Source organism: Schlesneria paludicola DSM 18645 (assembly GCF_000255655.1).
Lineage (GTDB): Bacteria > Planctomycetota > Planctomycetia > Planctomycetales > Planctomycetaceae > Schlesneria > Schlesneria paludicola.
In genome coordinates this window covers 1,599,112-1,714,454 of the sequence record NZ_JH636435.1, presented here as the reverse complement: position 1 = coordinate 1,714,454, position 115,343 = coordinate 1,599,112, and the positions used below count along the sequence as shown (strand labels likewise).

At 56.3% G+C, this 115,343-nt stretch carries 78 protein-coding genes (2 of these 78 only partly in view); 46 read left to right on the top strand and 32 right to left on the bottom strand.

The window, feature by feature from the left end; all coding sequences use genetic code 11:
* Positions 1-1,693 carry the 5' portion of a cation-translocating P-type ATPase gene (locus tag OSO_RS0124725; RefSeq protein ID WP_162130559.1) on the bottom strand. Its footprint begins 1,094 nt before the window's first position, so 1,693 of the gene's 2,787 nt are visible here — the first part of the coding sequence; its start codon is at positions 1,691-1,693; its stop codon lies beyond the left edge, outside the window.
* Positions 1,694-2,152: 459 nt separating this feature from the next.
* Here OSO_RS0124725 and OSO_RS44990 point away from each other — a divergent pair, with 459 nt between their 5' ends.
* Positions 2,153-2,635 (top strand): universal stress protein, encoded by a 483-nt coding sequence (locus OSO_RS44990; RefSeq protein ID WP_010585745.1) that lies wholly within the window; start codon positions 2,153-2,155, stop codon positions 2,633-2,635.
* Between the two features lie 189 nt (positions 2,636-2,824).
* On the opposite strand, the gene OSO_RS0124715 is transcribed toward OSO_RS44990, so the two are convergent.
* The gene (locus OSO_RS0124715) at positions 2,825-3,220 is read right to left on the bottom strand and encodes a DUF2177 family protein (RefSeq protein ID WP_010585744.1); all 396 of its coding nucleotides are present in this window, start codon (positions 3,218-3,220) and stop codon (positions 2,825-2,827) included.
* Between the two features lie 88 nt (positions 3,221-3,308).
* Positions 3,309-4,283, bottom strand: coding sequence for a MerR family transcriptional regulator (locus OSO_RS44985; protein WP_010585743.1), 975 nt, complete (start codon positions 4,281-4,283; stop codon positions 3,309-3,311).
* A gap of 266 nt (positions 4,284-4,549) precedes the next feature.
* On the opposite strand from OSO_RS44985, the gene OSO_RS0124705 reads away from it, so the two are divergent.
* The 6 genes from OSO_RS0124705 to OSO_RS48515 are packed head-to-tail and all read left to right on the top strand — an operon-like array spanning position 4,550 to position 10,382.
* Positions 4,550-5,836, top strand: coding sequence for an NAD(P)/FAD-dependent oxidoreductase (locus OSO_RS0124705; RefSeq protein WP_010585742.1), 1,287 nt, complete (start codon positions 4,550-4,552; stop codon positions 5,834-5,836).
* Positions 5,833-6,672 carry a DUF1365 domain-containing protein gene (locus OSO_RS0124700; RefSeq protein WP_010585741.1) on the top strand — a complete coding sequence of 280 codons (840 nt, stop codon included), beginning with the start codon at positions 5,833-5,835 and terminating at the stop codon, positions 6,670-6,672. Before OSO_RS0124705 ends, OSO_RS0124700 begins: the two co-directional genes overlap by 4 nt.
* Positions 6,669-8,012, top strand: a complete 1,344-nt coding sequence (locus OSO_RS0124695; RefSeq protein ID WP_010585740.1) for an SAM-dependent methyltransferase — start codon at positions 6,669-6,671, stop codon at positions 8,010-8,012. Before OSO_RS0124700 ends, OSO_RS0124695 begins: the two co-directional genes overlap by 4 nt.
* Positions 8,009-9,058, top strand: coding sequence for an SAM-dependent methyltransferase (locus OSO_RS0124690; protein ID WP_010585739.1), 1,050 nt, complete (start codon positions 8,009-8,011; stop codon positions 9,056-9,058). The genes OSO_RS0124695 and OSO_RS0124690 overlap by 4 nt, the downstream gene beginning before the upstream one ends.
* Before the next feature lie 21 nt (positions 9,059-9,079).
* Complete coding sequence (locus OSO_RS0124685; RefSeq protein WP_010585738.1) at positions 9,080-9,877, top strand: DUF1295 domain-containing protein; 798 nt, start codon at positions 9,080-9,082, stop codon at positions 9,875-9,877.
* Between the two features lie 46 nt (positions 9,878-9,923).
* On the top strand, positions 9,924-10,382 hold the full coding sequence (locus tag OSO_RS48515) for an NUDIX domain-containing protein (RefSeq protein WP_010585737.1): 459 nt from the start codon (positions 9,924-9,926) through the stop codon (positions 10,380-10,382).
* Positions 10,383-10,489: 107 nt separating this feature from the next.
* On the opposite strand, the gene OSO_RS0124675 is transcribed toward OSO_RS48515, so the two are convergent.
* Complete coding sequence (locus OSO_RS0124675) at positions 10,490-10,810, bottom strand: hypothetical protein (RefSeq protein ID WP_157605430.1); 321 nt, start codon at positions 10,808-10,810, stop codon at positions 10,490-10,492.
* Positions 10,811-11,176: 366 nt separating this feature from the next.
* On the opposite strand from OSO_RS0124675, the gene OSO_RS0124670 reads away from it, so the two are divergent.
* The 3 genes from OSO_RS0124670 (at position 11,177) to OSO_RS0124655 (ending at position 15,837) form a co-directional block, all read left to right on the top strand.
* Positions 11,177-13,273 carry an ATP-dependent helicase gene (locus tag OSO_RS0124670; RefSeq protein WP_010585735.1) on the top strand — a complete coding sequence of 699 codons (2,097 nt, stop codon included), beginning with the start codon at positions 11,177-11,179 and terminating at the stop codon, positions 13,271-13,273.
* A gap of 130 nt (positions 13,274-13,403) precedes the next feature.
* On the top strand, positions 13,404-13,862 hold the full coding sequence (locus OSO_RS0124665) for a hypothetical protein (RefSeq protein WP_157605429.1): 459 nt from the start codon (positions 13,404-13,406) through the stop codon (positions 13,860-13,862).
* 235 nt (positions 13,863-14,097) lie between these two features.
* A complete protein-coding gene (locus tag OSO_RS0124655) occupies positions 14,098-15,837 on the top strand; it encodes an HAD family hydrolase (RefSeq protein ID WP_010585733.1) in 1,740 nt (579 codons plus the stop codon).
* 51 nt (positions 15,838-15,888) lie between these two features.
* On the opposite strand, the gene OSO_RS0124650 is transcribed toward OSO_RS0124655, so the two are convergent.
* Positions 15,889-17,025 (bottom strand): TolB family protein, encoded by a 1,137-nt coding sequence (locus OSO_RS0124650; protein ID WP_157605428.1) that lies wholly within the window; start codon positions 17,023-17,025, stop codon positions 15,889-15,891.
* A gap of 853 nt (positions 17,026-17,878) precedes the next feature.
* Between OSO_RS0124650 and OSO_RS0124645 the strand changes: the two genes are divergently transcribed.
* Positions 17,879-18,829 (top strand): hypothetical protein, encoded by a 951-nt coding sequence (locus tag OSO_RS0124645; protein ID WP_029247428.1) that lies wholly within the window; start codon positions 17,879-17,881, stop codon positions 18,827-18,829.
* 101 nt (positions 18,830-18,930) lie between these two features.
* Here the strand turns inward: OSO_RS0124645 and OSO_RS0124640 are convergent, their stop codons facing one another.
* Positions 18,931-20,202: a hypothetical protein gene (locus OSO_RS0124640; RefSeq protein ID WP_010585730.1), complete on the bottom strand. Its 1,272-nt coding sequence runs from the start codon at positions 20,200-20,202 to the stop codon at positions 18,931-18,933.
* A 212-nt stretch (positions 20,203-20,414) separates the two neighbouring features.
* Between OSO_RS0124640 and OSO_RS0124635 the strand changes: the two genes are divergently transcribed.
* Both OSO_RS0124635 and OSO_RS0124625 read left to right on the top strand, forming a co-directional pair.
* Positions 20,415-20,891, top strand: coding sequence for a M50 family metallopeptidase (locus OSO_RS0124635; protein WP_010585729.1), 477 nt, complete (start codon positions 20,415-20,417; stop codon positions 20,889-20,891).
* 241 nt (positions 20,892-21,132) lie between these two features.
* Positions 21,133-22,287 (top strand): DUF1559 domain-containing protein, encoded by a 1,155-nt coding sequence (locus tag OSO_RS0124625; RefSeq protein WP_169328673.1) that lies wholly within the window; start codon positions 21,133-21,135, stop codon positions 22,285-22,287.
* Positions 22,288-22,349: 62 nt separating this feature from the next.
* Here OSO_RS0124625 and OSO_RS0124620 read toward each other — a convergent pair whose 3' ends face one another.
* A complete protein-coding gene (locus OSO_RS0124620; protein WP_029247425.1) occupies positions 22,350-22,667 on the bottom strand; it encodes a YnfA family protein in 318 nt (105 codons plus the stop codon).
* A 248-nt stretch (positions 22,668-22,915) separates the two neighbouring features.
* On the opposite strand from OSO_RS0124620, the gene OSO_RS0124615 reads away from it, so the two are divergent.
* The 3 genes from OSO_RS0124615 to OSO_RS0124595 all read left to right on the top strand — a co-directional run bounded on the left by OSO_RS0124615 (position 22,916) and on the right by OSO_RS0124595 (position 27,370).
* On the top strand, positions 22,916-24,040 hold the full coding sequence (locus OSO_RS0124615; RefSeq protein WP_010585726.1) for a DUF1559 family PulG-like putative transporter: 1,125 nt from the start codon (positions 22,916-22,918) through the stop codon (positions 24,038-24,040).
* Between the two features lie 247 nt (positions 24,041-24,287).
* Entirely contained in the window at positions 24,288-24,557 is a 270-nt protein-coding gene (locus OSO_RS0124605; RefSeq protein WP_010585725.1) for a hypothetical protein, read from the top strand.
* A gap of 365 nt (positions 24,558-24,922) precedes the next feature.
* Positions 24,923-27,370: an efflux RND transporter periplasmic adaptor subunit gene (locus tag OSO_RS0124595; protein ID WP_010585723.1), complete on the top strand. Its 2,448-nt coding sequence runs from the start codon at positions 24,923-24,925 to the stop codon at positions 27,368-27,370.
* A 78-nt stretch (positions 27,371-27,448) separates the two neighbouring features.
* On the opposite strand, the gene OSO_RS0124590 is transcribed toward OSO_RS0124595, so the two are convergent.
* From OSO_RS0124590 to OSO_RS0124580, 3 genes are all read right to left on the bottom strand, one after another.
* A complete protein-coding gene (locus OSO_RS0124590; RefSeq protein WP_010585722.1) occupies positions 27,449-29,689 on the bottom strand; it encodes a TolC family protein in 2,241 nt (746 codons plus the stop codon).
* A gap of 231 nt (positions 29,690-29,920) precedes the next feature.
* On the bottom strand, positions 29,921-31,372 hold the full coding sequence (locus OSO_RS0124585) for a DUF1501 domain-containing protein (protein WP_010585721.1): 1,452 nt from the start codon (positions 31,370-31,372) through the stop codon (positions 29,921-29,923).
* 19 nt (positions 31,373-31,391) lie between these two features.
* On the bottom strand, positions 31,392-34,067 hold the full coding sequence (locus OSO_RS0124580; RefSeq protein WP_010585720.1) for a PSD1 and planctomycete cytochrome C domain-containing protein: 2,676 nt from the start codon (positions 34,065-34,067) through the stop codon (positions 31,392-31,394).
* A 575-nt stretch (positions 34,068-34,642) separates the two neighbouring features.
* On the opposite strand from OSO_RS0124580, the gene OSO_RS0124565 reads away from it, so the two are divergent.
* The 3 genes from OSO_RS0124565 (at position 34,643) to OSO_RS0124550 (ending at position 39,579) form a co-directional block, all read left to right on the top strand.
* Entirely contained in the window at positions 34,643-35,575 is a 933-nt protein-coding gene (locus OSO_RS0124565) for an ABC transporter ATP-binding protein (protein ID WP_010585718.1), read from the top strand.
* A 41-nt stretch (positions 35,576-35,616) separates the two neighbouring features.
* Positions 35,617-37,419: an ABC transporter permease gene (locus tag OSO_RS0124560; protein ID WP_010585717.1), complete on the top strand. Its 1,803-nt coding sequence runs from the start codon at positions 35,617-35,619 to the stop codon at positions 37,417-37,419.
* Positions 37,420-37,833: 414 nt separating this feature from the next.
* Positions 37,834-39,579, top strand: a complete 1,746-nt coding sequence (locus tag OSO_RS0124550) for a DNA-binding protein (protein ID WP_010585716.1) — start codon at positions 37,834-37,836, stop codon at positions 39,577-39,579.
* A 124-nt stretch (positions 39,580-39,703) separates the two neighbouring features.
* Here the strand turns inward: OSO_RS0124550 and OSO_RS48510 are convergent, their stop codons facing one another.
* Positions 39,704-42,760: a BamA/OMP85 family outer membrane protein gene (locus OSO_RS48510; RefSeq protein ID WP_010585715.1), complete on the bottom strand. Its 3,057-nt coding sequence runs from the start codon at positions 42,758-42,760 to the stop codon at positions 39,704-39,706.
* An 874-nt stretch (positions 42,761-43,634) separates the two neighbouring features.
* Positions 43,635-44,069, bottom strand: a complete 435-nt coding sequence (locus tag OSO_RS0124530; RefSeq protein WP_010585713.1) for a hypothetical protein — start codon at positions 44,067-44,069, stop codon at positions 43,635-43,637.
* A 429-nt stretch (positions 44,070-44,498) separates the two neighbouring features.
* On the opposite strand from OSO_RS0124530, the gene OSO_RS0124525 reads away from it, so the two are divergent.
* Positions 44,499-44,918, top strand: a complete 420-nt coding sequence (locus OSO_RS0124525) for a YkgJ family cysteine cluster protein (protein ID WP_029247421.1) — start codon at positions 44,499-44,501, stop codon at positions 44,916-44,918.
* 199 nt (positions 44,919-45,117) lie between these two features.
* On the opposite strand, the gene OSO_RS0124520 is transcribed toward OSO_RS0124525, so the two are convergent.
* The 4 genes from OSO_RS0124520 to OSO_RS0124490 form a co-directional block, all read right to left on the bottom strand.
* Positions 45,118-45,354, bottom strand: coding sequence for a BON domain-containing protein (locus OSO_RS0124520; RefSeq protein WP_010585711.1), 237 nt, complete (start codon positions 45,352-45,354; stop codon positions 45,118-45,120).
* 275 nt (positions 45,355-45,629) lie between these two features.
* Entirely contained in the window at positions 45,630-49,850 is a 4,221-nt protein-coding gene (locus OSO_RS44970) for an FtsK/SpoIIIE domain-containing protein (RefSeq protein WP_157605427.1), read from the bottom strand.
* A gap of 812 nt (positions 49,851-50,662) precedes the next feature.
* On the bottom strand, positions 50,663-51,304 hold the full coding sequence (locus OSO_RS0124495) for an EF-hand domain-containing protein (protein ID WP_010585707.1): 642 nt from the start codon (positions 51,302-51,304) through the stop codon (positions 50,663-50,665).
* Between the two features lie 113 nt (positions 51,305-51,417).
* Positions 51,418-52,107, bottom strand: a complete 690-nt coding sequence (locus tag OSO_RS0124490; RefSeq protein WP_010585706.1) for a dioxygenase family protein — start codon at positions 52,105-52,107, stop codon at positions 51,418-51,420.
* A gap of 243 nt (positions 52,108-52,350) precedes the next feature.
* Here OSO_RS0124490 and OSO_RS0124480 point away from each other — a divergent pair, with 243 nt between their 5' ends.
* The 3 genes from OSO_RS0124480 to OSO_RS0124470 all read left to right on the top strand — a co-directional run bounded on the left by OSO_RS0124480 (position 52,351) and on the right by OSO_RS0124470 (position 58,089).
* On the top strand, positions 52,351-52,956 hold the full coding sequence (locus tag OSO_RS0124480; protein ID WP_010585704.1) for a sigma-70 family RNA polymerase sigma factor: 606 nt from the start codon (positions 52,351-52,353) through the stop codon (positions 52,954-52,956).
* Positions 52,957-53,247: 291 nt separating this feature from the next.
* On the top strand, positions 53,248-56,676 hold the full coding sequence (locus OSO_RS48505; RefSeq protein ID WP_157605426.1) for a serine/threonine-protein kinase: 3,429 nt from the start codon (positions 53,248-53,250) through the stop codon (positions 56,674-56,676).
* Positions 56,677-57,150: 474 nt separating this feature from the next.
* On the top strand, positions 57,151-58,089 hold the full coding sequence (locus OSO_RS0124470; protein WP_010585702.1) for an AAA family ATPase: 939 nt from the start codon (positions 57,151-57,153) through the stop codon (positions 58,087-58,089).
* Positions 58,090-58,184: 95 nt separating this feature from the next.
* On the opposite strand, the gene OSO_RS48500 is transcribed toward OSO_RS0124470, so the two are convergent.
* Positions 58,185-58,853, bottom strand: coding sequence for a site-2 protease family protein (locus OSO_RS48500; protein WP_010585701.1), 669 nt, complete (start codon positions 58,851-58,853; stop codon positions 58,185-58,187).
* Between the two features lie 262 nt (positions 58,854-59,115).
* Complete coding sequence (gene epmB / locus OSO_RS0124460) at positions 59,116-60,159, bottom strand: EF-P beta-lysylation protein EpmB (RefSeq protein ID WP_010585700.1); 1,044 nt, start codon at positions 60,157-60,159, stop codon at positions 59,116-59,118.
* A gap of 205 nt (positions 60,160-60,364) precedes the next feature.
* Between epmB and efp the strand changes: the two genes are divergently transcribed.
* The 3 genes from efp to nadA all read left to right on the top strand — a co-directional run bounded on the left by efp (position 60,365) and on the right by nadA (position 63,861).
* Positions 60,365-60,934, top strand: coding sequence for an elongation factor P (gene efp, locus OSO_RS0124455; RefSeq protein ID WP_029247418.1), 570 nt, complete (start codon positions 60,365-60,367; stop codon positions 60,932-60,934).
* A gap of 215 nt (positions 60,935-61,149) precedes the next feature.
* Positions 61,150-62,601, top strand: a complete 1,452-nt coding sequence (gene miaB, locus OSO_RS0124450; RefSeq protein ID WP_010585698.1) for a tRNA (N6-isopentenyl adenosine(37)-C2)-methylthiotransferase MiaB — start codon at positions 61,150-61,152, stop codon at positions 62,599-62,601.
* Between the two features lie 264 nt (positions 62,602-62,865).
* Positions 62,866-63,861 carry a quinolinate synthase NadA gene (gene nadA / locus OSO_RS0124445; RefSeq protein ID WP_010585697.1) on the top strand — a complete coding sequence of 332 codons (996 nt, stop codon included), beginning with the start codon at positions 62,866-62,868 and terminating at the stop codon, positions 63,859-63,861.
* Positions 63,862-63,918: 57 nt separating this feature from the next.
* Here the strand turns inward: nadA and OSO_RS0124440 are convergent, their stop codons facing one another.
* Positions 63,919-65,565, bottom strand: coding sequence for an alpha/beta hydrolase (locus OSO_RS0124440; RefSeq protein WP_010585696.1), 1,647 nt, complete (start codon positions 65,563-65,565; stop codon positions 63,919-63,921).
* Positions 65,566-65,827: 262 nt separating this feature from the next.
* Between OSO_RS0124440 and OSO_RS48490 the strand changes: the two genes are divergently transcribed.
* Entirely contained in the window at positions 65,828-66,616 is a 789-nt protein-coding gene (locus OSO_RS48490; RefSeq protein ID WP_010585695.1) for a BON domain-containing protein, read from the top strand.
* Positions 66,617-66,652: 36 nt separating this feature from the next.
* On the opposite strand, the gene OSO_RS44945 is transcribed toward OSO_RS48490, so the two are convergent.
* A complete protein-coding gene (locus OSO_RS44945; RefSeq protein ID WP_010585694.1) occupies positions 66,653-67,831 on the bottom strand; it encodes an amidohydrolase/deacetylase family metallohydrolase in 1,179 nt (392 codons plus the stop codon).
* Positions 67,832-68,456: 625 nt separating this feature from the next.
* Between OSO_RS44945 and OSO_RS0124410 the strand changes: the two genes are divergently transcribed.
* From OSO_RS0124410 to OSO_RS44940, 3 genes are all read left to right on the top strand, one after another.
* The gene (locus tag OSO_RS0124410; protein ID WP_010585692.1) at positions 68,457-70,676 is read left to right on the top strand and encodes a DUF1549 and DUF1553 domain-containing protein; all 2,220 of its coding nucleotides are present in this window, start codon (positions 68,457-68,459) and stop codon (positions 70,674-70,676) included.
* 84 nt (positions 70,677-70,760) lie between these two features.
* A complete protein-coding gene (locus OSO_RS0124405) occupies positions 70,761-72,092 on the top strand; it encodes a DUF1501 domain-containing protein (protein ID WP_010585691.1) in 1,332 nt (443 codons plus the stop codon).
* A 276-nt stretch (positions 72,093-72,368) separates the two neighbouring features.
* Entirely contained in the window at positions 72,369-74,048 is a 1,680-nt protein-coding gene (locus OSO_RS44940) for a PPC domain-containing protein (RefSeq protein ID WP_050986186.1), read from the top strand.
* Positions 74,049-74,088: 40 nt separating this feature from the next.
* Here the strand turns inward: OSO_RS44940 and OSO_RS0124395 are convergent, their stop codons facing one another.
* Entirely contained in the window at positions 74,089-75,474 is a 1,386-nt protein-coding gene (locus OSO_RS0124395) for an RtcB family protein (protein WP_010585689.1), read from the bottom strand.
* Positions 75,475-75,789: 315 nt separating this feature from the next.
* Here OSO_RS0124395 and OSO_RS0124385 point away from each other — a divergent pair, with 315 nt between their 5' ends.
* The 5 genes from OSO_RS0124385 to OSO_RS48475 all read left to right on the top strand — a co-directional run bounded on the left by OSO_RS0124385 (position 75,790) and on the right by OSO_RS48475 (position 80,182).
* Positions 75,790-76,008 carry a hypothetical protein gene (locus OSO_RS0124385; RefSeq protein ID WP_157605424.1) on the top strand — a complete coding sequence of 73 codons (219 nt, stop codon included), beginning with the start codon at positions 75,790-75,792 and terminating at the stop codon, positions 76,006-76,008.
* Positions 76,009-76,020: 12 nt separating this feature from the next.
* Positions 76,021-77,268 (top strand): beta-ketoacyl-[acyl-carrier-protein] synthase family protein, encoded by a 1,248-nt coding sequence (locus OSO_RS44935; protein WP_010585686.1) that lies wholly within the window; start codon positions 76,021-76,023, stop codon positions 77,266-77,268.
* 200 nt (positions 77,269-77,468) lie between these two features.
* Positions 77,469-78,713 carry a L,D-transpeptidase family protein gene (locus OSO_RS48485; RefSeq protein ID WP_010585685.1) on the top strand — a complete coding sequence of 415 codons (1,245 nt, stop codon included), beginning with the start codon at positions 77,469-77,471 and terminating at the stop codon, positions 78,711-78,713.
* Between the two features lie 348 nt (positions 78,714-79,061).
* A complete protein-coding gene (locus OSO_RS48480; RefSeq protein ID WP_010585684.1) occupies positions 79,062-79,787 on the top strand; it encodes a tyrosine-type recombinase/integrase in 726 nt (241 codons plus the stop codon).
* Positions 79,784-80,182 carry an acyl carrier protein gene (locus OSO_RS48475; RefSeq protein WP_010585683.1) on the top strand — a complete coding sequence of 133 codons (399 nt, stop codon included), beginning with the start codon at positions 79,784-79,786 and terminating at the stop codon, positions 80,180-80,182. The genes OSO_RS48480 and OSO_RS48475 overlap by 4 nt, the downstream gene beginning before the upstream one ends.
* Before the next feature lie 19 nt (positions 80,183-80,201).
* Here OSO_RS48475 and OSO_RS0124360 read toward each other — a convergent pair whose 3' ends face one another.
* Entirely contained in the window at positions 80,202-81,791 is a 1,590-nt protein-coding gene (locus tag OSO_RS0124360) for a hypothetical protein (RefSeq protein WP_010585682.1), read from the bottom strand.
* 939 nt (positions 81,792-82,730) lie between these two features.
* Between OSO_RS0124360 and OSO_RS0124350 the strand changes: the two genes are divergently transcribed.
* Positions 82,731-84,896 (top strand): DUF1549 and DUF1553 domain-containing protein, encoded by a 2,166-nt coding sequence (locus tag OSO_RS0124350; protein WP_202799972.1) that lies wholly within the window; start codon positions 82,731-82,733, stop codon positions 84,894-84,896.
* Here OSO_RS0124350 and OSO_RS52075 read toward each other — a convergent pair.
* Positions 84,893-85,093 (bottom strand): hypothetical protein, encoded by a 201-nt coding sequence (locus OSO_RS52075; RefSeq protein WP_010585680.1) that lies wholly within the window; start codon positions 85,091-85,093, stop codon positions 84,893-84,895. The genes OSO_RS0124350 and OSO_RS52075 overlap by 4 nt on opposite strands.
* Between OSO_RS52075 and OSO_RS0124345 the strand changes: the two genes are divergently transcribed.
* From OSO_RS0124345 to OSO_RS0124310, 8 genes are all read left to right on the top strand, one after another.
* Positions 85,092-87,350: a PPC domain-containing protein gene (locus tag OSO_RS0124345; protein WP_010585679.1), complete on the top strand. Its 2,259-nt coding sequence runs from the start codon at positions 85,092-85,094 to the stop codon at positions 87,348-87,350. The genes OSO_RS52075 and OSO_RS0124345 overlap by 2 nt on opposite strands.
* Complete coding sequence (locus tag OSO_RS0124340) at positions 87,347-88,798, top strand: DUF1501 domain-containing protein (RefSeq protein ID WP_010585678.1); 1,452 nt, start codon at positions 87,347-87,349, stop codon at positions 88,796-88,798. Before OSO_RS0124345 ends, OSO_RS0124340 begins: the two co-directional genes overlap by 4 nt.
* A 32-nt stretch (positions 88,799-88,830) precedes the next feature.
* Positions 88,831-89,226: a VOC family protein gene (locus OSO_RS0124335; protein WP_010585677.1), complete on the top strand. Its 396-nt coding sequence runs from the start codon at positions 88,831-88,833 to the stop codon at positions 89,224-89,226.
* A 299-nt stretch (positions 89,227-89,525) separates the two neighbouring features.
* Positions 89,526-92,426, top strand: a complete 2,901-nt coding sequence (locus OSO_RS0124330; protein ID WP_010585676.1) for a DUF1549 domain-containing protein — start codon at positions 89,526-89,528, stop codon at positions 92,424-92,426.
* Positions 92,427-92,474: 48 nt separating this feature from the next.
* On the top strand, positions 92,475-93,917 hold the full coding sequence (locus OSO_RS0124325; protein ID WP_010585675.1) for a DUF1501 domain-containing protein: 1,443 nt from the start codon (positions 92,475-92,477) through the stop codon (positions 93,915-93,917).
* Between the two features lie 61 nt (positions 93,918-93,978).
* Positions 93,979-95,181 (top strand): sialidase family protein, encoded by a 1,203-nt coding sequence (locus OSO_RS0124320; protein ID WP_010585674.1) that lies wholly within the window; start codon positions 93,979-93,981, stop codon positions 95,179-95,181.
* 111 nt (positions 95,182-95,292) lie between these two features.
* Positions 95,293-97,299: an ATP-dependent DNA helicase gene (locus OSO_RS0124315; protein WP_010585673.1), complete on the top strand. Its 2,007-nt coding sequence runs from the start codon at positions 95,293-95,295 to the stop codon at positions 97,297-97,299.
* Between the two features lie 95 nt (positions 97,300-97,394).
* Positions 97,395-98,555 carry a class I SAM-dependent methyltransferase gene (locus OSO_RS0124310; RefSeq protein ID WP_237729332.1) on the top strand — a complete coding sequence of 387 codons (1,161 nt, stop codon included), beginning with the start codon at positions 97,395-97,397 and terminating at the stop codon, positions 98,553-98,555.
* Between the two features lie 46 nt (positions 98,556-98,601).
* On the opposite strand, the gene OSO_RS0124305 is transcribed toward OSO_RS0124310, so the two are convergent.
* The gene (locus OSO_RS0124305; RefSeq protein ID WP_010585671.1) at positions 98,602-100,338 is read right to left on the bottom strand and encodes a SpoIIE family protein phosphatase; all 1,737 of its coding nucleotides are present in this window, start codon (positions 100,336-100,338) and stop codon (positions 98,602-98,604) included.
* A gap of 501 nt (positions 100,339-100,839) precedes the next feature.
* Between OSO_RS0124305 and OSO_RS0124300 the strand changes: the two genes are divergently transcribed.
* Positions 100,840-101,202 carry a hypothetical protein gene (locus tag OSO_RS0124300; protein WP_157605422.1) on the top strand — a complete coding sequence of 121 codons (363 nt, stop codon included), beginning with the start codon at positions 100,840-100,842 and terminating at the stop codon, positions 101,200-101,202.
* 68 nt (positions 101,203-101,270) lie between these two features.
* On the opposite strand, the gene OSO_RS0124295 is transcribed toward OSO_RS0124300, so the two are convergent.
* From OSO_RS0124295 to OSO_RS0124285, 3 genes are all read right to left on the bottom strand, one after another.
* On the bottom strand, positions 101,271-102,257 hold the full coding sequence (locus OSO_RS0124295; RefSeq protein ID WP_010585669.1) for a GNAT family N-acetyltransferase: 987 nt from the start codon (positions 102,255-102,257) through the stop codon (positions 101,271-101,273).
* A gap of 137 nt (positions 102,258-102,394) precedes the next feature.
* On the bottom strand, positions 102,395-103,354 hold the full coding sequence (locus tag OSO_RS0124290; protein WP_010585668.1) for a transketolase family protein: 960 nt from the start codon (positions 103,352-103,354) through the stop codon (positions 102,395-102,397).
* Positions 103,355-103,486: 132 nt separating this feature from the next.
* Positions 103,487-104,326, bottom strand: coding sequence for a transketolase (locus tag OSO_RS0124285; protein ID WP_010585667.1), 840 nt, complete (start codon positions 104,324-104,326; stop codon positions 103,487-103,489).
* 279 nt (positions 104,327-104,605) lie between these two features.
* Between OSO_RS0124285 and OSO_RS0124280 the strand changes: the two genes are divergently transcribed.
* On the top strand, positions 104,606-105,979 hold the full coding sequence (locus OSO_RS0124280; RefSeq protein WP_010585666.1) for a DUF1501 domain-containing protein: 1,374 nt from the start codon (positions 104,606-104,608) through the stop codon (positions 105,977-105,979).
* A gap of 532 nt (positions 105,980-106,511) precedes the next feature.
* Here the strand turns inward: OSO_RS0124280 and OSO_RS44915 are convergent.
* From OSO_RS44915 to OSO_RS0124255, 5 genes are all read right to left on the bottom strand, one after another.
* Complete coding sequence (locus OSO_RS44915) at positions 106,512-108,509, bottom strand: SUMF1/EgtB/PvdO family nonheme iron enzyme (protein ID WP_010585665.1); 1,998 nt, start codon at positions 108,507-108,509, stop codon at positions 106,512-106,514.
* Positions 108,510-108,605: 96 nt separating this feature from the next.
* A complete protein-coding gene (locus OSO_RS0124270; protein ID WP_157605421.1) occupies positions 108,606-109,562 on the bottom strand; it encodes a DUF4339 domain-containing protein in 957 nt (318 codons plus the stop codon).
* A 77-nt stretch (positions 109,563-109,639) separates the two neighbouring features.
* Entirely contained in the window at positions 109,640-110,644 is a 1,005-nt protein-coding gene (locus tag OSO_RS0124265) for a DUF1559 domain-containing protein (RefSeq protein WP_010585663.1), read from the bottom strand.
* A 237-nt stretch (positions 110,645-110,881) separates the two neighbouring features.
* Positions 110,882-113,047: a DUF7133 domain-containing protein gene (locus tag OSO_RS0124260; RefSeq protein WP_010585662.1), complete on the bottom strand. Its 2,166-nt coding sequence runs from the start codon at positions 113,045-113,047 to the stop codon at positions 110,882-110,884.
* Positions 113,044-115,343 carry the 3' portion of a PA14 domain-containing protein gene (locus OSO_RS0124255; RefSeq protein WP_010585661.1) on the bottom strand. It continues 898 nt past the right edge of the window, so only the last 2,300 of its 3,198 coding nucleotides appear in the window; its start codon lies off the right edge, out of view; its stop codon occupies positions 113,044-113,046. The genes OSO_RS0124260 and OSO_RS0124255 overlap by 4 nt, the downstream gene beginning before the upstream one ends.

The window sequence follows — 115,343 nt, the reverse complement described above, 5'->3', positions numbered from 1 at the left end:
GTGCCTGCTCGCGCAACGGGTCACTCATTCCGACCAGTCCCACGAAGGTGAGGTCACGCGTCAGTTCTGCTTCGTCGAATGTGTCCGGCAACTCTCGGAATGCCAGCCCGAGAACTCGCAATGCCTCGCCCGCCATTCTGACGTTGGTTTCTTCCCATCGCTGACGGGCGTTTGATGTTAGTGGCACCGATCCTGATATTCCCACTTGCGACGTGCTTGCGGCAATGAGCGTTCCCGGCGAGCCCTTCAAGAAGGCGATCTTGTGCCCATCGGCTGTCGTGTGGACGGTGACCATTTGCTTTGTGGTGCTGTCGAACGGGACCTCGCTGATTCGAGGGAATTCGCGAGCCAGATTCGCTTGATTCAATCCCGCCTTCTCGGCGACGACGATCAAGGCGGCTTCCGTGGGATCGCCCAGAACCGCGTCATCTCCATGAGCGCGATCCATCTTGGCATCATTGCAAAGCGAACCGATTCGAAGCGCCAGGCTCAAACGTTCATCGGAACGTGCCACGATCTCTTTGCCGGCCAGCTGAAACGTTCCGATTGGCGCGTACCCGGCTCCCGTGACTTTCACGTCGCAGTCGTCCAGTGCAAAAACGCAGACGGTCATCTCGTTTTGAGTCAGCGTGCCGGTTTTGTCAGTACAGATCACTGTGACCGATCCGAGTGTCTCGACGGCCGGCAGTCGACGAACGAGGGCACGCATTCGCGCCATTCGTTGCATTCCCAGGGCCAACGTCATGGTTGTGACGGCGGGAAGTCCTTCTGGGACCGCGGCGATTGCCAGCGAGATGCCGACTTCAAGCATATGCCAGAAGTCCTCAAGTCCGCGGAGCCAGCCTGCGACGACGATCACCGCGCACAGGACCGACACGAGTACGATTAACAGTCGTCCCAGACGGGCGAGTTTCTGCTCGAGTGGTGTCTCGGGCGAAATGGCTTCGTCGATCAACATGCCAATCTTGCCCATCTCGGTGCGTGCCCCAGTACTGGTGACCAACATTCGGCCGCGACCGTCTGTGATGGTCGTTCCCAGAAAGGCCATGTTGAGTCGATCACCCAGAGACGCATCCTTGTCGAGAATGGGATCGGGCGTTTTGGTGACGGCGAGTGACTCGCCCGTCAGTGCCGCTTCGACAACTTGCAATCGTGCGCATTCGATAATCCGTCCATCTGCGGGGACACGTTCTCCGGCAGCAATCGTGACCAGATCTCCAGGAACGAGTTCCGACGCCGGAATCTCGGTTTCGGTTCCGTCTCGAATGACATGGGCCACTCGAACCGACTGCTTTTGCAGGGCGGACAATGCCTGATGCGCCTTCCATTCGGTCAAGAAACCGATTCCTGCGTTCAGCAGAATCACAACCAGAATCGCGGCCGCCTCGATACCCTCGCCCATCGCCAGAGCGATGACAGCGGCGATAAACAGCAGGAGCATGATCAGGCTGCGGAACTGAGACAGGAAGATGGTCATCGCGGTCCGCTGCTGGGCGTGCGCGAGCGTATTTGAACCATATTGCTGATGTCGGTGTTTGGCATTCTCATGTGTCAAGCCAAGCTTATTGTCGACGTTGAGAGCTTGGCTGGTCTCGATCGCGGTGAGCGTGTGCCAGGAGATCGCGTGCTGATCGATGCGCGGTTGATCACCAGAAGGCGCGACTTCCGACAAATTCGATGACGTATCATTCATGGGCGTCGTGCCAAAATCTGCTGACGCATTTCGATTGATCCGCGTCATGAGAATTGAAGGTCGTGTTTGATCTTCGGAATCAGTGCGAATCCGGGGCCTGTTCTGACTTATTGGCTGCTACGGCAGTGGCTGTTCAAAATGATACCGCTCTCAAGAGAGCAGAGGAACAAGCCTCGCCATGACTCACCTTGCTTTTGTTGGGTTTGCGATCCGCAATGAAATCTCGTATCCCGAACGAGATTTCAACAGGCGTTGAGCGCATCTCAAACCAACTGGAAAAAAATTGCCCAGTTAATATGAGGCTTTGCGACACGTTTGTGTCGAAGTCCTGCTGGTGCCGCTGGAAAAAAACAATTGTGACCGGGTGGCACAATTCGTGCGTTAGGAGATGGTTTGAACTCGGGATGATGGCCAACGGCCCTTGAAAACCATTGACGTGATCTGATTGTGGAGAAACCTATGCGTGTCTCAGTACGTCGCATTCTGTTTACGACTGACTTCAGCGTGTCAGCGCATGATGCGCAGGACTATGCAGTGGCTCTTGCCCGACAATTCGATTCGGAACTGCATGCCTTGCATATTGTGACCGAGCCGTTGCCACTTCCGGGCCCACATGGAACGTGGATTCTTCCAGAGCAAGCATTACCTGGAATGATCAAAGACGCACAGACGCAGTTGGATCGCACGATGAGCGGCGTCCTCGTGAATGCCGCCAAGCTCGTCTGTGCAGTGCGAGTCGGCAATGCGGTTCGAGAAATCGTCAAGTATGCCGAAGAGCAACAGATCGACTTGATTGTGATCGGTACCCATGGACGGACCGGACTGTCGCATTTACTGATCGGCAGTGTTGCCGAAAAACTCATTCGTCTCGCAAAATGCCCTGTCCTCTCGGTGCATCCTCAAAAACGTGCCGACTCCAAAACGTCGCCAACTTCGAAATGATGTTCGCCGAAATCGCCCGTTGTCATCGTGGGACGAGGCACCTTGGGATTCACGACGTCCTGGCACGTTCGAGTCTCCCCATCGTGGCGCGGTGCTCAGGTAGCGAGACTGTATTTACTGATTTGAGAAACCTGTGGGTGTGCCACAATTCTCCGGCATCGCGTTCCCGCTCATCGGTCACCGTGGACGTCATTTTGCCAATCGCATCATGATCGCCATGGCCCCGCAGAGCGAGCTGCCCCAGACCATGTCGATCACGGTCATGCGTAGGCTCCAATTTTGTAGAATGGCACGGTTTGTCAGGTCATAGACGCCGTAGACGACCAGTCCAAACAGTGCTCCGATGCCGAATGCATGAAGCAGTGAACCTTTCATGTCCAAGGCGGGGCGAACGAAGACCACGATGCCACCTGGGATGAGCAAGTAGACCAGTAACGCGGCGCCCCACCGCGGTGCCAACGCTCCTTCGGATCGACGAGCGAGTTCGCCGATTTCGTGGTTGTAGAATGAGTTCATCAAGACCCCGATCCAAAGGCAGTCGAGTGCTAGAAAGCACGGCAGGATGATCAAAAACGATCTCAGCATGTGGGTTTCTCACTGCATCAAATTTGGGGAAGTCGAAAAGTAGATCGCCTGAGGAAGTTGTCAGACGAACTGGATTTGCGTTTGACGCTCACGATGTGCGTGGACGACGCTTGTCGGCATTGCGATCACCGCCTCGTCGCATGGCATTCGGGGTCCGGACAGGACGTTTGCGGCCAGCCGCGTTGGGCCCAGTTTTTAAACGTTGCACGCTTGCGGCGAACGTGGCGAGTTGTTGCATCGTGTCGCAATATGCTGAGTACACCAATCGTGGCCGGATTGCGTCTGACAGAGCGCGGCCACCAACAACCAGAGCTGTCTCATTCTCTGAGCAGGCTGAGCTGAGCTTTTCAAACCCTTTTATGAAGTCTGCTTCGTCTGCGATATGCGATGCGCTCAGCCAAAATAGCTGCGGCTGAAGATCCTTTACCGCTTTTGCGAGTGAGTGAAATGGGATGGCCGTCCCCAGATTCTGTGTCTGGTACCGCTGGGTGCGCAAGACGAGTTCCGCCATGGCCGAGGGGATTTCATAGTGATCATCGGTGGTGGTTGCACCAATCGCGAATTGGCGAGGCAGGCCAGGACGCAAATACTCTTTCAGTTCTTGAAAGACGTCTAAAACTATGCTGCATCCACGGCGCTCCTGGTAAACATCGGCGGACGAACAGGACCATCGCGCGCCGATGATCCGAAACGCAACCGTAATCAAGTTGTCGAATAACAGGCTCAACGGCTCCTTACGAAGAAATCGACCTATCAAGATCTGGCGAACGGCAAGAGCGTCGCCCGCCAGTAGATGTTCCGCGAACTGCGTCGCTGTATCGGCAATGGACGTTTCTGCGCTGACGGCAGGCAGCGACAATACCATTCGCTCGGGGGCGGCCAGCAAGCTTCCGTGTTTCTGGGCAAAGTGAATGATCTCACCAGTTGCGATCTTTCGATGCCCCCCTGCGGTGCGGATCGTTTCGATGAGGCCGCGATCGCACCACCGTTTCACAGAAGATTCACTGACCCCCAGCGCGAGGGCTGCCGACTTCGGTGAGAGAAGGCTATGGGTCGATTCCATGGCGACTCGCCTTAAATCAGATGTGGACGTTATGAACGATATTGTATCCAGAAGAATTGGTTGGCTCCAGCGATTTCTGAGCAAGTCATTGCTTTTTGCGCTTTTGAATCTTTGAGTAGGTTTCGGGTAAGTGCCTGAAGAAAATCGGAAAAATCTGCTGTCGTGCAGTTGCAGTCTTTAAAAGAGGCGAAGAAAGACTTGTAGGCAGTTGCCACCCTGTCTATGATCAAATGTGGACGTTGTGAACGTTTTGTTTGGGTGGTGACATGCGCGTCGCAATTGTTGGAGCAGGGATCTCAGGGCTCGTCGCCGCGGACCAGTTGCAGCACGTCCATGATGTGACCCTATTCGAGGCCAACGACTACATTGGCGGGCATACCAACACGGTCGATGTCGAAATTGATGGCGAGCATCATGCGATCGATACCGGGTTTATCGTGTTTAATCATCGGACTTATCCCAACTTCGTTCGGCTGATTGAAGAGTTGGGTGTCCGTTACCGATCAACCAACATGGGTTTCAGCGTGAGGGATGATCGCGCGAACGTGGAGTTCAGCGGCGAATCCTTCCGAGGACTGATTGCGCAGCCTCGAAACTTGCTTCGCCCCGGCTTTTACCGGATGGTCTTGGACATTCTTCGATTTTTTCGAGATGCCGTGACTTCAATTGAGGAACTTGACGAACAACTCACTGTTGGTCAGTTTCTTAAGCGTCATCGATTTTCCAGAGAGTTCACTGAGCAGTTTTTGTTGCCGATGGGTTCGGCGATCTGGTCGTGTCCTTGCGGGGTCTTTTCAGAATTCCCTGTACGGTTTGTGATTGAGTTCTATGACAATCACGGATTGCTAACTCTTACCAATCGACCAACTTGGCAAGTCATTGATCATGGCTCGAAGACCTACGTGCGAGCCCTCTTAAATCGATTCCGCGGTCAAGTGCGCCTCAATTCTCCGATTGTGCAGGTTCGTCGCCACGCGCAGATTGTCGAGTTGACTCCAATTCAGGGTGAACGTGAGCAGTTCGATCATGTGGTCTTCGCGTGTCATAGCGATCAGGCCCTGAGAATTCTTGGTGCGGAAGCCACATCGGTCGAAACCGATATCCTCTCTCGAATACCCTATCAGACGAATTTGGCCGTGTTGCACACCGACAGGTCAGTCCTTCCGAAACGTCGTCGAGCCTGGGCCAGTTGGAACTACCTTATTTCCCGCAATTCTCCCGATGCCGCGACCGTGACGTATCTCATGAATATGTTGCAGGGCATTCGGTCGAATCACACCTTCTGTGTGACGTTGAATGATGACGAATTGATTGACCCAAAGTTGGTGCTACGGCGTTTTCAATATCACCATCCGGTATTCACCGCGGAAAGGTCCGCTGCCCAGGCTCGACACGTCGAGCTTTTGACCGCCAATCGGACTTCGTTTTGTGGAGCCTATTGGGGCAATGGATTTCATGAAGCGGGAGTGACCAGCGGATTGGCAGTCGCGGCGGCCCTGCAGCCGAGTGCGAAGCCCGTTGTGGCCTCGCTGGCGAAGGGGGCCGTGTCATGACCATGAGCAGTTGTCTTTATGAGGGCGGCGTGCGGCATCGCCGATACGCGCCGGTTCCTCATGCGTTTGAGTATCGATTGTTTCTGCTGTTGCTTGATCTTGATGAACTCACGTCGGTGTTTCGTGGTCGCTGGTTGTGGTCGACAAATCGATTCAGTCTCGCATGGTATCGTCGTGAAGACCATTTGGGGCCGCCGGTGCAACCGTTGGCGGATTCCGTTCGTGATCTGATTCAAACACGACTTGGTTTTCGCCCAGGTGGTCCAATTCGCTTGCTAACCCACCTGCGCTACTTTGGCGTTCAGATGAATCCCGTCAGTTTCTTCTATTGCTACGACTTGGAGGAAAAGGAGATTCAGGCCGTTGTCGCTGAGGTCTCGAACACACCATGGAATGAACGCTATTGCTATGTGCTCGACACGCGACATGAACTGCCCCTTGGTGCCGGTCGAAAACGTCTTTCACGGCGCGTCGCGAAAGACTTTCATGTCTCTCCGTTTTTCACAATGAATATGGACTACTTCTGGACGTTGTCTCCTCCAGAGCAGGATCTTTGTGTCGGGATCGAGAACTGGTCGGACGATCAAAAACTCTTCGATGCGGTCTTAGACCTTCGGCGCGTACCACTCAATTCGTGGCAGCTTGCACGCGTTCTCTGTCGATACCCCCTGATGACGATCCAAGTTGTTGTGGGAATCTACTGGCAGGCGTGGCGCCTATGGCGAAAACGGGTCCCGTACGTTCCACATCCGTTGACATCGGATGATCGATCGAAGGCCCGTTCCAGTCCCGATAGCACTTCGCAACCGATTCCGACTGAGGAGTTAGCACAATGACCGAATCCCTCGAAATCTCACCGAAGCCGGTTGATCCGGTTCACGGTTTGGACAAAATTGCACGGCGAGCCCTCTTGTCAGGGCTCAAGCGGCTTCGGAACGGCCAGATCTCGATCAGTGGTGCCGGTGAAGAAGTCAAACTGGGTGAGGCTGCCGATCTGCAGGCTTCGATCGTTGTGCGCAATCCACGTTTTTTTCGAGACGTACTCATGGGTGGCACGCTCTCTGTTGCGGAATCCTATTTGGGTGGTGACTGGGACTGTGCGGATTTGACGACCCTGTTTCGGATCTTCATTCGGAATATGGAAACGACGACCCGGATGAGCGAGGGATTCAATTTACTCACAGGGGTGACACGGCGGATTTACCATTGGTGGCACGCGAACAGCCCCCAAGGAAGTCGGCGAAATATCGGGGCGCATTACGACCTTGGAAATGATTTCTTTCGACTATGGCTTGACGAGACAATGACGTATTCGAGCGGCATTTTTTCGACGCCAAAAGCATCAATGCAAGATGCCTCGATTGAGAAAATCGATCGTGTCTGCCGCAAGCTTGAACTTGGTCCAGACGATAATCTTCTCGAGATCGGTACTGGCTGGGGCGCATTCGCGATTCATGCCGCGCGACACTATGGCTGTCACGTGACGACGACGACGATTTCACCTGAGCAATTCCAGTTCGCTCGTCAACGGATTGACGAGGCAGGTCTGTCAGATCGAATCAATTTAATTTCAGAAGACTATCGCAACCTGACCGGGCAATACCAGAAACTGGTCTCGATCGAAATGATCGAGGCGGTCGGCTACCGATACCTCGACACCTTTTTTCGCAAATGCGGCGAACTGCTTCGACCTGATGGAAGCATGGTGCTTCAAGCCATCGTTCTGCCCGAACGTGGATACCATCAGTATTTGCGAAATGTCGATTTCATCCAACGCTACATTTTTCCAGGTGGCTGCTTGCCCAGCTTGGGCACGATGCTGGAATCTGCTGGTAGAACGACGAACCTGCGGTTCGTGCATGGCGAGGATTTCGGGCCGCACTATGCGCAGACTCTTCGTTGCTGGCGGCAGAAGTTCCATCAGTGCGAGTACGAAATTCGGAAGATGGGCTATTCACGTCAGTTCATCAGAATGTGGACATACTACCTCTGTTATTGCGAGGCGGTCTTTGAGGAGCGGTATGGAGGTGTACTGCAGGTGCAGTTCGACAAACCGCAATGTCGTCGTGACCCGATTCGCCTGAGCGCGCAAGCTGCAGAATGGGCGTCCGTTGACTGGCAACCACCATCGAGAAAAAGAGCGCCTTCCGGTCGTTTGCAACAGGTTGATCCATGAGTGCATTGAAGACAGGTATTGAAGCAATTGAACGTGGCTGGGTTCCCGATGCGGTGACGCGGCTTGCAATTCGAAGGCTTTGCACTTCGTTTCTTGGTGCATCCGATGACGCTGATCCCAATGCGAATGAGGCGTTTCTTGCTTCTCTTCAGGCGGGACCGATCGCTCTGAGTACCGATGCGGCAAACGAACAGCACTATGAACTGCCGCCGGAATTTTTTACGAAAGTACTCGGTCCGCACCGGAAGTACAGTTGCTGTTACTTCTCGTCGCCGCACACATCCCTCGATGAGGCCGAGCGTGCTGCGCTCGAAATCACTTGTGACCATGCCGAACTGCGAGACGGACAGGCGATACTGGAACTTGGCTGCGGCTGGGGATCACTGTCGCTATGGATGAGCGAACACTATCCAAACAGCCGTATCGTGTCTGTTTCGAATTCGCATAAACAGAGGCAGTTCATCGAATCCGAAGCCGCCGCCCGCGGACTGCGGAATCTGCGCGTCGTCACGGCGGATATCAATGATTTTACGCTCGTCGACAACAATCTTGAGATTCGAGCATTCGATCGCGTTGTGTCGGTGGAAATGTTTGAACACATGCACAACTTTGACGAACTTCTCTTTCGAATCTCCCGTTGGCTGGCTCCCACTGGGAAGCTGTTTGTGCATCACTTTTGTCACCATGTGCGGCGATATCCATTTGAGACGAACGGCGATGTCAACTGGATGGGCCGTTACTTCTTCACCGGTGGGATCATGCCCGACGAACGATTGCTCGAGAATTTTTCTCGAGACTTGATCGTGACACGCCGGTGGACGTGGGATGGTCAGCACTACGAACGAACATCGAATGCCTGGCTAAACAACCTCGACCGAAATCGCGCAGAGATCCTTCCAATTCTGGAACAGACTTATGGAGCGGTCGCTGGCAGACGCTGGCTCCATCGATGGAGGATGTTCTTTATTGCGGTCGCTGAGTTATTCGGCCTGGCGCATGGATGTCAGTGGTATGTCACACACGCACTCTTAGAGCATCGCAAGTAATCCGTGAAAGCACCTTCGGAGATGTCGCGACTTCAAGAACTGATCGTCACGCAATCGACAACGATGATCTTGATCATCGGTTGCCTGTTCCTACTGTGGATGATCAGTGCCTTAAAACGGGATGTCAGTATTGTTGATGCTTTCTGGGGCGCGGGATTCGCGATCGTGGCCTGGGCTTCCTTGCTTTTGAACCCGCCCATCACATTCCGTCCCCTCCTTCTTGCCGTGCTGACAACCGTTTGGGGCTTGCGTTTATCGATCTACCTGCTTTGGCGCAATTGGGGCCATGACGAAGACCGGCGTTATGCCGCGATGCGAACCTACTATGGTCCGCGCTTCTGGTGGTTCAGTCTGATCATTGTCTTTATTCTGCAAGGGATTTTGCTGTGGTTCATTTCATGGCCACAGCAGGTGACGGCGGTACAGAAGTCGTTGAATCCGATCGGCTTGCTGGACCTGTTCGGGATCGCCGTGTGGGCGACTGGTATCCTGTTCGAATCCGTTGGAGATTTTCAGTTGGCCAGGTTCAAGTCCAACCCTGCGAATGCAGGTAAAGTGATGGACCGCGGACTCTGGCGATACACTCGTCACCCGAATTACTTTGGCGACTTCTGCGTGTGGTGGGGAATGTATCTGGTTGCGGCAAACAGTGGTGCCGGCTGGACAATTCTCAGTCCGTTGCTGATGTCGTTCTTACTGCTAAAGGTATCAGGTGTTTCACTCTTGGAACGCGACATCAACGAACGCCGGCCCGATTATGCATCGTATCGTGAGCGAACTAACGCGTTCTTTCCGAGGCAGCCGAAAGCCCGTCACTGAGTGCTCTGCGACCTGAAAAGACTCTCCATCAAACTGAGCAAGCATCATGGGGCCTGTCCACACGCATTTCGGCGTTTATGCGGTCGTGATCCAAGAGTTCCAGGTATTGACGGTCCGAAAGGCTCGTGGTCCCTACACGGGTTTGTTGGACCTGCCTGGAGGCGCGCCGAATCCCGGCGAAACGCGGGACGAAGCTCTGATTCGAGAATTGCGGGAAGAGGCTGGTGGCGTTCCAATCCAGTTCGGGCCCTGGAATCGTTTTGATATTCTGGTCGATCGTGACTCGGTTGGGCGGCCGATTGAGTTTCGTCATTCTGGCGAATGGCGATCTGTGATTCTGACAGAGATTCAGTTTGGTCGCCCTGCGTTGGAGGACGTTGTCGAGTTGGAGTGGATTGAGTTGTCGACTTGGGAGCGTCGCGATGATCTGAGCGCGGCACTCAGGGCTGTCTTGATCGAACTGCCCGACCATCGTCCTGGCGTTCCATCGATTGAGGATGCCTGAGAATGGCAGGCCTGTCGGAAACCGCTCGAGGAATGGACTTCGCGTAAGGACTCATCCGCCAGCGCATGAACTGAGCGGGCCTGACGGAATTCGATGTCAGTCGTGAATTACGTCTGGTGCTCCATCAGTTGTGTGTAAGCCACTTCGAACATCTTGTCGAGCGTTTCGGCGATAATGATGGCGTCCTCGTGGCCTTTGCAGGCAATCGAAAATCCGTCGGGCAGACCAGGGCTGGGAAACACTTCGACACTGCGACCGTCGTGCGAGACGCGGGCCAATGGCCGCTCCATCTGCAGGCATCCAATTCGTGCGACCTCACAATCGCCGACCAGGATCGCAATCGCTTTGGTTTTTTCGTCGTTAACAACTTTCGTCGTTAACTCATCGTACTCGATGGCCGTGAGCAATTGATTGGGGGACGTGGTCATCGCCTTTTCCTTTTTTCCAAGCCGATTATCCATCATCAGGACACTTGGGGTTTCTCGTGTCCTCACTCCGTCTGACGCGATTTGGCCGCAACTTGCCCGTCGCTCGAGGGAGTCTATCGCGTTGAATTCGAACGACGCCTACGTGGTCAGGATGTTTCAGGTTCATGGGATGACTGGGACGATTGTGATATTCTACGATTCAGACTTGAAGTGCCTAGTGCCACAGCCAATCTGTACTGACAGGTTCGTGTGTATCGCCCGCTGACGCGTTGGCCTGCTCGCGGCGAGTTCATCGGCTTGTCGCTTTGGGTTTGAAGCTCGACTCGCATCCGCGCTGGCGCGGCATTTCGCCTGAAGGAAACCACCATGTCACGGACGACAGCCGAGACGTCACCCAGTCTTGATGATCTCTTGTCCACACTCAATCCCGAGCAGCGCTCGGCAGCACTGCACGGAGACAGTCCCCTGCTGATTGTTGCTGGTGCGGGGACGGGAAAGACGACGACGCTGGCACATCGCGTCGCGGCCCAGATTGCCCGAGGTATCGATCCGAAACGAGTTTTGCTGCTCACGTTCACCCGACGTTCGGCCGCCGAGATGCTGCGGCGTGTCGATTCCATTCTGGTTCGCCAGCAAAAGGTCTCGCAGCGGACGGGCAATCCAACGGCGTCTGCGTCGCGAGACGTGTGTGGAGGTACGTTTCATGCCGTGGCCACTCGGCTGCTGCGACAGCACGGAAAACTGATTGGACTGGAGCCCGAATTCACGGTCATCGATCGGAGCGATGCCGAAGATCTGTTGAACGTGCTGCGAGCGGAACTCGAACTTGCGAAAGCCGACAAACGCTTCCCACTCAAAGGAACGTGCCTGGACGTCTACAGCCGCGTTGTCAGCACGCAGTTGCCCCTGGAACAGGTTCTCAAAGAATCGTTTCCCTGGGTGGCCGACCAGGCCGACGGGCTCAAGAAATTGTTCAACGCCTACAGCGAGCGTAAAGAACAGCAGCAGACGCTCGACTACGATGACCTGTTACTGTTCTGGCACTTCATGATGACGGAACCGGCGTGTGGTGAACTCGTTCGACGGAAGTTCGACCGTGTGATGGTCGACGAGTATCAGGATACGAACACGCTGCAGGCCGAGATTGTGAAGGGGCTCGCTCCCGAAGGACGCGGGCTGACCGTCGTGGGCGATGACGCGCAATCGATCTACTCGTTTCGCGCAGCAACGGTGCGGAACATCCTGGACTTTCCCACACTCTTCCCGGGGACCACCGTTCTGCCGTTGGAACAGAACTATCGGTCGACGCAACCCATTCTGGACGCGACCAATCGCGTGATTGCGTTGGCGGCCGAGGGGCATCGCAAAACTCTCTGGTCCAAACGAACTGGCGGTGGTAAGCCCTATCTGGTGCGCTGTCTCGACGAGAATGAGCAGACAAACTACGTCATCGAGCAAGTGTTGGCGCTGCGCGAGACCGGTGTCGAACTGAAGCAACAGGCGGTACTCTTTCGGGCGGCACATCACAGCCTGTCGCTAGAACTGGAACTGTCTCGGCGGAATATCCCATTCCACAAGTATGGAGGTTTGAAGTTCGTCGAGGCGGCACATGTGAAAGACCTGCTGGCGTTTCTGCGTTTTGCCGAGAATCCTCGCGATTCCGTTTCGGCCCTCCGGATGCTTCTGTTGTTGCCTGGGATCGGTCCCAAAAAGGCCACGCAACTTGTCCAAGCGATCACGGCTGCCGAAGGTGATCTCGCGTCCTGGAGCGATTTCAAGCCGCCCGCTGCTGCGGCAGTTCATTGGCCGCTGTTTATTGCCTTGTTGAGACTGATGTCGCGGCGGGCTGCGAAGCCGTTGGGGCTGATGGTCGAGATCCATCACGTTCGGACATTTTATGCCCCACTACTGGAGCAAAAGTATGATGATGCATTTGTCCGAGTGCGCGACCTGGAACAGATCGAACAGATGGCGTCTCGTTTCGACTCTCGCTCGCAATTCTTAAGTGATATGACGCTGGACCCACCCACATCGACTCAGGATTTTGCTGGCGACCCATTGTTGGATGAAGACTATCTGACGCTCAGTACGATTCATTCCGCCAAAGGTTTGGAATGGGAATCGGTCTATGTCTTGCATGCCGCCGACGGAAACATTCCGTCCGACATGGCGACGGAATCGGTGGAAGAAATTGAAGAGGAACGCCGATTGTTTTATGTGGCGCTCACGCGAGCCAAGTCGCACTTGCATGTTCTGCACCCACAGCGGTACTACTTTCATTCACCTTTCAAAAGTGACCGCCACTCGTATTCTCAGCGGACACGTTTCATCCCGGATGAGCTTTTGACGTGGTTTGAGTCGAAAACGATCAAGACCTCTGGGCCTGCCGTCGAGGATCATGGTAAGACGGCGGTGGCTTCGACCGCCGATGTGAGAAAGCGGATCGGAAAAATGTGGAGCTGATCGCTGAGCGTGGGCAGCGTCGAGTGGTCCTCGAACAAGATCTGGAAGAAACAGACTTGTGAAGCAAGAATACGAATGAGCCGCTCCATCTCAACGGAGGCGTGAGGCTGCGATGACGTGGACACCGGGCATGAAGCGACTCCGAATTCTCTGTGTGCTTTGCGTCGCATTGCCGATCTTGATCCTCGTCACGCTTGGTGTCCTGGAATTCACGCCGCCGCCACAGTACGAGAGCACTGCCGAGATGATTGTGCTTCGCGCGGTTGATCCAATTCAGCTTGAGGAGATGTACGACCTGGTCCGCTTTTTGGATATCGACGGACATCGAGTGGAGTTGTACGTGACGAAATTCGAAGTGGACCGTGCGCGCCTCCTTGAGTTCTGTCGCCTGAAGGAAGTGTCCATCCCCAAGTCGTTAATTTATCGGGCCTACTTCTTTGATGATAATGAGGCTGCAAAAACCCAGGCCGGAGCAGTCCGCGGTCTTCAACTTGACGAGAAGGCGCGTGTGTATTTGAAGGCCACATATATCGAGGGCGAACTCTCGATCACGAACTTGCGTGACGATCACCCCATTGATCAACGCTGATTCGGGACAGTTCCCATTGGTGTCGAGTGATCCGCTTCTCGACCGGCCTTCTGGTCGCCGGTCGTGCAGCGGGACCGCTCGGCACGCAGTTTGTTCTCTTTCTGGCGGCCGGGTTGATCATCTGACACCTTGTTTTGCTGAAATTACGATTTCGTCATGATCGTGGTGTGCAAGCTCGGGATTGGCATCGGAAATGCCTATCGATCTCCAGGGGTCGTTTCCAAGTGGAGGTCAAATGCGATATCACGTGCTAGCAACAGATTACGACGGGACACTTGCGACAGATGGCCACGTGGATGAACCGACACTGAAAGCGATGAACCAATTCCTCGCGTCGGGTCGGCATCTGGTGCTTGTAACAGGTCGCGAATTGCCCGAACTGCTGTCGATCTTTCCAAAGATCGACTTGTTCGAATGGGTCGTCGCCGAGAACGGTGGTCTCCTGTACCGACCCTCAACCAAAGAAGAGCGGTTGCTGACCGAACCGCCATCGGAAAAGCTGGTCGCTCTTCTCAAGAGTCGTGGCGTCGCACCGATGTCCGTCGGCAAGTCCATCATCGCCACGTGGCAGCCCCACGAATCGGTCGTACTGGAATCGATTCGTGATTTGGGTCTTGAGCTGCAAATCATCTTCAATAAGGGGGCCGTCATGATTCTGCCTGCCGGTGTCAATAAGGCACTCGGGCTTGCAGCAGCGCTGAAAGAGATGGGCATTTCGGAACATAATGTCATTGGAATCGGAGATGCCGAGAACGATCAATCGTTTCTGCGGATGTGCGAGTTTTCGGTGGCGGTGTCCAATGCATTGCCATCCGTGAAGGATGCCGTCGATCTTGTGACCGTTGCGGATCATGGAGCAGGTGTCGAGGAACTGATTAGCAACGTCATGAGAGATGACCTGGCCTCGTATGCTGATCAGGTCAAAGATCACGGTCTGGCACTGGGGAAAAGCGGCGAAAGGGAAATTCGGCTGCCGCCGTATGGTCCGAACGTGCTGATTTGCGGTCCTTCAGGCAGCGGAAAATCGACGGTTGTGCGGCGCATCATTGAAGCGTTGATGGAGCAGGCTTATCAGTTTTGCCTGATCGATCCCGAAGGTGACTACGAAGCCGTGAGTGGCGTCAATGTCTTGGGGGGACCCAAGGGGTTACCTCGCGACGAAGAAGTGCTGCACTTGCTCGAGGATGCATCTGCCAATGCGATCGTCTGCCTGACGGGGATGCCGATTTCAGACCGTCCACCCTATTTCCTGGGGCTGATCCCTCAGTTGATGTCGCTGCGGAATCGGATTGGGCATCCGCATTGGCTCATTCTCGATGAAGCCCATCATCTGATGCCTGCGGAGTGGAAGCCGCCGGCGGGGCTGTTGCCCGAACAGACACACAACATGCTGTTTATCACTGTCGAGCCGAATTTGCTGGCTCAATCGTTGCTCGAACGTATCGACACGGTGATTGTCGTCGGTCAGGGCGCGAATCAAACGATCGAAAGCTTCGCCATTGCGGCGAATCTCGCGCCGCCGAAGTTGAAGCCAATCCACCTTGAACCGGGCGAGTTGCTGGTATGGCGACGTGACGCGCCATCGCGTCCTACGAAGCTGAAGGGATATCCCAGCAAGCTCGAATCGCATCGACACCACCGCAAGTATGCCGAGGGAGAACTGCCTCTCGAAAAGAGTTTTTATTTTCAAGGGGCGGACGGAAGTCTGAATCTGCGGGCGCAGAACCTGATGATTTTTCTGCAACTGGCGGATGGCGTTGATGATGCCACTTGGGAATTTCATCTTCACCGGGGTGACTATGAACAATGGTTTCGCGAGTGCATCAAAGACGAGGTGCTGGCTGCGAGTGCAAAACGAGTTGCTGAACTGCCAGGGGTGTCCCCGCGCGAGAGTCGACAGATGATTCGCGACGCCGTGGAATTGGATTACACGCTGCCAGCCACTCGTCCCTTGCCGGTTCCCGGAGCGGGCTGAATCCGGTTGCCGATATGTTCGAAGTGACGGTGGCAAGCTCAAATGAATTCCTCAGCGCCAATCGGGGCTCCAGCCCGAAGTCAGAAAACGCTCGCCCGTGCCGTCGAATCGAATCATCCAGATGCCTAGCTCGCTTTCGGGATTCGTCGCTGACGTTCCATTCAACTTTTCTCGACTGTCGTCGACCGCCAGGGGTCGGGAAAAGAGAATCCATTGGCTGTCAGGTGACCAGCAAATGGGGCCACGCAGCCCTGTCGGATATCGGGCCACTTTCTGGTAGCTGTAGTTCGTGCGATCGATGACCCCGAGCTCGAAATCGAGGGCCCGCCATTCCGTGACCTTTTCTTCCTTGGGAAAGCTGATCGTCGCGATCCAACGACCGTCGGGTGAATAACGCCCGCCATGCAAGGCGACGGGAACCGCTTCTCCAAGCAGCGGCTTCATTCGATGGACGAGCGATCGTTGCCACTGCTGCATGGGCGCTGCCGTCTCTTGGCTGCGTTTGACGGAGTTGAGGTCCAGTTCCACCAGATTCGATCGGTAGATGTTTGCACTGGTCCGCTGGTAGTCCAGCAGCAGCAGTTTCTGGCCATCGGGAGACCAGTCCTCGGGCTGCCAGTATCCTGTTTGCTCAAAAATCATATCATCTGTCGTTCCGTCGATGGCGACAATGTAGATGCGTGTCGTTTTTGGGCGGCCTGCATCGCTTGTCCCCAATTCGACATCTGCCGAACTACAAGCGAAGGCAATTCTTTTGGAATCAGGCGACCAGGCTGCCGCTTCCGCACAAAGGGGGGCCAGGATGCGTGACGGACCCGAGCCATCGGTCCGAGCCAAAAACAGGCTGAAGAGTGATCGGCTTCGCGACGCGCCGCGCGGACGAAATGTGTCGGCTGCCCAACTGACCAGGAACTGCCGATCCGGGCTTTGCCAGGTCCAATGCGGTTCGCGATAGAGCGTCAGACCATTGGCGATGCCGGGAGCATCCTTAATCGGCCCACCGAAAATCGGCCGGCATTCCTTTCCATCGGGCCGCATGCGATAGAGCAGGCTGTCCCCGCTTCTGTGGCTCAAAAACGTGATCCATGACGTTTCATTGAATGCGGAATGATCGTTTCCTGAAGCCGTCTGGAACGATGTCACGACGCAGACGAAAGACCACGCGACACACGCAATGCAGGATCTCATGCGAGAGCTCCGGGCGATCGTTGATGAGCAGAATTTGATTTCAAGGGCCACGTGCAGCGAATGGCAGTGGCTGGTCTCAGGATTTCGCTCGAAGAACTCCAGGTCGAGATCCTGATTGTTGTCGCTGCGACCATGCGAATCGCACATCGACTCTACGGTGTTCATTTGGCGTGGTCAATCTGCGGCGTGAATCGAATGACGTTCTCGCAAGAGGACCGAATCGCCTTGTTCACTTGCGGTGGAGTAACTGTTCACAGGCAAGGGACTGACTCATGTTCCCGCGGAAAAAGGAAGGGTTGCTCTGGTCAATGCACTGCGGATTCTACCGAACCGGGAAATTGTGCCTGTCCCTCTCTCTTCGGGATGTGAACGGTGACTACGGTGGGAGATCGGACTGGTCTTGCGTTCAGAAATGATCTGGCGACCACTGCATAACTATTACTAAATGGCTAAATTGTGATAATCTATTGATCTCGAAGCATCAGACGGTCAATATAGATTGGCGATTTCGAAATTCTCTCGAGAGAATGATCACTATTGAATCACAGGACGATATGTTTTGATCTGCCGTCCTCTGATCTGGATCGTGCGTTACTCGTCATGTTGTAACCGTTCACAGGCCGGGGACTGGCTTGGTTTTTCCGTGGCAATGGAAAGATTTGCTTTGGTCGATGGACTGAGGATTCCAATGTATCGAGGAAACCTGGCCGTTGCCCCTCGCTACGGACGATGAACGGTGACCATTCTGTTTTGTGCGGGCCACTGTTTTTCCGGGGCAAGGTGCTTCCGGAAGACGAATCGGCGCAGGATGCACTGCGGCGACTTGATCGGCTTCTCGCGTCGAGGTCATAGTATGCTGAATGTTGTGTCGGCGATCGCCTATAACAAATCTCATAAATATAATCAGCAGGCGATAGGGGTTATACAGCTCACCGTGGGTGCTAGCCTGACGGGCAACTGGGATTCGCAAGCGGTTCAGGCGGTCTACAACTGGCAGAAGTCCAAGAATGGAAAGATCGCCAAGGATGGCATGGTTGGCCCGGAAACTCTGGGGTATATGATCGGCGATCTGGAGTTTGCCGGACGCCCCCAAGACGCGAGTGTCTTACGTCAATTTCCTCACAAGCTGATCTCGCTGGGGGGCGGCGACGCACAAGTGAACCCGGTGGTTCAGTTCACTCAGTTCACCAGCCCCGCGTTCAAGATCATCAAGTACAAGAATCTGGGCCAGGATTGGTGGCGGCTGGAAGGAGGACTGAAGGTCACGATTCGCCTGAATCCTCTCTTGTCGGAAGGCGAACGTGTCAAGTTCGAGTATCGACAGTACATTCGCGGTCAGGCGTGGCTTCAAAACGGTGAATGGGACCCGCAAACCAACCGATGGACCGCAACCAGCCAGAACCAGATTTTGATCAGCCAGAAATTTGCCATTCCGCCCAGTGCCACACATCCGAAAGGTTTGACCACGGATTTCAAAGAAGATGGGATGATTCCCGATGTGGGGTCGACACCGATCCGTTTTGGTTATCGTGATACCGAGCAGATTGTGCAGGACAAGTTCAAAAGTGCGTGGATTCCCGATGGAAATGGCGACACGTTCATTCTGCACGACACGATTGGTTATGCCGAGCAGCAGTTCACCGACCCGAATACGGGGCGTAAGATCGATCCGAAAATCCACCTCGAACTCTTTTTCCGCGGGGCTATCTGGGAAACCATGCGCGACAGCAACGATGAAGTCGTTCTGGTTCGAGAGGTGCAGGCCAAAACCTGGCACTATCTCATCGATGACAACGTAAAATAATCTCGGTGCGATCCATTGTCTGGTTTCTTCCAACCTGACGTCGACATCCCTGAATCGTCTAGGTCCGTTGATGGCTGGCGCAAGATGTCGAATTTGTCGAATCAAGCGGCGTCTGCCGTCGCCGACATGATCGCGTCATACTCGTCGGCAGCAGCTGAGCCGACGAATTGACGAGTGCTCTTCCAGGCGGAGAGGTTGATCTGCATAAACAGATCGGCCCCGAAGACCGTCATGAACATCGATCGCCCCGTAATTTCCAGAAAGAACTCCACCAGGTCAAGGGGTTGCAGCAGCGACGTTTTCGGGTCCAGTCCCAAAAGATAAATCCCCAGGATGTCGTGCGTTTGAAGGTATGCGAAAAACAATCCCCCAGCGACCAGCGTCATCATACCGGCCGTGCGCTGAACGGTATACATCTGTCGATAGTCGGCATCGGTCACCAAAGGGCGCGTAAACACGCTGGCTCGGAACCCATAAATCAATGATGCGGACAGAATCAGCAGCATCCCCGCCAGGACCATCGGATGACTAAATACCTGGTTCACCGCCACGAAAATCACCAGGAGGAACAGGCCATAAAACGGCGCCGCGGCGACAAGAAACCAACCGGGCAGTGTGGCTTGAGGTAAAAGTGTTTTCACCCGCACACAGGCTTTCTGCACACCGGGCAAAAGTGACAGAACTGTCGGCAAGAGCATCGACAGATAGGTGAGTGCCTCGATCAGTCCGTCTTTGAATCGTTCCGATTTGGCAAGTGGTGAAAGGAGATCTGCGCTGTCACTGGGGCCATCCCACCAGCTCCAGGGGCAAAACGACAACAGAATCGGGGTGAGGAACGAGAATGCGAAGGCACAGACGAGAATTCGATAGGTAAACCGGAACTGAGTCCAGGTCGCGATCACAATCAATGCGGCGATCGGCAGCACATACAGCGCGGCAAGGTGGATCATCTCGTCAAACTGACTAAATGCCGATTTCGGCTTCTTCGCGAGATCTTTGACGGCATCTTCGTTTTCTGATTCGTCAGGAGACGCGTCATTTGAAATGGCGTCGGATTCCGGTCGCTGATCAATGCCGTCAATGAGTTTTGTTGCGGCAGGCAGCGTGGAACTTGCCTGCTTTGAAAACTGAGCAACCAGCGTTTCGAAAACATCTGGCTGGTCATCTTCTTCAAAGACTTCGCGATATGTCGACAGGCCCGCGCTGAGAATTGTCGAGATCACGACGACGATCATCAGGCTTGAACGCCAAGCCATGTACGCTTGCAGCACTGGGTTTCGGATTCCTGCTGCTTCCAGTGATGTTTGCTCGCTAGCAGTCGGAGCGACCGTCTGGAGGTTTGACGTGAAAGCTCGCTTGAAGACCCTGAACATCGAATTCCTTTTCGCTGGGGATCCCATAGGGGGCACCGGAATGCATCGACCATCCGTGGTTGGATGTGAGTATACGTAACGTTCGTAAGCGATTCCAGATCGAAGTCGTCTGTTGATTCGATGCCAAGCATTGACTCTTTGCCGAAGCGACGACAGCATCTCGGGCGGCCTATAAAGAGCTCGACCGCTTAACGGAATTACGAATCTGACTTATGCCCGAACTGATTGCTTATCACGAAGCCGGCCATGCGTTGATCGCCCATTTGCTTGGGGGAAAGGTGAAGCAGGTCACGATCGATCCAGACAATGATGATGGGCCCGCGCGGCAGGGTGACACGCAGATTCGCTGGCGGCGACCGGCGAGTGAAAAAGAGTTCGCGCAGAATGTCGTCCAGGTGTGTCTGGCCGGGCCGGTCGCCGAAATGATTTACTCGGGCGATCCCTATCACCCCGGAGTCGTCCCCGAATGGGCGGCCGACTGGCGCGAGGCCTGGTCAGCGTCGGCGATCTTGTTTCCGAATGAACGGCAGCGATTGAAATACCTGGAACAGGTCTCGGTTGAGCTCTACCGGCGGATGCAAAAAGACGCGCTCTGGGCGGCCTTGGCCGCTCTGGCAGATCACCTGCTGGCGCACGAGACGCTGGAAGGCGAGGATGTCGAAGAGATCGTCGCGGAGTGGATCGACTAGTCCGGTGTCACGACTCATTGTGCGGCTCGGCTGCGGGTGGCCGGGACGAGGCGAGCGAAACGCTGAAAGTGCCCCGGGCTTTCGGCAAAGCCTTCGGGCCTCGACCCTCGAACTTTTTGAGCGTGACCATGCACGGGCGTTGCTGTGCTGCCATGCCCTGCCGTGGCTTTCTTGTGTCGGTGATTCAAGGCACAGGGGTGAATCCGTCGCGTCAGCGCCTCGATTCGTTCCGGATTCCGAGATGACAATTGTCTTGACGATATCTGTTTGGACAAATATAGTCGAAACGTTAAATGAAAGCAGGCAGGTCGAAGTGCTCGCGACGGCCAGGCGAACCGACCTGCGGGCGATGCCCGAAATCGCCCCGATGGCACAAATGAGGGATTTCCAAATCGCAACAACCATTTCCCCACCACGAGTCAGCCGCCGCGCGGCCTTTACACTGATCGAGCTTCTGGTGGTGATCGCAATCATCGCCGTTTTGATCGCCCTGCTCTTGCCCGCCGTACAACAGGCGCGCGAGGCGGCGCGACGCACTCAGTGCAAGAACAATCTCAAGCTGTTCGGTCTGGCGCTTCATAATTATTTGGACGCCTACAGCGTGTTTCCCCCGGCTTGTGTCCTGCCTTTGAATCAAGTCTCCGACAGTTATTCGGCCCACGCTCGCATATTGCCGTATGTCGATCTTGCGACGCTGCAATCGTTGATTGACTTTTCGACGACCTACAAGAATCAGCCGTTGGTGACACAAGCTCGGATTTCGATGTTTCTGTGTCCCAGCGACATCAATGATCGGGCGAATGTCTCCGGAAGCCTGACCTACTATCCAAGCAACTACGCCGTCAGTTTCGGAACCTGGTTTGCCTGGAATCCGAATACGGGTGACACGGGGGATGGAGCCTTCGGTGTCAATTCTCGACTCAATCCCGCGCACTTCACCGACGGACTGTCCAATACGATCGGAGTCGCGGAGGTCAAGACATACCAAGCCCTGCTGCACGACGGTGGAAATCCCAATGTGCCTAACGCCCCGGTGCCAGCGACACCTACAGACGCGACTTCGTTGGGCGGTACCTATGATGCGAATCTGGCGCATGCCCAGTGGATCAATGGGATGTTGGTTCAAACTGGGATGACCACCACCTTCCCGCCGAATACGAAAGCGGCGTATGTCAACAGCGGGACGACGGTGGACGTCGACTACATGAGTACGCGGTTGGGAAACAGCGCGACGAATCTGAGCTACGGGGCCGTCACGGCACGAAGCTTTCATACCGGCATGGCTCACCTGTTACTGATGGACGGTTCAGTGCGAGCGGGAAGCAGCAGCACAGACCTTCAGGTGTGGCGATCCCTGGGAACAAGATCCAAGGGGGAAGTGACCGGCGAGTTCTGACAGTGCAGATCGATTAACCGTCCCTCTCTCGCGTCGCTGCGACGGGAGGATTTGTCGCTTGTTCATTTCGCCGATAGGACGATCGTGAGCATTCCTGCAAGGCAGAGTGCCGCTCCGATCCAATCACCGGATGTGGGCCTGATACCATCAACGGCCCACAGCCAAACAATGGCGGTTGTCACATAGACGCCGCCATAAGCCGCATAGATTCGCCCGGATGCCGCAGGGTGTAATGTGAGAAGCCAGGAAAAGAGTGACAGACTCAACGCGGCGGGAACGAGCAGCCATGGCGATTTCCCTTTCTGGAGCCACAAATAGGGAAGGTAGCATCCCAGGATCTCGGCAATCGCAGTCACCACAAAAAGGCCGCCCGTCTTCACGATTTCGCTGATGATTTGATCTCTCGGCAACGATGAAGGCTGTGCGTTGGCGGGGCTCCGATGCCACCGCAGATCGATTGACGCGTCGCGTCGGCTTTCTTGCCGCTGGGGTCTAAATGCGACGCGGATGAACATGCATGCTGACTCGACGAAGAGTAGAATGCAACTATCTGTTCGTGCTGGCGATGCGAGCACGCGCGACGGACTGCGAATTGCCGCCAGTGAGCTTTTGATGACGAGAATTTGCTATGCGAACGCTGCGTCCATTGCCCTGTGATCGAATCCGTGCCGCTTTAGCCGAATGCCGAAGAGTTCGAACGGCGTCGCGTCACGGCTTGACGTGGTTCGATGTGATTGTCTGTCTTGGAATTATTGCGGTCCTGGGCTCAATTCTCTTGCCGGCGACTCGCAATGCAAAGGGGACTGTAAAGAAGCTTGAGTGTCTGAACAACATTCGGCAAGTTGGGATCGCGACGATGAACTATTCGTCGAACTGGGAAGGAGCACTTCCGCCCCTGGCGAGTAAGATTTCATTTCTCAAAGAGAACCTCGAACAAGGTTCCCTTGCGGTCGGCTGGCCCGCCTTGTTGCTGCCGGCGTTAGACCAGACCTCGAAGTTAAAATCAATCAAGAAGAACGCCGCTCATTCGGCCGCAGACGCGAACGGACGTGTGACAATCAGTTCCGAAGATCAGACGGATATCACGGTATTTCGATGTCCCGCAGACGCCCGTTTCGCCCAACAGCGAGGGACACTGAGCTTTGTGATCAATTTTGGCTTTATTCCGCAGCAACTCTTCTCGGGTGATCCGAATGGATTGCATCGGCTAGGAGCGATGAGCTGGAACGAGAATGATGTTTTCAATGAGGACGAAGATCTGAAAATTTCCGCTGCGACAGGAGTGACTTGGCGACCTGCATCCGCGTTCACGCCTTCGTTGGATGCGATTGCGGGCGGAGATGGATTGGCACAGACAATCATGCTCACGGAGAATCTGCAAGCGGACACGTGGCACGGAACCGACACGACAGGCCTTGGTTTCGGAGTACCGGTCGCAACGTCCCGCGGACGCGTAGTTTTCGGTCAGGGACAGTTGCTGGAATCGGCCGCCAATCCCTTGAATGCAGAATTCGCCGGGAGCGAATTGAATGAAAAACGGCCGCGGGAGTGGCTGATCAACGCCGAACTGAAAGTCGCGCAGGGTACCAGGCCGCGACCGAGTTCGGCTCACGCGGGTGGCGTGAACGCCATCCTGTGTGATGGTTCTGGCAGATTTTTGTCGGAACAGATCGATTCTTTGGTTTACATCAAACTGGTCACGCCAAACGGAATGTCCTACGGCGAAGCGAAGCTCGACGAGCGATCATTTTAGGGATTTTGATGATTGCTAATAAACATGATGCCAATTGCCACCGTGTTGCCAGTGTTGATGCCAAACATCATCAAGGCTGGGCCTCTCACGTTTGTGTCGAATTTGCGCAAATCCCTTGATTACAGGCTCCTGTAGCAAAATGCGAAAACTTGGGGCGATGGCACGCTGATAGCTTATGCAACAGATCACCACGCTTCTCTGCTGTTGAGAAGACGGTTTTCAAGCCCTGGTGAAAGGTTCAGCGAATATGACGACCGCAACCGCTTCCAAGTTCACGTTCGAACGACTCGAAGATCGAATTGCCCCCAGTGCTCTGTTGATCGGTGCCGGTCTGGGACTTAGTGCCAGCGTTGGTGGCGGCGATTGCCACACGGCAGCACCTCCTAAAGATGATTTTTCGGCCTGTGCACCACCCAAAGACGACTTCTCATCAAGCTGTCGTCCCAGCACCCCGGCCTTGGGACTGAAGGTCGGCTTGAATGCTCTTCTCGGAGTCGTTCTTGGCGGTCGCCATTGATTCTTGAGGCGTTGCCGAGAATTCGCTCAATCGAGCCTGACTCACGTGTTATAGTTTGTTCGAGAGTGCGGGATGACCATCCCGCTGATGCCTTATCCCGCTCGCTTCTCATCCATCAGGCGTTCCGCCTCGCAGTTTCTCTTCGCTTCAAGCGACCTCTTCTGACAATCGTCACCCATCGCGCTCCTTTCAATTTCGCCTCTCGACATCCGTCGTCCGCGTTTTGACGTTTCGCCTTCGGTCGTATCGATTCCCTTTTCCAATTTGATCGATGTTCCCTGGATCGCGAATCGCGTCCTCGAGATCTTGCGTTTCGTCTGCCGTTCCCATTCAAACAACTCGTGTTCCGCTGACTTCAATCCATCATGATTGCCAGTGAATGTTCGTATCCACAGTGTCGCGATGACCTCGTCATTCGAGGGACGGACGCTGGCGAATATGTCGTTAAGTTGCCTCGTTCTGGTTCCTACTTTCGGATCGGGGAAGTTGAACGTTTCTTACTTGGCGAACTCAATGGTCAGCAGTCCGCGGACACAATATGTCACAACTTTCAACAACAGTTTGGAGACCCACTTAGCACCACCGATCTTGATGTGTTCATCAGCACCATCCGACCACTGGGACTGATGCATGTTGAGCCAGCGCCCGATGTCGCTTCCATTAACCCACCACCTAATGGAGTTGCAAAGGGCGCTGGCGAGACATCGACTACAGAGACCGAGCAGGGAAACATCCTGTTCTTCCGTCGAACGCTGTTTGATCCAGAGAGGATGTTTCAGTGGCTGGAACCGCGGATACGGTTTTTATGGACGCAAACGTTTGTTGCGCTTTCGACGATGGCGATCGTCGGAGCAATCTGGGTTACGTGGCAAAGCAAAGCAGATTTGGTTTCGACGCTACCGAAAGCGTTGCAATGGCAGACAATCGCCCTCTTCTGGGTGACGATGGTCGTCGTCACAATTCTACACGAGTTCGCTCACGGACTGACCTGCAAGCACTTTGGTAGTGAAGTTCGCGAGATCGGTGTCCTGGTCGCGTTCTTGACCCCGTGCTTTTTTTGCAACGTCACTGATGCCTGGCTGATTCCCAAAAAATGGCATCGGCTGTGGGTGACGTTGGCAGGCGCGTATTGCGATTTGTGTATCTGGGCACTCGCCGTCTTCCTTTGGCGGGTGACTGTTCAAGACACACTGGTGAATCGTCTTGCCTATGTCGTCCTCTCGATTTGTGGCGGGCGAATCCTGTTCAATCTCAATCCGCTATTGCGACTTGACGGGTATTACCTGCTGAGCGACTGGCTCGAGATTCCCAACCTTCGACAGCGATCCGAAATCGTCTGGATGCAGTACGTCCGTTGGCTTCTCTGGGGGGCGGAACGACCGCGTCCGCAGGCGGACGGCAGATCGCTTGTGATTTATGGATTTTGCAACTGGCTGTTCACGATGGCCTTCCTGCAGGTCATGTTGATTGGAATTCTTCGTTTCATGGGGGCGCGCGTTGGACTCATCGGGCTCGTGATCACGCTCTTGCTGGTCGTCCTGACGTTGAAGCGTCTTTTCAGTGGCTTCTTTACAAGTGAGTTTCGCACCATGATTGTCAGTCGACCGACACGAACGGCCTTATGGGGAACCGGCCTTGCCGCCGTTTGCAGCGCGATCTGTCTAGTCCCCGCTCGACACATCGTCAAAGGTGACTTTGAAGTTCGACCGGGAACTCGTACCGAAGTCCACGCGCCGATCGCGGGCTTTGTGAAAACCATTCATCATCGCGAGGGAGATCGAGTCGAGCCCGAAATGCTGCTGCTGGAACTCGACGTACCAGACCTTGTCAGCCAGATCACGCGAAAACGGGCTGAAGTCCAGGAAGTGCAAGCATCGCTCAACCGGCTCCGAAGCGGACACCGGACTGAAGAACTGGACGAGCAACGCCGCCGCATCTCTCGCGCAGAATCCTGGCGCGATCTCGCGATCGAAGATCTGTCGAATGCGAGAACGGCGTATGAACAGGAGCTGGTGCGGCTGGATCATCAGGTGAAACAGTCGGAAACCGAGGTGACTTACGCGCTCCATTCTGTTGGTCGTGCTGCCAAGCTGTATCGGCTCGGGGCGCTCGCCGACGAACAGTATCGGTCCGAGCACAAGCGGTACGAGCTTTCCAATTCGCGGCTGGCTCAAGCCAAGGCGGCAAAAATCGCGCGCGAAGCAGATGGCGTGCGCGCCGCTCAGGCAGAGCTCGCGCGACGTGAAAAAGAATTGGAAGACTGTCGGTCGACTCTGGTGATCATGGAAGCGGGAAGCCGATCAGAGGACATCGAGGCCGAAACGGCCCGGTCCGATCGCTTGAAGGAAGAGCTGGCGTACTTGCTGGAACAGCAGGGCCAATTGAAGGTCAGTTGTCCGGCGGCGGGAATCGTGTCGACACCTCATCTGGAAGAACGCGTGAACCGATTGGCCGAGCGCGGTTCATTAATCTGCACAATTGACGACATCTCAAAACTGAATGTCGAGATTCAGGTGGCGGAAGAAGATGTTGCGGGGATTACTCCTGGACAGTCGATCGAACTTAAAGCACGCGCCCTGCCCTTTGACACGTTTGTGGCCGAGGTTGACCGGATCGCACCCGTTGCCGTCGGAATTCCCGACAAACGCCAGAACCAGAACATGGTCACAGTCTATTGCCACGTGGCGAACGCAGACGCCAAGTTGAAGGCTGGGATGACCGGGATTGCCCGTGTCCATCGAGGGCGTCGTACACTGGCGCTGAATTTGATCAACCAAGCGTTACGTTATATTCGTACGGAATTCTGGTGGTGAACGCGAACGTTCGTCATCAATTGGATGCTTGCGGACAAGCAATTCAGCCATTCATTCGGGCGAGTCTCGAGTTCACGATCATCTTAGATTGGCGTCGATTGTTTGTGCCGCTCTGAGAGACGACGCGTTTGTTGGTCGAGTCGATTTCCGTTGTTCGCGATCTTCGCGAAATGCCGTGTGCCCCGAAAGCGTGATGGCCGACTCTGCTTGCGACGCCGATGTCGGGTATCGAGATGTCGGATAGGGGACCAGATTCGATGTCCCCGGCTGCGCGGGAGTCATCGGAACAGCGCGCGATTCGTTGACAGGTCCCATTGAACGCGATGCGCTCTCGCTCGATTGCGTGGGGGCGACCCGTGATGAGGATGCGGGCAATGGGCGAGCGGCCAGGGATTCTGTGCTGGTTCCAATTCCGAACAAGGTGTGCGCTTGCAGCCGAACCATTTGGCAGGGATCGTGATCGAGTTCGATTCCGCGGTTCTGAAGCAGCGTCCCCTGGGCTTCGTCAATTCGCGCCAGTTGCACGTTGTAGCGCGCGAGAAGCTGGCTGGCATCGGTCGTCGCGTCAACATGCATTCGCAAGGCGTTTTGATAGTCATACATCGCCAGTAGCAGCCAATTCGGGTTGGCATCTTCCGCAGGCGGCGGATTCGAATAGCGGACTCGCGCCGTACGAATCCATTCTTCGCTGTTTCTCACCCGGCGGGCAGAAAGGTCATACTGTGCGAGAATGGTTTCTGTATCGCGGAGCAGATCGGCCAGGGCAAATCCCACATTCTGGATCGCCTGCTGCATGACGATTCGATCCCGCATCAATTGAAGTTCCGCGGCATTCAGGGCCGACTTGGCGGCTCGGTTGCCGATAGGGATTGAGAACGTGACGCCCAAAGTCACATCGCTGTACTGGAATCCCACCATCTGCTGCAGCGCGGTATCCAGCCCCTGTCCGACTCCATTGCTGCGATACAGCGCCTGCAGGTCGAGCTGAGGGCGAATTCCGTTTCGAGCAACGGAATATTCCAGTTCGCGAATGCGAACGCCAAGGCGTTGCCGGACCAAGTCCGGACGGTTGTCAATGGCGGTGGCAACCGCCGACGCGTGGTCGGTGACCGCGAGTTCACGTTGTGGGGCGTCGGTTGGAACAAGGCGAGTTCCGTCGGAAAGCCCCAAACGGATCAAGTTACGAAGTCTCAGTTCCTTGCCCACCACATCGTTGCGAGCCTGAAATCGCTGCTGTTGCAGCAGATCAAATTGCATGCTGGCTCGTGCGACATCCGCTCCGATCGAAAGTCCATGTTCGGCGCGATGCCCCTCCACTCGCACGATTTCGCTCATCAACGGCAAGACGAACTCCATGGCTTCGAGTGCGACGAGCGACGCCTGCAGGTCCCAGTAGGCCGTCTCGATGCTACGGACATGCGCGAGCATCGCCTGTTTAAAATCCCAGCAAGATTGTTCCGCTCGCAATTGTGCGATGCGAATCGGGGCGAGGTTCACCGCAAAGCCAGCACCGCGTAGCAACGGCTGCTGTGCCTGAACGACAAGGTCCGAGGTGTAGATCGGGTTGTATTGATTGACCGCTCCATTCGGTAGGAACAGGTAGCCCAGTGGAGGTAGATACCCCACCGTCGTCGACGCACCGGTGGCCCAGGTCTTTGTCAGAGATCCCGTGAAGTTGCCCTCATCACGACGGACATATTGGGGGATACCTGGACCGAAAAACGTTCCGGATGGTTCGTTGATGCGACTGCCCAGGTATCCGGTGGTGATCCGTGGATCAAAAACTGTCGCCGCGAAGTTGGAATTCGCCTGCATAATGGCGGGGTCATAAACTGTTGCGCCAGAAATCTGGACTCCCCCGGCATCAAGCGTCAATGCGACATCGGACTTCATCATCGAGATCTCGATCGCATTTCTGAGCGTTAAGTCGCGCGGTGCGTCGCGGAACATCAGCGACGGAGTCAGCGGCCGAATTCCGGCTTCGGCTTCAATCGCTCGCATCACTGGCGAATCCAGATCCTCTACAGGCGCGGCGGGATCAAACGACTCGGCAGATACGGCGTTATTAATGCCATTCACAACACCAGATTGCTCACCTGACGTCGTTCGTTGTCCCGTCGGCAGATTTCTGATGGGAATCGAACGGTCCTGGCCGAAGGCCTCGGTGACATGCAACCACGAAACGAAGAGGACGGTCACGCAGGCCGAAATGGCGAACAGTGCGCGTGTCTGATCGACGACTGACGATTTGAATTGAGGGCGATCCAGCTTGTTCCGAGCCAAGTGCTGCGACCGTCGAGTGGATCGATTGCAGAGCATAGCGAGCACGTCTCTTGAATCGGGGGGTCGCACGGCGCGCAACGATCCACGAAGAGCCACACTCGAGATGAAGCGGCTCAGGTGAAGCGATGTCTGGTTGGGACGTTGGAAGAGGGGTGCGGGATGCTATCGGCCGGATTGAAATCGTGCAATGTTGTTTATTTCCGCGGCGGTTTTCCTGAGGCTCGTATCAGGAAAGCCCTGTTGACGATAATTCGATCTGACCGCGGCTCAGGCCAGGATTCCCTGAACGACCTCACCATGTACGTCCGTCAAACGGTATTGTCGCCCCTGATACCGGAACGTAAGTCGAGTGTGATCAATGCCACACAGGTGCAGAATGGTCGCTTGCATGTCATGGACGTGCACCGGGTCAGATGTGATATTCCAGCCGAAATCGTCGGTCGAGCCATAGACGAGCCCCGGTTTCACGCCACCGCCCGCCATCCACCAACTGAAGGCGCGACCGAAGTGATCACGCCCTTTGGGGTTCGTCGGGTTTCCCTGACCGAACGGCGTGCGTCCGAATTCACCGCCCCAGATGACCAGTGTATCGTCGAGCATCCCTCGCTCTTTCAGGTCTTGCACCAGGGCCGCCGAGGGGCCTTCTGTATCCAGACACTGCTGCTCCAGTTGTGTAAAGAGATTGCTGTGCTGATCCCAGCCCGCATGCATCAATTGAACAAACTGAACACCGCGTTCCAGCAAGCGGCGCGCAATCAGGCAATTATTGGCGAAGGTTCCTTTCGACAAGGCGTCGACGCCGTAGCGATCGAGCGTACGCTTCGTTTCTCCCGAGAAATCGACCAGGTCCGGAACGCTGGTCTGCATCCGAAACGCCATCTCGTACTGGGCGATTCGAGTTTCAATTTCTGGATCACCGCATTCATGCAAGTGGGCGGCATTCATCGCGGCCAGATCATCCAGCAATGCCCGGTTTGCGCCCACGCTGACACCCGGCGGATTGGCCAGGTACGGAACAAGATCACCCGTGTTCCGGAATCGCACTCCTTGAAAGCGGCTTGGCAGAAACCCACTTCCCCAATAGTAATCGAAGAACAACTGACCACACGTTTTCGCCCGATCACTTGAAGTCATGACGACGAATGCGGGAAGGTTTTCACTCTCGTTGCCCAGACCGTACGACATCCAGGCGCCCAGGCTGGGGCGTCCCGGCACCTGCGCACCCGTCAGAAAAAATGTCACGCCGGGGGCATGATTCACGGCTTCGGTATGCATGCTTCGAACCACGCAAATGTCATCGACAATACTGCCCACGTTGGGAAGCATTTCGCTGAGCATGACACCGGATTTACCATACTGCTTATGTGGCTTGATCGCCGGTTGACAGGGCCAGTTTGCATAGCCGCTGGACATTGTCGAAAGGCGAGTCGTACCGCGAATGGAATCGGGGATGTCTTGTCCGGCCCATTCGCGAAGCATCGGTTTGTCGTCGAACAGATCGACGTGCGAGGGGCCACCACCCTGCCACAACATGACGACACGTTTGGCCTTGGGGGCAAAGTGCGGAAGTCCGGGCAGCCCCTGCTCACGGCCCAAGGCGGTCGAATGAGATTGTCCCAGCAGCGACGCGAGTGCCGCGACGCCCACGCCGGTCGCCGACGTGCCAAAGAACTGGCGTCGATTGAGTCGCTGCATTTGTTCTGCAAGCAATTCGTGCATGAGTTCTCTTTCGTAATCGCTATTCCCGTGTCAGGGCTTCATCCAGATTCAAGATCATTCGACAGACCGCCGTCAGTGCCGCATGGTCGGTCAGATCGAGCGACTCGTCACGTTTCGCCGTTCCCACTGACAGCAGTTCTTTGGCCAACTCGGGCTCCTGGCGATAAATGGCCGCCTGGCGGTTAAAGGCTTTTGTCAAATAGGCCAGGTCGGATTGTGTTACAGGGCGACCAATGACTCGGCGAAAGATCGCGGTCAGTCGCGCCTCGAGGTCGGATGCCGACTTCATGCCATGTTCTGCGAGAACCCGCGCCGCTTCGACCCAGGTCGGATCATTCAACGTCGTCAACGCGTGCAGCGGTGTGCTGGTGGCTGCCAGACGGACTCGACACGTCTGCCGATTGGAGGCATCGAACATATTGGCCGGTCCCACCGTGCGTCGCCAAAAGGTATAGATGCTTCTGCGATAGAGGTCACTACCCGATGATGCAGGGTAGGTAAAGTCGCGTTCTTTCGTGATCGCCAAGGGTTCCCAGATGCCGGCGGGCTGATAAGGATACACCGGTGCCCCGCCCAATCGCTCATTCAGTAAACTGGATGCGCTGAGCGCCCAGTCTCGCAGCAGCATGGCCGGCATTCGAAATCGGCTGGCACGCGCGAACAGGCGGTTTTCGGGGTCGGCAGCACGTAAGGCGGGGGACAATCGGCTTGATTGACGGTAGGTGGTGCTCGTGACAATCAGGCGGTGTATGTGCTTCATGCTCCAACCGCGTTCACGGAACTCAACGGCCAGCCAGTCGAGTAGCGATCGATGCAGCGGATACTCGCTTTGCACACCAAAGTCTTCTGCCGTTTTTACCAGCCCCGTTTCGAAGAAGTGCTGCCACATTCGATTGACTTGAACTCGTGCCATCAGCGGGTTCTCGGGGGCAATCAGCCATTGTGCGAATCCCAGTCTGTTGCGTGGTAATCCGTCGGCCAGTGGTGGCAGAAATGCGGGAGTATTGAAGGCAACCTTGTCTTTGGGTTTCAGGTATTCGCCACGATCGAGGATGGCCGTTTCTCGCGGTTGTCCGTCGCTCATGATCATCGGCCGCGGAATCTGGTCACCCTTATAGTCGGCGAACTGCTTTCGGGTGGCGTCGAGTTGTCCAAGAATCGGAATCTTACTGTTCAGTCCTGGGCGGACCTGCTTGTCGAACAGGCTGCGAAGCTCCGCTTCCACTTGTTTTTTTTCATCCTCCGTTCGTTCGCCTTCAGGCTTTTGCAGTAGGGTGACAACACTGGCAGGCAGCCCCGTCACATCGGCCGGATTGGTGTCGGCCGCGATTCCCTGACGCCATCCTTCGTACGCGGCATTCGCGAGCGGCGCGGCCTGTTCGTCGAGTTGCTTGATGCGAGATTCGTACTCGGCAATCTGTCTTCGATTCTCATCCGTCAGCAGTTCCAGAAAAGGAGCGGCAACACGGATTCGGCTGGACATCCGTTGTGGTGTCCCGGTTTCGGGGACGCGGTTGAAGGCGTCCAGTAATCCGTAATAGTCTTGCATGGTCAACGGGTCGTATTTGTGATCATGGCACTGTGAACAGGCCATCGTCAGCCCCAGCCAGGTCGTGGCGGTGGTGTCGACGCGATCAAACAGATTGACAAACCGTTGCTCTTCGGCGATCGCGCCACCCTCGCCGTTCAACAGATGATTGCGATTGAAGCCGCTAGCGAGCTTTTGTTCGGTTGTGGCATTGGGCAGCAAGTCGCCCGCCAATTGCCAGATTGTGAACTGATCAAACGGCTGGTCTTGATTGAGTGCTCGAACAAGCTCGTCGCGCCACATCCATTGCCAAGTATCACCATCTTGCTGAAATCCATTGCTATCGGCATAGCGTGCCGCGTCCAACCAGGGCAGCGCCATACGCTCGCCATAGTGCTCGTTTTGCAGCATCCGATCGACAAGGGTCTCATAGGCAAGAGGATCTGGATCGGCGAGAAACGCATCGACCTCGGCCGGCGTCGGTGGAAGACCGAGTAAATCGATCGAGAGACGACGGATCAACTTCGCACGATCCGCCTCGGGAGACGGTTCAAGTTCCGTCGCTTCGAGCTTGCCAAGGACGAAACGATCGATCGGATTGCGAGACCACTTCTCGTTCTTGACGGACGGTTCTGCAGGTCGCACCGGTGTCACGAAGGCCCAGTGCGTCTGGTACTTGGCGCCTTCGGCAATCCACCGCTGCAGCAACTCTTTCTGTTCCGGCGACAATCGGCGATTCGATTTCGGCGGTGGCATCTGTTCGTCGGGATCACCCGAGAGAATTCGCCGTACGATCGAGCTGTTTGCCGTATCGTGGGGAATAATCGCCTTGGCTTGGATGGCGGCATCGCGTTGATCGAGCCGCAAATCGGCTTGCCGTTTGTTGCCATCCTGACCATGACAATAGAAGCAGTTTTCGGAAAGAATGGGACGAATATCGCGGTTGTATTCGATCGAATCCGCGGCCTGGACGGGTAACGTGCTCACAATCAAGGCGACAGTCAGCAGGATCGAGTCACGAAGGAATGCCTCGCCCCCTCGTTGCGGATCACGCGTTTCGAACCGTCGATGACCACTCACAGCCGTCGCCGCGACTCGGTGACGCTCGTCGCGACAACGACGTATCATTTGTGAATGTGTAAATGCCAGCGCGAGCGGATTGAACATCGGCATTCGTTTCGAAGTATGTGGCCAGGTGAGCGAAGCAGAACAGCAGGCAGGTTTGGGACTCGAGATCGCTTCAAAGGCGAAGCGTGTCGACGGCCCGGTCGGCGGTGGTCGCAAGGCGCAGGTGTGGAATTCAAACTAATCGAACATAATCGCTTGACGTGTCCGTCGCCAGCCGCTTTTTCGACAAGACCTGTTCTGAGGAAACGCAGGAAATACAAGATTGTCGAGTTCGTTGACGCGCAGGCGACGAATTCGATCGATTTCGATGAGAGGGGTTCCGATCGAATCGTAGTTTGCGATCGTTTCGGGAGCTCCGTGTCCTTGCCGCCGATCCCACGAACAGATTAGTGTGTCAGACATAGTGTCTGCTCGCCCGCTTGGAAGTCCGGTTCGTGAACTCGCGACGCGACCAGGGCGAGCATGTCATTTCAGGTCGAGATGGAAAACAATGGATCGCGTTGCCAGGTCACCCGGTAACGACGTCGGCGGATTCCTCCGTCGGGAGTTTGTATTGTCAGGCGGAGGTGACGACCGGTCGAATGGTGTGAGCATTTCGTTTTGAAGGAGTCGGCATGCTGGCCGTCGATGTACAGAATCTGACGATTCAATACGGCAAGTTGGAAGCAGTCAAAGGGATTTCGTTGCAGATTCCCCCCGGCGAGGTGTTCGGGTTCATTGGCCCCAACGGTGCCGGAAAGTCGTCGACCATCCGCGTTTTGGCAACGCTCCAGCCGAACTATCGCGGTGTCGCCCGGGTGATGGAACTCAATATTCGATCCAAGCCGCAGCTCGTGCGTGAACAAATTGGGTACGTTCCGGATTTTTTTGGCGTCTACGAAGACTTAACGGTTCGCGAGTACCTGCATTTTTTTGCTGCCGCCTATCGTCTGTCACCCCAGAAACGCAAGGCGGTTGTCGAAGATGTCCTGCAGTTGACGGACCTGACTGGCAAAATTGATTCGCAGGTCGATTCGTTGTCGCGAGGAATGAAGCAACGATTGTCGCTGGCACGCGTGTTGTTGCACGATCCGGCCGTCCTGTTGCTCGACGAACCGGCATCGGGCCTTGATCCTCGTGCCCGCATTGAAATGCGCGAGCTGCTGAAGGCGCTGAAAGAGATGGGCAAGACCATCATCATCTCCAGTCACATCTTGCATGAACTTGCGCAGCTTTGTACCCGGATTGGAATCATTGAAGCCGGACGGATGGTCGCGCAGGGGTCCGTCGCCGAGATCTACCAGCGGCTGGGAGTGCTGAAGATTGTCCACGTGCAAGTCGCGTTTCAAACTCCGGATTTAATTGAGCAATTGCGGCAGCTTGAGGGCGTGACCCAGGTTGACGACCAGGTGGACCGAATTTCGATCCGCTTTCAAGAAGGCAGCCTAGAAGTCGAGGATCTGCACGACTTCATTCACAAACAAGGGGCACGAATCCGGATGTTCCAGCCGGAGGTCATGGATATGGAAACGGCATTCATGAAACTGACGGAAGGCCAGACGGCCTGAATTGGAAACCGGTTCGAGACGTGTCGATGAGGAACAGGTTCGTGAAGCTGCTGCAACTTTTCAGTCTGCCCCTGCTGACCAAGGAATTGATCGAACAAGCCCAGAATAAGCGCACATACATCTTTCGCGTCATTTACGCGATTGTGCTGTATGGCGTGGCGCTGGTGCAGTACGACATGATTGGGGGATCGGGGTTTGCTGGCGTCCTGAACATGGGCAGTGGACGACGGTTGTTCGACGCGCTGGTCATGTTGCAGGCCTCTCTGATTTTTCTCTTGATCCCGCCGATTACTTGCGGTGCACTGACGATCGAAAAAGAGAAAGATACCCTCGCACTGCTTCTGTTGACCAAGCTGAGTCCCCTGACGATTGTCTTTGAAAAGTTGCTCAGCCGTGTCTTCACGATGGCCACCTATCAACTGCTGTCACTGCCACTGTTCGCCATTATCTACGGAATTGGCGGTGTAGATCTTGCAGACATGCTGATCGGTGTTTCGGGGCTCGTTTCGCTGACATTTCTCGTCGCGTCGATTTCAATCTTGTGTTCCACCTGGTTTCGAACGACGTCCTCGGCATTCGTGTCGACGTATCTGCTGATCTTCTGCCTGCTGTTCTGCCTGACACCGTTCGCGATGTTCCTGGCTCGATTGATCCTCATGCGCCTGTACTCCGCTCCCAATCCCTTTGGGGCGCGTCCAAGTAGCGGGTTGACCGGCGATCTCATCCGCTTTTTCTTCAATGAAACATTTATTGTCGTCACTGTGTTTCCGATGCTTGCGTCGCTGCTGATTCTGTTTGCCGCGTCGCGAGTGCTCGTCCGTCGCGCGTTTTTGCCCATTCGCAATCTGGTGCTCGAAGCGTTTCAAGTCGCCGATCGTTTCTTTACGGAGCTCAACCGAGTCACCACAGGCGGAATTGTGCTCGTAACGGACCAAGATCCGTTGCCGCAGGACGATGCGATCACCTGGCGCGAGACGCGAAAGAAGTCGCTGGGAACATTCCGCTATCAGTTTCGTATTCTGATGATGTTGATGGCCCCGCTCATCATTGCGATTTCGATGACACTGTCCGATGGCCGGATGAATGTCGTGGGGCCCGTCCCCGGTTTTCAGGCGTTCTTTTGGATCGTGTCGATCATCTGTGTCACCATTCATGCCACGGGCGTGATTCCATCGGAACGAATTCGCCAGTCACTGGATGTGCTGCTGGTCATGCCGGTGTCGTCGAGCGAGATTGTGCTGCAAAAGCTGTCGGGCGTCAGGCGGTTGATCCTGATTCTGCTGGTGCCCTTCACAACACTTCTCGTGTTTCAGGCCGTCTGGAGCAGCTATGTCGTCGTCAGCCCCTCGCCAGTCGATTGGCACAAAGCGGCTTTGAAGCTGGCGACGATGGCTCTGACTTCGATCGTCTACTTGCAGCTGATCATGTGGCTCGGTTTTCAGCTTGGCCTGAGGATGCGAACCCAGATGCAGGCCGTGCTGGCCACGTTTGCACTGGTTGGTGCGGCCTGTGCCGTACCGGCGATCATCGTCGGCCCCGTCGATTTCGAGTCGCTAGACGTTTTTTTCGAGTCGTTTAGCCCGCGTCAGATGATCTTCGAATCAGATGCCCTGATCGGTCTGGGGCAAAATCCTCAGGCGCTGAATCACAATTTGACTCTGAACCTCATCGTTGCCTGGTGTATTTTCTGCTTGCACTTCACGATCTACATTGGGTTGACCTGGTGGCTGCGCCGCAATGCTCTTCACCAGTTCTCACGAATCGTCGGACGAACCGAACCACAACCGGAAGAACCGACTGTCGCGAATGAACTTCAACCGGTTGGACGAGTCGTCATGGAATGAGGCCGGCCGAATAATCGCTATTTTCGTTGCGGCTTTCGTATTCGGAACATTCTCGGCAGGGTAGCCCCTTGTCAGCGGGGAAAATGCAGCGATAGACTTAAGCGTGCGGTACACCGTCCGTAACGATCCTGCCTGCCGATTTCGAATTTCGGGTCAGGTGTCCGGATGTCGCGGGTGGGTTCGCGAAAAGTCATTTGCCGAAACGCCGATCTAAGTGGTGTCGGTGCTTCGAATAGCCGATTCCAAGTTTCATCGACGAATCCTAGATGGTCTGCCTTGGAGGTCCATCCGGGCTGCGTCGAGTTTTCCGATTACCTGAAGTTTATGTTTGTGCAGGTCCGCGGAACCGTCTCCCGGGCAGCACAGTTGAATCCTCGTCCTGAATCGCGACACGTTTTGAGCGGAGTTTGATTGATGGCCCCGAACAAGAAGTATCTCAGTCTCGAGGAAGCCGCGATCCAACTGCGCATCAAGACCGAAGAACTGATCCGCCTGCGCGAGAAAGGCGAGATCCGGGGGTTCGCCGATCGTGGCACCTGGAAGTTCAAGGCGGACGATATCGCCGAGTTCCGTCGTCGGTCACAGCCCGACTCGGACCCAGACCTGCCGATGATCGACGATGCGGACGAAAATGATGAGATCGGCAATCAGCCAACGGTCGTCCGCCGTGCACTCGGGATCGATTCCGATAGTGACGTGCGGCTGGTAAGTGCAGAAGATCCGTCGAAGAAACGACTCTCCGGCAGTAGCGCCGATATCGCATCAATCGACCTGCAAAAATCCGATAGTGATATTCGCCTGGTTGAGCCGGCGCGGGCTCCCAAAAAGGGCAGCGATAGCGATGTCACCATCGTCAAGCCGAAGCCACTGGGGAAGGCCGATTCCGACAGCGATGTCAGAATGATCGACGCGGGATTGCCCGATTCTGATAGCGACGTCAAGCTGGTCGATTCAGGAGTCTCGCTCGTTGATTCGGATAGCGATGTGCGCCTGGCTCGTTCCGATAGTGACGTGCGAATGGCCCAGTCCGACAGCGATGTCCGCCTCGCCCCGCTGATGGAGAGCGACAGTGATGTCAAACTGATCGGCGGGAAGTCGCTGGAATCCGATAGTGACAGCGATGTGATGCTGCTGCCGCGCAGCAGTCGCGGCGGAAAATCATCGGGCCGCAAACCGCTGGATTCCGATTCTGGCAAGATCGATTTTGATCTCGGTGATACCGACAACAGCGCTTCAGTGTTGTCCGACGCAAACGATTCGGCCGTGACGCTGTCGGGGGATAGCGGAATCAGGCTCGCAGGCGACAGCGGCGTCGCACTGGCCGGGGACAGTGGCATCCGATTGTCCGAAGACAGCGGCGTGCAATTGATGCAGCCTGCCGATAGCGGAATTTCGCTGGAAGGCCTGGATAGCGGGATTCGGTTCGCCGACAGCGGAGTGAAATTTGGTGACGACAGCGGGATCAAGCTCGCTTCGGCCAGTAGCGGCAGCAATCTTGGCAAGAAGCCGAAGAAAAGTGGCAGCAGCAAAAATCTGAAGGGCAAAGCTCGAGACGACATCGAGGCAACATCGCCGCTGCTGTTCTCGGAAGGGGATGAGGACGATCTCGATTCGACCGCGCCACTGCTCAGCCCCATCGACAGTGGCGAAGTCAGCGCAAGTGACCTTAGTGAGTTCGATGCCAGCGATACGTCTGAAATGCAGATGCTGGGTGATTCGGGCCAAAGCGTCGTCATTTTCGAAGATGATGAAGAAGACGCCCCGCCGGTAGGTCGAAAAAAGAATAAAAAGACCGTCGAAGACAGTATCTTCGAGGTGGACGACGCGGACGAGGAACCGCTCGAAGAACTGGAAGTCTCGGATGAAGACCTGAGCGGCAACGATTTCGACGATCTGGCGTTCGATGATGGTGACGACGCGGGAGACGAAAGTTTTTCGGAAGGCTCCAGCCAGTTCGAAATCACGTCGCTGCGAAAAGCGCCCGTTAAACAGGAAGTGGAATGGAGCACCGGCTTCTGTGGCTTACTGTTCGCCTCGCTCTGCGTGCTAATCGTCGGTTCGCTGGTCTCAGCCGACTTGTTGCGCGTCGTGTGGGCGCAAACGGAATCCTCGGAAATTGATCCCGGAATTTCCTGGCTGCTGGCCGGTTTCTGGGGTTAACACCACCCAGCTTCGGCTGTGGTTTCGCTTCCAGTCTATTTTGATCCGTCGATGGACTCGCCGCGAGCTGGCCAACGAGCCTGCGGACAATGCTCGTGAACCAGTTAGGACAAAAAACGGGGCACTAGCGGTTCATGCCGACGTAGAAGCTGACGACCTGTCGGATATCGTTTGGATCTTGCATGACGGGGATTGCGAAGTCGATGGCGATTGGGACGGGACCCATCATCGGGATCGAGACACGGAAACCGGCACCGATCGAGACGCGGAAGTCGCTCAGCGAGGCACGATCGGTCACCGTACCGACGTCGGTGAAGCCGACGAGCTTGATCATTTCATTCGCGGTGACAGGCAGTTGGTATTCCGCACCGCCGAGCAACATGAAGTTACCCCCGGTGTAAACGTTCATGTCGATGGGGCTGACGCCGCGGAACGCAAAGCCGCGGAATGTCTGGAAGCCCCCAGCGAAGAATCGTTCGAAGATGGGCGTGTCGTTTCCGGACCAGCCCACTTGTCCGCGAACCAGAATCGTATGCTTTCCTTGTCCGTCCACGCGCTGATATGTCGTGAAGTACTGTCGACCTTCGGCCTCAAAGCGTGGATAGCTGTATTCGCCGAATGCCTGTTCGTACGACAGTTCCAAGTAGTGACCTTCGCTTGTATTGAATGCGGCGTCACGCGTGTCGTGAATCAACGAACCACGAATTGTCGAAAGCAGGTGCGTTCCCAATGCGTCGGTCAAAATCTGCGGACTTGGCAGAGTCGGGTTGTAAACGTCGACGCCTTCGAGTCGCAGTGCCGCGGATGCGGACCAATTCTTCGTCAACTGACGTCCCAGGCGGACACGGCCACCGATGCGGTTTTCGTACCAGTTTCGATAGTATCGGGTGAAGTAAAAGCCGCTGACGCCAAGGTTGAAGTTCGTGTCCAGGAAGTATGGATCCTGCCAGTCGACCATATAGCGGCTGACCTGCGTACCAGGCATCGCTTCGACTTTGAATTTCTGTCCACCACCACGGAATGCGCGGCCGCTTGAGATATCTTCCCAGCTTCGTGGCCAGCGCGTGATATCGAAGTTCTGTTCGCTGAGCACGATGTTACCGACAAGACCAGCATCGCTGTTCACGCCGACACCGAACATCAGGCGACCGGTACGCGCTTCGGTCAAATAGGCATCGAGATCGATGAAGGCGGGCGGAACTCGTTCCAGATCGTCGGGATCGGGGTTGCGAATTGCATTGCCGAACGGATCACCTTGTGGGCTGTTGTCGAAACCAAAATTCGCCGGTGGCTGGAGTGGATCTTTGCTTTGTGCCCGGAAGATCGGCGTCAGCGGCGACAACTTTTCATCGTACGCCAGTTTGATCGGTTCGATCGGCACCGTGATGGCAGGAACGGACTCTTCAAAATGTGAGGCAACCGAGACCGTCGGGTCTCGACTCTCTTCACGTGATTCTTTCGTTCCGACCCATCCCGTAAGACCAAAGTGATTCTGCCGCATCGCGATGACACGACTTGGATCGGTCGTCAGAGGAGCGGAAGGAGTCATGGCCGAACTGAGCGGTTTGCCCGCCGCCGGTTTCGACTTTTGATTCGACTGACCTCGGGCGGAGGCATAGTCAGACGTGTCGATCCAGTCGTTTCCAACAATCTTCGTTTCGACGCGTACGCCGCCATCCTGGCTCGTTTCGAAGTTCTGTGACCCTTCGAGTCGACGCTTCATCAAATGGATTTGGCGCGGGTCGGCCAGATCGCCGGGTTGCACAGGTGAGATGTTTCTGACGAGATTCGTCCGCGTGTGCGGGTGGTCACCCTGGATATGGACATTGATGTTGCGAACGCGATAGACGCGATCTTCTTCGATCTTGTACACGAGATCCACAATCCCCTGGTCTTCAGTCCATTTGGGGACGGCATCGACGCGACAGAACAAACGGCCCTGCTCACCGTACTTGGTTTTGATCTGTTCAACATCCTTGTTGATGTCACGGGCGTTGTAGTAAATCCCGCCATCGACCTTCATCATGTCTCGAAGTTGATCTTCGGACAGTTCCTTGTTTCCGATGACCTCGATATTGCGGATCTTATAGCGCGTGCCTTCGTCGATTTCGTAATGGATTTCGAGGTTGGCCTTGTCATCCGAAAACTTCAGGCGTTCGTCAATTGCGACATCGAAATACCCCAGGCTGTGGTAGTACTGCCGGATGCCTTCCTTGTCGTCCTTGATCGTCGAAGGATCGTATTTCCCACCGAAAAACCACAGAATCCGTGGCTTGGTGCGCGTCTTGGTTTTCAAAATCCCATCGATGAACTGTTGATTCCCGTCGAACTTGACGGCCGTGACGTGAACCTTCGGACCTTCGTTGATCAAGAACACCACTTCACGATCATCGCGGTCGTTGCCCTTTTCCAGTTCGACCGTCGCAAAGGCAAACCCCTTTTCGTGGTAGTACTCTTCAATCCGTCGTGCGCATTCGCGGTTTGAGCTGATATCGAAGGGGCTGCCCGGCTTCAACTGCGTCATCGAGTCGAAGACTTTTTGCTTGATTTTTTTCAAGCCCTTGTATTCCACGCGACGGACGATTGGACGTTCGATCACGCGGAAGACAAGGATTGGTCCTTCTTCTGAAGGACGCAACTTCGGTTCGACGCTGACAAACCAACGTGTCCGCATCAGGGCGTCGACGTCGTCTTTGATCTGCTTTTGATTCGCCGGCCGACTGGGGCGAGTCTTGATATGTTTGGCGATTTCCGGGTCGGGAATTGTGGAGTTCCCTTCGATGGTGACTTTGGAAATCGGTTCATCAATCTCGAATGGCGTCTTGGGCTGAGCGGATTCCGGTTCGTTTTCATAAGAGATGGGCCGAATGCCGCCTTTGGGCAGCGGTTTGGCCGATGTGGACGCGTTGTCGCGACGACTCGACGTGCGAGCACTGCGCGAAGGGGACGTGTCGTCAACGCTGGGCGTACCATGTCCACCGAATTGGGGCGGCTGGGCTTCGGCCCGATTGATTGAGGCGGATACGGACATCACCGCGAGGATCAGCATGACCAGTCGCCCGCGTCCGATGGGCGATACCATCGAAAAACGACGGAAAAACGCCCGGATCGAGCGATCGCCGTTGAGATTCTTCAACGGTCGCACGGCGTCGGAGATTTGACCGGCGGTGTAATAGGTCATGCAAGCTGTTCTCGCGGGCACAAGCCCGAGGATTTGCGATGAATGCAGGAAATGCACGGGTGAACGTAGACAAAATGTCAGAACTCATTGTTCGGATGAGCGCCCGAACGACGAGTCCTTCGCAAGCGGGGGGACAATTATCTGAAAATTAAAAACTCGACAAGATGAACCCAACAGTTAGCAGTCATGGCAGATGAAGCACAAACTTTCACCTTCCGGCGCAGCAGCCAGGACGGATCCGGGATTCTCTCGGGACCCTCTGTGGTTCCCCGCTGCTGCCAACTTTATGAAGAATTCAGGCAGAAACGCTGTCACGGCCGTAAGGTGTTTCGATTCCATTGTGCGACAGCACATCAAGCGGGGGATGTGTCGCACATGAACACCTGAGCGGTGTCTAGGGTCGAGACGATCGTCGGAATCCGTGTCGCTTGTCCGGAATGAATTCCTGCCGACAGACGGCCTGCAGCGAGATTTGCCGGACTGAAGGTGTGAAAGAGTGATCGCGCGAAAGAGTGGGCGACCGCTGCAGTTCAGGTGGCGACGGCGGCGAGTTGAACAAGCGAACTTGGTCGCAGTGCGTCGAGATGTGACCGTTCATACGCCGGGGACTGGCTTGTTTTCCGGCCAAAAAGAGACGGATTGCTCTGGTCGGCGCACTGTGGATTCCAATGAGCCGGGAAAATGCGCCTGTCCCCCCTCGCTTCGCAGCGTGGACGGTGACCGTCGAGACCGAGATCGGACGTGACTCGTTTGGCACGCTCGTGTGAATGAAAAAATCCCGACGAGTCTCGGTGAAAATCACCGACCGGTCGGGAGAACAGCCTCTACGCGGCTCGTGTGAACTGCCTGGCATTGATGTCGATGAGCAAGATGCTTAGTTGTTTATGATGTTTGAGGTCGCTGGAAGCATCTGAAGGCATCGCACCATTTTCACTTGCAGGTCGAGTAACATCTCGTGTGCCGTACCGCGTGCTGACGTCCGACACAAATCTTCGATATCGTCTGCAAGTCGGCGAATGAGGTCGGCGCCAATTGTCGTCATGCCGGTCGCGAACGCCCGTGGCATCCAGGATGGGTCGATCGCATCCGAGCGTGAACCTGTGGTCAGGGCTCGGCCGCGCTCCGGGCGCTGGATGCTCTCCAACTCACAAAGCAGCGAGTCGACAAAAATCAGATCGCCGCGACACCGGTCGAGCAACTGAGTCAGATCGGGCGTCTGGTGTTCGTCGAATGCGGCCTGGTTTGCCGACGTATGAAACCCCTGAACAGTTGACTGATCCAGCACGTTGGCGAAACTTTCTGACTGCATGATGTGCTTTCAAATTGACGACTTCACCGCCAATGCCTACGAAGCACCGCCTCGCGTGGTGTGGGCTAGTGCAGAATGTCAGGGCCGAAGGAGTACGTCAGAGGTGTGAGCAGACTTGAAAGGCAGACATCTGGTTGCGAGCAGTAATGGCTTGGGTGTTCGTTAAATCACCGTCCAGTAACGAACTCATGTCTAGGTATAACGTAGATCGGAATCTGCGCAATGCCACACGATAAGGAAATACCCTAGGACGGTATTGCGGCATCTCGTAGGGCATGATGATTCATCTGAAAACAAAGGGAAATGTCTTACAATAAGTCAGTGTGCCTCTTCCTCCTTAGCATTCCACGATTCGTTGCGGAGCGGGGGGCCAAGAGCTGTTCAGTGTCATGCGGTGAACGATCAAAATCAGGCGAAGGTGGACAAAATATGAGTGACTCGATGCCGTGGTACCATGATGGGCTGCGGTTCGGCTGCACGCAGTGTGGCAACTGTTGTGGAGGAGCGCCGGGTGTTGTCTGGGTCACCGAAGAGGAAGCCCAGGCGATCGCGGACTACCGCGGAATATCCATTGGCGAGATGAAGATTTCATTCACACGTCTGTACGGCGGGCGCGTCAGTCTGCGCGAGTACGCGAACGGAGATTGCATCTTCCTGGATGGGGCAACCCGACGGTGCACCGTCTATCCTGTTCGCCCCGCTCAATGCCGAACGTGGCCGTTTTGGAACTCGAACCTGGCGAGTCCCGAGGCCTGGAAGTCGGCGCAGGGCGGGTGCCCAGGAATGGGGCGCGGCGATCTGGTGCAACTCGAAACGATTCAAGAGAAAGCCGCCGTCATTGACATCTGATGGCGGGCCGCCGCGTGTGCGTGGTGACTGTCGTCCCAGACACTTGCTGAGTCTTCTGTGGTGGCGCGATCGATGAGGAATAGGACGCAGCGCTCAGTCATCGATTCCAGTGAATCGAGAAGCGGTCAAAATCACGGAACTGGCTCTGCAAGCTGCCTGCCCTCGTGATTTCTGTCCCCGTAATTTCCACGGGCTGCACTTAGCGGCTGACGACCTGAAGGTCGTTCGTGATCCGCTGAATCCCGTTGATTTGACGCAACGATTCTTGCGCCATCTGTTTCTGATAATAGGTTGTGACGGCTCCGGTGAGCACGACGTCCCGATTTTTGACCTCGAATCGGACAGCGCGGCGACGAAGGTACGGATTGCGCGACAACACAATGTGAATCCGATAACTCAGGTCGTGTGCTTCGTGGAACTGGTATTGAGGTGACATGGTGCGGGGCTGCTTTGCCTAAACGGATGCTTCCGTTTGCCGAGTGCGCTGGCAACTGGAGACGGGGTCTGTGAATCACATCGTCCGTGTGGCGAATTCGGGCTGAACAATTCGGCGTTCTTTTCGGCAGAATCTGCCGAGCAGCAAACCGAATTGTCCGAAGATTCCAGCAATTCGCTTTTCCCGCTCATGTACCGCTTTACAAGCGGCACGACGGGACGTCACTCGGGGATTCGGCGCAAATTCCCATTCCATCGATCGACCTGGCGCATCGCCTACTGAACGTTCATCTCGTCGATGTTCGGCAAGTCGTAGGAGATTTCGGAATCTCCCACTTCCTCCGTGCTGTCGGTTGTCGCCTCGGGTGGAGTTGCAATCTCCGATTCTGTCGACTCCTGGCCGGCGGACCCTGCCAGAGTCGGCGGCGATGTCAGTTGCGGCAGCAATTCGGACGGTGTGGCGAGTCGGGCCAGCCAGTCCGCCGTCGGGGGGGAATACGGGCGAAATTTTTCGAGCGTTCCCAAGTCACCGCGGTAAAGCAGAGCGCGGTTTTCCCCCAGCCTTCCGGCGAGTGGGCTGTCAACCAGGCTGGATGAATCGTTGGCATTCATCGCGAAGAGAACTCGCAGCTCAAATCGGTTCATCTGTTCCCGCGACAGCCACCGCTGGCTGGTTTGGAAACTGTCGACCCACGCAATCGTGAAAATTCCCGCGCTTGGCCCGTCTCGCAGGATCTCGGTGAAGTTTTGTGCGGGGCTGGCTGCTTTGGGCTCTCCTGAACCGAACCCTCCCCCGTAACTGTATTCGTCGTCGGACTTTCTCAGGTCTCGGAAACGTGCGAGATCGTAGATCACCAGCACGATGGGGGCTCCCGGTTCGTCGGCCCGGCGGTGCAACTCGGCGATGAGCGCCTCAAGCGTCGCTGCAGTTTCTCGAAGCGGAATCACCTTCAAGGGACGATCCACGGAGTTCGAGCCATTCTCGTGGCCGCTAGCAGCCGCGGGAGACACCGATTCGACCTGCTTCCAGACATTGGCCGACTGGCTGTTGGGGATGCTTCCATCCAGGACATAAACGGTTGGCGTAACGATGCCGCTCGTTTTGGCCTGCGCGGCGATTGCCAGAGACGCCGTGGAAATCACACCCAACGCAGCGTGTTCGTTACGTCCAACGACAAGCAGATTCCCCCCCTCACGCAGCCCGAATTTCAATTCGATCGGTCCGCTCATCGAAACCGAGTCGCCCAGCCAGCATGTCCATGGCAACTCGATCGGTGCGATCGAATCGCGTGCGGGTTCCGGCCAGGCCTTCGTCAGTGTGCGGCGCAAGCGGTTATTTTCAGCGGGGTCTGCGGCGATGTTGCCTTCGAACACCAACGGGGGCGTCAGCGAGATCTCGCGAATCGCCGGTGTTCCACGTTCGTGTTGCCCTGTTCCCTCGGCCTCTTCGCGGGCCAATTGCAAGTAACCTTGGCGATCGTCTTCGCCGAGCCAGACGATTTGAAATGGATGATTTCCTTCAATCAAGCCGTTGGCATCATTGTAGATCGCTTCGCCGGGACGGGTTAAAAGTCGCGCCGCGGTATTTTCTTCGCTTAGAATCAAATGTGCGTCGGTATCGCTGCATTGCAAGGCGATGCGGACTGCGACCTGACCGAGAGTACTTCGAGCCAGCGAATAGGCGCCGGCCAGCGTCTGTGAACCCAGCAGAATATGCACCCCGAACGCACGGCCCTGTCGAATCAGGCGGTCAAGCAGCAATGACGCCTGTTGGGACAACGCGTCGTCTTCGATGAAGAACTCTTGAAATTCATCGACCAGCAGCAATGTGCGGGGCATGATGGCATCGGGGCGCGCGTTGCGGTATCCCGCGATGTCCTGCACCCCGGCTTCGCGGAACAGTTCCCCACGATCCTTCAGCAGTGTGTCCAGACGTTCCAGCACACTGACGCCAAATTCGCGATCACTTTCAATGGCGATAACACGTGCGTGAGGCAAACGTTGCTCGGCATAGACTTTGAACTCGACCCCCTTCTTGAAGTCGATCAAATAGAACTGCACTTCGGTCGGGCTGTAATAAAGCGACAGATTCGTGATCAATGCGTGGAGCAACGTCGATTTACCGGAACCGGTTTTTCCGGCGACCAGGACATGCTGCGATGTGCCTTTGCCGAGACGCAAGTTTTGCAGCTTGGTTGCCCCCGCCCGACCGATCGGAACGTCAATCCCCGATCGGCTGTCACTCGTCCAGAATTGATCCTCATTCGGAGCCACACGCTCGAACGGCACTTCCACGCGACGGACATCGCGCGAGTGTTGTCCGGCCAGTCGCACAATCTGGCCAAACTGCTCGGGGGCGGGCGGTGCGTCGAGAAGCAGCGGCCAGTTCGTCAGCGGCTTGTCAGCCAGACGAAAGCCTCGGTCCGTCCAATTCAGGACCGTCGCGTATTTTTCTAGATCCGCCGCCACAAAATTCCGAGGCAGTTCTTGCGACTGATCAAAACTGAGCAGCAGGTACACGCCGCAGCGCTGCCCGCCGTCGGCGATGCTGAGCAACCGACGGAGCGCGACATCGGTGAAATTCGCCGGAAAGTTGGCGACAACAAGGACGCGGTAGGGTTCTGCCACCTCGCCAGCGTACTCGTTATACTCGTCGATCGTCGCGAACTCGTTCCGCAGATAGGTCTGCAGGACCGTTTCCATATGTTCCGTGAGGTCGGCGAGCCGCTTTTCGATGTGTGAAGGCTCGGTCCAGATTCGGCTGGTCACGAGCAGTTCGTCGAAGTCGGCCAGATGCATGAAGGCCGAGAAATTGGCACCCAGCCCCACCGGGTCGAAGATTGTGAAACGAACCTTGCCCGCGGGAAGCGAGGTCAAGAAACGCAACATCGTCGACTGCAGCGCACCGACGGCGACCTTTCGACCTTCACCCGATGCACGCAAGACAAGCGATGGCCGATCGTGCAAAGGCAACAGGATGGGCAAGGGAAACTGTTGGCGGTTCGTCTGCAAACGCGGATCGTGCGAAATTCCCTGATCAAGCTGTTCGAGATCCACCTCGATTCGACCAAGGCTCAGTGCTGCGGGAGATGTTTTCGGATCGGCGACGCGGTCGCTGGCAATCTCGGCCCACTCGGGGCAAATTGCATTTGCCATCTGGCACAGTGCATCGCTTTCACGAGCGAGATCGGCCAGTGTCGACTGCCATTCGCGAATCAATCCCGTCCATGCCTGCTGATATCGCTGACGACTCTGCTGCATCCGCGTATCAAATTCTGATTGCAGGACTCGAAAATCGTCTTCGCGGCGGAAAAGGAACGCATCGGATGCGGCCTGATATTGTTCTTCGATCTGTTCTCGTTCCTGGCCGCGACGAGTTTCGAGGAAATTGAGTCGTGTGGGATACGCGGATTGGGCTTGCTGAGTGGTTCGCTCGTAAATCTGCTGTGAAGCGTCTGTCCGACTTTGCCACTTTGATTCGGCTCCACTGATCGCGGATTCCCGCCGTTTGACTCGTAGTTCCTGCAAATGTGAGCATTCCGCTTCGAGCATGTTGAGCTCGGTCTTCGACATCCGCTCCCAACGCAAATAGGCATGCCGCGCGTCGGTGCGATGCTGAACCAGTTGCTCATAGTCGCCGGTCACTTGCTGATTGGCCATCAGGTGCAAAAACAGCATTGGCAGCAGTGCAAACGCGGCGGAAACCCCCGATGCCAGATAGAGCCACTCGGGGTCCGTCGTCTTGAGTTTCAGCGTCAGCAAGGAAGGATCGAGCAGTCCCCAGACCAATCCGAATAAGACACCACCGATTGCCAGAAAGACGAGAACGGGGATGAAGCCGATAAACAATTTCGGAAGCAGCCGCCCCAGGATTCGCTGTCGCAATGGTTCGGCCGCCGAGATTGCAGCCAGGCACGCCGCTTTCAGCGATTCGACAGACGTCATGTCGATGTTCGAACTGAGCTCGGCCGGTTCGCTCCAGGCATGGGAACGCTGCAGAAATCGGACAACCTGTACGTAACCGGCGTCCAGGCTGTCCAATCCCGCTGTCAGTTCGACTTCAGCGGCATCGTGCGACGCCTGGGTCTGCTGCAAACGCTGAAGCGGGCTTCCTGCGCTGTCATCGTCCAAGAGTGAGGACACGAGCCATACCGCGTCGTCGCGTTCTTTTGTCGCGGCGTCATTCTCGCTCTGAAAACGATCCTCTGCTTCGCTCAAGACGCGCTGATATTCGTGCTGGACCTCTGCCGATGCGACCTGACAGCGCCGATCGCATTCCGCCAAATCGTCGATTCGTTGCTGATCAAGCTGAGTTCGTTCGGTCTCGTAGTTGTCTGTTAGCAGTTGAAAGACGCTTTGATACTGCGCCTGCTCAGCCTGAGTTTCCGTCGCGTACTCGGATTCGATCGTGTGCTCTTTGGCTGCCCGCTCTTTGATTTGTTCAAGGAGTCTCTGCAGCAGTTCTTGTTCGTGAGCGACAGTCAATTCGTGAGACAAGGTAAGTCGATCCAAACTGGAAACAGCAGAACGGGCCGTGTGCAATATTGTGTAAGTGTTGCGACTGATGGATGCTGTTCCAACCCGGAATTCGATTTTCCGCTCAGAATTTCGCTGCATCCCCGCAAGCAGCACAGATCATGGCATATATACCACATCAACCGTCGCACAAGATGGACAATCGGAGTGATCGCCAGCAACGATTGCAGGTGCCAGCGTCCCAAAGATTGATCGCCATCCAGAGGGGCTGACACATTTTCTTCGAAGAATGGGTAAGACACCGCGCGAGGGATTCGCCATCAAGCAACTCGATGTCGATAATAATGGATCTCTCCCCCTCTCTGATCGTGGACGGGTTACCTCAAATTGGAAAGACACGAAGAGATTGATCGATTCAAATGGCAACGTGCTGACTCTTTCGGGAGCCAGCACGCATGCGGAATTCTGTAACGCATGAATGGCAACGATGCGTAGTCATTGCAGGTCGTTTTTTGTGCCCCTGGTTGCGATGCTGTTGACCGTTCCGTATTGATCGTCGAAAGGACAATGAAGGTTGTCGATAGACCATTCAACAAGGAATTGTTGTGAAAGACGATTGCCGTTCGAGTCCCACCCTACAGTGTTTCTTATTCTTGCATCGACTGGCACGGGCACAGCCAGGGGCGGACAAAAAACATCGCAAGACGCGTAAAATCCTCGCCCCCGAGCACCGTAGCGGCGGCGCCCGAAGTGGGGGCGAGGGAATCAAATGAAATCAGATCGGCATGTCGTCCTGCGAAAAGGTCTCGGAGTTCCCAATGGAACTCTGACAGTTATTCAGGTGGCCTGCGGGGTCGCACGTTTTCGCCGTCGCCACCGCCGCCTTCACGTCGGCCACCAGGTCCATCGGGTGGGCCGCCAAATCCGCCGGGACCGCCCGGGCCTCCGCGGCCACCTGGCCCACGGTCGCGCATTTGATGCAATTGCTGTTTCTGCTCGTCGTTCAAAATCTGCTCGAGGCGGGAATCGACGAGTTTTTGGAGTGCGTCGAGCTTCTTCTGTTGCCCGTTGCTCAATTTCAACATTTCGCGGACAGGTCTGGGCATGACTTCACCGATGATTGGCGGGCCACCCATTCCGGGACCACCGGGCCCGCCCCGTCCTGGTCCACCGCGCCCTGCGGGAGACTCTTTTCCGTGCAGGGTCGTGAGTTCTTCCCTTGTCACGATGCCGTCATGATTTTCGTCGGCGCGGTCGAACAATCCCATAAGCCGCGCGTCCGTGATTTCTGCTTTCGTTAGTTGCCCATCTTGATTGGCATCAAATGTCATCATCCGATCAATGACTGCCGCCGCGTCCGGCGGAGGGCCATCACCTCGGGGGCCTCCGTCGGGACGACCCGGTGGCTGGGCCACAACGACCGACACGGTTGCAAAAAGGCCTGCCGCAAGCAGGATGTGATTGGCGGTACGCATGATGGAAGCTCCTCCCGCTTTGACGCGTTTGATTTGTGCCTTGCGCTCAATTGGTCACGTAAATGTGATGAACTCGGTCGTGATTCGCTGGATCGGGATCACGATGGCGATCCTTATTCGTTGCGGAAAGCGTTCTCATCCGGCGTTCGACCGATGACGATGTCGAAGACGGCGGACAGTTCACCCGTTCGCGAATCTTTGATGGGCGTGAAATCGGTCTGCAGAAGCTCACGATCGATCAAATCGCGAGTCTGATAAAAGACACCATCCCGTTTGTTTCCTTCGTCGCCACGAACAAAAATCTGCGTCGTCAGCAACTCTTGATCGCCGCGCTTCAACTTGACGTGAATATGAGGCGCAGGGCGACCTGGATATGGCACGGGCTTGATGGTCCGAAAACGGTATTCCCCCGATGAGCCCGTGGTGAATCGTCCAAATCCTTGAAAATTCTGGTCCTGCTGCTTCTTTTTCGAACTGCTGTCCTTCGAATGCAGATAGACGGCATTCGCATCGCATTGCCATATTTCCATCGTGACGTCTTTGAGCGGCGATCCGTTGGGCGACAGTAATCGACCGGTCAGATGCGTGATTTCTCCCACGGCGGGTGTAATACTGTCGTTAATGAGGATCAGATCGTTATCGGCATCGAGGGGAATTTTGTCCGGATAGAACGGCCCTTCGGTCAGGGACGGTGTGCGCGCCAATTGCTCGGCAAATAGCCCGCGTGTGGTGAACAGCGCGGCACCAAAGGTCATGTTTCGCAGAAATCGTCGGCGTGACGGATCATTTGTGAAGTGATTCATCGTGAAAACCCTGAAGAACGGAATGTCGAATGGATCTCTTCAGATACCGGAAACGCAAACTGCCGATCCACATTCACAAAGAAAAATCTGAAATTCTCTTAAACACGGTGAATTCCATACCGAGAGGACGATTCGTTTGCCGTTTTCCTCTCGTTTCTGCTGTGTCCGTCACGCGCCAACTTCGTCACGCGCCAACAGATCTGCAAATCGCACTTACATGCTGCGGGTTGAAAGACGTTTCCAATGAATGATGAACTCGAACGACTGCAATGCGGCGGCGAAAAGGCGCTGGCGGAGTTGTTCTCGGAGTACCGCGATCGGCTTGAGCGACTGGTGGACTTTCGTCTCGACCACCGTTTGAGTAGTCGGGTTGATCCGTCAGACGTATTGCAGGAAGCCTATATCGAAATCGCGAGGCGTTATCGTGAGTATCTGAACGCCCCGAATGTTTCGTTCTATGTCTGGGTCAGGCAACTGACCCTGCAGGCCCTGATTGACATTCAGCGCCGGCATTTCGGCCTGAAACGAACACCGCAACAAGAAGTGAATCTGAAGCGAGGTCCTTCGGAAAGTACCAGTGATTCGATCGCTCAGATCCTGGGCGCACAGTTGACCTCTCCCAGCGGAGCGGCGATTCGCGCGGAAGAAATTCGGCAATTGCATTTGGCACTGGCCTCCATGGACGAAATCGACCGCGAAGTCCTCGCTCTCAGGCACTTCGAGCATTTGGGAAATGGCGAAGTTGCTGAAACGCTGGGACTCACCGCGACCGCGGCCAGCAATCGCTACATTCGGGCGATGACGCGATTGAGTGAAATCATGCAGCGATTCACCCCCGGGTCGACGTAACGGTCGGTGAGAAATCTGTTGAAAGCCGCGGGGAAAGCGCCATGGTCTCCATATGTTATGGCGTTTGGGAATGTGGGATCACGCCGTCTCTGTCATTCGAGCAGATGGGTAGAATTGCGGAGCGGGCTTTTCCAAATTTCCAAAACGCGAGGATTCGATCGGGTGTGGATTTCGTACCCTGATCCGACCAGACGGGTATGATCTCTGGTTCGCTGTGGATTGACTGGACCGATTTTCGGTGTTCGATGGACGTTTCTGCATGCGATGCGTGGCGGATGGAAGGAAATGGAAATGCCAGAAACTTCGCAACCGACGGAACGCCACGACGAACCCAAAGGCACGTCTAACGCTTTGTCCGACAAGATGATGGAACGGCAAGGTCGAATGAATTCCGACGGAACAACGGATGTTCTCGACGATCGCCATCCGGTTGAGCGACTCGCCGATGAATTCTCGGCGCGCTGGCGGGCGGGTGAGACCCCCACGATTGAAGAGTACGAGCGTCGCGCGCCGGAACATCGTGGGATGATTCGATCCCTGTTCACGACGATCGCGATGATCGAGCGGACGATTCGTCGCGAAACCACGCAGCGGCGAACTCCTCGCCCCACGATCTCAAAACACAAAGTGATCGGCGATTTCTCGATCGTTCGCGAAATGGGACGCGGCGGAATGGGGATCGTGTTTGAAGCGATTCAACAGTCGCTCAAACGACGCGTGGCACTGAAAATCCTGGGCTCGGGAATCTCGAACTCTCCTCAGCAGCTTCTCCGATTCCGCCGCGAAGCCGAATCGGCGGCACGCTTGCACCACACGAATATCGTCCCTGTCTACGGTATCGGCGAAGAAGGTGGCATTCATTTTTACGCGATGCAATACATTGATGGCGTGCCGCTTGACGATGCAATTGCCACAGTCCGGCATCGCTCGTCGGGCACGCATGACGCGAAATCTTCGAGTGCCCCGCAGCCGACGGGGGTGATGGCGAGTGGAAGTCACGACACCGACGAACCCAAGATGCCTCCGTCGTCCATCGACGATCCTACGATTCTGATGTTTGACGAGCCCCCGTCGCGTTCATCGGGTGTTGCCGACCGATTTCCGGATGGGCAACGCTTATCCTCGAGGCATTCGTCACGCTGGCCGTCGCCATCGGGCGCCGCGAATCCGTCGGCCTTTGAAGACCCTGACTGGGCGGCGCCGGTTTCGGAATTTCCGCCAAAGGTTCAAAATGAAGCAACGACGACGGAATCCGTCGATGCTTGTTTCGGATTCTTTGCGACGAATGGAACCCCGGACTACTTTTTGCGAATCGCCAATCTGGCGGCCCAGGTCGCGGACGCCTTGGGGTATGCGCACCAACACGGTGTTCTTCACCGGGATATCAAGCCTTCCAACCTGATGATCGATCGCAATGGCGATGTCTGGATCATGGATTTCGGGCTCGTCAAAATCTTGGAACGTCAGGATCTGACTCAGGCCGGCGAAATCGTGGGAACATTGCGGTACATGGCTCCCGAACAACTAGAGGGACGTGCTGATGTCACGACCGACATCTATGCCCTGGGCCTGACCCTATACGAACTCTTGACGCTCAGGCCCGCCTTCGACGGTGATGAAGCTGTGACACTGGCGCAGCGACTGCGTCAAAGCGATATTCCCAAACCTCGTTCGATTAACCCGTCGATTCCCAAGGATCTTGAAACGATCGTTCTGAAGGCGACCGCGCACGAACCGCAAGCTCGGTATGCCACGGCGGCGATGCTGGCGGATGACCTGCGGCGGTTTTGTGAGGATCGACCGATTCAGGCCCGTCGCGCCACGTATCGCGAGAGATTGTGGCGCTGGAGCCGTCGCAACCCGGCACTTGCCACAGCGACCGGTTCCACAATTCTGCTGCTGGGACTTGTCGCCGTGATTACCACGATGGGACGCCTGAAAGTGGAATCGGCTTTGAACGAGGCGAAGTTTGCTCAAAAACGCGCCGAAGCCAACCTCGATCTGGCCATCAACGCCTTCGACGAAATCATGAAGAATGTGACGTCGCGTGGATCTCCTAGCGCCATGTCGCCGAATCTCAGTGAAACCGACATTTCACTGCCGCAAGCCGCATTCTCAAAAGAAGACAGTCTGCTGCTGACGGAGCTGCTGAATTTCTATCGCAGCTTTACGAAGCAAAATGCCGCCAGTACGAACCTGCGACTCCGGACGGCCGAAGCCTATCGCAGTGCCGGCGATATCCTGGTGCGCCTCGGTCAACTCCAAAATGCAGAAGAGGATTTCAACACGGCCCTGATCGACTTTGGTCGCCTGCTGACCGCCGACCCCGGCAACGTCGACGTCATTTTGAAGACGGCGTCGCTTTACAATGATGTGGGCGAACTGCGTTTGCGGCGCGGCGAGTTCTTCGAAACTTTGAACGCCCATTTGGAGGCGCGAGCCATTCTGCTCAGGCAGCCAGACTCGATTCGGAATCGGCCGGACGTGCGCTATGAACTGGCCCGTGCCACGGATCTGTTTGCATCGATCGATATTCGAAGCGGAACTGATGAAGGACCGCAAATGCCGCCCGGCGGGCCGAGTGGCAGAACGCCAGCCGAGCGGCACCACCGCGCGGGGCGACACTCGCACACATCCCCCAATACGGATCTGGCGGATGAAAGCCAGAATGGAAATGCGGTTCATTTGGACGCCGAACACGCCGGGCCTCCCGGTGGGGCTGGCCGACACGACTCAGCAGATGAACCTCCACCCGGCGGCGGACCGGGTGGGCGTCCACCCGAACAAATCAATCCTCGCCTAGCCAAGGCGATGCCAGCGGCATTCGGAATCGCGGGTCATCCTCATGGGATTCCAGGCGATCCGCACGAGCGAATCGACAGCCTGGCCGCAACGCTGGTCGAGGCAAGTGATGAGTTTCGTTCGCTTGTGAAAGAGTTCCCCGCGAACGAAGACTATCAGTATCGGCTGGCGCAATGCCTCAGGCATCAAGTCGTCCATGCGGCCAGCAATGGCAAACGGGATGACGCACGAACCGCGTTTAACGAAGCGATCGAAATCCTGAATCGACTGACGACGACGGCACCGGACGATCAAAAGTACCAGTTCGAACTGGCTTATACGTTGACGCAGGCCACTCGTGTCGAATCGGAATCCGAAGCGCAAGAGGATCTCGATCGGGCGGTCAACATTGCAGAGGAACTGACGGAGAAATTCCCGACCGCATGCGACTCGCAACTCTTACTGGGAACCGCACTCGCACGACAGGCCGTGATTCAGGAAAAGACCGGTTGGATCGAAGATGCCGAGATGACCTTGTACCAGGCCATCGCCACGCTGGAACCTTTGACCGCTCGGTTTCCTGATCAAGGTGTGATCCAGATTCCGCTAGCGAAAACGCGTCAACAACTGGGAGATTTGATGCGTTCGACGGCGGACGCCGCCGATGATCCGCAGCAACGGCTGGAACAATCAAATACGGTCTTGCACATGGCGATCAATCAGTTCGAGGACTATCTCAAAAAGTCCAGAACGGATGGCGTGGCACCCAGTAAAGGTGGGTTCAATTCGCACACTCGATCGAATCTTTATTTGAGTCTCGCGGACACGCTGACCAAACTGCAGCGACCCGAAGAGGCGGCCGCCGCACGAAAACAGGCCCAGCGTCCATCACGGCCTCGTCGTGAACCCCGCGGTTCCCCTACTGAAGCGGGTCGCTGACGGATTCGGCAATGTTGGACGTTTGCATCGCTTGCGCGTTTGCGAGGTGAGGAGGTTTTGCGAACGGACGCTCCATCGATCCGCTTTGCAAGTACGATGCGGTGCTGTGACTCTGGCGCAAACGACATCTGCGTTGTTCGCGAAGTTGCGAGCGGAAGCCTATAATTCCAGCCCCGTCTCGTTGCGCTGCGGCCCTGTCCTGACAACGTTTGAGAGCATCGCCCACACGTTCATTGACCTGCTTAGCAGGCGTGGGACTGGCTCGTTTTTCCGCGGCAAAGGGAAGGATTACTCGAGTCGATGCACTGTGGATTCCAATTTAACCGTGAAAATGTGCCTGTTCCCCTCTCTTCGGGCTGTGAACGGTTACGCCTGTTTACGGTGCGTTCTTCTCGTATCAATTCAGGTTTGAAGCGGCATTCGCTATAAAAGAAATCAGTCATTCTTGCCGGATTCGGATGAGGAGTAGTTTGCGTGGCCGACGAACATCAGTTGATTGAGAAGCTCGAGCAGAACATTGCCACGGCGATCCTCGGAAAACCGGAACCGATTCAACTCTCGCTGGTCTCGCTTCTTGCGGGCGGCCATCTGCTAGTGGAAGACGCGCCGGGGGTCGGCAAAACATCTCTCGCGAAATCGATCGCGAAAAGCCTGTCCTGTGACTTCAAGCGACTGCAGTTCACGCCCGACATGTTGCCGAGCGATATCCTGGGTTCGAACGTCTTCTTACCAAACCGTGGTGAGTTTGAGTTTCGTCCTGGACCGATTTTTACGAACGTGTTGCTCGCCGACGAAATCAATCGAACGACACCGCGAACCCAAAGTGCGTTGCTGGAAGCGATGAGCGAAGGCCAGGTGTCGGTCGAAGGGCTGACGCATACGTTGCCCACGCCCTTCTTCGTGCTGGCGACACAAAATCCGTTCGAGTTTGAAGGGACTTACCCGCTGCCGGAAAACCAGCTTGATCGGTTCATGTGCTGCATCGAGATTGGATACCCCGCACGCGATGTCGAAAAGAACGTGCTGATCAACCATCGCGAGGGTGAGCCCGGTGATAAGCTTCAGTCGGTCATCACGGCCGAGCAACTTCGCCACCTTCAAGCGTCCGTCCGGGCCGTGAAGGTCGAAGACTCGTTGAATGATTACATTCTGGAAATCGTGCACGCCACTCGTTCCCACGAACAATTGCACCTGGGGGTCAGCACCCGCGGCGCGATTACGCTTTATCGAGCCGTACAAGGGCTGGCATTCATCGAAGGCCGAAGCTACGCCGTGCCTGACGATGTGAAACGTCTGGTCTTGCCAGTCCTGGCGCATCGAATCGTGGTGAAAGGCGTGCTGCACGAAGGCCGCCGCGATCGCGCCAAAGCGGTCCTCCGTCAAATTCTCAGCAAGACCCCTGTGCCCGCCTGATCGGTAACGCCGGGGACAATTTTAGTTGGGCCATAATCATCGAGCGCGTCGCGTACGTCTCACTTGGGATGCGCGACGCTCACGTTGCTGTCTGGCTATCGCCTCGACTGCAGTCCCATGACGCTCTGAAAGCAGAGCATAATCATGATCATTCCTGCCATCTGCTCGTCCCGGTAGTGCAGGAAATAGTAGGCGGCTGCGCCGGAGACAGCGACGCCGATAACCAGCGCGACCCCGAGAGGATTACGAAGCCTCAGGAGTTCGCAAAGTGAGTGGCACACATGTCCTCCGTCGAGCGGCAGGACCGGGATCAGATTGAATACGCTCCAGTACCAGTTCATCATTCTCAAGTATGCGAAGACATACGCGCGGTACTCGTACTCCAGAATGTGTTGGTGATTAAAAACGGCTTCGACGAGGCGAATAGTGGCCCAAAACAGGAAGCCCGCCCCGGGGCCCATCAGCGAAACGAGAATACTTCGGCCAGGAGTGTTGTTTCGATATCGATCCGAGACGGCAACACCACCAAAAAAGTGCAGCACGATCAATGTGGGCCAGCCGAACCATTCCGATGTCAGAGCGTGTCCCAGTTCGTGAACCAGCACCGAAAAAAAAGCACACGCCACGAAGATGAACGTCAGTTGCGGTCGTTCTGGATTCCAGCCCAGCAACGCCATGACGATCCAGAACGAGGGATGGACGCGGATAGGGACTCGGAATGCGACCAATCGGACGTCAAAAGGGGTAGGATTGATATTAAACATGCCGTCGAATTGCTTCCTGCTTGATGCGGCCGGTCTCTTAGCCGTGGATTGTGATCGTGACGAAAGTCTCTCTGGTCGCCTTTTAGGGGCTCGTTGTCAAGGTAGGGCCTTGGGAATCGCCCTGTCTCCAAGTCGAACGGGGGCTCTGTGATCGCTTGGATGAAGTGTATTTGGCAATGGTCAATTGTACCTGTGCGGTCAGTTCGTCTGGTGTCGAAAATGCTGGAATGGCGCTCTCGATCGAACGAAGTATCCACGTTCGTCAGATGGGTGTCTTATGAGGTTCCCCTGCGATTTCGCGAACGTATTGAGGCACGGCGTATCCCGGCAATCGAGTGCGCAGTTCGGCAATCAGCACCCTGCCCTGGGACTCGTCGACTTCGAAGTGGGCCGTTCTCTGCACGCGGTCGAGCTGATGCAGGTAATAGGGAATCACGCCGACATCGATCAGTCGCTCACTCAGTTCCGCCAATGCTTCCGCACTGTCATTGATCTTCCGCAAAAGGACCGATTGGTTGAGTGTCGTCACGCCCGCGCGAACCAGATCGCGCAGCGCCTGCTGACAGTCACCGACGATTTCGTTCGGGTGATTCGCATGCGCAACCATGATCGGCGTCAGTCGCGTGCCTGTCAGCAATCGGATCAGGGTGGGCGTCACGCGATCGGGTAAGACGATCGGAAGCCGCGAATGAATGCGCAGTCGGCGTAAGTGTGGGATTTTTGACAGTCGCTCGATGAAGATTTCAAGCCGCGTGTCGGTGAGCATCAGTGGGTCACCGCCGCTCAGCAGAACTTCGTGAATTGAATCATCGGCCTCAAGCGCCGCGAACGCCGGTTCCCATTCATCCAAACGTCTTGGCTCGTCGCCGTACGGGTAGTGGCGACGGAAGCAGTAGCGGCAATGGATGGCACACGCACCGGTTGAGATCATCAGTGCTCGGCCGCGGTATTTTTGCAACAGGCCCGGCGCACGACGGCTGGCATCGTCGCCGACGGCATCGTCGACGAATCCCGGGGTCGGACTCAGTTCATCCCTGAGAGGCAGCACCTGCATTAAGAGCGGATCATTGGGATCGCGTGGACGCATTCGCGCGATGTAGCTTCTCGGAACCAGCAGCGGAAACGTGTCAGCCGCCCGCCGCGCCGGGGCCTGAAGTTCGTCCGGTAACTGCAGAATCGAGATCAGTTCCAGCGGATCGCGAACGGCCTTGGCCAACGAATCGTGCCAGGTGGGGCGTGCCGACGTGAGCGAAAAGCCTTCCGAGATTTCAGCTTGCGGTGTCACGGGATGCCAATTCGCGTCCAAAAAAGTGGTCCTCAGTCCCGTTTCCCGCCCCGGCAGCGAACTTTTGGAGTTGCGGTGTCGTAAAGGCTTGTGTGGACAATTGTTCGAGCAATATCGTTCAAAAAAGACGGTTCACACTGGGGGGGGGATCTGATATCCTGTGGTGCTCGCGATCGACCCCGGTGTTGATCGGTTCCAAGTTACCGTCGAGACAAAGAAAAGACCAATGGCGCAGCTCAGTACGAGCGACTTTCGAAAGGGATCTAAAGTCCTATTGGACGGCGAGCCGTACGATATGATGGAAGTCAATTTCGTAAAGCCAGGTAAAGGGCAGGCTCTTTACAAATGTCGCCTGCGGAATCTGCTGAAGGGAACGATTCTTGATCGGACCTATAAAAGCGGCGATGGACTGGAAGCGGCAGAGATCCGGAATGGCGACGGCCAGTTTCTTTACAAAGATGCGGCGGGACTGGTCTTCATGGATCAGGTTTCGTTCGAGCAATACACCATTCCGTTGGATGTCGCCGGAGACCAGGCTCGATTCTTACAAGATGGGGCGATCTGCTCGATTTTGTATTGGGGCGAGCAACCGATCGGGTTTACCGCACCCGATAAGGCGATTTTGAAAGTGACATATACGGAAGATGTGGCTCGCGGGAATACGACTTCGAACTTGATGAAGCCTGCGACCCTCGAGAATGGTGAAATTGTGCAGGTGCCCGCGTTTGTGAACACGGGGGATCTGCTTCGGATTAACGCGCAAACAGGTGAATATGTCGAACGGGTCCGTGCCTAGCAACCTGTTGAGATCACGGGGACTGGCTCGGCACAGATTGGAAAATGCCAGAACAGCAGGAATGCAAGGTACCTGTTCCTCTGATATCAGCACTGCGTGAATTCAATAAAACAGACGTTCGAACAAACGATTCGAACCATTACTATCAAGGCGTGGCCAGACAACGATCCTGTGTCCGCGTCGCAGTTCGATCCTTTTAGACCGAAGTTCTAAGTATGACGGTTCCACATAACGGCAAACTCTTTATCGAGACAGTTGGCTGCCAGATGAACATGCTCGACAGCGAGCTGGTTGTCGGCGCGTTGCGGAAAGAGGGCTACAGCCTGACCGACGACGTGCAAGAGGCTGACACCGTCCTGTTCAACACCTGCAGCGTTCGCGAGCACGCGGAACACAAGATTTATTCCGCGCTGGGACGACTCAAGTACAGCAAGCTGTCACGCCCCAATCAGGTGATCGGCGTGCTGGGCTGCATGGCTCAAAAGGATCAGGAACTGATCTTTCAACGCGCGCCACATGTCGACATGGTCGTCGGGACGGGGCAACTGGCGGAAGTTCCCCGCCTGATTGGTGCCGCTCGTGAACATCGCGAGCGGTCGCTGGCAATCAGCCTTGATCGCAAAGAAGGCACCCGCGCCGAAGTCAGCGATAGCTTTCAAAGCTACGACCCGCTACGTGAACCCGAGATGCGTCCATCGCCCTATCAGGCCTTCGTGCGCATCATGATCGGTTGTGATAAGTTCTGCACGTACTGCGTGGTGCCGATGACCCGTGGTCCCGAGCAAAGTCGCCCACCCAAAGATATTCGCCGAGAAGTTCAGATTCTCGCCGATCAAGGCGTCAAGGAAGTCACGCTGCTGGGCCAGACCGTCAACAGCTACAAGGTCACCCAGGACGGCAAGCTTTATCGGTTGTCAGACCTGCTGGAATACATTCACGATGTCGACGGCATCCTACGGCTGAAGTTCGTCACCAACTTCCCCAAAGATATGACCGACGATCTGCTGCAAGCGGTTCGCGATTTGCCAAAGTGTGCCCAGTATCTGCACGTTCCCGCCCAATCCGGGTGTAACGACGTGCTGAAGCGGATGAAACGCGGCTATACGATCGAAGACTATCGTGAGATGTTTGGCCGCATTCGCAACACGCTTCCGAACGCGGCTGTGTCGAGCGACTTCATCGTTGGCTTCTGCGGTGAGACCGAAGAGGCTCATCAGAAGAGCCTTGATCTGATCCGTGAATGCCGGTTCAAGAATAGCTTCATTTTCAAATACAGTCCTCGACCGGGCACGAAGGCCAACGACCTGCTGGTCGACGACATTCCAGAAGATGTCAAGAAACGCCGAAATAACGAGATGCTGACCCTGCAAAATCAGATCAGTGCCGAAGACAATGCGGCGTTCATCGGCCGCCGCGTCGAAGTACTGGTCGAGGGACTAAGCAAGTCGGAAGTCAAACGCGGTGACGCCTCGACCGATGCGGGCCCTGTGCAACTGACCGGCCGCACGACCTGCGACCGAATCGTTGTCTTCAATGGAAACCCACGCCTGGCCGGTTCGCTGACCACGATTTCCGTCGAAGATTGCACTCCCACCACGTTGATCGGCTCGATCGTTACACATCAGGTTCAGCATGGTTCGTCACCACTCCTGCCGATCTTGGTCTGAGTTGTGCGCGCCCTGTAGAATGTGCCAGACTGCCGATTTGATCCATTCTTTCGTTTCGAACGTTTGGCAGGAACGGGGCTTTGCCGCCTGTATAGAATTGGTGAACCGGGGTCCGTGTTTGTGCGTCCAACTGCCGAAGACTGATCGGCGGGTCAACTGAGACAATCGCAAGCCAGGTGCCCGTTCCGTGACCACTGAATTCGCTTCGCAGAATTCGCTTCAGAGTATTCGCCACGATTTATTGAAGAATTGGCAGGAAATTCGATGGAACTCCCCGTCATCAACTCATCTGCTCCCGTCGAAGTCTATGAAGATCCCTTGGAAGTCATGGACGAGATCGATTACCTGAAGAAAGAACGCGACGCGTCGATTCTGGCCCACTTTTACGTCGACGGAGATTTGCAGGACATTGCCGATTTTACGGGCGATAGCCTGAAGCTGGCTCGCGACGCGACACGCGTCAAAAGCTCGACGATCGTCTTTTGCGGCGTCCACTTCATGGGTGAATCTGCCAAGATTCTCAGCCCCGAAAAACGCGTGTTGATGCCCGACCTGCTGGCGGGGTGTTCACTGGCAGAGAGTTGCCCGGCAGACAAGCTGGCGGCGTTCCAGGCCGATCTACGGGCCCAGGGTCACGATTTCCAGACAGTCGCTTACATTAATACGACCGCCGCCGTGAAATCGCTGTGTGACTGGATTGTGACGAGCGGCAATGCACGCGAGATCATCGATCGTGTTCCCGCCGACAAAGAAATCCTGTTCGTCCCCGATCAACATCTGGGACGCTATCTGAGCAACGTCACGGGCCGCCCGATGATTCTGTGGCCGGGTTCCTGCATGGTGCACGAAGTGTTCAGCGTGCAGGATCTGCTGCGCGCCAAACGGAATAACCCCGGCTCGATCGTGCTGGCGCATCCCGAATGTCCCGCCAATATTCTGGAAGTGGCTGACATGATCGGCGGCACTGAAAAAATGCGGAAGTACGTCTCGTCGCTCTCCGAGCCCAAGACGTTCCTGGTCGCTACCGAAGCCAACATGATCCACCCCCTGAAGAAGCTGGCACCGCAGCATGAGTACATTCCAGTCCCTGGGATCATGACCTCAACCGGCGAAACCTGTGCCTGCAATCGCTGTCCGCACATGGCCCGAAATACACTGCAGAAGGTGCGAGACTGTTTGAAGTTTCAGCGTCCGGAAATTGAGTGGCAGCCGTATTTCTCGCAGGCTCAGGAAGTGCTGCGACGCAGTCTGCTGGATTGAATCAAGCCGAAGATCTTACTTCACCGTGGAGAATCGTCGTTGGATGAGTCTTGCGGACTACCGCGGTGACTCTAGCAGCAGGAAGAGCACGTTGTCGGTGAACCCGGGATCGCTCGTCAGCCCCAGGTGGTCGGCGAACAGAAAGTTCACACTGGTCCATTTGATCGGTGTGACCAGTCGCGGTGTCCATTTTGTACCGGTGGAATAGCGTTCGTCCATCAGGGCACTCGGGCGACTCACTTTGCCGTCACCGGGTTGCATGGCCGTCATCGTCAACGTGCCACGATTGTCCACGCGGTACTGCGTGATCGTGGGATGCGCGTCGCCGGCGATCAGGTGAATGGTGGTCCCCTCTGGTGGCTTGGCAGGGGCGTCCATCGCTGCGTGAAAGGCACGGGCGCGAGCGAGGCATTTGCTCAAATGGTCGTACACGATCTGCTGACGCTCTTGAGGATCGGACACTTCCGGCAGCAGTTCTCGGACGATGTGTTGTTGCCGGGGATCAAGTAACCCCCAGCGAAACTGGCCCCAGACGCGCGGGTCCATGATATCGACTCCTCGCCGGTCCCCCTCGGCGACGACCGGGTTCTGCCGACTGCGGGGAAGCAACTGGTACAGAGCGGGCATCGTTCCCAGAATCGCCGCCTCGTAGCGGGGTAGGAATCGAGACAGCGTTTCGCCCTGGATCAGATTGGCGATGGTATCGACCGATCCTGCATTCGGGGTGCCGATCATGATCAGTCGGGCGACATGTTCCGCACCGGCCCAGGTCAAGGGGGCGGCGGATTGATCCGCTGACAGGTCGGCGTCGCCATATTGAAGGTAATAGCGAGCGATCAGGCCCCCCATGGAATGCGCGACGATATCAAACCGAACCGGTTCGAAGTCGTCACCATAGCGTTTGCGGCGTTCCGATTCGACGTAAGCCTTCTTGTCGAGAATGAACTGATGTAACCGACGTGCGTTTTCCACATTGTCACGACGCCAGTCGTAGGCGAACTGAAAGGAATTGTAACTTTGGTTGCCGTAGTCGATGTTGGCCAGATTGGTCTGGGCGTCGCGATAGCCGCCGATTCCCAGCGCATTCAGCAGATCGCGGTAGGCATTGATCTGAAACGGAATTCCCAACAGGCGAACGTCAAGCGCATCCAAGGTTCCCACCGCTTTGACGGCATCCGTCAGGGCGCTCAACGGCTGCCCCTGACTCATCGGGAGTGCGATCATGCGGGCACCCCAGGGAGTGTGCGGATCGATGCTGTCTCCTCCGAATTGACCCCAGACCACTTGTCCCGATCGCTGGTCAACCAGGCGTGAGCCCAAAACTCCTGGAATGACGATGACCGGGTTTCGATCGCGGTCGTCGGATTGCGCGGTCCGGCGGTAAATATGAGTCAGGTCCGGAACGTTCGACGAACTGCGGGCAGTGCTCGTGACGGCATTGGGATCGGAGACCGGGCTCGTGTTGATGATCGTCGTTGAACCGGTCAGCAGCGTCGAATTTCCGTCCAAATCAGGTCCGAACGCCGGCTGTGACGAAGCGACGGGAGTCGGGACAGCGTCGGACGGAAGTGAGGAATAGTCCGCTGGCAGAACAACCGGGTTTCCGTAGTTCTGCAGTTGGGGAGTGGACAGGCAGCCAAAGGTTGTCAGCGCGCACGCGAGCAGCGCAAAGACAAACCCTAACTGTCGTGCCCTCCCTGGCATGCTTGGCCTCATCTGAATCGTGCGTTAGCCGGAGTTTTCGCAGAATTACAAAAACCGGCAAATTCTGCCGCGCAGAGCATAGAAAATGCAGGCCGTGGCGCAAAGGTGAACTCCAGCGCGATCGACGCAACCTGAATTCCCGATCAGGCGAAAACAACTGGTTGACGGCAACGAATATTGTCGAGAAGATTTTGTCTGCAGAGTGAATCGTGCCGCATGTCGGCTGCGACACCTGTCAGGTTGAGCCGAGGGAAATCGTGTCATGCGACAAATTGCTCTCTATGCCGCTCTGATCTCGATCAGTGCCGGGTTCCCGGTTTCTGCGATCGCCCAGTTTGGCGGGGGGGGTACTGGCAACCAAAGCGGATTTGGCGGTTCCGGTGGCACAGGTGGTTTTGGGGGAACTGGTGGACTGGGTGGCATCGGTTCGGGCGGGCTTGGCGGCACGTCCGGTCGTGGAGGTGCCGGGGGCGGACTTGGTGGTGGACTTGGTGGCACCACCAACGGTCTCGGTGGGGCCGGCGGATTCGGTCAGACCGGTACCCAGGGTGCAATGAACGGTCAGCAACAGGGCCAGAATTTCCTCGGCCGAAATACCAATACAAATCAGTTTTTGGGTCGCAATATCCAGGGCCAGGGCCAAGGATTGCAGGGAAACCAGAACAACGGCAATCGTCGCGCTGGCGGCAATGGCAATCGAAATAACAACAATCCGAACAATCAGGGAAACCAGATGAACGGCGGCCAGAATGGCGGTGGCCAGGCGTCGCAGTTGCCTCCGGTTCGTCCTCGACAAATGGTTGGATTTACGTACTCTAAGCCACAGTTGGCTGCGGTTTCGACCAAGCTGGAAGTCCGACTTCGAAAGATGTCGTCGCTCACGGACGTTAATATGACGGTCGAACCCACGGGCGAATTGGTGCTGCGTGGACAAGCTGCCTCTCGGCATGACGCAAAGCTGGCGGAGGATATGGCTCGTATGGAGCCGGGTGTGAACGTCGTTCGCAATGAGATGACGTATCCCGACCCCAAACCAGAACCGGTCGACTGACATTGTCTGTTGCAGATTCGGTTCCGCGCCCGTCCTTCAGTTGGAAGGACAGAAAACCGGATGCGGTAACACGCGAAGCGGACAGCCAGCGCGGAAGACGTGCGTCGGCTCCAGGTGCTCAGTCCCAATTTCTGTGTTCCCTTCGGCGTCCATCAGCGGAAACGATCCGCTCATCCGGTCCAAAACCGTAATATCTGCCACGGCACCGACACGCAGGGTTCCCAGATCGTCTTCGCGACCCAGAAACCGGGCTGGCAACTGCGTTGTGCGGCGGATGACCTCGACCAGGTCCATTCCCAAGTGCAAAAACTTGTCCATCGTCGTGACAAGATCGAAGACCGGGCCGTCCAAATTGTAATGATGGATGTCGCTGGAGATGAAATCGGGGATCACGTTCTGCTGGAGCAGGTTGCGAGCCACCTGGAAGTTGAAGCTCGAGAACCCATGTCCGACGTCCAGCAGCACTTTGTCATCCAGATGTTTGCGAATGTCGGGAATCAATTTGCGTTCAGAGTCGACCAGTCCACAACGCTTTCCATGAAAGCAATGCGTCAAGACGTCGCCCGGTCTCAATTGATCCAGTACATGGTGAATGGACAGCGACGAGTCGGGGCTGTGCACCACCAGCGGTAGTCCGACCATGTCGGCCGCTCTGCGGGCGCGGGCCAGTCCCTCTGCTTCGTTACGTCCCCCCTCTGCCAGATTCGCCGTACAGCGAATCTTGATCCCCTTGATCACATCACCATGTTCTTCGACCACACGTTTCACGGTATCGAGATCGCAATATCGCAGGTCATGCAGTTCACCGAGAAGCGGTGGATCGCCGACGCTTCCGATCAGACCTTGACCGGCGATATGCAGGAGCGCAAGCACCCGCGTTTGGACCTCATCAATCACATACCGCCTGAAGCCCCCGAAAATCAGTCCGCCCGCGGTACCAAAGTCGAGCACCGTCGTCACGCCGCGAGAGAGGCATGTCGGATCAGTCTCGATTCCGAAATGGCTGACGCCGGGAAAAACATGCACGTGGAAGTCGATCAGGCCGGGGACGACCAGTTTCCCCGCGACATCGATCGTTTCTCGCGCGGGTGCAGCGGGCGTTGATGGATCGAGGACGGCCGCGACACGGCGACCATTGACTGCAATATTCCGTGGTTCATTCAGGTTCTGCGCGGGATCAATCAGGTGGCCACCGCGAATCAACAGGTCAAACATGAAGGCTTCCTACGGGCTTCAAATTTCCAAGCCTCCGATCTTAGGCAGACGTTTGTCGCCGATCGGATCATGGAAAACTGATATGAAATAGCAAATTTGAGTGCTGTTTGAGTTGTTGAAAGCTTCGTCTTCCAGGCAGCAACGCAAGCGTTTTTTGTAAGAGTGACATCGTTTTTTGTTGCGGACGCAACGCTTCCAGCATTTGTTCGGTCGGCAGATTCCAATCTGTCGAACTTTTGACCACAACTCATGACTGGATCGGTTGTAGTTGTTGAGTCCGTTGCGGATGTGCAATTACGACGATTGAATCATTGAAGATGGGGTTTGTGCACGAGTCATTTCGTCAATGTCGCCGACGAAAGTAGCATCTCGAGTGCCGAATCGTCCGGACGCTTCGGGAAAGTGAAGATTTGTCGTGAAATCTTCACTGACAACGGACGTTGTCGGGCCCCTTGGAAAACCCGAATTCGACCCGAGTTTGTGCTAAAATCTGTTTCGGTGACGCTTGGATTCCGATAAGCTATAGTTGATGGATTTTGATAAAAAAAACAAAAAGTCAGCCTGCGCGGCTCTCCCTGAGCCTGCTGGATCACCTGCAGAGTTTTACTCGATGAGCCATTGGCAAATGTCCTTCGCCCGAACGTCATACGTCATCCGAAGTCTCGTGATTGTCGGATGTTTGTCTGCCGTGCCCGCAATCGTTCGGGCTGCAGAGAAATCGACCGAAGCAGTGACGTTTGAATCCGACGTGCAGCCGCTGCTGACGCGACTGGGGTGCAATGCGGGGCCTTGTCACGGTAAATCCCGTGGCCAGAACGGGTTTGCGCTTTCGCTGCTAGGATTTGATTCGGATTTTGACTATGCGGCGCTCGTTCGAGAAGCCCGCGGACGTCGTGTGTTCGCCGCTGCACCGGAAGAGAGCTTGCTTCTGCGTAAGGCTGTCGGCCAGCTTCCCCACGGGGGTGGAAAGCGGTTTGAGATTGGCAGCCCGCCCTACGAACAGATTCGAGCGTGGATTCATGACGGAGCCCCGCGCACTCCGGCGGACGCTCCGAAATTGGTTCGAGTCATCGCCGAGCCCGCCAGTCAGAGTCTGGCGCCACAGCAGCAGTTCCCGCTGCGAGTGATCGCGGAATATTCCGATGGACATCGCCGCGATGTGACGGATGGAGCGGCCTTTCAATCGAATGACCGCACGATCGCCGCGATTGCCCCAGCGGGTGATGGGATCGTGCAAGCCGGTCCAGTTCCCGGTGAAGCTGCGATCATGGCCCGCTACATGAACCATATTGCCGTCTGCACGGTGACGATCCCTCTGCCTGGAAACGTTCCCGATGCCGACTACCAACAATTACCGCGTCTCAGTGCGATCGACGATCTGGTCTGGCAAAAGCTGAAACTTCTGGGAATGACCCCGTCGCCCCCAGCAAACGATGCGACGTTCCATCGTCGGGCTTTCGTGCGAGCCATCGGACGATTGCCGACGCCCGACGAAACGCGGGCCTATCTGGCGGACCAATCGCCCAATAAGCGTGAGGCACTCGTTGACGGACTGCTCGACCGACCCGAGTATGCCGATTTCTGGGCGAACAAATGGGCCGATCTGCTTCGTCCCAATCCTTACCGCGCAGGGATCAAATCGGTCTGGAATCTCGACGCGTGGCTGCGGGATGCATTCCGCAAGAACATGCCATACGATCAGTTCGTTCGCGAACTTTTGACCGCTCAGGGAAGTACCTGGAAGAACGGCGCGACGGTGATCTTCCGCGATCGGCCGGAACCTATCGAAATCGGCGCGTCCGTCAGCCAATTGTTCCTGGGAGTTCGACTGGAATGCGCCAAATGTCATCATCACCCGTTTGAAGTCTGGAGCCAGGACGACTTCTTCGGATTTGCCTCATTCTTTTCGCGCATCGGCCATAAGGGCGAAGGTCTGTCGCCACCCATCTCGGGCGGGGAAGAGATGATCTTCACCAAAAGCTCCGGACAGCTGCTTCACGGTCATACCGGTCAGCCGGTGGCTCCGAAAACATTGACAGGAGTTCCACTGACATTCGGCCCCGATGAAGACCCGCGCGAAGCACTCGTCGCCTGGATGACCGACTCGTCAAACCACTACTTCCCGCGTGTCATGGCGAATCGCGTCTGGGCGGAAATCATGGGACAGGGTCTGGTTGATCCCGTCGACGATATCCGCGCGACTAACCCCGCCACGAACGAAATTCTGCTCGATCATCTGGCGAACGAATTCCGTCAGAATGGTTACGACATCAAGAAGTTGATCCGTTCGATCATGACGACGCATGTGTTCCGACTCAGCTCGGTCCCGAACGATCGCAATATTTCCGACGTGAAAAACTTCTCGCGTTACTACCGTCGGCGAATGCGCGCCGAAATTCTGTTGGACGCGGTGAACGACGTGCTGGAATCGGAAGAAGAATTCGCCGCGACGCCGCCGGGTTCGCGTGCGATGCAGATGTGGACGTTCCGTTCAACATCGCTGTTCCTCGACACGTTCGGTCGGCCTGACTTGAACCAGGACCCACCCTGTGAGCGTTCCACTGAAACGACGACGCCGCAGGCCCTGCACTTGATGAACTCGCCACTGCTCAACAAGAAAATTGTGCTTGATACCTCGCGTCCGGCCAAGCTGGCGGCCAGCGATTGGACGAATGAGGCGATTGTGGACGAAGCCTACTTGTGGGCCTACAGCCGACTTCCTCGTGACGAGGAACGTCGAGCGGCCGTGGAATACTTGCCCGCGGCGGCGGCCGAACGACGCAAAGCGGTTGAAGATCTGTTCTGGGCGCTGCTCAATACGCCCGAGTTCTCATTCGTGGACTGACGCGAGTGAGTGCGGCCTGGAGCAGATCTTGTCAGCAGATTGAAGAATCAGACGGATTGAGGACGGAAGAGGGGAAACTGCTTCATGACCGTATATCAAAACTGTGATGGATTTGGACGGCGCGATTGCCTGAAGCTCGGCCTGGGGGCACTGCTTGGCGGCGGATTCGTTAATTCGTTGCGGGCACGGGGGCACGCTCAGGATGGTTCCGCGCGAAAGACCAGTTGCATCCTGGTCTGGCTCGACGGCGGACCCAGCCATTTTGAAACGTTCGATCCGAAACCTGACGCACCTGCGGAAATTCGGGGTGATTGCCAGCCGATCAGTACCAAAACGCCGGGTTTGTACTTCTCCGAAAATATGACGAAGTTGGCTGCGATCAGCGACAAGCTGACGATCGTGCGGTCGATTCGTCATGATCAAAACAACCATGGTGCCGGCAATCACTACATGATGACGGGCGCACCGACGCGAATCCCCGTCAGCTGCGGTGCCTATGTCAGTTTTCATCCCAGTATGGGTTCGGTGGTCTCGTTTGAACGCGGTGCGAAAGACGGTCTGCCACCCTACTTCTCGATTCCCGATATGGCACGTTCGGGAGGCCCCAACTTCCTCGGTGCACGCCATGCCCCGTTCGTTGTCAGCGATGATCCGAACAACAAGGCGTTCATCGTCCGTGACGTGACGGTTCCCAAAGAACTGGACGAAGGTCGAGAGCTCGGTCGCCGCAACATGCGGTTGAAGTTGGATCAATTCCAGCGATTCCACGACCGAGCGGCCGGCGATCCTGTTGCAGGGGCAGATGAAAACTATCAGCAAGCCGTGTCGTTGATGACCTCTCCGGCCGCGCAGCGTGCGTTTGAGATCCACCGCGAACCCGACGCCGTTCGCGATGCGTATGGCCGCAATACGTTTGGTCAACAAGCACTGCTGGCGCGACGCCTGGTCGAAGCCGGTGTGCCGTTTGTGACTTTGCATAGCGGTGGCTGGGATCACCATTCGGACATCTTCAATGCGTTCAAGAAAAAGGGAAAGAACACCGATGCGGTCGTCGCTCGTCTGATCGAAGACCTCGACGAACGTGGCCTGCTCGATACGACGCTGGTCATCGTCATGGGTGAGTTCGGACGCACGCCGAAGCTCTCGACGCTGCCCGGCCAAACAACCGTCGGCCGCGATCACTGGTCGAGCGCGATCTCGGTCCTGTTCGCTGGCTGCGGGACACCTCGCGGACAGGTCGTCGGTGCCACCGATCGACACGGCTATTCGGCCGTGGAAAAGGTCTATGCCCCCGAAAATCTGGTCTCGAGCGTCTACCTGAAGCTCGGCATCAACCCCGACAAGATTCTGTACACCGGCGCTGGTCGCCCCACCCACCTGGTGAGTGACTCGCGCCCCATCGCAGAAATCATGTAATCACAACCCGCATTTGCCTTCTCCGTGTCTCTGTGTCTCTGTGTCTCGCTCACCACCAATGTGCTTCCGATGTACGGTTCGCGTTCAAGTGGGTCCAGTGGGGGAAGCGAGACACAGAGGCACGGAGACACAGAGAAGGCAAAGAACTTGTTCGGTAAGTGATTGCGCTCCGGTTGTGCAGTGAATTGGTCTCTCTGTCGAGTTCTCTTGATGGTTTCTGCTGTGATGAACGCCGGTTGCTTCCTTGGCTCGATGACGTCTTCCCGTCGTTCCCGCATGCGATCGTTTGCCTTGCTGATCGCGGCTTTGGTTCTTGCGGGACAGGCTTTTGCGGCGGCGCCGACGCTCACGCATCTGTTCCCGGCGGGTGGACAGCGCGGCACGAAAGTCACCGTGACCTGTACCGGCACATTCACCTGGCCTCCCAAGATCTGGGCGCCGGGTGTCGATGCCACGGCGCTGGCCGATTCGGGAAAGATTGACGTGACCATTCCCGCTGACCTCGCGGCCGATCGAGTGTGGATTCGGCTGTACGATGCCGAAGGCGCTTCGGTGGCGGTGCCGTTTTTGATCGGCAGCCTGAAGGAAGTCGATGAGGTTGAACCGAACGAAAAACCGCGTGCGGCCCAAGTCATCGGTGAAACCAACGTCACGGTGAACGGGGCCTTCAAAGACGCCGATGTCGACTGCTATTCCGTGCAATTGTCCGCGTCACAGACACTCGTCGCGGCACTCGATGCCAATACGCGAATTGGATCGCCGATGGATTCAATTCTGCAAATCGTGGCTCCCGACGGAATCGTACTGGCCGAGAATCATGACGATCTCAACCTTGATCCGCGGTTGGCGTTTACTGCCCCGAAAGCGGGAACGTACATCGTTCGGATCTTCGCGTTTCCCGCGACTCCCAACACGACGATCCGCTTCAACGGAGGGGCGGGACATCTCTACCGGTTGACGTTGACCACCGGCCCCTACGCGACGCACGCCCTGCCCTTGTCCGCTCCGCTGTCCAATCCGGGGACGGTCTCGGTGGCGGGCTGGAATATCCCGACGGGCACACAACTCAGCATCGTTCCCTTTGGGGGAAATCGTCTGAGCCAGGATCAGGAACTGGAAGTTCTGGATGACTTCCGAAGGTCGTCGGAAATTCGCCTCGGCTTTGCGTCGACGCCCGATTTCTCCATCGCGACTCGCGTTCGTCTGGTGCCGAGTACGGTGACGATGCAACTCGACGCGGCCGATCCCAAACGACCTGTCATCGCTCCACTGTCCTCCTCGATCACTGGTTGTTTGAAAGTTGCGAAACAAACCGATCACTATCGAATCCCCGTGACCAAGGGGCAGCAATTGATTGTGTCTGCGGAATCACGAACGCTCGAGATTCCCCTAGATCTTGTCATGACATTGTCTGATCCAACGGGGAAGGCTGTGGCCGATGTCGACGACGTGGCCGGATCGCGCGACGTCTCGGTCGTGCATACCGCCGCACTCGATGGTGAATACCAACTGACGATCGGTGACCGCTTTCGCCAAGGTGGCGATCGTTGCTGGTACCTGTTGACCGTGCGCGGTGAACAACCTGACTTCGAACTGTCGGTCAGTACCGATCAAATCGTGGTCGCGCCGGATAAGCCGACCGAAATCCCTGTCAAGATTCTTCGCCGCGAGACCGCCCCCACCGCGACGGGCGCGATTGAAGTGAAAGTGACGGGGTTGCCGGAGGGTGTCACCGCTGCCGCTGTCGTCTCTGAACCAAGCTCGCCAACGGCCGCCGAAGTGAAATTGTCCTTCACAACGACGGGTATGCCATTTTCCGGGCCGATCCAAATTGTCGGCAAGACGGCACTGCCGCAAGAAATGGAACGGTTTGCGCGAACACCGGCTCGCCTGGGCTATGCTTTCGAATCATTCTGGATCACCGCCACGGCGGCCCCGGCGGAAAAACCGAAATAGGCCGTGCCACGGAATCTGCAATCGCCCAGTGCCTTGCTAATCAATCTTCGGCCCGTCCATCATCACTCATCTTGACGATCCGGGGATCGAATCGCGCCACGATCTCGACCAGGTCTTGTTGCGCGTTCATCACGTCGAGGATGTTTTTATACGCGTACGGGACCTCGTCGGCACCGGCCGAGATCACTCGTACACCTTTGACTTCCAGGTCGCGCTGTACCGATCGCCAGGTGTATTTCTCGCGTGCGGCCGTGCGACTCATCCTTCGTCCTGCCCCGTGTGAGGCGGACCGGAAGCTGGCTGCGTTTCCCTTGCCACGGACGACAAACGCAGGATCAGCCATCGACCCGGGGATCACACCGAGTTCGCCCGAGGCCGCGGGAGTCGCGCCTTTGCGATGCACGATCATCTCGCGGCCATCATGCACTTCTTTCCACGCGAAGTTGTGGTGGTTTTCAATCCCGGAAATGATCTTGCCCCCCACAATCTGCGAAACGAGTCGATGGATGACATCATGATTCGCCGCAGCGTACTCCCCCATCAGGCTCATCGCGGCCCAGTACTCTTGCCCGGCTTCACTCGCCAGATCCAGCCATGCCAATCGGCCGACATCTTCGTAGCGCTTGGGTAGTGAGGCCCTGGCAATGTTGCTGTACGTGTCGCAGACGGCGGCTCCGGTCCCGCGACTTCCGCTATGACTCATGAGCGCCACATATTCGCCCGCGTCCAAACCCAGCTCCTCATCGCGCTGTGATAATGTCATCACACCAAACTCGACGAAGTGATTTCCAGAACCTGACGTTCCCAATTGACGCCAGGCCTTATCCCGGTGCTCGCGCGTGATCCGCGTCACAGTCCAATCGGCATCCATCACTGCATGCTGTTGGGGCCGTTCATGCGCGCTCCCGATTCCGAAACGCGTCCCCTTATCCAAGGCCGATTTGAAGCGATGAAAGTTTTCGGACAGCTCCGTGGTCGGAATATCCAGAACCGACAGCTTCATGCGGCAAGCGATGTCCACACCGACCGCATAGGGAACCACGGCGTTTTCCAGCGCCAGCACACCACCGATCGGCAGTCCATAACCGACATGCGCATCGGGCATCAGAGCCGCACCGACCGCCATGGGCAACGCACATGCCTGACGCATCTGAGCCCGGCAGGCATCATCGATGTCTGTTCCCCAGACCTCGTAACCAATCGGTTCCGGACGAACGAACTCGGCGGCTTCGATCAGATCACGGGCCAGTTGTCCAAAGTGCGGATGGGTTTCGTATGCCTTCGGTTCGGCCATGACGCTGGCAATCAACTCCTTGATCGCCTTGCCTTTGGCCTTGCCGTCTTTTGCCGCCTGTTGAATTCCCGCAATCGCCGCCGTCAGGCATTCGTCGGGCACCCCCAATTTCCGCAATTGCGATGTATTCATTCTAAGGCAATCCTTGGGGCCATTGAGTGGCCTTTTTTCCCGGGAGCGACAACCGTCGTCCAATTCGGTTGTCCGGCGTTGACGGACACGAAGCAAGTTCGAAAGGTTACTGGCAAATTGAAAAAAAGTCGTTCCTGATTCGAGATTTCGGGATGATGAGATCGCAGGAAACACTCTTTCCACGCTCGAACCCGTCCAGAATTTCGGTGTTCGTTTCTGTCTTTCATCGATCACTGTTGCGGTACGATGAGCCGTCGCGTAATGATAAGGGCAAGAAATAACCGCTGATCCGTGATGATGCGGAGCGAAACTGAGATGTTGACCGTGCGACACTACCGATTCTGTTTGCTGTTTTGCTGTCTGACGTTGATCGTCGGGCTCGAACCCGCGTCGGCACAGCCCGCCGGAAACAATGTCGCGATGCCGGCCAATACGACTGTCGTGACGCGCAGTTTTTATGTCGAAGGGGCCATTGTGGCATTGTTGTTTGCGGGGGCTGTCTACGCTGTCGGCCGATCGAGCCGCCGGGTTTGAGCCGAACAATCAATGTCTACGCGTGAGCCTTGTCGAATCGTTGTCACCGGAATTGGACTGTGTACGCCGTTCGGACCCGATCGTGAGTCGTCCTGGCGTGAAATCGTCGCAGGGCACAGCCGTACTCGTTGGTTGAACGCCCCACACTGGACGGGTGATTCGTTCATGGCGGGGGCTCCCGTTTGGCTTCCTGATCATAATCATCGTCGGCATCGTGAACCGCTCGTGGATCTGGCGCTCACCACGGCGGCCGAATCGCTCGACCATGCTGGACTCGATTCCGCCACGCTGGCGGAAATGGATGTCGGCATCGTCTTTGGCACCAGCAAGGGCGGATTGCATACCTTTTCACGCCTGTTCGAGAATCAGCGTGCGGTGGGAAGTCATCCGTCGTTGTCCGGCCGCGACACCGACGGCACGGCGGATTGGTTGGATGTGTTTCCGAATCAACCCGCGGTGGCGATTTCCCGCCTGATCGGCGGATCAGGTCCTGTGCTGTGCCCGATTGCCGCATGTGCCACCGGCCTGGCGGCCTGCCTGCGCGGGGCGGAACTGATTCAAAGCGGTGGGTGCGACATCGTCTTGGCAGGCAGTTCCGATGCCTCGCTGCAGCCCGCCCTGCTCGGCTCCTTCCGGCGATTGGGAGTGGTCTCGCGCGAGTCCGAAGATCCTGCGACGGCGTGCCGTCCGTTTGATCGTCGTCGATCCGGGTTTGTCGTTGGCGAAGGGGCCGCATGCCTGGTGCTTGAACGGCTGGATTCGGCGCTCCAACGTGGAGCGAAAATCGAAGCCGAATGGCTCGGCGGAAGAATGCTGACGGATCCGTTTGGATTGACACAACTTGACCCCGAAGGTCAGTCGCTGAAACGGCTGTTGAGTGATCTGCGGACCCTCGACTCTGCCACTCCTGACTACATCAACCTGCACGGCACCGGCACTCTGGCCAATGACTCGGTCGAATGCCAGGCGATTCGGACGGTGTTCGGATCGGCGACAGACGACTTCACCTGTTCCAGCTTGAAAGGCGGGATGGGGCATCTGTTGGGGGCGGCGGGCAGCGTTGAACTGGCGGCGACCGTGCTTGCCATTCGCGATCAAGTTGCGCCGCCGACCGTGAATCTGACCGAAATCGATGCGGACTGTACATTGAATCATGTGGCAGGCATCGCTCGCCCTCAACAAATCGATCGTGCCTGGAAGCTGTCGCTGGGGTTTGGCGGGCACCTGGCGGGGGCCTGTCTGGGGCGATTTGATCGCTGACACAATCGTGTGGTCTGCGATAAGTCGTTTTTGGATATGTTGTTGCGCCTTCGTTTGAAGGTTCGTGTAGCCGCAGATTTCGCGTTCTGTTAGAACCCCCGCCCATGTGTCACCTCGTCGATACGGGAACCGCGTAAAGTTCTTTACGTCCCGTGTCGTTGATTGATCATATCGCACTCTCTCGTCACGGAAGACGCTCTATGTTCCGCGGTCACATGCCAGCGTTGACGCTGTTCGTGTTTGGCATTGGAATCGGTATTGGACTCTGCTGGAGTAGCGGGTTCATTCCGCTCTCGTACTCGCCTGCAAAAAGTGGCACGCTCAGTGTTGAGGTGGCCCGTCGCGAGCCGTTGCCAGCGCCCAACGATTCGATATCGGATGCCGCTCGCCGTCTTGCAATCGAGGCGGCCAACGAAGAACGCGATGTGGTTGCCCAGCAGACCGAACCCGAAGTGGATGCGTCACCGATTGTGACCGCCAGTTCGCGCCAGTCGGTCGATCGTTCCTCGACGGCATCGGAACGCCGCACGGCCGATTCGTCAGTCGATGAATTTGAGGGTTCCAACGCGGCAGAGAACCGGCCCGGGCCACCAATTCGGCTTCGGCGTGCCGCGGCGAAAATGGATCCCTCGCAAGGCGTGCGTGAAACCGCTCGTGAAAAAGCACGCATCAAGGCCGCGGCGTATCAGGATCCGAGTACCACGGAAAGCGACAACCGCGAATTGCGAACTGAAACGCGAACCGAAGAACAGTCGCTCAAGGAACGTCTGGCCGCGGCGGAAGACAAACTGGCGGCGGGCGAGACACTGGTCGCCCATCGTGAATTCTCGAAGCTCTATTGGGACCACAAAGAGTTCCGACCCCAGCTTCAGGAAATCATCGATAGCACCGCCCGCGCGATTTTCTTCGATGCCAAACCACACTACGTCGATCCCTACGAAGTGGAACCCGGAAACCAACTGCGGGTGATTGCGAAGAAGTATCAGTTGTCAGCGGAATACCTGGCAAAATTGAATCGCGTCGATCCCCGTCGAATTCAAATTGGTCAGAAGCTGAAGGTGATGAAGGGACCCTTCGGGGCCGTCGTCGATCTGAAAGAATTCGCGTTGACGGTGCATTTGCAGGGCTACTACGTCAAGCGTTACGAGGTCGGCATCGGGAAAGACAGTTCCTCGCCGCTTGGCAAATTTGCCGTTCTCGACAAGATGGAAAACCCACAGTACACCGATAGCCGAACCGGCAAGGTTATCGAAGGAAACGATCCACAGAATCCGCTGGGAAAACGCTGGATTTCGCTGGGCAATAGCTACGGCATCCACGGAACCATTGACCCCGACTCCATCGGCAAGGCCGAATCCCGCGGCTGCATCCGCATGCGCGACCGCGACATCATCGAAGTCTACGACTTCCTGGTCAAAGGCTCGGAAGTCATGCTGCGCGAGTGATCGAAAGCCCCCCGATTTTCCTCGTCCCTTCGTTACTAAAATCTGCGGTTTATCCTCGATCCCAAGCTCCGCTTTTCCTCGTTCCCAAGGTCCCCTTGGGAACGCCTCTTCATGAAGCGCCGCTGACGCAGAATCGAAGATCCGAGAACGAACCGGTGTGTTGCGACAAAGGGGACTGGCTCCGCAAGGTGCCTGTCCCCTTTGTCGCAACACGGTTGAGATCGCCTTCGCGCTCTGGCGTCACTCTCTTGCCTAAACGTCCTCCAACGCAGCGACTACAGAAACGCATCTTTACAAATCAATAATGGTGCGTTAAGTTGTGTGCAACAAAACTAATCGGAGATGAGTATGAAGAAGGCGTCGCAAGCACAGGCTCCCTGGGACATCACCGCTGATATGTTTCTTTCTGAACGCGAGGTCACTGAACTTCTCGCGTTCATTCGTGATCGTCAAACCGCCACTTCCGGTGATGCTCGCACGCGAGCGACCGTTGATCGGCTGATTATCGAGATCCTGCTATTCTCGGGACTCAGAAACTCAGAACTTTGCCATTTGCGAGTCCGCGATGCCCTTGAGGGAAAGGCACTCTCTGCCATCCGCGTGCTGGGGACACCGAAACAGGACCGGTGGGTCTACATCCCCGCCAATCTCTGGTGCGCGATCGAGCAGTACATCCGGGAAACGCGAGGGGGTGGTGCTGCGGATGACGCAAATCTGGATGAACAATCACAGACGTTGATCTTGAATGAACGCGGCCGGCCCTATGATCGGACCGCTCTTTATCGGCGCGTGGTCCGGATTCTGACCGAGGCGGGTTTAAAGGATCGCGCCAGTGTGCAATTGCTCCGGCACACCTACGGCTTTCTCGCCTACAAGCGAACCGGGGGAAACCTGTTGTTTGTCCAGCAACAACTTGGACACGCCCATCCGATGGTGACGGCCATCTATGCCCAATTCGTCGAATTCTCGTATTCCCATCTCGCCAATCACGTCGGTGGCGAGGTTCACGCTGAACCTCTCAGCGCGCCGAAACGACTGACGAAACCCACTCGTGATAAAGGAAAATCCGCATGACTCGTCGTTATGATCGCGATCAAATTCTGGCGGGACTGATTCTGGATGTCGCGGAGTGCCTGCAGATTGAACCGGACGAAGTGGTGGTCGATGGTTCGTTCTTCGGCGACCTCGGCGGCGAATCGATCGAGATCCTCGATCTGACATTTCGGATCAGAAAACGTTTTGGAATCTCCATCCGCCAAGAGGATCTGATGGAAGGCTGGGACCGCAACGAGGATGGTCAATTGACCGCCGAAGCGATTGTCAGACTGCACGAGCGGCTGCCTGGCATCGATTGGACGTCGCGACTTGGCGATCGGCCAATAATCGATCCACGTGACATGCTCACAATCGATGTCATTGCAGAGGTCGTCTACATGTCACAATCCGATCCTTCGTCCTGTGGACGATGACTGCACCGATCGATTCCGGTTACAGCCCGAGAAGCTGTTTCGCGCGGGTGAGGATCTTCTGGGCTGTGCTCGGTTCGGGGGCTTTCAACATTTGCAGCGTCACCGCGACCTTGGGAACGAGGACGACGTCGATCTTGGTGACTTCACAGGGCTTCAGATCCGCTTGGATGTTGCTGCGATACGGAGGCCGTTCGAAACCTTTGATGACCCATTTGTCGTTCTCAATGTCGAATCCTTCTGGACCATATCCGGGCAAATTCGTGATGCGGCAGTTCCCCTTGGCGTCCGTCACCGCCCCATAACTCGTTTCGACCAAATCCGGTCGGGTGGTTGTCCGATCCATAAATCGCTTGCGGAGTTCCCGCAGTTGCTCGGTTATTGAGGTCGCTCGTTCTGGCACATCCTTTTCGAAGGCCGTCGCGACTCCAAAAAGAGAGCTGCCGTTCACGCCAACCTGGATGTTGGGACTGAAATCGACTCGAATCCCTTCGAGCGGGGTTCCCAACGAATTGGTGATATGGATGTCGCATTGGGCACACGGTTCCATCGGAATCGTATGAATGGTGGACTCGTCTTTCAGCTCGATGAATTGCGGTACGACGCGCCGTTCGAGAACCCGCACATAGGCGGGAACAGTCGAGGTGGCAGGCAGTTGGCTGACGTAACCCTCACACCAGGCATGAAGTGAGATCAAGGACGTCGGTGGCAGCGCCCGAAATTCAAATTCCCCCGCCTCGTTCACTTTGGTCCAGGTCTTCCAGGTGTAAGATTCATCATGCCGTGTCGGCATCGGGACCGTGACATCGGTCACGTTAACGATGACGTATCCATTTTTCACCGGCTGAGGCACATCCAAACGTCCGCGAAAATGCATCCCGGGGCGAACCACGACCTCGCGATCTTCCGTCTTTCCTGCGACCGCATCAAACACAATGGCATCGCTGAACCGCAGATTCTCTGGGTCGGTTCGATCAATGACTCGCAGTGTGTGCAGTCCGGGAGTGCAAACGGGCGAGATCTTGTTTCCCGCGCCATCGTCTTCCCAAACCTGAATACGGAATGATTGCGAGATCGTTCCATACACTTCGCCGACGGGCTCGTCAGAGTTCTCACGCTTCACATGAACTCGCAGTCGCCCCCCCTGCTTCAATTGCAGACGATGGACCGGTTTGACTCGCCCCACGGTTTCCAGCCGACATTCGGCTCCTTGGTTGACGCAGTAATCCGGGTGTTCCACGACCAGACAAACGGTGGATGTGACGAGTGCGGTTTCCCGATTGACCCATTTTGGATAGGTCACTTCAGCCAACCCATTTTCGTTCGTCACCGAGGACGTATACGGCCCATGCTCCTCTTCACGCCACGAATACCAGGAGCCCTGATCCTGCACGGCCCGCAACCCATGCGGGGTGACCGTCGCACCGGCCACCCGATTCTCCTGCTCATCCAGGACCACCACTTCAAATGTTCCGCCAATCTCAAACGGCGGCGTGGCAAATGGGTCCGGTGATACAACGAGATAGCCGAGACCGCCGCATATCACGATGGCCAACAAAAGTGCCAGACTTCGTTTTCGGCGATACCAGGGACGTTTGGAGGAAGTCGCCAAGATCAGGCCCTATTCAATTGGGAATCGAAATCGCCGTCGCACGCACGCCGGGCACAACGCCTCAACGAGAGTAAGTCGAAATGTCTCTGTTTTCAATCAAGAGCCTCTCGCGCCTAAATTCCATTCCTGCAAATTCTGCATTTTTGACTTTCCTCTGTGTCTCCGTGCCTTAGTGTCTCCCTAGCCCCCGCTGGGCCCACTTGGACGTTTGGTGTACTTCGGGTGCACATCGGTAGGGTGGGTAAACACAGAGGCACGGAGACACGGAGGACGTAAAACGCGGTCAAGTTTCCAAACGTTTGGAAACAACGTCTGTTTCGGTCCAGACAGATGCGCCGAAATTCGTATCATTCCCCTGGTTGCAGAGTTCTTTTGACTTGCGAAGGGAAATCTTCGGCCAAGACCGAAGCCACTAATCCATTCGGATTCTGGAACATCGTCATGCGTTCACACCATCTTCAGGACTCGACCACGGTATCGATCGGTACATCAGTACCGTGCGAGAGGCGATTTTTGCAGTCATTCAAGGACGGATCAGCGAGCATATTGCTCAAGCCGCTCAAGATGGTTAAATCGAATGAGCACACCTAAGTCCTGAATAGATAGGATGATATAAAACATATCGCTCAATATGATCAAGTCGATCAAATTTTCAGTTCGTGAGACTGCGATCGGTATGCCGAGGTTGTTTGGGGTGAATAGGTTGCGGCCTTCCCACGAGGCCCTGTATCAAAAGCGGACGTTTCTTGTTCGACGCGTCAAAAGAATTTGATGTGTTCGCTTTGAATGTCCGGTAAAGTGAACTAAGCTATTTCTTAGCCTCATTTTGCAATCCCCGCCTCGACTGGAAATGAAATGCTCCCACCCGGAACGACAGCCCGGCCGCAATCAGTTTCAAGGCGGATTTCGTGTTTCAGCGTCGTGGTTGGCGGATTCTTGATGACGGCCGCTCTCACGTCGGCGGACGACCGCCCCGTCAGCTTCATGAATGAGATTGCCCCCATCCTGACGAAAGCCGGCTGCAATGCGGGCGTGTGCCATGCGAAAGCGGGCAACGGTCAGAACGGTTTTCAGCTCTCACTGCTCGGATTCGAACCGCAGGAAGACTACGAGCATCTCGCCAAAGAAGCCCGAGGCCGACGGTTGTTTGCGGGATCGCCCGACCAAAGCCTGCTGCTGCAGAAGGCGTCTGGTCGGCTGCCACATGGCGGCGGTGTGCGTTTGAATGCAACCTCGAACGAATACGCTTTGATTCGCGAATGGATCAAGCAAGGTGCCCCCTTCGACGCCGCAGACGCACCCACGTTGGTTTCGTTCGCCGTCGAACCTGACCACGCGACGCTCGCACGAAAATCGGAAACGCCACTGCATGCCGTCGCGCGCTACTCTGATGGCACCATTCGTGATGTCACCGCGATGGCGTTGTATGAGACCAATGATGTGGCGATGGCAGAAGTCACTCCGGGTGGCGTCGTCAAAGTCATGGATATTTCCGGAAACGTCGCCGTGATGGTGCGTTATCAGGGGCGAGTCGCCGTCTTCAGTGCGTCGGTTCCCCTGGGGGCTCCGGTTGATTCGCTCCCCCCCTCGAAAAACTTCATTGATGATCAGGCGTTCGCGAATCTTCGCGTGATTGGTGTCCCTCCCTCGCCCGTCTGCGACGATTCGACCTTCATCCGTCGGGTGACGCTGGATGTCGCCGGACGACTGCCAACCGAGGAAGAAGTGTCCTCGTTTCTGGCGAGTAATGAACCCGACAAACGCGACCAGTGGATCGACACACTGTTGCGAAGTACGGACTATGCCGACTTCTTCGCCGGAAAATGGACGGCGACATTAAAGAATCGGCGTGACGATGCCAGCGACACCATTGCGAACTTTGCCTTCCATGCCTGGGTGCGCGACAGTCTGCTGGCGAACAAACCGTACGATCAATTCGTGCGCGAGCTGTTGGCGGCAACAGGCACCGTGATTGGGAATCCTCCCGTTGCGTGGTACAAACGCGTCAAAGAACCGAAGCAGCAACTGGAAGACGTGGCGCAACTGTTCCTGGGTGTTCGCATGCAATGTGCCCAGTGCCATCATCATCCGTTTGAACGGTGGAGCCAGGACGATTACTACTCGTTGGGCGCGTTCTTTACGCAAGTCGGCCGCAAGCCTTCGGCGACGCGGGGCGAAGATCTGATTTTCCACAAACGCGGCGTCGCAACGGCGACCAATATCAAGACCGGAATCGCACTCAGGCCCGCGGCGCTGGGTGACAAGCTCCCTGAAATCGCACCCGATGAAGACCCTCGGCTAAAGTTGGCGGATTGGATGCGTTCACCCGAGAATCCCTTCTTCGCGAAAGCTTTGGTCAACCGCTACTGGAAGCACTTCTTTCATCGGGGCTTGATCGAACCGGAAGACGATATCCGTGACACCAACCCTCCCACGAATCCCGCGCTGCTGGACGCCCTCGCGAAAAGTTTTATCGCCAGTGGATTTGATATGAAGGAACTGGTCCGGGCCATCACCCGTTCGCAGACATATCAGTTAAGCGAACTGCCCAACGAGTACAATCTGGTCGACCGCCAGAACTACTCGCGCTACTACCCGCGTCGATTGCAGGCCGAGGTGCTGCTCGATGCGATTGACCAACTGGCAGGTAGTCAGACCGATTTTGCCAGTCTGCCCCCCGGCACGCGAGCCATCGCCCTTCCCGACAATAGTTACAACCGTTCATCACCTTTCCTGCGCGTTTTTGGACGGCCTGAAGGCGAAAGCGTCTGCGAATGCGAACGCGTGCAGTCGTCCAGCTTGGCGCAAAGTCTGCATCTCATCAATTCGGCCGATATCAAATCCAAATTGGCGACGGCAGGCGGTCGTGCAGAACGACTGGCGAAAGCCGACACACCCCCCGAATTGAAAGTCCGAGAACTGTATCTGGCGGCGTTCGCACGCGAGCCGCGAGCCAATGAATTGCAAACCGCCGTAGCCTATTTGAATGAACCGCGTGTTGACGCCAATGGCAGCACCGTCGAAACGCAGCAGGCGAATCGCGAGAACTTTCAGGACCTGATCTGGGCGTTGATCAATTCCAAAGAATTCCTCTTCAACCACTAATGAATCAGACCGTTCCGCCGACGTTCGGGACGGAATGCGGCGGACGTTGCCAGTACGATTGATGAACACCAGCAGGATGTTTGGTAGAGGGGACGGCGGAACTCGCCATCCTGGATTCCAACTGTGACTACGATGATGCGGAAGGTGATCGAGATGAGTCGTAACCTGATGAATTCGGCCAGGACGGAACGTCGCATGGGCAATCCCAGAACCTGGGTGCTGCTGTTGGGGTTGGGGCTGGGTCTGGTCGGTGGAACGTCTGTCGAGGCACAGTCCGTCGCCCTGCCTGCCCCGCGTCTGCTGACCACCATGCCGATGGGTGGAAAAGTTGGCACACGTGTCGAGATCACAATCACCGGCGAAAACCTGGAAGACGCCGATGAGATGACGTTTTCCGACAAACGAATCACGGCGACTCACAAAGTCGACGCCGCGGGAAAGCCCGAAGCAAACAAGTACCTTGTCGACATCGCCGCGGAGTGTCCCGTGGGATTGCACGAAGCCCGCGTCATGACGCGGCTGGGGGTCTCGACCTCGCGAATTTTTTCGGTGGGAACGCTGAGCGAAGTCGTCCAATCCCAGCCGAATCGCACGCTCGCGACGGCGATTGAACTGACGATGAACGCGGTCTGCAACGCCGTTATGACACCGCGGGCCGTCGACTACTATTCCTTTCATGCGACGAAGGGCCAGCGTGTCGTCGTCGATTGTTCCGCACGCGGGATTGATTCGAAACTTGACGCGGTCCTCGTGATCGCCGATGCCAAAGGCCGAGATCTGCTGGTCGAACGGCGGAGCGGTTGGTTGGACTATCTCGTTCCTGAAGACGGGACGTACGTCATCAAGGTGCATGAACTGACGTACGGTGGCGGTCCGGCATTTTTCTACCGACTGGCGCTACGAGAGTTTCCCGTTGGGGCCTCGGTCGAGCGGATGCCATCGTCCAAGACCGTCAGTTCCTTCTCGTGGCCGCCCGAAGGACTTGCGGTTCAGGCGGCGGCCGCCGAAGTCGAGCCGAACAATGATCGATTGCGCGCCCAAAAAATCACGTTGCCTTGCGATATCGCAGGATCATTCTATCCGGCCGCGGATGTGGATGTTTTTGAATTTGAAGCTAAAAAGGGTGAGGTCTGGTGGGTCGAAGTTGCCTCGGAACGATTCGGATTGCCAACCGATCCCGCGGTGCTGGTTCAGCACGTCACAAAGACGGGTGAAACCGAGAAATTGACCGACGTGGCCGAACTGAGCGACATTCCCAGCCCAGTCAAAGTCTCGAGCAATGGCTATGCCTATGATGGCCCGCCTTACAACGCAGGATCGTCCGATGTTCTGGGGAAAATTGTCATACAAGAAGATGGCCTGCATCGTCTGCAGTTGACCGACTTGTTCGGTGGTACGCGTCTTGATCCGCGCAACGTCTATCGGCTGGTGATTCGTCAGGCGGCTCCGGAATTTGCATTGGTGGCCTGGGCCCTGCACATGGAGTTGCGAAACGGTGATCGAAACGCCCTCTCGAAGCCCTTGGCCCTGCGTGGTGGTGCCACGATGGCGCTCGAGGTCGTCGCCGTTCGCCGTGATGGTTTTGATGGTGACATCGATCTGTTGATGGAAGGACTTCCGGAAGGGGTCACGGCCACCGGATTGAAAATACCCGCTGGCCAGTCGCGCGGAATTATGCTCGTCACCGCACAGCCGAATGCCCCGCGGGCCTTCGCGTCGGCCAAATTGATGGGTCGCGGTTTGGTGGGAGAAACGACGATCACGCGGCCCTGCCATCTGGCGTCGTTTGCATGGCCGATACCCGATTCGTGGGGCGAGATTCCCAATCCCCGTTTGATGGCCGATGTGCCGGTTTCGGTCAGTGGTTATGAACTGGCACCGCTCACGATTTCGCCTGCCAATCGTGGTGTGCTGACTGTGACGGCAGGTGAAAAGCTGACGATTCCGCTGGTTCAGGCCCGCCGCACGGAATTCTCGGGGGCGACCATGAATTTGCGGACGTTTGGTGCGGGCTTCGACAAGAATCGCTCGTTCGACGTTTCACTCACCGCCGATAGTGCGGAAGCGGTGATTGATTTGGGGGCGCTGAAAACCCCACCGGGTGACTATGTGATCGCGTTCTACGGGGGGGCCGTGGCGAAGTACCGGCATCATCCTGAAGAAGTGACCGCTGCGGAAGCCGCACATCGGCAGGCTCAAAGCGATCAGGCGGCCGCGGATGCGGAAGTCCAAAAACTGACAGACGCGGTAAATGCCGCCGCTGTGGAAAAGAAGGCGGAAGCGGATCAGTCACTGGAGCAGGCCGTCACGCGACAAAAGGCGGCTGTGACCGCGACGGCGCTGGCGGCAGAACGACTGAAAAAGGCTACGCAAGTGGCCACGCCAAATGATCTGGTCGATATTGTTGTTTCCGAACCGATTGCGATTCACGTCAATCCTGCGGAGAAAAAATGAGTAGCCACTTCAATGCATCGGTCAACAACTGCTCGGGTCCTATTGGGCCTTTGTCCGGACCACGGCGATCATTCTTGCAGGCAGGACTGGCTGGCTTTGCGACGCTCAGTTTGCCGGGCATTCTCCGGCTGCAAGCGCGGAATCGTCTACACGCGAGTGAGACCGGCAAGTCTCCCAGCGAAAAGACGGCGGTGATCATGGTCTGGCAACCCGGTGGGTTGTCGCACATCGATTCGTTCGATCCCAAGCCGACGGCGGCCAGCGAGTATCGTGGTCCCTTCGAAACGATCGCGACCAAAGTTCCAGGGCTTCGGTTTACGGAGCTATTCCCGCTGCACGCGCAGTTGGCCGATCGGTTCACCGTCTTGAGGTCGATGAATCAGACGGCAGGAGGGCATCCGGCCGGTTCGATGCAATTGCTGTCGGGCGATCCCGATACGCGAGACAAGGTGAAGCCCCGCTTTCCCGACTGGATGACCGTCGCAAACTATATGCGGTCCCAGGAAGGGCCACGCCGTAACCCGTTGCCCGCCTATGTGGGGATCAATCCTCCTCTCGAATACAACGGCCCGGCCTACTTGGGCGATGCCTACTCGCCGTTCACGGTGATGGGCGACCCGAATCAGCCAACGTTCTCGGTGCCGAACATCGGTCTGACAGATTCCGGCGAAGTCAAACGCCTGGATCGCCGGTCGAACCTTCGCCGGAATCTTGACACGCTGGAACGCACGTTCGACCAACAGCGAGAGCTGCTGGCATTGGATGAGTTCGAATCGCAGGCGATGACGCTCCTGACGAACCCCAAAACGAAAGACGCGTTCGATCTCAGCCGCGAAGATGATAAGACGCGCGATCGATACGGTCGTAACTCCTGGGGCCAACAGTTGCTGATGGCACGGCGGTTGGTCGAAGCGGGCGTTGAGGTGATGACAACCAGTCTGAGCGGACCGCTGTGTGGCCGCGTCCAGAACTGGGACGATCACGCCGTCAATCACAACGTTTTCGAGGCGATGAAATTCCGCGCTGCCGCGTATGACCGTGCCGTGACCGCGCTCATCGAAGACATTTACGAGCGGGGGCTGGATAAACGGGTGATGGTCGTGATCACCGGTGAATTCGGTCGGACGCCCAAAATTGAATACTCACCAAGTACCGGCGCCGGCGATGCCAGTGCCCCCGCGGGAACGATCCAACCTGGTCGCGACCACTGGCCACGTGCGTTCTGTAACGTGTGGGCGGGCGGGGGAATTCAAACGGGCCGCGTGATCGGAGCCACCGACAAACGCGGTGAGGATGTCGTCGAGCGACGATGTGGTCCAGGTGATTTCCTGGCCACGCTCTATCAGCACCTGGGAATCGATTCGGCGAATACGCTGATTCGTGACTTCAACGGACGGCCGACTCCCATTGTCGATCATGGAAAGCCGATTTCCGAATTGATGGGCTGAACCCAACTGATGGGGTGAAGGAGTGTCGTGCCATGTATATCCCTCCCGGGTTCAATACCGTCACGCCTTATTTTTTCGTGAAAGATGCCGGGGCGTTCGTCACGTTTCTGGTCGACGGCCTGGGCGGTGTCGAGAGCTTACGCAGCCTGAGAGAGGATGGCTGCATCGCGAATGTACAGGTGCAACTCGGCACGTCGACCGTCATGGTGAGTGAGGCGTCCGATAATTTCGGTCCGATGGCCAGTTCATTTTATCTGTACGTTGAAAACGCGGACGAATCGATGCGACGAGCGCTCGACCATGGTGCGATCCTGATCATGGATGTCGGCGATCAACCCTATGGAGATCGTCAGGGTGGTGTGAAGGACACACACGGGAATATCTGGTGGATCTCGGAACGAATCGTCCACGCTCCGTATTCGCTCTGAACTTGAAGCCACGACCTTGAGGCTTCACTTCCTAAGGAAGCCCTGAATGCAAAACGGGAAATCAGACGCGGCGTCGATCGCTCCCTGTATTTGTGTCGTTTGACGATCGAAACGCATCTGCGGCATCTGATTGCGACGTTGTGCCGTTGAAGGCCCCCGGTACAATTGCCGATGTCATCAGACGCGGTAGCCTCCCATAATGTCCCGTCCGGCTGACTCTTGAGATGATTCCGTCGTTCCTCGACCGCTTGTGATTGGCCGTCGCAATCGATCACGTTGAAATTAGAAAAACGTTTCCGATGCATCAGTCCTTCATTCGATTGATCGGCGTCATAGCGGTCGGGGTCGCGATTGCCTTCATCGGCGAATCGCGGGGCGCCGACGACGCGGAAACTCGAACTGCGGGGGACGGTTCCGCTTCGCAGTTTCCAGCCGAAGAGCTTGAGTTCTTCGAGCAGAAGATCCGTCCCGTTCTGGTCGAACATTGTCTTGATTGTCACTCCCAGGCGGCAGTAACGGCGAATCGACTGAAAGGGGGATTGCAACTTGATAGTCGCGCCGCGCTACTGCGCGGTGGCGACAGCGGACCTGCCGCCGCGCCCGGGAAAAGTGCCGAAAGCCTGCTTCTCAAGGCACTGCAATACGAAGAACTGCAAATGCCGCCCAAGGGAAAGCTCTCCAAGCAGGTCCTCGCGGATTTTGAGCGCTGGATCGATCACGGTCTCGCCGACCCCCGCGTTGAAACCGCATCAACCGCCGTGAAGGGACTCGACCTGACGAAAGGACGTGAGCACTGGGCGTATCGTCCATTGAGTCATCTGGTCATTCCGGAATTGACTGAAAGGTCGGTCCCGTCGTTCACGCCAACGGATGCCTTTATCCGAGCCTCATTGAATTCGGCTGGGATCGAGCCTTCGCCATTGGCGGATCGGCAAACACTGGTTCGGCGTGTCTTTCTGGATCTGATCGGACTGCCGCCCTCGCCCGAGGAACTACAAGATTTTCTGAAGGACGAGCACGCAGATGCCTACGAACGGCTGATTGATCGCCTCTTGGCATCGCCCCATTTTGGGGTGCGTTGGGGGCGACATTGGCTCAGTGTCGCACGCTTCGGCGAATCACTGACGCTGCGTGGATTCATCCTGCCGGAAGCCTGGCGATACCGGGACTATGTGATTGAGGCGTTCAATCAGGGAATGCCGTTTGATCAGTTCGTCATCGAACAGTTGGCCGGAGATCTGCTTCCCGCCGAGACATTGAATGATCAGCAGCGTCAACGAATCGCGACAACCTATCTGACCTTGGGAAATCTCAATCTTGAGGAACAGGATAAGCAGCAGTTGCGGATGGACGTGGTTGACGAGCAACTGGATGTGATTGGCAAGGGGTTGCTGGCGCAAACAATTACCTGTGCCCGCTGTCACGATCATAAGTTTGACCCGATCCCGACTCGCGACTATTACGCGATGGCCGGAATTCTGGCCAACGTCAAGACGCTGGAACATGCGAATGTTTCAAAATGGCTCGAACTTTCTTTGCCGCTCGAACCGGCAAAAGAATCGATGTACGCGGCGAACGACGCTCGCATCGCTGACGTGCAGTCAAAGATGAAAACACTGCAGGCCGCGAAACAGCAATCGACCCCGCCCACCGTTATCGTCGCCAAGGACCTGCCGGGAATCGTTGTCGATGACAGCCAGGCAACCATCGTCGGCGACTGGGAACTCTCGCAGTCAATTAAGCCTTATGTCGGTCGAGGATACCTGCACGACAAGAATGTGGGTAAGGGCGAAAAGACGGTGACGCTGCTGCCGGAATTACCGCATTCCGGCCTTTATGAAGTGCGATTTGCGTATACCCCGGGCGCCAATCGATCGGCCGCCGTTCCAGTGACGGTCATGAGTGCGGATGGTGAAAAGACGATCACCGTCAACGAGAAACAATCACCCGCCATCGACGGTCTGTTTGTATCCTTGGGGCAGTTTCGGTTTGAAAAGACCGGGCAGAGCTTCGTGATCGTGTCGACCAGCGACACCAAGGAGCACGTCGTCGTCGATGCAGTCCAGTTCCTTCCGATGGAGCTGACTTCCCCCGACGCCCCGGCGGACAAGAAAGCGGTCGCCAGTTCGAACAAGACAGATCCAAAGTCCGTAAGCCAGTTCGATGCGGAACTGAAGGCCTTGCAACAGGAACTGAAAGAGCTTCAAGCGGCGCTGCCACCGCGACCGCGTTACATGTCGGTTCAAGAAGAAACATCCATCAGCGATCTTCGCATCCATATTCGTGGAACGGTTCACAATCTGGGTGAGACTGTACCACGCGGATTTCTACAGGTTGTACAGACGGGAAATACGACTCATCTGACCTCCACTCAAAGCGGCCGTCGGGAACTCGGCGCGTGGATCGTCCGTCGCGACAACCCGTTGACGCCACGCGTATTGAGCAATCGCGTCTGGAACTGGCTGTTCGGGGCGGGGATCTCGCGCACTCCTGAGAATTTCGGGACGACGGGCGATGCACCCTCGCACCCGGAATTGCTCGACTACCTCTCGGAACGCCTGCTGGTGCGTGAGTGGTCCGTGAAACCGTTGATTCGCGAGGTTGTCGCGTCTTACACCTATCGACAGTCGTCATTGGCGAATTCCGCGCAAGGGGCGGTCGATCCCGAGAACCGTTGGTTGTCCCGACAGAACCGTCGACGCATCGATGCGGAAGCTCTTTTGGATGCCATCCTCACAGTCAGCGGTCGTCGAAATGATGAATTTGGCGGGCCGACGATCTTGGGGAAAAGCAGCGAGGACTATCGATATGTTCATCGCAGCAACCGCCGCGCGGTCTACTGGCCTGTTCTCAGGAATGCGTTGCCCGAGATCTTTGACGCGTTTGATTTCGCCGATCCCAGCCTGCCATCAGGGACCCGCAACGTTAGTACTGTGGCGCCGCAGGCGCTGTTCTTTCTGAACAACGAATGGGTTACCGAACACGTTCGAGATGCCGCACGGCAAATTGTCACGGTCCCCAGTCCTCACGACGCGGCTCGGATTGATCGTGTCTTCCTCGTCGCCTTGGGCCGTCTGCCGACAGACTCAGAGCGTCAGATTACAGAACATGTCCTGGCGAGCGAACCTGACCCGCAAACCAAGTGGATGCTGTTGATTCGGGCCATGATTGCCTCGATCGATTTTCGTTTTGTTGAGTAACACCCAAGAACCGTTTGCAAATCGATTCGCACGGGAAAATGGAGCCGCATGACGATGATCGATTCAATCACAACGCGACGACAAGTTCTGCAGTCGGCAGGTTGCGGATTTGCCGCGCTCGCGCTGGCCGGGTTGGCCGGGTTGGCGGGGCGTACCTCTGCTGCGGACAGCGCCAGCCGCCTGATGGAGAAGATGCCGTTGATCGCTCCGAAGGCGAAGCGCGTCATCTTTCTGTTCATGCAGGGTGGTCCCAGCCATGTTGATACGTTTGACTATAAGCCCGAGCTTGTGCGCCAGGATGGACAGCAGTTTGCATTCAACGATGCCCGCATCATTGCGAATACGGGGAAGCGCGGAAGCACGCAGCGGCTGATGAAACCGCTGTGGAGTTTCAGGCAGTACGGTCAATCGGGACGCTGGGTCTCGGACCTGTTTCCGCATGTGGCCGAACATGTCGACGACCTCTGCTTCATCCATTCGATGCATACCGAGGGCGTCGCGCATGGTCCCGCAACACTGTTTCTGCATTGCGGTGCTGCCAATTCGGTTCGTCCATCGATCGGTTCGTGGGTGACGTATGGCCTTGGTTCGGAATGCCATCACTTGCCGGGATTTGTCTCGTTGAGTCCGTCCGCTGGAAATGGGGGGCCGCGTAACTATGGCGGCGCGTTTCTTCCTCCCGTCTATCAGGGGACGGCAATCGGACGTGCGGGAACTCCAGCGAGCGAGGCGAAGATTCGCGACATCGTGCCGGGAAAGGCAAACTCACCGCGTGACCGCCGGCAATTCGATCTGATTCAGGCGTTCAATTCCGAGCAGGCAAAACGACACCCGCATGATGCCGAGCTGGAGGCGGTGCTCAATTCGTACGAACTTGCGTGGAACCTGCAAAAGAATGCTCCCGATGTGCTTGATCTTTCGCAAGAAACGCGCGAGATGCAGGCTCTGTATGGGATTGATGATCCTCAGACGGAAGACTTTGGACGGCAGTGCCTGATGGCGCGACGCTTGTCCGAAGCCGGTGTCCGTTTTGTGCAAATCACGCATGGAGACAATACGGCGAACCCGGTCTGGGATCAGCATTCGAATATGCCCAAGCATGCCGAACATGCCCGCCGCGTCGATCGACCGATTGCCGGCTTGCTCGCGGATTTGAAGCAGCGGGGATTGCTCGAAGACACGCTGGTGTGGTGGGGCGGCGAATTTGGTCGGACGCCTTATGCCGAGAAGAACGGAACAGGTCGCGATCACAATCCTGGTGGCTTCACCGTGTGGCTGGCGGGGGGAGGAATCAAGCCCGGCTTTGCCTTTGGTAAAACGGATGAATTCGGCCATCTTGCCGCCGAGAACAAGGTCCACATGCACGATTTGCATGCGACAATTTTGCACCTGCTGGGGCTCGACCACGAACGTCTGACCTATCGCTTTTCCGGACGCGACTATCGACTGACCGATGTCCACGGACATGTGATCGACAGCATTATTGCCTGATGCGAATGCGGCGGATTTGGTCGGTCCGTTGCCGCCTCGTACACTTCAAGGATTGATTCTTATGGACCAGAAAATTTCACGGACGAATGATGGCGTTTGGTCGCGTCGTGAATGCTTGAAGACGATTGCGGCATTCTCTCTGGGGGCGATGGCGTCCTCGCGCGGTGTCTTATCGGGAGCATCAACCGCTTCGATTGAGAGCACTCGCGTCGTGAGTTGGAAGCCACCGCTGTATCACGGCTGGCCGACGTTGACTCGACGAAAAAATGGAGAGCTACTTCTGGCCTTTTCCGGTGGGCGTGAGAGCCATATCTGTCCGTTCGGTCGCCTGGAACTGATGCGATCAAAGGACAATGGCGCGTCATGGGGTTGGCCACAAGTCATTCACGATTGTGCCATTGATGACCGCGATGCGGGTGTGCTGGAGACGCCTCAAGGATCGATCCTGCTGACAAATTTCACGTCACTGCGTTACGCCGATGACTATGAGGCGGCGATGAAGATTCCGGCCGGGCAGCCAAAGGCGTGGGATGCGGTCAAACGCGCCGAGTGGAAAGCGGCTCACGAGCGTTTGACAGCAGACGAACGTCAGCGAGAGGTGGGAACCTGGATGTGGCGCTCCACGGACGGCGGCGTGACCTGGTCCGCTCGCTATCAGGTTCCCTGCAATAGTCCGCATGGACCGGTCGCACTTGCAAGCGGACGACTCCTTTACATCGGGGCCGCCCTCTGGGCGGACGACCGTGTCGTCGGAACGTGGGAATCCACGGATGACGGGGTCACTTGGCAATTGCTGAGTCGGTTTACCCCCCGCCCTACCGACCAGACGAAGAACTATCACGAACTGCATGGGGTCGAATGTGTCTCTGGGAAGATCATCGCGCAGATTCGCAATCACAACACTCAAAACGCACACGAAACGCTGCAATCGGAATCGACCGATGGTGGTAAGACCTGGTCGATTCCGCATTCGATCGGTGTGTGGGGACTACCGTCGCATCTGTTGCGGCTGAAGGATGGCCGTTTGCTGATGAGTTACGGCTACCGGCGTGCTCCTTACGGGAATCAGGCTCGAATGAGCCAGGATGAAGGTGCAACATGGAGTGATCCCATCACGATTTCCGATGATGGAATTCGATCTGATTTGGGTTACCCCTCGACAGTCGAGTGCGACGATGGGACACTCGTGACCGTCTGGTACGAAGTCATGAAGGGATCTGATCTGGCTCAACTGCGGCAAGCGCGGTGGAGACTGACCGTCTGATTGTGTCGTTCGCTCCAAAGTTCTTTGCGTATAAGCCTCTGTGTTCGCACGTGCTGTGTCGGACTGTGGCGGGCTGTACAGATTTATTGATTTGACGGTAAGGATTCGACGGTGACCCTCGGCGTAAAGGATGTGCTCGGAGACGAAGGAAGCATCGCGCGTCGCCTGAAGACATACGAGTCGCGCTCGCAGCAAATCGAAATGGCGGAAGCCGTCGAGCAGGCGATCGCACATCGGCAACATCTGGTCGTCGAGGCGGGAACAGGGACCGGGAAAAGTTTTGCGTATCTTGTGCCGACGATTCTCGCGGCGACCGCCAAGCAGGGTGAAGGCGGCAAACGTAAGAAGGTCGTGATCTCGACGCATACGATCAGCTTGCAAGAGCAATTGATCGGCAAGGACATCCCTTTTTTGAATTCCGTGCTGCCCGTCGAATTCTCGGCTGTTCTGGTCAAAGGCCGCTCGAACTACATCAGCCTGAGGCGAATGAAGGGGGCAGTCGATCACGCGAAGTCGCTCTACTCAAGACCGGATGAACTGACGCAGTTGCAGGACGTCGTCGAATGGTCGCGTACGACATACGACGGAAGTCTGGCGGATCTCGACTTCAAGCCCTTAAGCAGCGTTTGGGACGAAGTTCATAGCGACCACGGGAACTGTCTTGGGAAGAAGTGTCCGACTCACGAGCAATGTCTGTATTATAAGGCCCGGCGGCGGATCTGGAACGCAGATATCCTGGTCGTCAATCACGCACTTTTCTTTGCAGACCTATCGCTCAGGCGTGAAGGTGTCAGCCTGCTGCCCGATTATGACATTGTCGTATTTGATGAGGCGCATACGGTCGAACAAGTGGCGGCGGATCACCTCGGGATTTCGATCTCAAGCGGCCAGATCGAGTACATGCTCAGCAAGTTGCACAACGAGAAGACGCAAAAGGGTTTGCTAGCACGTGCCACATCGTCGAATTCCTCGTTTCTTGGCACTCAGCGGAACGCGATTCAACTGGTTGATCGAGTTCGCTTTCAAGCGCGGGATCTGTTCGACTCGATTCATGAAGCGAAGCGGTCGTTTGCGGGAAAGAACGGCCGGTTTCGACATCCGCTGGATATTCACAACGAAGTCAGCACGGCACTCAAGGAACTGGGATCGCACATCGCTCAACTGGGGAATCAACTCAGTTCGGATGAAGAGCGTGTCGAATACACCTCGGCGGCAGAACGTTGCTCTGGCCTGGCCGATTCCCTGAATTCGTGGCTCCAACAATCGCTTGAAGAGGCGGTCTATTGGCTCGAGACCAGCGGACCCAATCAGCAGCGGATCAAGTTGGTGTCAGCACCGATTGACGTGGGGCCGGTTCTACGGGATGAGCTGTTTAATAAAATCAGCACCGTTATTTTGACGAGTGCGACGCTGGCGGTGGGTGGTCAGAGTTTTGATTTCGTCCGCGGACGGCTGGGGCTGACGAAGTCCGACGAAAAAAAAGTCGGCAGTCCGTTCGACTATAAGTCTCAGATGCAGCTCATTCTGCCGGAAGGAATGCCGGACCCGGGCGAATCGCCCAGCGACTACGAAAGCGCGGTTTGCGAACAGATTCAGAAGTACGTAGAGCAGACGAAAGGCCATGCGTTCGTACTGTTCACTAGCTATCAAATGCTACGGAATTGTGCGCGGCGATTGACGTCTTGGTTTGTTTCCAAGAATTACGGGCTGTATTCGCAGGGCGAGGAAATGCCGCGGACGATGTTGCTCGAAAAGTTCCGCAACGACCCGGCAGGCGTGCTGTTTGGTGCCGAGAGCTTCTGGCAGGGTGTCGATGTTCCCGGCGATGCCTTACAGAACGTCATCATCACCAAGCTGCCGTTTAGCGTTCCAGACCATCCGCTACTCGAAGCACGGCTTGAGGCGATTCGGAACTCTGGGGGAAATCCGTTCATGGACTATCAAGTTCCAGAAGCGGTGATCAAACTCAAGCAGGGGTTCGGTCGTCTAATTCGAACAAAGTCTGATAAGGGGATTGTTGTGATCCTCGATCCACGGGTCAAAACAAAACGCTACGGCAAACTGTTCCTCGATAGCTTGCCCGAATGTGAGATCGTGCGAGACCACGGTCTGCGATAGCCCCATGTCGTTGACACCTCGCTCGATGCCTGGAAAAGAACAAGAGATCTCCTTTGTCCACCGATTCGATCCCTGAAGATAATGACGAATGTCGTGTGATCCGCGCTCTGCGGGATGCGCCGGAGATCTTTGAACAGATTGCAAGGTATGAAGGTTCAGAGCTGGGGCTGCAGGTCGCGCTTCGACGTCAGTTTCCAGACGACATGGTTCGGGCGGCCGTTTCGATCCATGAACTGCGGCATCGTGCTGCAGCGAAGTTCACGCGTGCGGATCGGCTTTGGCTCGATCGCAAAGGACTCGAACAAGCAACGTCCGAGGCGGTATCCGTCTACAAGGCAAAACGGTTTGAAGGAGCCGTGTGGGATTTATGCTGTGGGATCGGCGGTGATGCTTCGGCACTCGCGGCACGATGTCACGTGACGGCCGTGGATCTGAATCCGGCCGCATGTCTTCGAACCAAATTGAACGCCGAAGTTTACGATGTCGCTGATCGGGTCGAAGCGATCTGTCAGGATGTCTTGCACATCCCGCTTTCAACCGGTCTGGTCCATATCGACCCAGATCGACGTACGGGTTCGGGCGGGCGCGTGTCCCGGCTCGAAGACTATGTACCGGGATTAGATTTTCTGAACGAAATGATGCCGCGTTGTCGTGGCGGCGCGATTAAGGTTAGCCCGGCCAGCAATTTTGGTGGCAAGTTTCCATCAGCGGAAGTGGAGCTGATCAGCTATCACGGGGAATGCAAAGAGGCCACGATCTGGTTTGGCGAGTTGGCAAAGGAGTCGCCGTTTCGAGCGACGGTTCTGCCTGCGGGAGAGAGCATTGCCGGTCATCCGTTGCAGGTCGCGGTCCCGGTCATGCCGTTGGATCGCTATCTTTATGATCCCGATCCCGCCGTGGTGCGCGCCGGGTTGGTGGATGTCCTGGCCGATCAATTGGGGCTCTCGCGGTTGGATGCGGCCGAAGAGTACCTGACATCAAACCAGTGCGTGCAGTCACCATTCGTTCAGACCTTTGAAACGGTTGCTGAGATGCCGAACAACGATCGAGAACTGAAAGCATGGGTGCGATCCGCTGGGATCGGTCAGGTCGAGATCAAGTGCCGCCATCTTTCTGTGCAAGCAGATACCGTGCGGCGCAAGCTATCGTTGACGGGGACGGTTCCAGCAGTCGTGATTTATGCCCGCTTGAATGGCAAAGCGCGCATCATTGCCGCACGACGGATTGGTTCAGGCGACGTTGCAGGGGCGATGTGATGTGGGCGATTGGCCCAAATCACCATGTGAAAATGAGCTCACTGCGTCACATTGTTCTTCGCAGCGCGGCGACGCAAATGTCATCGCGCTGTGCACGGTCGTCACAAAACAGATTCACGGCATTGATCAAAGCCGGAACGAGTTCAGTCACTGGATCAGGTCCTGCTTCGATGACTTCTTGAACGCGTTCTTTTGAAAAGAGCTGGTTCAGTGGATTCAAGGCTTCAGTGATCCCGTCCGTATAGAACAGAATCGCATCGTTCGGTTCGAGCGGGATAATCATCGATCCATAGTGCTGATCCGCCATGACGCCCAGCGGCATGCCCGATTCACGAATCCCCACGAAATCGCACTGCTTGCCCTTTCGCCGAACGACCGGAGGCAAGTGTCCCGCACTGGCCAACTGGACCTGATGTCGAACAGGGTCGAGAATTGCGATCGATAACGTAATGAATCGATAGCCCAGGTCACTGTTCGCCATCTCAAGATTAAGGCTGTTCAGTGCCTGCTCGGCGTGCTGGACGCTGAATAAATGATAGCGGCAGGCCGCGTGCAGACGCGCCATGAGCAGAGCTGCAGGAACCCCCTTCCCCGAAACGTCACCGATCACGACGGCGACGCGTCCATCAGGAAAGCGAATGTAGTCATAGTAGTCGCCGCCGATGCTCAGGGCCGCAGCGTAGAAGTCGGCAAACTCGTAACCCGGCACAATCGGAGATGAACTGGGAAGGAAGCTCAACTGGACCTGTGTTGCGATCTCCATGTCGCGCTCGAGATCGCGTTGTTTGAGTAACGATTCGTGCATCGACGCGTTCTCAACGGCCAGGCCCGCCTGGGCACCGACACTGACCAGCAGGTCCAGGTCATCGGCGTTGAAGGGCTGCGAAAGATTCCGCGTACTGAGCTGCAAAACGCCGAGTGCGTTTCCGCTGCCATCCATCAAAGGGGTGCACATCAGGGATCGCAACTGCATTTCGGCGATACTCTCGCTATGCAGAAATCGACGATCCTCGCCGACGTCCGCGCTGAGGATCGCTTGTCCGCTGGCCATTGCCTGATTGACGACGGTCATGCTGATAGGCACTTCATCATCGTCCGTTCGGCGTGAATGTGAAGCACGCACGCGCAAGGTCTCGGATGCCCCTTCTTTCAGCAGGACAAATCCCGAATCGACTTGCGGAAAAATCTTGAACAGAGACTTCAGGATGACCGGCAAGACGTCCGCAAGTTTCAATACTTTGCCGAGCGACTTGCTGATTTCGAGGATCGCGCGCAGCTTGGCTTCGGGGCGAATATTCAGCCGCAAACCTTGATGCGACGACTCGGCCGACATCGATGCGATCACCGATGAGTTGTGAACACCTTCGGCTGCAGGGACATACTCAAGAGCCGACTCTAGAACGACATTCTCGTCGTTGTCATCCTGCGGTTCGGACGAAACCAAACCGGCATTGACGCTTGAGTCTGTTGTGATCGGGATCGAAGGACCAGACGCCTTCAGCAAGAACTGAAACGCGTAATCACAAACTCGCAGTTCGTCGCCGTCGCGAAGTTGTGTCTTCCCGCGAATCGACAACCGATTGACTTGTGTTCCGTTGCGGCTTCGCAAGTCTTCAACCAAGAACTGACCGTCTTCCTCGAGGATTTGTGCGTGTTGGCGGCTGACTGAGGCGTTGTCGAGGACGATCTGGCAGGACGGATGCCGTCCCAGCACCACCTTTTCGCCTGTCAGGGCGAGCAAGTGACCAGCCGAACTTCCTCGAATCACCTTCAAAAATGCCACGGTCTACAACACCTCTTTCAAACGAAACGAAATTCCTGGTATGCCATTCATGTACAACCCAACGAATCATCCCAACTTGAATGCGTTTGGTTCAAGCCAAGGGAATGACGTAGAAAATCCTGGCGAAAACTGAACCCGAGATACGCGAAGGATGCCAAAATTTGAAGTGATTGGATAGCCGAACCGGGCGTCGAGGTTACCGTTTTTCTGATGTCGGGTAAAACAGAGTGGACGCAATTGAATTCGCGAGTGATCATCGCGTTCCCGGCTGTCACCCGAAGTCTTAGAGATCAACGTATGTTGTTTTGTCGTTTGAGTTCGAAGCAAATGCTGCGGTGAGGGTGACGAATTTTGGGTGAATTGATCATTCGTTGGACGGCGCGATTGGCAGTGGCATGCTATGCGGCCTGTTTAATTCGCGAGGCTGGGGCGCCCTCGGCCGCCAGCGATTGCATAGGCCGTGCATCCACTGCGGGCCGATGGTGGTGGACTGCGGGGTGCGTGATATTCACGGTCCATGTTGCGGCGGCATTTCACTTTGAGCACCATTGGAATCATGCGCATGCCTACGATCACACCGCGCAGCGAACGGCGGAGATGACGGGCTGGAATTCGGGCATCGGGCTGTACGTCAATGAAGTCTTTCTTGGCCTGTGGATTGTTGACGTCGCCGCGTGGTGGTGGGCACCTCAATGGCATCAGAAGCGTTCCGTCTACTGGATTGTTCAGGCGGTTTTCGCCTTCCTGATGTTCCAGGCCACCGCAGTCTTCGGTCCCCCGTTCTGGAGGCCGATTGTCGTCATCTTGCTGCTAGTGCTATGGGGGCAATATCGTCGAGCCCACAGGGCGCCGTTCCTTCCATGAGATGGACTGCACGCGTCAGTGGCTCTCGGCTTATGGCCAAACCCGTCCCCGTCCTTTGAACAGCCTTGTCAGGGGCTTTCGATTTGTGGGACTGGCTCTTCGATTTTGCGAAAGACGATACCGGCATCGACCTGGCGGAACCCGGCGGATTTGATGACGGCGACACTAGCCGCATCGGCTTCGTTTGCGTGAGCCTCGGCAAGTTGAATCATGTCTTCGCGGACGCGCCGGCACACTTCATCGAGTAGCAGTTGACCATAGCCCTTGCGTCGCTGCGGTTCTGAAACCTGTAGGCCACAGATGCCAATCGCGCGGACACGCCATCCTGTCATATACAGATCAAGGCCGACGACACAGACTTTGGCCAGCAAATTTCCGCCAGCCTTGGGCAGCAGCCCGAGGTGCATCGAATCGAGTCGCCCCACGCGCGTCGACCACCACCAATCTTTGGGCTCGTAAGCGGCAGCGGCAGCCAGCCGCGACTGTCGCTTGGCGTTCAGCATCCGCACACACATAACTTCCGGTCCGCCCGGGCCCAATTGCCGCTGGAAGACCAAGTGTCGTTCGATCGGGTAGTATCCGATCGCTTGGAAGAACGGAGCCGCCGCCTCATCCGAGTCCAGGAATCCGGCGGGTTCACTTCCGCCGTACAGTCCGCAATAGAAGGGGTCGCGAGGAGGCGCACCGCCACCGAGGATCGTTTCGGCTCCGGCTCGTCGAAGGTAGTCTTCGGCGTGCCGAACGAGCTCGCGTCCGATCCCCTGACGACGAAACGCCGGATCAACGATGACGGCACAGATGACCCCCGTTTTTTTCGACAGGCGAGCTTTTGATTCGTCCGGCCCGAATCCGGCGTGAACGAATCCAATAATACGATTATTGTCCGTCGTGGCGAGGATCATTCCGGCCGGGTCAAAATATGGCTGTGCGATCACCAAGCTGTCGAATTCATCACAGCTCACCGACTGCGCCGCGCCTCGGCCCAGTCCGGATTCGTTCCATAGCCGCACAACGTGCGGTGGATCGGAGTTTCGAAAATGGCGATAGGCCACCACGATTCAACAGCTTTCCACGTGATTCAGACCGATCCGGACGGTTCCCAACTTCGGAACGATCAGGGGATGTTGCTTTAAAAGGAAACCCGGTATCAGCGACACCGGGTTTCCTTGGTATTCTATCGGTCGGTCAATCCTCAGCGGCTACGGACTTTCGTAACGGCAGCGATGATCGCTTCCGCCGTAAGACCGAACTTCCGTAGCAGGCCATCCGGATCACCGCTTTCGGCATAACAGTCGCCAACATTCACAAATTCCATTGGTACTGGTCTGGTCCGAGCGACGACGGTTGCAATCGCCGAGCCAAGGCCGCCAGACATCAAATGTTCTTCAGTCACCACAATTCGTCCAGTCTCGGTCGCGGCCTTGACGATTGCGTCTTGGTCGAGGGGCTTCACCGTATGCATATCGATCACACGAGCCTGGACACCTGTTTTTTCCAGCATCGCGGCAGCATCCAGCGCGATGCCAACCATGAGGCCATTGGCAATGATCGTGACATCGTTGCCGTCTTTCAGGGTATTGGCTTTGCCGATCACGAATGGTGAGTCGGCATTGTAGATTTCGGGAACTTCGATTCGCCCACAGCGAAGATACACGGGACCGACGTGTTCGACCATGGCTCGCGTCGCTTTCTTCGCAGAAATGGCGTCGGCAGGAACCACAACCGCCACTCCGGGCAGTGAACAGGCCAGCGCGATGTCCTCGATTCCCATCTGCGATGCACCGTCTTCGCCGATCGAGATTCCCGCATGGGTCCCGACGAGTTTGACATTCATGCCTGGATAGGCAATCGACATCCGAATCTGATCAAAAGCATTGCAAAGTAAAAACGCCGCAAAACTACTCACGACGGGGATTTTGCCCGCTGCGGCAAGTCCACCCGCAATTCCTACCATATTCGATTCGGCGATCCCGACATTGAATGCACGGTCTGGAAACGCCTTGGCAAAGACTTCGGTACGAGTTGAGTTTCCGACGTCACCATCGACCGTCACGAGATTGGGAAACTCGCGACCCAGTTCCTTTAGCGCGGCACCAAAGGCATCTCGGGTGGCCTTCCCCAATTTCAATCCCGCCGCTTCACCAATTGTCATCAGATGATTCCGTCAGTAAGCCTGCATTGACCTCGTGGAGCCTCAAACCTGAGCTGACACGTTGATGAACTTGTTGCGAGTCCGCCTGTAGACGATGCTCAAAAACCTGTCAGGACGGAGTGAAATTGTCACCTAGCTGAGTAACGCCAATGCTTTCTCGGCCAACTCCTTCGAGAGCGGTTTTCCGTGATAGTTCAAATCGCCGGCCATTTCGAGAATCGGTAGAATCCCGAATCCCTTTTTCGTCTGAGAAATGATCGCCGTCGGTCGATCCTGGATTGTCTTCACCTTCGTCAACGCCTCGACGACCGACCCCATCGAGTTTCCGTCGATGACCTGCGTGTGCCAGCCGAACGCTTCGAACTTTGCCGCGAACGGCTTCATGTCGAGAACGTCTTTCGTGGCACCTGTTTGTTGGTAGCCATTTTGATCGACAATCGCGGTCAAATTGGACAGTCGATATTTCTCCGCGGCGGAAGCGGCTTCCCAGATTTGTCCCTCGCCCATCTCGCCGTCACCCATCATGACGAACGTGTGGGCGTCCAGGCCATCCAGACGACATGCCAGTGCGTGACCAATTCCGAGTGACAGGCCCTGCCCCAACGAACCCGTCGATGCTTCCATCGTGTTCAGACGCTTCATATTTGGGTGGCCTTCAAACGGGCTGCCCAGTTTGCGAAGTGTCATGATCTGCTCAAGCGTGTAATAACCGGCCTGGCACAACGCGGAATAGAGCACGGGGACGGCATGCCCCTTACTCAAAATGAATCGATCGCGTTTGGGGTCGCGTGGGTTGTCTTTGTGATGGCGGAGAAACCCGCCGAAGTACAGGGCCGTCACCACTTCGACGGCAGACAGGCTGCTCGTGGGGTGACCGCTGCCCGCTTCCGTCGTGATCTTGATGATCAAGCGACGAATGGCCTTCGCCGTCTCTTTCAACTGGTCAATGCTCAGTTTCGTCGCGTCGGCCACAGCAGAAATCCTTCCGCGATATTCCGAACAAATGACGCCCTCGACCGATGTCGTCGGGTTGGTGTGAACGCACCGTTTTCCAAGTCGAGACGATCCGTCCGGCGGGTATGCTATCTTTCGTTTTTCGACCCGGCAAGCAACATCCTGGGATAAATGCCACCGAGGTTTGCGGCGAGACCTCTTGTTCTCAGGTACTGGAACGAGTATCACTAAAGCATCAATAACTGCTGATGCGCCGCCCGCCTGACCGCTCCCGCCGAATTCTATCGAGGAACCTGTATGACCTTTCCTCAAGTGTCGTTTGATCGCCGACAGTTTTTGCAAGTTAGCGCCGCTGGCGTCATTGGATCGTCGCTTCCCCTTTCAGGTCGTGCGATCGCGAATCCGACTTCGGGAACAGGAAGAGCAAAATCGGTCCTGATCGTGCTCTTGAGCGGCGGCCCGGCTCAGCTGGATACGCTGGATATGAAGCCGAACGCCCCCGCCGAGATTCGGGGTGAGTTCTCTTCCATTGATACGGTGACTCCCGGGGTTTCCGTGTGCGAGCATTTGCCGCGGTTGGCTCAGCAAATGGATCGCTGGTCTGTTGTGCGAACGATGTCGCACACCGAACACAATCATCTGCTGGCGACCCACGTGGCTCTGACAGGCCGTCCGACGCCCATTCCTCGCGGTGGCAGCGATTTGGATCGTGTCGAATCACGAAACGACTTTCCGAACTTTGCCGCGGCGCTGGATGTCCTTCGTCCACGAAGCGACGGCATCCCGAGCGGTGTTTCATTGCCCAATTATCTGATTGAAGGACCCCTGACCTGGCCCGGCCAGCATGCGGGATTTCTTGGCCCCAAACACGATCCATGGCAGATCAACCACGATCCCAATGATCCAAACTTCCGTATCGATTCGCTCAGTCTACAACCGGGGGTAACGTCGTCACGTTTGGTCTCGCGTCGCCAACTGCTTGAGGATCTGAATTCGAACCGTCTTGCTCCCGCAGCCAAAGGGCGGACGAGTGCATTTGGCGAACAGCAGGATCTGGCATTTTCGCTGCTGACGTCGGATCGCGTTGCGCGGGCGTTTGAGGTGAATAGCGAGGCTGCCGAAGTTCGTGATCGCTATGGTCGCAACAAGTTCGGACAATCGCTGATGCTGGCGCGTCGATTGGTCGAGGCGGGCGTGCCGATCATTCAGGCGACCATGGGAATCGTGCAAACCTGGGATACGCACGTCGATAACTGGGGCCGCATGAAAAACACGCTGCTGCCACAGTTGGATCAAGGACTCGCCGCCCTCATGGACGATCTGTCCGCGACAGGCTTACTCGATCAGACGCTTGTCGTTGTCATGGGCGAATTCGGACGCACCCCCAAGATTTCGACTCTGCCCGGCGAAGCCGTTGCCGGCCGCGACCATTGGGCTGCAACCTACTCAGGCTTGTTCGCCGGCGCCGGTGTCCGTGGTGGTCAGGCGGTTGGCCAGACCGATGCCATCGCCGCGTATCCTCTCAGTCAGCCCTGGTCCCCTGCCGATGTTTGCACAACGATCTTTGACGCATTGGGCGTCAGCCACGACGCACTCTTAGTCGACCCACTTGGCCGCCCCAACCACTTGCTGAACGGCCAGGTCATTGCACCGCTGTACGCCGGAGTTTGATTCGCCTTGCCCGTTGACTTGGGGGGGGGGGGGGGGGCAGAGTTGGCCTCGTCCGGAAATGGTCAGGCTTCAGGCATGATTTTGATCGAAAGCATGAGTGGTTCACGCCATCGTTGTGAGGCACGCCAAGTGTGGCCGCGGTCGTGTCATGCCTGAGTCTATGTGCGGACAGCACCAAGGAACGTACGCAAAGGTTGTCGCGAAGCCTTTTCTTTGCGTCATTGTGCCTTTGCGTTGATGTTTTCTCGTGAACTATTGCAGCTCGAAGAAGGGAACGCTAAGACGCGAAGACGCAAGGAAAACTGACCGACCGGACCCGTGAACCTCTCGAGTCTTGTTCTGCCTTAGTGTTCCGGTGGATGGGTTTGGAGGGCTTTGCCGAGAACCAGGGCATCCGGCGCTTCGCTCGTCAAAACTTGGGCGCCTGACCTGTGTATCCGTCCTGACAAATCAATACGTTGCGAGCGACGGATGAGGAGTCATTGGCGAGTCATTGCGATGACCTTTTGATCCTGTGATTCGGGCGCCCGACCTACTTCGTGTGTTCGCAGACGACACGGAAACCGATGTACGGACTGCGGCGGGACGGTGCCGTCGCCTGGATATCCTTTCGCGACGGGCCTGTGAATGCCCAATGCCAACCTCTGATGATTCGAAAATATCCCTTGTTTGGTCCTTGCGGGTTGTTTTTTTGTGAACTGCTATAGTAGTCGAAGCCATACCAATCAGAGCACCATTCGAAGACGTTTCCGCACATGTCACAAACCCCAAATGCATTGCTCGGATATGATCCGACGCGGGTGGTCGTCATGATTTTTCCATCTTCTCGCAGTCTTTTGCTTGCGATTTCTCCTGATGGATCGGAATCGTCCCAGAATTCATTTAAAGGAATTGCACCGCGCCGGCCTGCGCGACACGCATACTCCCACTCGGCTTCTGTCGGAAGTCGATATCGACGATTGACTTCTTTTTCCGCGTCGCGCTGCGTGAGACGACGACAGAACTCGACTGCGTCGTACCAGGAGATCTGTTCTACGGGATGCTGAGACGTGTCCGCGGATTCCATCAAAGCTCGTCCCTCACCCGTCTCCGAGTGCCAACTGGGATGCTGGCCCATGATGTTGGCGTATTCACTTTGAGTGACCTCATATTTTCCGAGGTAATAGGCCTGTGGAATTGTGACGTGATGGCTTGGTGCCTGCGGAGGTAATGGGACGCCGCGATTGGGGACTCCCATTTCGAACTCGCCTGCGGGAATCAAGACAAATGTCATTCCAATCGAATTGAGAATGGGATTGTTTGTCAGCGGAGCGTCCGATCCCGACTTCGCGGTCGATGCGGGAGCTTCTTGTCGGAATGCTGGCTCACGACCGTCGATCGCACCCGCAAATCCCTCACCGATCTCCGTGGCGGGAGTCTCGCGAGAATGCATGGCGTCCCATAGACCACGATCAACGTCGTTCGAAACGAAACGGACCGCACCATCCATCATCACGACATTGACTCCGCCTTTGTGACGGCTTCGGGCTGCTGCTTGTTGATTCTGGTTGCAGTGCGCGCAGCAGGGCATTTCTTGCTGCTTCAGCTTGTCGCTTCCGTAGCTTTCGTGCAGGCGTTTGCAGTCAATAATATCGTCAGAATCATCGATCAGATTATTCGGTGCGCCCGCATCACCCACGATACCGTGGCCCCACGTGACACTCGCGCCGATCTGCCCCAGCGCCCAAGAGCCGCGTGTATCCATCGGGCTGACGCCGGCGCGGATTTCGTCAATCGCGACCGTGGTTGCCAAGCCGTTGTCGAAATCCGCGAACGAAAAGCACTTATTAAAACCCGCGACACCGTTACCCCAGAACTGAAACTCGCGTGTGGCGGGATCGCAGGTGAATTGCGACGCGTTCGGACGGGGATTGAAGAGTACTCCGGGAGTTTTAAAAATCCACTGGCTGCCGCCGTTGATTCCATAGTTTCCGCGTGCGAACGAGGCGGTCGTTCCATCGCCTCGTGTGAGTTCATACCGGTTATGCGAGCCATTCATGGCGTCTGCTGGGCACTTGAATCGAGCGATTTCTTGTTCTCGTCCATTGGCATTGCGTTCGTGAACAATCGGGGAATCGTTCGCGAACAACGTGGATTCCATTGCGTGATTCAGGGTGGGTAAGAGCAACTGGAGCCAGTTGGCGTGTGACACTTCGGGGGTACGAGGTTTTTCTTTGTCCCAAAAGAATTGCGAGAAATCGAGGCCCTCGGCTGACCAGGTTGCCGCGGGTGGCAATGTTTGAGAGATCTCGTGATAGGCCTGTAGTCCATGCCCCAACATACGAATGTTGTATTGGCAAGTGCGATGACGCGACGCTTCGCGTGCGGAAAGGATGACGCTTGGTAAATTGATGCCTGCGAGCGCCACACAGAAGATGCCAATGACGACGTCCGTTCTCGAAAGCCCCCGTCGTTGTGGAGTCAATCGTTTTCGTGTGCGTCCTAACTGGTGACGTGAATCACGCATTCCGGCAGAGAAACGTGTTCTCACGACAATTCCTCTCGTGTACAGGAGTCGCCATTCAAATGGATCGAGCGAGTGCTCGCGTGGGCCTCGTGGAATATCACGATTCCTGCGACGCGTAACTTATGTTGTTTCGATTGTGGAGTTGCGCCCGGATTTGCGATTCAGCAGGCCCTTGAAGAGCCAGGCGACGATTGCCAGATTTGCCGTCGTTAAGAGGACGGCCATGGCCGCTGTGACAGGTTCCTGAATGAACCATTGCAGTAACGAGGACGCTGCCATTGTTCTTGGGCGGTAGCCGCCAAGATTGCCGCCGTAGATGGGTTCCCCTTTACGAAGTCGATCGACATTGCGGATGTATTCGGTCAGTTTTGCTTCCGTTTGACTTGGTTCGCTACGGGCGTCATGAAACATCTTCGGCAGGCAATCGCGACTGGCCCAAAGCATCAGTTGAGCGGGCCGATTCGTCGAGGCGGCTTCCCGTTCCAACCGCGCGATGACCGGTTTGAGCTGGTCGCTTCCGCGTTGCGTGAATTCTTGCCACGTCGCATCGTTGGCGTGTGCCGTTCGATGTCCGTCGAGTTCCTTCCACACCGTGTGGATCGTTTCGTAAGGGTCTGCCGGCGAGGACCAGTTAAGCATGCTCGGGGTGACTGTCACGCGAAGCAAGAAGACGATTGTGACAGCCAGTACCAGGTATGCGGATACGGATCGGATCATGCCCAGCCGATCAGTGATTTCCAAACGCAATTCGAAGGCCAGGTCCGAGCACCATTCGCTCCAGGAGGCGGCCCATTCATACAGCCGGTTTTGTCGAGGTACGAACGGCGCGACGACGGTCGGCGATGCCTCTGGTTCGGTGGCCGATTCGTGGACGACAGGCGCATGCGCATCAATTTCGTTGACGGTTCCTGCGCCGACCCAAGTTCCGGTTTTACCCTTGCGGACAAAGTCGTCAGAGGTCAGCGTGCCTTTGCGTACCATTTGTCGCAGTCGGCTCAAGAGGACCGGGCCGACGACCTTCTCACCCGTTCGGTAGTACCAATGGACTGTGCCGTCTTCTTGTTCGAGGTGTGACACAGAATCCTCCGTCTTCGCGCTTCCGCCTTTGCAGGTCGGGAAATCGAATTGTCTTGGCTTCGACCAAAACCGTCCAATCAAAAGCTGGTTTGTCCGCCGTCTGCCCGCTGTCCGAGTGATCGATAGAGGGTGAGATCCATGTTTTCGTTGAGGAATTGGACCGAACCATCGGCCATGGCAAAGTGAGCACCTCCGTTGTGCCAGCTTCCAAAGACGCGTTGCTGACCACCGTGATGGGCTCCTTCGTAGACGGCACGATGCCTGCGAATATCTTCTTCCGTGTATTCGCCGTTCTGGGGAAAATTGATGGGGTCGCAAGTGGCAGAGATATTGAAAAGTGATGCGTGCAGGCGGGCACTGTCGGATCGAATCGCGGCCGACCAAGGCCACCAGGCATGGGACGGAGCGAAGCTGGCTTCCGTGCCGATGTATTTCGTTTCCCCAATCAGGATCGTGTTCGACGAACCATCTTTCAGATCCTTCATGGACATGCTGGAATTATGAAAGAAAACTCCATTGTCATAGAAGAGTCGTGGCAATTGGCCATAGATCGGGGCGGTCTGTTCGGCGGCATCGTCCGGCGTCCCGCCCCCCTGACAGGCGGCATAGTTGCTGGCTAAGCCACCGTGTCCACTGACATCGCTGGGGCACGAATATTTGTCGAGTGGACGAAACTGCTCGGTCAGATTGGGGGCAGAGGTTTGTGAAGTCTTGTCTTTTCGGACGGCAAACGTCGCTTCCATGTTGAACGCGCTGTACCGCGGGCTTTCGTCGAGATATGGGAGTAGTAGGACCGTCCAGGGTGCCCTTCCGTCCCTTAGTTCATCGCCATCGGGAACTTTGCCCGGGGGCACGGTCGTGGTGTGAACGCCGCCCGGCGAAAACAGGTTGAATGTCGAATGGTAATTCTGCATCGCAAGCCCGATTTGCATCAGCTTGTTTCGGCAGCTCAACCGCTGTGCGGCGACCCTCGACTGTTGGACGGCAGGCAACAGCAACGCAATAAGGAGCGAGATAATTGCAATCGCAACTAACAATTCAACAAGTGTAAAACCAATACGAGATTTGCTACGCAACGTCATGATGGTCACCTGTGAAAACGCGGATTGAGAAAATGTGTCGCCTGCGATTCTCCGTTACACGAAGCGCCTGAAGCGCGCATGAGAGCCTGAAGCAATCCAAATGTCGATTTTCTGCAGAGCGCAGGTCTGCTTCCACTGCAAGCAGGTGCAGCCGCTCTGAAGGCGTGTTGCGATGTGGTGTGCGTGAATCCTAATCAAGTGTGTTGAGAACGTGCAAGTCGAAGTGTCTTGTTGTGGCTATTTCTGATTGGATTTCTGATTGATGGTGTAGAATGCGTCAGGGTGAAGAAGTGTTGTGCCTGATTGCGACATCAGCCGGGGCAGGGTTAAGTGACAAACGTGACCAGACTCCATCCCTTCGACGGTGAAGCTCAACATGCGTCTGTCTGCCGAGACTTTCGGTTGGCGAACGGAAAGCAACTTTCGATCACGTTTGGGAGACCCGTATTGCTCCCAGTATTCATATCGGAATTGTTCGACCCGAATCGCGTTCAAGTTTGATTCGGCGTTGCTGGCCAGCGGCAACGTGAACTGAACGTCAAAGCCGTCCTGGGTGAGGGCCACGCGTTCCATTTCCATAGGAACAAGGCCGGTGAATTCGATTCTGGCGAGACCTTCGCCGCGGCCGCCGCCACCCCACCCGCGTGAGACGCGTGTCAAATACAAGCGGTCATCGGGGCCGAACGTCATCCGATTGACTGCTCCGACGCTGCGTCGAAACAGGAAACACGCCCCCTGGTATTCGCCGTTCACTTTTTCGAGTGCCAAGCGGACGATGGTTCCCTTCATCATGTCGCCGACGAAGAGTTGATCGGAGAATGGGCCAAATTGTCCTTTGGTTGTGTCGCAGACAAGATCGGTTGCAGACATGCAGAATTCCTCGTAGGGAATCCAGACGGCGGGGGGTGTCGGAGCGAGTTCCGCGCGACGACTGGCCTCTGGAGAATTGGCCAGCGACAATGACTGTCGGCTGGGCGGGCTGCCATAATAGTGATCGCGTCGAATGTGGTGGACGGGACAGGCTGCGACCCATTGTCCTTGATTGTCTGTCGCGAACAGGTCGCCGGTCGAGTTCCAACCGAGTCCATTGGCGCATCGAAGGCCAAAGCACCACGGCTCGAGATTGCCGTCGGGCGTGATTCGGACAATCCAACCACGAAGATCGGCCAGCGACGCATTCGAGCCACCACCCGTATCACTCAAGCAGAGCGATGTGTAATAGTTGCCTTCCGGATCTTGCTCCAGGTCCATGGCGTATTCATGGTAGTTTCCCGAGACTCCCCAGGCTTGGCTCAAATGTCGCACGGCGTCAACGACGCCGTCCTGGTCGCGATCCTGCAGTTGAACGAGACTGCCTCGTTGAACGACGCTGATGTCACCCTGAGGATTCACTTGAAGACCGAGTGCTTCATGCAGTCCCGATGCATACAGCGCATATCGTGCCTGGCTTGGATCGACATGCGTGATGCCGTCGACCAGGTAGACAAATCCCCGACGCGTCCCGACTGCCAATCGGCCATCGGGAAGGAATCGAAGTCCGCCGCCTTCGAGAAGGATTTCGTCGGGTGCCGGGATTTCCGTCAGGCGATAATACAGGTCCTCGGTCGCGGTTGCACCAACTGCGGCACGCTCGCGATAGCCGCTACTGCGTGTCTTATGGACGGGGAAATCGTGTTCGAGTGACGCGAGCAGTGACTCGGTCTGTTCCTTGCCGAAATCGGGTTGAAAGAAGAAATGGCACGGTTGACCGCTGAGTTGGATCTTGAGCACCAGGCGGTTTTTTCCGGGACGAAGTTTGAGGTCGACGACCTCCTGACCGGGATGCATCGATTCCGTTCGTGAATCATTCAGTAGCAGTGAGGTCCCGTTGAGCCAAAGAACAAATCCGCCGTCCGCACCGACAAAGACGGGGATTGTCGTTGCTTCCTGGCAGGTAATCGTGCGCGCCAGGCAAACCGTGGCCTTTCGTTCCAGTAGTTCGGTGCGAATGCCTTTCGTCGAGAGTGCTTGCGGGTAACCGTCGACGTACTGCGGCATTGTCTGCCAGGTCGCCGAGGTTCCGTCAATCAAACTGTATCGCTTGTTCGCCTGTGGATTTCGTTCGGGTTCCTGTACGACCGACAAGAATTGACTCAATGGAGCCAGTTGCTCCCAAGGGCCGAAAATCGGCAGGTTCAATTGTGTTAGGCGCGTCTCAAATGCGGCTTGTCGCAGCGACATTCGCGACGAATATGCCAAATCTTGCCGGTCGCGCCAGTGCTGGTACTGCTCGCAGATCCACGGATATGCGACCCAGGTCATGTTGCAACCCGTCCAGAGGACGATGGTCAACCAGAGGGCTCGAGAAGTCCACGTTCGCCGCCCTGAAGTGGTGGACGAGCCTTTTTCCGAGGTGTGCGTCATCGCGATGTTCCTTGGTGGCCTGGATCATTGCGATCAGAAGGAACCGGTGCACCTCGTTCTACACGCACGAAATCGAGATCAAAATTCTGTTCCATGGCCTCGGTGCTCGGGATCATCCGGAGCCAAACCTCGGACGATGATCCACTTCTGATCTGCTGGATGCGGGTCGTCCCCGTTGCGAATGTGCCTGGCTGACTTTCTCGAATCAACCAGTCATGAGAGATTTGTTGAATCCGAATCCATCCTTGAGACTCATCGTTTGGCAGATCGATGGAATGATCGTGACGGATTCCCGACATGGCGCGTCGCCAGACGGCGGCACCGGCGGGGACACGGTCCAGACGAATGCGGTGACGGAAGGCGACCGCGCCTCGTTCAGGGGTCGGTTGGACCCGTTCTTCGATTCGAAATCGCGTGCCAGCGTAGTTCGCTGACCAGATGACGCCAGCGGAGTCACGCGTGACAAACGATTCTTCGAATCGAGGTGCAGGAAGGATCGAGGGAATCATTTCTGAGTCGGCATCGGAAAGTCTCAGTTGTCCGTCTTCGTCATCGCGCCAGACGATTTTCCCCAGAATCACGAGTGCGTTTGCTTCGACTCCGCCCTTGCCTGATCCGGTCCAACCTTCATGATGCACGAAGTTTCCCTGCCAAACGCGTGTCATTTGACAGGTTTCCGTGTTCCAGGCGAAATTGAGTTTCGCAGGAAATCCTACCGCCAATCCTCGCAGGCCAGCGTGGGCTGGTAAGAACCCATACTCGAGCAAGGGGCGATCCGTTGGGGTCGGCGCTTCATGTTCGCCCGTCGTGACTTTGAGGTCACCGGAAATCGGCAAGAGAGGTTCATCGTGTTGCGGGCGGTGAGAGAGATAGTTCCAAAGTGCGCGGACTTGAGTCTCTTCTTCACCGTTAAGAACGGAGGGCGCGGAACTGCGACCACTCGAAAAAATACTGGGCATCCGGGTTCCTCGTGCCAACGCTTGCGGGGCGTGCAGCCACCTTCGAAACCACGGAAACCGAATTCTTTGTGTGGTTGTCGTCAGATCAGGGGCCCGTACTCCGCTCGCGCGGTGTTCGCCGAAATCGTGGCAGCCCAAACAGTTCAGGCCGGTTCGGCCGACAAGAAATCGGGCTGCGGAACGCTCGCCGTCGCTTCCGGCAATCGGCGTTTCAGAAATGGCGTTGGGGTCGACTCCATCCGTTCGAATGAGCAACTCAATCAACGATTCCACGTCGTCATGGCGATAAAGGGGCATGACCACGTCCAACCAGGGACGAACACGTTGATGATCGAGCAGAACGCGGCGCAACCAATTGGGACTGAGGTGTTCGCCGATGCCGTCGAGCGACGGTGGTGTGATATCGCGTAATGTCTTATCGCGGCCAAGTGGCCCGAACGCTTCGATTCGTAAGCTGAAGGCTGAAGTTCGTGCACCTCGCTCATGACAATTTGTGCAACCGAGTTGCTGTAAGCGCGTCTCCAATTGATTCAATGGAACGATGTCGGCCGTTCGATTCCCAGACCATTCCCGAAGCGTCCTGACGATTGCATCGCGGTCCGGCCGAGAGAATCCAAAATCCGGAACCCGCGGAGCTGGCGAATCGGAAAGACATCCTTTTTGGGGCCCCTTACCGTCCAACGTGGTACCAATCGCAGCGAGAGTCGGTGCCGTGGAGGATTCGCGTGGTCCATGGGGGGAGCGGTGACAATTCCGACATCCACGCGATTCAACGAGGTGCCGTCCAAGTCTGATCCGTTTCTGCAGCGAGTTCTCTCCGTCAAACGATGCGATCTCGGCGGGAGTCGTGACGAGTTCCCGAAACCGGAGTCGGACGTCGTCATCACCTGGAATGGAAATCGTTGTTTGCGGCGGTGTGGCTTCACCCGTTTTCGTGGCCATCAGGTAGGTGACAAGATCCTGGATTTCTTGCTCGTCGACTTGACGGAAATCGAGCGGCGGGTCGTGCCGGCGGGCTGATTGAGGCGAGGGCGCGTCGGAGCGAGAGCCCGTTAGATAGTCCCTCAGGCCTGCCGGTCGATACTTTGCGAAAAGTTGGTCAAGGGGAACCAGTTCGAGGCTGCGAACGGCATCAACGTCTGGGGAACCGGCAGGTGGTGAATTCTCGGTCGACTTGGATCGCGTCTCGTTCGGGGCCCAATGGCAGGCGATACATCCCCGCTGAGCGAATCGCGTTTGTACCGCGGCCTGTTGATCCGGGGTGATTTCAAGCGTTGCTGTCTCCGCGACTTCAGAGTCCGGCTGGTTCCGTTCGTGTGTCAGTGATTTCAGGAAGT

Excerpts from the sequence above, each read along its gene's own strand:
- OSO_RS44990 (WP_010585745.1), top strand. The coding sequence starts at position 2,153 with ATGCGTGTCTCAGTACGTCGCATTCTGTTTACGACTGACTTCAGCGTG.
- OSO_RS0124715 (WP_010585744.1), bottom strand. The coding sequence starts at position 3,220 with ATGCTGAGATCGTTTTTGATCATCCTGCCGTGCTTTCTAGCACTCGAC.
- OSO_RS44985 (WP_010585743.1), bottom strand. The coding sequence starts at position 4,283 with ATGGAATCGACCCATAGCCTTCTCTCACCGAAGTCGGCAGCCCTCGCG.
- OSO_RS0124705 (WP_010585742.1), top strand. The coding sequence starts at position 4,550 with ATGCGCGTCGCAATTGTTGGAGCAGGGATCTCAGGGCTCGTCGCCGCG.
- OSO_RS0124700 (WP_010585741.1), top strand. The coding sequence starts at position 5,833 with ATGACCATGAGCAGTTGTCTTTATGAGGGCGGCGTGCGGCATCGCCGA.
- OSO_RS0124695 (WP_010585740.1), top strand. The coding sequence starts at position 6,669 with ATGACCGAATCCCTCGAAATCTCACCGAAGCCGGTTGATCCGGTTCAC.
- OSO_RS0124690 (WP_010585739.1), top strand. The coding sequence starts at position 8,009 with ATGAGTGCATTGAAGACAGGTATTGAAGCAATTGAACGTGGCTGGGTT.
- OSO_RS0124685 (WP_010585738.1), top strand. The coding sequence starts at position 9,080 with ATGTCGCGACTTCAAGAACTGATCGTCACGCAATCGACAACGATGATC.
- OSO_RS48515 (WP_010585737.1), top strand. The coding sequence starts at position 9,924 with ATGGGGCCTGTCCACACGCATTTCGGCGTTTATGCGGTCGTGATCCAA.
- OSO_RS0124675 (WP_157605430.1), bottom strand. The coding sequence starts at position 10,810 with ATGACCACGTCCCCCAATCAATTGCTCACGGCCATCGAGTACGATGAG.
- OSO_RS0124670 (WP_010585735.1), top strand. The coding sequence starts at position 11,177 with ATGTCACGGACGACAGCCGAGACGTCACCCAGTCTTGATGATCTCTTG.
- OSO_RS0124665 (WP_157605429.1), top strand. The coding sequence starts at position 13,404 with ATGAAGCGACTCCGAATTCTCTGTGTGCTTTGCGTCGCATTGCCGATC.
- OSO_RS0124655 (WP_010585733.1), top strand. The coding sequence starts at position 14,098 with ATGCGATATCACGTGCTAGCAACAGATTACGACGGGACACTTGCGACA.
- OSO_RS0124650 (WP_157605428.1), bottom strand. The coding sequence starts at position 17,025 with ATGAGATCCTGCATTGCGTGTGTCGCGTGGTCTTTCGTCTGCGTCGTG.
- OSO_RS0124645 (WP_029247428.1), top strand. The coding sequence starts at position 17,879 with ATGCTGAATGTTGTGTCGGCGATCGCCTATAACAAATCTCATAAATAT.
- OSO_RS0124640 (WP_010585730.1), bottom strand. The coding sequence starts at position 20,202 with ATGTTCAGGGTCTTCAAGCGAGCTTTCACGTCAAACCTCCAGACGGTC.
- OSO_RS0124635 (WP_010585729.1), top strand. The coding sequence starts at position 20,415 with ATGCCCGAACTGATTGCTTATCACGAAGCCGGCCATGCGTTGATCGCC.
- OSO_RS0124625 (WP_169328673.1), top strand. The coding sequence starts at position 21,133 with ATGACAATTGTCTTGACGATATCTGTTTGGACAAATATAGTCGAAACG.
- OSO_RS0124615 (WP_010585726.1), top strand. The coding sequence starts at position 22,916 with ATGCGAACGCTGCGTCCATTGCCCTGTGATCGAATCCGTGCCGCTTTA.
- OSO_RS0124605 (WP_010585725.1), top strand. The coding sequence starts at position 24,288 with ATGACGACCGCAACCGCTTCCAAGTTCACGTTCGAACGACTCGAAGAT.
- OSO_RS0124595 (WP_010585723.1), top strand. The coding sequence starts at position 24,923 with ATGATTGCCAGTGAATGTTCGTATCCACAGTGTCGCGATGACCTCGTC.
- OSO_RS0124590 (WP_010585722.1), bottom strand. The coding sequence starts at position 29,689 with ATGCTCTGCAATCGATCCACTCGACGGTCGCAGCACTTGGCTCGGAAC.
- OSO_RS0124585 (WP_010585721.1), bottom strand. The coding sequence starts at position 31,372 with ATGCACGAATTGCTTGCAGAACAAATGCAGCGACTCAATCGACGCCAG.
- OSO_RS0124580 (WP_010585720.1), bottom strand. The coding sequence starts at position 34,067 with ATGTTCAATCCGCTCGCGCTGGCATTTACACATTCACAAATGATACGT.
- OSO_RS0124565 (WP_010585718.1), top strand. The coding sequence starts at position 34,643 with ATGCTGGCCGTCGATGTACAGAATCTGACGATTCAATACGGCAAGTTG.
- OSO_RS0124550 (WP_010585716.1), top strand. The coding sequence starts at position 37,834 with ATGGCCCCGAACAAGAAGTATCTCAGTCTCGAGGAAGCCGCGATCCAA.
- OSO_RS48510 (WP_010585715.1), bottom strand. The coding sequence starts at position 42,760 with ATGACCTATTACACCGCCGGTCAAATCTCCGACGCCGTGCGACCGTTG.
- OSO_RS0124530 (WP_010585713.1), bottom strand. The coding sequence starts at position 44,069 with ATGCAGTCAGAAAGTTTCGCCAACGTGCTGGATCAGTCAACTGTTCAG.
- OSO_RS0124525 (WP_029247421.1), top strand. The coding sequence starts at position 44,499 with ATGAGTGACTCGATGCCGTGGTACCATGATGGGCTGCGGTTCGGCTGC.
- OSO_RS0124520 (WP_010585711.1), bottom strand. The coding sequence starts at position 45,354 with ATGTCACCTCAATACCAGTTCCACGAAGCACACGACCTGAGTTATCGG.
- OSO_RS0124495 (WP_010585707.1), bottom strand. The coding sequence starts at position 51,304 with ATGCGTACCGCCAATCACATCCTGCTTGCGGCAGGCCTTTTTGCAACC.
- OSO_RS0124490 (WP_010585706.1), bottom strand. The coding sequence starts at position 52,107 with ATGAATCACTTCACAAATGATCCGTCACGCCGACGATTTCTGCGAAAC.
- OSO_RS0124480 (WP_010585704.1), top strand. The coding sequence starts at position 52,351 with ATGAATGATGAACTCGAACGACTGCAATGCGGCGGCGAAAAGGCGCTG.
- OSO_RS48505 (WP_157605426.1), top strand. The coding sequence starts at position 53,248 with ATGCCAGAAACTTCGCAACCGACGGAACGCCACGACGAACCCAAAGGC.
- OSO_RS48500 (WP_010585701.1), bottom strand. The coding sequence starts at position 58,853 with ATGTTTAATATCAATCCTACCCCTTTTGACGTCCGATTGGTCGCATTC.
- efp (WP_029247418.1), top strand. The coding sequence starts at position 60,365 with ATGGCGCAGCTCAGTACGAGCGACTTTCGAAAGGGATCTAAAGTCCTA.
- miaB (WP_010585698.1), top strand. The coding sequence starts at position 61,150 with ATGACGGTTCCACATAACGGCAAACTCTTTATCGAGACAGTTGGCTGC.
- nadA (WP_010585697.1), top strand. The coding sequence starts at position 62,866 with ATGGAACTCCCCGTCATCAACTCATCTGCTCCCGTCGAAGTCTATGAA.
- OSO_RS0124440 (WP_010585696.1), bottom strand. The coding sequence starts at position 65,565 with ATGCCAGGGAGGGCACGACAGTTAGGGTTTGTCTTTGCGCTGCTCGCG.
- OSO_RS48490 (WP_010585695.1), top strand. The coding sequence starts at position 65,828 with ATGCGACAAATTGCTCTCTATGCCGCTCTGATCTCGATCAGTGCCGGG.
- OSO_RS44945 (WP_010585694.1), bottom strand. The coding sequence starts at position 67,831 with ATGTTTGACCTGTTGATTCGCGGTGGCCACCTGATTGATCCCGCGCAG.
- OSO_RS0124410 (WP_010585692.1), top strand. The coding sequence starts at position 68,457 with ATGTCCTTCGCCCGAACGTCATACGTCATCCGAAGTCTCGTGATTGTC.
- OSO_RS0124405 (WP_010585691.1), top strand. The coding sequence starts at position 70,761 with ATGACCGTATATCAAAACTGTGATGGATTTGGACGGCGCGATTGCCTG.
- OSO_RS44940 (WP_050986186.1), top strand. The coding sequence starts at position 72,369 with ATGCGATCGTTTGCCTTGCTGATCGCGGCTTTGGTTCTTGCGGGACAG.
- OSO_RS0124395 (WP_010585689.1), bottom strand. The coding sequence starts at position 75,474 with ATGAATACATCGCAATTGCGGAAATTGGGGGTGCCCGACGAATGCCTG.
- OSO_RS0124385 (WP_157605424.1), top strand. The coding sequence starts at position 75,790 with ATGTTGACCGTGCGACACTACCGATTCTGTTTGCTGTTTTGCTGTCTG.
- OSO_RS44935 (WP_010585686.1), top strand. The coding sequence starts at position 76,021 with ATGTCTACGCGTGAGCCTTGTCGAATCGTTGTCACCGGAATTGGACTG.
- OSO_RS48485 (WP_010585685.1), top strand. The coding sequence starts at position 77,469 with ATGTTCCGCGGTCACATGCCAGCGTTGACGCTGTTCGTGTTTGGCATT.
- OSO_RS48480 (WP_010585684.1), top strand. The coding sequence starts at position 79,062 with ATGAAGAAGGCGTCGCAAGCACAGGCTCCCTGGGACATCACCGCTGAT.
- OSO_RS48475 (WP_010585683.1), top strand. The coding sequence starts at position 79,784 with ATGACTCGTCGTTATGATCGCGATCAAATTCTGGCGGGACTGATTCTG.
- OSO_RS0124350 (WP_202799972.1), top strand. The coding sequence starts at position 82,731 with ATGACGGCCGCTCTCACGTCGGCGGACGACCGCCCCGTCAGCTTCATG.
- OSO_RS0124345 (WP_010585679.1), top strand. The coding sequence starts at position 85,092 with ATGGGCAATCCCAGAACCTGGGTGCTGCTGTTGGGGTTGGGGCTGGGT.
- OSO_RS52075 (WP_010585680.1), bottom strand. The coding sequence starts at position 85,093 with ATGCGACGTTCCGTCCTGGCCGAATTCATCAGGTTACGACTCATCTCG.
- OSO_RS0124340 (WP_010585678.1), top strand. The coding sequence starts at position 87,347 with ATGAGTAGCCACTTCAATGCATCGGTCAACAACTGCTCGGGTCCTATT.
- OSO_RS0124335 (WP_010585677.1), top strand. The coding sequence starts at position 88,831 with ATGTATATCCCTCCCGGGTTCAATACCGTCACGCCTTATTTTTTCGTG.
- OSO_RS0124330 (WP_010585676.1), top strand. The coding sequence starts at position 89,526 with ATGCATCAGTCCTTCATTCGATTGATCGGCGTCATAGCGGTCGGGGTC.
- OSO_RS0124325 (WP_010585675.1), top strand. The coding sequence starts at position 92,475 with ATGACGATGATCGATTCAATCACAACGCGACGACAAGTTCTGCAGTCG.
- OSO_RS0124320 (WP_010585674.1), top strand. The coding sequence starts at position 93,979 with ATGGACCAGAAAATTTCACGGACGAATGATGGCGTTTGGTCGCGTCGT.
- OSO_RS0124290 (WP_010585668.1), bottom strand. The coding sequence starts at position 103,354 with ATGACAATTGGTGAAGCGGCGGGATTGAAATTGGGGAAGGCCACCCGA.
- OSO_RS0124280 (WP_010585666.1), top strand. The coding sequence starts at position 104,606 with ATGACCTTTCCTCAAGTGTCGTTTGATCGCCGACAGTTTTTGCAAGTT.
- OSO_RS0124265 (WP_010585663.1), bottom strand. The coding sequence starts at position 110,644 with ATGACGTTGCGTAGCAAATCTCGTATTGGTTTTACACTTGTTGAATTG.
- OSO_RS0124260 (WP_010585662.1), bottom strand. The coding sequence starts at position 113,047 with ATGACGCACACCTCGGAAAAAGGCTCGTCCACCACTTCAGGGCGGCGA.